123 protein-coding genes (2 of these 123 cut by a window edge) are annotated in these 111,347 nt (G+C 48.1%); 79 read left to right on the forward strand and 44 right to left on the reverse strand.

What is annotated here, in order from left to right; all coding sequences use genetic code 11:
• Positions 1-733, reverse strand: partial view of an MATE family efflux transporter gene (locus tag ACXAGL_RS12535; protein ID WP_474967730.1) — the 5' portion only. 617 nt of this gene lie to the left of the window's left edge; only the first 733 of its 1,350 coding nucleotides appear in the window; its start codon is at positions 731-733; its stop codon lies off the left edge, out of view.
• Positions 734-834: 101 nt separating this feature from the next.
• Here ACXAGL_RS12535 and ACXAGL_RS12540 point away from each other — a divergent pair, with 101 nt between their 5' ends.
• The 11 genes from ACXAGL_RS12540 to ACXAGL_RS12590 all read left to right on the forward strand — a co-directional run bounded on the left by ACXAGL_RS12540 (position 835) and on the right by ACXAGL_RS12590 (position 12,421).
• Positions 835-1,905: an undecaprenyldiphospho-muramoylpentapeptide beta-N-acetylglucosaminyltransferase gene (locus ACXAGL_RS12540; protein WP_474991308.1), complete on the forward strand. Its 1,071-nt coding sequence runs from the start codon at positions 835-837 to the stop codon at positions 1,903-1,905.
• Between the two features lie 154 nt (positions 1,906-2,059).
• A complete protein-coding gene (locus tag ACXAGL_RS12545; protein ID WP_474967732.1) occupies positions 2,060-2,479 on the forward strand; it encodes an ATP-binding protein in 420 nt (139 codons plus the stop codon).
• A 5-nt stretch (positions 2,480-2,484) separates the two neighbouring features.
• Positions 2,485-2,835, forward strand: a complete 351-nt coding sequence (locus ACXAGL_RS12550) for a hypothetical protein (protein WP_474967733.1) — start codon at positions 2,485-2,487, stop codon at positions 2,833-2,835.
• 177 nt (positions 2,836-3,012) lie between these two features.
• The gene (gene helD / locus ACXAGL_RS12555; protein WP_474971900.1) at positions 3,013-5,262 is read left to right on the forward strand and encodes an RNA polymerase recycling motor HelD; all 2,250 of its coding nucleotides are present in this window, start codon (positions 3,013-3,015) and stop codon (positions 5,260-5,262) included.
• Between the two features lie 102 nt (positions 5,263-5,364).
• Positions 5,365-6,195, forward strand: a complete 831-nt coding sequence (locus ACXAGL_RS12560) for an aldo/keto reductase (RefSeq protein WP_474967735.1) — start codon at positions 5,365-5,367, stop codon at positions 6,193-6,195.
• A gap of 119 nt (positions 6,196-6,314) precedes the next feature.
• A complete protein-coding gene (locus ACXAGL_RS12565; RefSeq protein ID WP_281659365.1) occupies positions 6,315-7,322 on the forward strand; it encodes a TIGR00341 family protein in 1,008 nt (335 codons plus the stop codon).
• A gap of 250 nt (positions 7,323-7,572) precedes the next feature.
• Positions 7,573-8,400 carry a S1C family serine protease gene (locus ACXAGL_RS12570; RefSeq protein ID WP_474991309.1) on the forward strand — a complete coding sequence of 276 codons (828 nt, stop codon included), beginning with the start codon at positions 7,573-7,575 and terminating at the stop codon, positions 8,398-8,400.
• A 361-nt stretch (positions 8,401-8,761) separates the two neighbouring features.
• Positions 8,762-9,499, forward strand: a complete 738-nt coding sequence (gene sigI / locus ACXAGL_RS12575) for an RNA polymerase sigma factor SigI (protein ID WP_474967737.1) — start codon at positions 8,762-8,764, stop codon at positions 9,497-9,499.
• The gene (locus tag ACXAGL_RS12580; RefSeq protein ID WP_474991310.1) at positions 9,496-10,482 is read left to right on the forward strand and encodes an anti-sigma factor domain-containing protein; all 987 of its coding nucleotides are present in this window, start codon (positions 9,496-9,498) and stop codon (positions 10,480-10,482) included. The genes sigI and ACXAGL_RS12580 overlap by 4 nt, the downstream gene beginning before the upstream one ends.
• A 124-nt stretch (positions 10,483-10,606) precedes the next feature.
• Positions 10,607-10,996, forward strand: coding sequence for a DUF1499 domain-containing protein (locus ACXAGL_RS12585; RefSeq protein WP_474967739.1), 390 nt, complete (start codon positions 10,607-10,609; stop codon positions 10,994-10,996).
• Between the two features lie 3 nt (positions 10,997-10,999).
• Positions 11,000-12,421: a dihydrolipoyl dehydrogenase family protein gene (locus tag ACXAGL_RS12590; RefSeq protein ID WP_474991311.1), complete on the forward strand. Its 1,422-nt coding sequence runs from the start codon at positions 11,000-11,002 to the stop codon at positions 12,419-12,421.
• 168 nt (positions 12,422-12,589) lie between these two features.
• Here the strand turns inward: ACXAGL_RS12590 and ACXAGL_RS12595 are convergent, their stop codons facing one another.
• A complete protein-coding gene (locus ACXAGL_RS12595; RefSeq protein ID WP_474971898.1) occupies positions 12,590-13,198 on the reverse strand; it encodes a TetR/AcrR family transcriptional regulator in 609 nt (202 codons plus the stop codon).
• A gap of 188 nt (positions 13,199-13,386) precedes the next feature.
• Here ACXAGL_RS12595 and ACXAGL_RS12600 point away from each other — a divergent pair, with 188 nt between their 5' ends.
• Entirely contained in the window at positions 13,387-14,040 is a 654-nt protein-coding gene (locus ACXAGL_RS12600; protein ID WP_474967742.1) for an SDR family NAD(P)-dependent oxidoreductase, read from the forward strand.
• 31 nt (positions 14,041-14,071) lie between these two features.
• On the opposite strand, the gene ACXAGL_RS12605 is transcribed toward ACXAGL_RS12600, so the two are convergent.
• The gene (locus ACXAGL_RS12605) at positions 14,072-14,305 is read right to left on the reverse strand and encodes a YhdB family protein (RefSeq protein WP_474967743.1); all 234 of its coding nucleotides are present in this window, start codon (positions 14,303-14,305) and stop codon (positions 14,072-14,074) included.
• A gap of 184 nt (positions 14,306-14,489) precedes the next feature.
• On the opposite strand from ACXAGL_RS12605, the gene ACXAGL_RS12610 reads away from it, so the two are divergent.
• The 7 genes from ACXAGL_RS12610 (at position 14,490) to ACXAGL_RS12640 (ending at position 19,946) form a co-directional block, all read left to right on the forward strand.
• Positions 14,490-14,954 carry a hypothetical protein gene (locus tag ACXAGL_RS12610; RefSeq protein ID WP_474971896.1) on the forward strand — a complete coding sequence of 155 codons (465 nt, stop codon included), beginning with the start codon at positions 14,490-14,492 and terminating at the stop codon, positions 14,952-14,954.
• 110 nt (positions 14,955-15,064) lie between these two features.
• Positions 15,065-15,607 (forward strand): YhcN/YlaJ family sporulation lipoprotein, encoded by a 543-nt coding sequence (locus ACXAGL_RS12615; RefSeq protein WP_474991312.1) that lies wholly within the window; start codon positions 15,065-15,067, stop codon positions 15,605-15,607.
• Between the two features lie 106 nt (positions 15,608-15,713).
• Complete coding sequence (locus ACXAGL_RS12620) at positions 15,714-16,208, forward strand: N-acetyltransferase family protein (RefSeq protein ID WP_474967746.1); 495 nt, start codon at positions 15,714-15,716, stop codon at positions 16,206-16,208.
• 87 nt (positions 16,209-16,295) lie between these two features.
• Positions 16,296-17,708: a SpoVR family protein gene (locus tag ACXAGL_RS12625; RefSeq protein ID WP_027956593.1), complete on the forward strand. Its 1,413-nt coding sequence runs from the start codon at positions 16,296-16,298 to the stop codon at positions 17,706-17,708.
• Positions 17,709-17,806: 98 nt separating this feature from the next.
• A complete protein-coding gene (locus ACXAGL_RS12630; protein ID WP_474967747.1) occupies positions 17,807-18,355 on the forward strand; it encodes a hypothetical protein in 549 nt (182 codons plus the stop codon).
• A gap of 164 nt (positions 18,356-18,519) precedes the next feature.
• Positions 18,520-19,407, forward strand: a complete 888-nt coding sequence (dat, locus tag ACXAGL_RS12635) for a D-amino-acid transaminase (RefSeq protein ID WP_474967748.1) — start codon at positions 18,520-18,522, stop codon at positions 19,405-19,407.
• Positions 19,408-19,508: 101 nt separating this feature from the next.
• A complete protein-coding gene (locus tag ACXAGL_RS12640; RefSeq protein ID WP_474971894.1) occupies positions 19,509-19,946 on the forward strand; it encodes a hypothetical protein in 438 nt (145 codons plus the stop codon).
• Between the two features lie 26 nt (positions 19,947-19,972).
• On the opposite strand, the gene ACXAGL_RS12645 is transcribed toward ACXAGL_RS12640, so the two are convergent.
• The gene (locus tag ACXAGL_RS12645; protein ID WP_474967750.1) at positions 19,973-20,608 is read right to left on the reverse strand and encodes a YczE/YyaS/YitT family protein; all 636 of its coding nucleotides are present in this window, start codon (positions 20,606-20,608) and stop codon (positions 19,973-19,975) included.
• 138 nt (positions 20,609-20,746) lie between these two features.
• Here ACXAGL_RS12645 and ACXAGL_RS12650 point away from each other — a divergent pair, with 138 nt between their 5' ends.
• Positions 20,747-21,496, forward strand: coding sequence for a (S)-benzoin forming benzil reductase (locus ACXAGL_RS12650; RefSeq protein WP_474971893.1), 750 nt, complete (start codon positions 20,747-20,749; stop codon positions 21,494-21,496).
• A 290-nt stretch (positions 21,497-21,786) separates the two neighbouring features.
• Here ACXAGL_RS12650 and ACXAGL_RS12655 read toward each other — a convergent pair whose 3' ends face one another.
• Positions 21,787-22,761, reverse strand: coding sequence for a S66 family peptidase (locus ACXAGL_RS12655; protein WP_474967752.1), 975 nt, complete (start codon positions 22,759-22,761; stop codon positions 21,787-21,789).
• Positions 22,762-22,886: 125 nt separating this feature from the next.
• Here ACXAGL_RS12655 and ACXAGL_RS12660 point away from each other — a divergent pair, with 125 nt between their 5' ends.
• Positions 22,887-23,075, forward strand: coding sequence for a hypothetical protein (locus tag ACXAGL_RS12660; protein WP_474967753.1), 189 nt, complete (start codon positions 22,887-22,889; stop codon positions 23,073-23,075).
• 48 nt (positions 23,076-23,123) lie between these two features.
• Here the strand turns inward: ACXAGL_RS12660 and ACXAGL_RS12665 are convergent, their stop codons facing one another.
• Entirely contained in the window at positions 23,124-23,996 is an 873-nt protein-coding gene (locus ACXAGL_RS12665) for a DMT family transporter (protein WP_474967754.1), read from the reverse strand.
• 115 nt (positions 23,997-24,111) lie between these two features.
• On the opposite strand from ACXAGL_RS12665, the gene ACXAGL_RS12670 reads away from it, so the two are divergent.
• Complete coding sequence (locus ACXAGL_RS12670) at positions 24,112-24,426, forward strand: hypothetical protein (protein WP_474971890.1); 315 nt, start codon at positions 24,112-24,114, stop codon at positions 24,424-24,426.
• Positions 24,423-25,028, forward strand: a complete 606-nt coding sequence (locus ACXAGL_RS12675) for a GNAT family N-acetyltransferase (RefSeq protein WP_474991313.1) — start codon at positions 24,423-24,425, stop codon at positions 25,026-25,028. The genes ACXAGL_RS12670 and ACXAGL_RS12675 overlap by 4 nt, the downstream gene beginning before the upstream one ends.
• A 44-nt stretch (positions 25,029-25,072) precedes the next feature.
• Here ACXAGL_RS12675 and ACXAGL_RS12680 read toward each other — a convergent pair whose 3' ends face one another.
• On the reverse strand, positions 25,073-26,545 hold the full coding sequence (locus ACXAGL_RS12680; protein ID WP_474967757.1) for a SulP family inorganic anion transporter: 1,473 nt from the start codon (positions 26,543-26,545) through the stop codon (positions 25,073-25,075).
• A 293-nt stretch (positions 26,546-26,838) separates the two neighbouring features.
• Between ACXAGL_RS12680 and ACXAGL_RS12685 the strand changes: the two genes are divergently transcribed.
• Entirely contained in the window at positions 26,839-27,258 is a 420-nt protein-coding gene (locus tag ACXAGL_RS12685) for a universal stress protein (protein ID WP_474967758.1), read from the forward strand.
• A gap of 37 nt (positions 27,259-27,295) precedes the next feature.
• Here ACXAGL_RS12685 and ACXAGL_RS12690 read toward each other — a convergent pair whose 3' ends face one another.
• From ACXAGL_RS12690 to ACXAGL_RS12700, 3 genes are all read right to left on the reverse strand, one after another.
• Positions 27,296-28,933, reverse strand: a complete 1,638-nt coding sequence (locus ACXAGL_RS12690; RefSeq protein WP_474991314.1) for a putative ABC transporter permease subunit — start codon at positions 28,931-28,933, stop codon at positions 27,296-27,298.
• Positions 28,926-29,648, reverse strand: a complete 723-nt coding sequence (locus ACXAGL_RS12695) for an ABC transporter ATP-binding protein (RefSeq protein ID WP_474967760.1) — start codon at positions 29,646-29,648, stop codon at positions 28,926-28,928. The genes ACXAGL_RS12690 and ACXAGL_RS12695 overlap by 8 nt, the downstream gene beginning before the upstream one ends.
• Positions 29,649-29,714: 66 nt before the next feature.
• Entirely contained in the window at positions 29,715-30,215 is a 501-nt protein-coding gene (locus ACXAGL_RS12700; RefSeq protein ID WP_474967761.1) for an N-acetyltransferase family protein, read from the reverse strand.
• An 81-nt stretch (positions 30,216-30,296) separates the two neighbouring features.
• Here ACXAGL_RS12700 and ACXAGL_RS12705 point away from each other — a divergent pair, with 81 nt between their 5' ends.
• Together ACXAGL_RS12705 and map are read left to right on the forward strand one after the other, a co-directional pair.
• A complete protein-coding gene (locus tag ACXAGL_RS12705; RefSeq protein WP_474991315.1) occupies positions 30,297-30,851 on the forward strand; it encodes a sugar O-acetyltransferase in 555 nt (184 codons plus the stop codon).
• Positions 30,852-30,941: 90 nt separating this feature from the next.
• Positions 30,942-31,697, forward strand: coding sequence for a type I methionyl aminopeptidase (gene map, locus ACXAGL_RS12710; RefSeq protein WP_474967763.1), 756 nt, complete (start codon positions 30,942-30,944; stop codon positions 31,695-31,697).
• A gap of 564 nt (positions 31,698-32,261) precedes the next feature.
• Here map and ACXAGL_RS12715 read toward each other — a convergent pair.
• From ACXAGL_RS12715 to ACXAGL_RS12725, 3 genes are all read right to left on the reverse strand, one after another.
• Positions 32,262-32,459 (reverse strand): cold-shock protein, encoded by a 198-nt coding sequence (locus tag ACXAGL_RS12715; protein WP_008634702.1) that lies wholly within the window; start codon positions 32,457-32,459, stop codon positions 32,262-32,264.
• A 184-nt stretch (positions 32,460-32,643) separates the two neighbouring features.
• The gene (locus ACXAGL_RS12720) at positions 32,644-33,495 is read right to left on the reverse strand and encodes a hypothetical protein (protein WP_474967764.1); all 852 of its coding nucleotides are present in this window, start codon (positions 33,493-33,495) and stop codon (positions 32,644-32,646) included.
• 19 nt (positions 33,496-33,514) lie between these two features.
• On the reverse strand, positions 33,515-34,342 hold the full coding sequence (locus tag ACXAGL_RS12725) for an alpha/beta fold hydrolase (protein WP_474967765.1): 828 nt from the start codon (positions 34,340-34,342) through the stop codon (positions 33,515-33,517).
• A gap of 95 nt (positions 34,343-34,437) precedes the next feature.
• Between ACXAGL_RS12725 and ACXAGL_RS12730 the strand changes: the two genes are divergently transcribed.
• Positions 34,438-35,223 carry a cobalamin-binding protein gene (locus tag ACXAGL_RS12730; RefSeq protein ID WP_474971886.1) on the forward strand — a complete coding sequence of 262 codons (786 nt, stop codon included), beginning with the start codon at positions 34,438-34,440 and terminating at the stop codon, positions 35,221-35,223.
• A 9-nt stretch (positions 35,224-35,232) separates the two neighbouring features.
• Here ACXAGL_RS12730 and ACXAGL_RS12735 read toward each other — a convergent pair whose 3' ends face one another.
• Positions 35,233-36,066: an MBL fold metallo-hydrolase gene (locus tag ACXAGL_RS12735; protein ID WP_474971885.1), complete on the reverse strand. Its 834-nt coding sequence runs from the start codon at positions 36,064-36,066 to the stop codon at positions 35,233-35,235.
• A 182-nt stretch (positions 36,067-36,248) separates the two neighbouring features.
• Positions 36,249-37,649, reverse strand: a complete 1,401-nt coding sequence (nhaC, locus tag ACXAGL_RS12740; protein ID WP_474971884.1) for a Na+/H+ antiporter NhaC — start codon at positions 37,647-37,649, stop codon at positions 36,249-36,251.
• 386 nt (positions 37,650-38,035) lie between these two features.
• On the opposite strand from nhaC, the gene ACXAGL_RS12745 reads away from it, so the two are divergent.
• Together ACXAGL_RS12745 and ACXAGL_RS12750 are read left to right on the forward strand one after the other, a co-directional pair.
• Positions 38,036-38,770 carry an AzlC family ABC transporter permease gene (locus ACXAGL_RS12745; protein WP_474991316.1) on the forward strand — a complete coding sequence of 245 codons (735 nt, stop codon included), beginning with the start codon at positions 38,036-38,038 and terminating at the stop codon, positions 38,768-38,770.
• Positions 38,767-39,060 carry an AzlD domain-containing protein gene (locus ACXAGL_RS12750; protein ID WP_474967770.1) on the forward strand — a complete coding sequence of 98 codons (294 nt, stop codon included), beginning with the start codon at positions 38,767-38,769 and terminating at the stop codon, positions 39,058-39,060. The genes ACXAGL_RS12745 and ACXAGL_RS12750 overlap by 4 nt, the downstream gene beginning before the upstream one ends.
• Positions 39,061-39,119: 59 nt before the next feature.
• Here ACXAGL_RS12750 and ACXAGL_RS12755 read toward each other — a convergent pair whose 3' ends face one another.
• Positions 39,120-39,425, reverse strand: a complete 306-nt coding sequence (locus tag ACXAGL_RS12755) for a hypothetical protein (protein WP_474967771.1) — start codon at positions 39,423-39,425, stop codon at positions 39,120-39,122.
• Between the two features lie 233 nt (positions 39,426-39,658).
• Between ACXAGL_RS12755 and ACXAGL_RS12760 the strand changes: the two genes are divergently transcribed.
• Positions 39,659-40,195 carry an N-acetyltransferase family protein gene (locus ACXAGL_RS12760; protein ID WP_474967772.1) on the forward strand — a complete coding sequence of 179 codons (537 nt, stop codon included), beginning with the start codon at positions 39,659-39,661 and terminating at the stop codon, positions 40,193-40,195.
• Between the two features lie 36 nt (positions 40,196-40,231).
• On the opposite strand, the gene ACXAGL_RS12765 is transcribed toward ACXAGL_RS12760, so the two are convergent.
• Positions 40,232-41,101, reverse strand: a complete 870-nt coding sequence (locus ACXAGL_RS12765; RefSeq protein WP_474991317.1) for a cation diffusion facilitator family transporter — start codon at positions 41,099-41,101, stop codon at positions 40,232-40,234.
• A gap of 223 nt (positions 41,102-41,324) precedes the next feature.
• On the opposite strand from ACXAGL_RS12765, the gene wrbA reads away from it, so the two are divergent.
• From wrbA to ACXAGL_RS12780, 3 genes are all read left to right on the forward strand, one after another.
• Complete coding sequence (wrbA, locus tag ACXAGL_RS12770) at positions 41,325-41,930, forward strand: NAD(P)H:quinone oxidoreductase type IV (RefSeq protein WP_474967774.1); 606 nt, start codon at positions 41,325-41,327, stop codon at positions 41,928-41,930.
• Between the two features lie 239 nt (positions 41,931-42,169).
• The gene (locus tag ACXAGL_RS12775; protein ID WP_027956564.1) at positions 42,170-42,412 is read left to right on the forward strand and encodes an IDEAL domain-containing protein; all 243 of its coding nucleotides are present in this window, start codon (positions 42,170-42,172) and stop codon (positions 42,410-42,412) included.
• 139 nt (positions 42,413-42,551) lie between these two features.
• Complete coding sequence (locus ACXAGL_RS12780) at positions 42,552-43,343, forward strand: M15 family metallopeptidase (RefSeq protein WP_474967776.1); 792 nt, start codon at positions 42,552-42,554, stop codon at positions 43,341-43,343.
• Between the two features lie 38 nt (positions 43,344-43,381).
• Here ACXAGL_RS12780 and ACXAGL_RS12785 read toward each other — a convergent pair whose 3' ends face one another.
• Positions 43,382-44,002: an NAD(P)-dependent oxidoreductase gene (locus ACXAGL_RS12785; protein WP_474967777.1), complete on the reverse strand. Its 621-nt coding sequence runs from the start codon at positions 44,000-44,002 to the stop codon at positions 43,382-43,384.
• Between the two features lie 100 nt (positions 44,003-44,102).
• Here ACXAGL_RS12785 and ACXAGL_RS12790 point away from each other — a divergent pair, with 100 nt between their 5' ends.
• Positions 44,103-45,386 (forward strand): MFS transporter, encoded by a 1,284-nt coding sequence (locus tag ACXAGL_RS12790; RefSeq protein ID WP_474991318.1) that lies wholly within the window; start codon positions 44,103-44,105, stop codon positions 45,384-45,386.
• 6 nt (positions 45,387-45,392) lie between these two features.
• Here ACXAGL_RS12790 and ACXAGL_RS12795 read toward each other — a convergent pair whose 3' ends face one another.
• Positions 45,393-46,310 (reverse strand): zinc dependent phospholipase C family protein, encoded by a 918-nt coding sequence (locus ACXAGL_RS12795; RefSeq protein ID WP_474991319.1) that lies wholly within the window; start codon positions 46,308-46,310, stop codon positions 45,393-45,395.
• Between the two features lie 260 nt (positions 46,311-46,570).
• Here ACXAGL_RS12795 and fumC point away from each other — a divergent pair, with 260 nt between their 5' ends.
• The 3 genes from fumC (at position 46,571) to ACXAGL_RS12810 (ending at position 48,584) form a co-directional block, all read left to right on the forward strand.
• Positions 46,571-47,962 carry a class II fumarate hydratase gene (fumC, locus tag ACXAGL_RS12800; protein ID WP_474967780.1) on the forward strand — a complete coding sequence of 464 codons (1,392 nt, stop codon included), beginning with the start codon at positions 46,571-46,573 and terminating at the stop codon, positions 47,960-47,962.
• Between the two features lie 115 nt (positions 47,963-48,077).
• Entirely contained in the window at positions 48,078-48,281 is a 204-nt protein-coding gene (locus ACXAGL_RS12805; RefSeq protein ID WP_027956559.1) for an alpha/beta-type small acid-soluble spore protein, read from the forward strand.
• Between the two features lie 135 nt (positions 48,282-48,416).
• On the forward strand, positions 48,417-48,584 hold the full coding sequence (locus ACXAGL_RS12810; protein WP_474967781.1) for a hypothetical protein: 168 nt from the start codon (positions 48,417-48,419) through the stop codon (positions 48,582-48,584).
• A gap of 137 nt (positions 48,585-48,721) precedes the next feature.
• On the opposite strand, the gene ACXAGL_RS12815 is transcribed toward ACXAGL_RS12810, so the two are convergent.
• Positions 48,722-49,819: an ABC transporter ATP-binding protein gene (locus ACXAGL_RS12815; protein ID WP_474967782.1), complete on the reverse strand. Its 1,098-nt coding sequence runs from the start codon at positions 49,817-49,819 to the stop codon at positions 48,722-48,724.
• A gap of 123 nt (positions 49,820-49,942) precedes the next feature.
• Positions 49,943-50,839, reverse strand: coding sequence for a PucR family transcriptional regulator (locus ACXAGL_RS12820; RefSeq protein WP_474991320.1), 897 nt, complete (start codon positions 50,837-50,839; stop codon positions 49,943-49,945).
• A gap of 111 nt (positions 50,840-50,950) precedes the next feature.
• On the opposite strand from ACXAGL_RS12820, the gene ACXAGL_RS12825 reads away from it, so the two are divergent.
• The gene (locus tag ACXAGL_RS12825; RefSeq protein WP_027956555.1) at positions 50,951-51,232 is read left to right on the forward strand and encodes a metal-sensitive transcriptional regulator; all 282 of its coding nucleotides are present in this window, start codon (positions 50,951-50,953) and stop codon (positions 51,230-51,232) included.
• Positions 51,233-51,278: 46 nt separating this feature from the next.
• On the opposite strand, the gene ACXAGL_RS12830 is transcribed toward ACXAGL_RS12825, so the two are convergent.
• Positions 51,279-51,461 (reverse strand): hypothetical protein, encoded by a 183-nt coding sequence (locus ACXAGL_RS12830; protein ID WP_474967784.1) that lies wholly within the window; start codon positions 51,459-51,461, stop codon positions 51,279-51,281.
• A 137-nt stretch (positions 51,462-51,598) separates the two neighbouring features.
• On the opposite strand from ACXAGL_RS12830, the gene ACXAGL_RS12835 reads away from it, so the two are divergent.
• The 3 genes from ACXAGL_RS12835 to ACXAGL_RS12845 all read left to right on the forward strand — a co-directional run bounded on the left by ACXAGL_RS12835 (position 51,599) and on the right by ACXAGL_RS12845 (position 54,180).
• A complete protein-coding gene (locus ACXAGL_RS12835) occupies positions 51,599-52,735 on the forward strand; it encodes a DUF445 family protein (RefSeq protein ID WP_474991321.1) in 1,137 nt (378 codons plus the stop codon).
• A gap of 85 nt (positions 52,736-52,820) precedes the next feature.
• A complete protein-coding gene (locus tag ACXAGL_RS12840) occupies positions 52,821-53,180 on the forward strand; it encodes a YlbF/YmcA family competence regulator (protein ID WP_160834837.1) in 360 nt (119 codons plus the stop codon).
• A gap of 229 nt (positions 53,181-53,409) precedes the next feature.
• Positions 53,410-54,180 (forward strand): enoyl-CoA hydratase, encoded by a 771-nt coding sequence (locus ACXAGL_RS12845; protein ID WP_474991322.1) that lies wholly within the window; start codon positions 53,410-53,412, stop codon positions 54,178-54,180.
• A 31-nt stretch (positions 54,181-54,211) separates the two neighbouring features.
• Here ACXAGL_RS12845 and ACXAGL_RS12850 read toward each other — a convergent pair whose 3' ends face one another.
• Positions 54,212-54,397, reverse strand: a complete 186-nt coding sequence (locus tag ACXAGL_RS12850) for a YhzD family protein (protein WP_474967787.1) — start codon at positions 54,395-54,397, stop codon at positions 54,212-54,214.
• Between the two features lie 162 nt (positions 54,398-54,559).
• On the opposite strand from ACXAGL_RS12850, the gene ACXAGL_RS12855 reads away from it, so the two are divergent.
• From ACXAGL_RS12855 to ACXAGL_RS12880, 6 genes are all read left to right on the forward strand, one after another.
• The gene (locus tag ACXAGL_RS12855; RefSeq protein WP_474967788.1) at positions 54,560-55,459 is read left to right on the forward strand and encodes an ABC transporter ATP-binding protein; all 900 of its coding nucleotides are present in this window, start codon (positions 54,560-54,562) and stop codon (positions 55,457-55,459) included.
• Positions 55,452-56,711 carry an ABC transporter permease gene (locus ACXAGL_RS12860; protein WP_474991323.1) on the forward strand — a complete coding sequence of 420 codons (1,260 nt, stop codon included), beginning with the start codon at positions 55,452-55,454 and terminating at the stop codon, positions 56,709-56,711. The genes ACXAGL_RS12855 and ACXAGL_RS12860 overlap by 8 nt, the downstream gene beginning before the upstream one ends.
• 118 nt (positions 56,712-56,829) lie before the next feature.
• On the forward strand, positions 56,830-58,089 hold the full coding sequence (locus tag ACXAGL_RS12865; RefSeq protein ID WP_474991324.1) for a metallophosphoesterase family protein: 1,260 nt from the start codon (positions 56,830-56,832) through the stop codon (positions 58,087-58,089).
• Positions 58,076-60,967, forward strand: coding sequence for an ATP-binding protein (locus ACXAGL_RS12870; protein WP_474991325.1), 2,892 nt, complete (start codon positions 58,076-58,078; stop codon positions 60,965-60,967). Before ACXAGL_RS12865 ends, ACXAGL_RS12870 begins: the two co-directional genes overlap by 14 nt.
• 84 nt (positions 60,968-61,051) lie before the next feature.
• On the forward strand, positions 61,052-61,609 hold the full coding sequence (locus ACXAGL_RS12875) for a GbsR/MarR family transcriptional regulator (RefSeq protein ID WP_027956545.1): 558 nt from the start codon (positions 61,052-61,054) through the stop codon (positions 61,607-61,609).
• 138 nt (positions 61,610-61,747) lie between these two features.
• Positions 61,748-61,942 (forward strand): sporulation YhaL family protein, encoded by a 195-nt coding sequence (locus ACXAGL_RS12880; RefSeq protein WP_474967792.1) that lies wholly within the window; start codon positions 61,748-61,750, stop codon positions 61,940-61,942.
• Positions 61,943-61,972: 30 nt separating this feature from the next.
• Here the strand turns inward: ACXAGL_RS12880 and ACXAGL_RS12885 are convergent, their stop codons facing one another.
• From ACXAGL_RS12885 to ACXAGL_RS12895, 3 genes are all read right to left on the reverse strand, one after another.
• The gene (locus ACXAGL_RS12885; RefSeq protein ID WP_474967793.1) at positions 61,973-62,893 is read right to left on the reverse strand and encodes a peptidylprolyl isomerase; all 921 of its coding nucleotides are present in this window, start codon (positions 62,891-62,893) and stop codon (positions 61,973-61,975) included.
• A gap of 200 nt (positions 62,894-63,093) precedes the next feature.
• Positions 63,094-63,276 carry a hypothetical protein gene (locus tag ACXAGL_RS12890; protein ID WP_027956542.1) on the reverse strand — a complete coding sequence of 61 codons (183 nt, stop codon included), beginning with the start codon at positions 63,274-63,276 and terminating at the stop codon, positions 63,094-63,096.
• Between the two features lie 119 nt (positions 63,277-63,395).
• Positions 63,396-63,947, reverse strand: a complete 552-nt coding sequence (locus ACXAGL_RS12895) for a DUF3267 domain-containing protein (protein WP_474967794.1) — start codon at positions 63,945-63,947, stop codon at positions 63,396-63,398.
• Positions 63,948-64,173: 226 nt separating this feature from the next.
• Between ACXAGL_RS12895 and ACXAGL_RS12900 the strand changes: the two genes are divergently transcribed.
• On the forward strand, positions 64,174-64,500 hold the full coding sequence (locus ACXAGL_RS12900; RefSeq protein WP_035532700.1) for a DUF1878 family protein: 327 nt from the start codon (positions 64,174-64,176) through the stop codon (positions 64,498-64,500).
• Positions 64,501-64,579: 79 nt separating this feature from the next.
• Here ACXAGL_RS12900 and ACXAGL_RS12905 read toward each other — a convergent pair whose 3' ends face one another.
• Both ACXAGL_RS12905 and ACXAGL_RS12910 read right to left on the reverse strand, forming a co-directional pair.
• Positions 64,580-65,113 carry an HTH-type transcriptional regulator Hpr gene (locus tag ACXAGL_RS12905; RefSeq protein WP_474970361.1) on the reverse strand — a complete coding sequence of 178 codons (534 nt, stop codon included), beginning with the start codon at positions 65,111-65,113 and terminating at the stop codon, positions 64,580-64,582.
• A 241-nt stretch (positions 65,114-65,354) separates the two neighbouring features.
• Positions 65,355-65,867, reverse strand: coding sequence for a GbsR/MarR family transcriptional regulator (locus ACXAGL_RS12910; protein ID WP_474967795.1), 513 nt, complete (start codon positions 65,865-65,867; stop codon positions 65,355-65,357).
• Positions 65,868-66,131: 264 nt separating this feature from the next.
• Between ACXAGL_RS12910 and ACXAGL_RS12915 the strand changes: the two genes are divergently transcribed.
• The 3 genes from ACXAGL_RS12915 to ACXAGL_RS12925 all read left to right on the forward strand — a co-directional run bounded on the left by ACXAGL_RS12915 (position 66,132) and on the right by ACXAGL_RS12925 (position 69,145).
• Positions 66,132-67,334: a quaternary amine ABC transporter ATP-binding protein gene (locus tag ACXAGL_RS12915; protein WP_474967796.1), complete on the forward strand. Its 1,203-nt coding sequence runs from the start codon at positions 66,132-66,134 to the stop codon at positions 67,332-67,334.
• A complete protein-coding gene (locus ACXAGL_RS12920; RefSeq protein WP_027956537.1) occupies positions 67,318-68,166 on the forward strand; it encodes an ABC transporter permease in 849 nt (282 codons plus the stop codon). The genes ACXAGL_RS12915 and ACXAGL_RS12920 overlap by 17 nt, the downstream gene beginning before the upstream one ends.
• Before the next feature lie 61 nt (positions 68,167-68,227).
• Positions 68,228-69,145, forward strand: coding sequence for a glycine betaine ABC transporter substrate-binding protein (locus ACXAGL_RS12925; RefSeq protein WP_474967797.1), 918 nt, complete (start codon positions 68,228-68,230; stop codon positions 69,143-69,145).
• A gap of 140 nt (positions 69,146-69,285) precedes the next feature.
• Here the strand turns inward: ACXAGL_RS12925 and ACXAGL_RS12930 are convergent, their stop codons facing one another.
• The 3 genes from ACXAGL_RS12930 to ACXAGL_RS12940 form a co-directional block, all read right to left on the reverse strand.
• Complete coding sequence (locus ACXAGL_RS12930) at positions 69,286-69,693, reverse strand: YtxH domain-containing protein (RefSeq protein ID WP_474967798.1); 408 nt, start codon at positions 69,691-69,693, stop codon at positions 69,286-69,288.
• A gap of 148 nt (positions 69,694-69,841) precedes the next feature.
• Complete coding sequence (locus ACXAGL_RS12935; protein ID WP_474991326.1) at positions 69,842-70,375, reverse strand: tryptophan transporter; 534 nt, start codon at positions 70,373-70,375, stop codon at positions 69,842-69,844.
• 128 nt (positions 70,376-70,503) lie between these two features.
• Positions 70,504-70,932 carry an HIT family protein gene (locus ACXAGL_RS12940; RefSeq protein ID WP_474967800.1) on the reverse strand — a complete coding sequence of 143 codons (429 nt, stop codon included), beginning with the start codon at positions 70,930-70,932 and terminating at the stop codon, positions 70,504-70,506.
• A gap of 140 nt (positions 70,933-71,072) precedes the next feature.
• Between ACXAGL_RS12940 and ACXAGL_RS12945 the strand changes: the two genes are divergently transcribed.
• Genes ACXAGL_RS12945 through ACXAGL_RS12955 form a run of 3 tightly spaced genes read left to right on the forward strand, consistent with a single transcriptional unit; the run spans position 71,073 to position 73,773 of the window.
• Positions 71,073-71,816 carry an ABC transporter ATP-binding protein gene (locus tag ACXAGL_RS12945; protein ID WP_474967801.1) on the forward strand — a complete coding sequence of 248 codons (744 nt, stop codon included), beginning with the start codon at positions 71,073-71,075 and terminating at the stop codon, positions 71,814-71,816.
• Positions 71,809-73,023 (forward strand): ABC transporter permease, encoded by a 1,215-nt coding sequence (locus tag ACXAGL_RS12950; protein ID WP_474967802.1) that lies wholly within the window; start codon positions 71,809-71,811, stop codon positions 73,021-73,023. Before ACXAGL_RS12945 ends, ACXAGL_RS12950 begins: the two co-directional genes overlap by 8 nt.
• A 48-nt stretch (positions 73,024-73,071) precedes the next feature.
• Positions 73,072-73,773: an EcsC family protein gene (locus ACXAGL_RS12955; RefSeq protein ID WP_474991327.1), complete on the forward strand. Its 702-nt coding sequence runs from the start codon at positions 73,072-73,074 to the stop codon at positions 73,771-73,773.
• On the opposite strand, the gene ACXAGL_RS12960 is transcribed toward ACXAGL_RS12955, so the two are convergent.
• Complete coding sequence (locus ACXAGL_RS12960) at positions 73,770-74,948, reverse strand: amidohydrolase (protein ID WP_474991328.1); 1,179 nt, start codon at positions 74,946-74,948, stop codon at positions 73,770-73,772. The two genes, ACXAGL_RS12955 and ACXAGL_RS12960, sit on opposite strands and share 4 nt — an antisense overlap.
• Positions 74,949-75,348: 400 nt before the next feature.
• Positions 75,349-75,786 (reverse strand): ferritin-like domain-containing protein, encoded by a 438-nt coding sequence (locus ACXAGL_RS12965; RefSeq protein ID WP_474967805.1) that lies wholly within the window; start codon positions 75,784-75,786, stop codon positions 75,349-75,351.
• A 207-nt stretch (positions 75,787-75,993) separates the two neighbouring features.
• Here ACXAGL_RS12965 and liaF point away from each other — a divergent pair, with 207 nt between their 5' ends.
• From liaF to ACXAGL_RS12990, 5 genes are all read left to right on the forward strand, one after another.
• The gene (gene liaF, locus ACXAGL_RS12970; RefSeq protein WP_474991329.1) at positions 75,994-76,734 is read left to right on the forward strand and encodes a cell wall-active antibiotics response protein LiaF; all 741 of its coding nucleotides are present in this window, start codon (positions 75,994-75,996) and stop codon (positions 76,732-76,734) included.
• 12 nt (positions 76,735-76,746) lie between these two features.
• On the forward strand, positions 76,747-77,811 hold the full coding sequence (locus ACXAGL_RS12975) for a sensor histidine kinase (protein ID WP_474991330.1): 1,065 nt from the start codon (positions 76,747-76,749) through the stop codon (positions 77,809-77,811).
• Positions 77,808-78,434 carry a response regulator gene (locus tag ACXAGL_RS12980; RefSeq protein WP_474967808.1) on the forward strand — a complete coding sequence of 209 codons (627 nt, stop codon included), beginning with the start codon at positions 77,808-77,810 and terminating at the stop codon, positions 78,432-78,434. Before ACXAGL_RS12975 ends, ACXAGL_RS12980 begins: the two co-directional genes overlap by 4 nt.
• An 87-nt stretch (positions 78,435-78,521) precedes the next feature.
• On the forward strand, positions 78,522-78,947 hold the full coding sequence (locus tag ACXAGL_RS12985; RefSeq protein ID WP_474991331.1) for a disulfide oxidoreductase: 426 nt from the start codon (positions 78,522-78,524) through the stop codon (positions 78,945-78,947).
• Positions 78,944-79,429 carry a thioredoxin family protein gene (locus tag ACXAGL_RS12990; RefSeq protein ID WP_474991332.1) on the forward strand — a complete coding sequence of 162 codons (486 nt, stop codon included), beginning with the start codon at positions 78,944-78,946 and terminating at the stop codon, positions 79,427-79,429. Before ACXAGL_RS12985 ends, ACXAGL_RS12990 begins: the two co-directional genes overlap by 4 nt.
• 36 nt (positions 79,430-79,465) lie before the next feature.
• On the opposite strand, the gene ACXAGL_RS12995 is transcribed toward ACXAGL_RS12990, so the two are convergent.
• Positions 79,466-79,972: an antibiotic biosynthesis monooxygenase family protein gene (locus ACXAGL_RS12995; RefSeq protein ID WP_474967811.1), complete on the reverse strand. Its 507-nt coding sequence runs from the start codon at positions 79,970-79,972 to the stop codon at positions 79,466-79,468.
• A 53-nt stretch (positions 79,973-80,025) separates the two neighbouring features.
• Between ACXAGL_RS12995 and ACXAGL_RS13000 the strand changes: the two genes are divergently transcribed.
• From ACXAGL_RS13000 to ACXAGL_RS13020, 5 genes are all read left to right on the forward strand, one after another.
• Entirely contained in the window at positions 80,026-82,224 is a 2,199-nt protein-coding gene (locus ACXAGL_RS13000; protein WP_474991333.1) for a transglycosylase domain-containing protein, read from the forward strand.
• Positions 82,225-82,329: 105 nt separating this feature from the next.
• Entirely contained in the window at positions 82,330-83,367 is a 1,038-nt protein-coding gene (hemE, locus tag ACXAGL_RS13005) for a uroporphyrinogen decarboxylase (protein ID WP_474967813.1), read from the forward strand.
• Positions 83,368-83,380: 13 nt separating this feature from the next.
• The gene (gene hemH / locus ACXAGL_RS13010; RefSeq protein ID WP_474967814.1) at positions 83,381-84,313 is read left to right on the forward strand and encodes a ferrochelatase; all 933 of its coding nucleotides are present in this window, start codon (positions 83,381-83,383) and stop codon (positions 84,311-84,313) included.
• A gap of 4 nt (positions 84,314-84,317) precedes the next feature.
• Complete coding sequence (gene hemY, locus ACXAGL_RS13015; protein WP_474991334.1) at positions 84,318-85,724, forward strand: protoporphyrinogen oxidase; 1,407 nt, start codon at positions 84,318-84,320, stop codon at positions 85,722-85,724.
• 159 nt (positions 85,725-85,883) lie between these two features.
• Complete coding sequence (locus ACXAGL_RS13020; RefSeq protein WP_474967816.1) at positions 85,884-86,897, forward strand: LacI family DNA-binding transcriptional regulator; 1,014 nt, start codon at positions 85,884-85,886, stop codon at positions 86,895-86,897.
• A 105-nt stretch (positions 86,898-87,002) separates the two neighbouring features.
• Here ACXAGL_RS13020 and yhfH read toward each other — a convergent pair whose 3' ends face one another.
• On the reverse strand, positions 87,003-87,131 hold the full coding sequence (gene yhfH / locus ACXAGL_RS13025; protein WP_084163219.1) for a protein YhfH: 129 nt from the start codon (positions 87,129-87,131) through the stop codon (positions 87,003-87,005).
• A gap of 124 nt (positions 87,132-87,255) precedes the next feature.
• Here yhfH and ACXAGL_RS13030 point away from each other — a divergent pair, with 124 nt between their 5' ends.
• The 5 genes from ACXAGL_RS13030 (at position 87,256) to ACXAGL_RS13050 (ending at position 93,431) form a co-directional block, all read left to right on the forward strand.
• Positions 87,256-87,987 carry an MBL fold metallo-hydrolase gene (locus ACXAGL_RS13030; RefSeq protein ID WP_474991335.1) on the forward strand — a complete coding sequence of 244 codons (732 nt, stop codon included), beginning with the start codon at positions 87,256-87,258 and terminating at the stop codon, positions 87,985-87,987.
• 65 nt (positions 87,988-88,052) lie between these two features.
• Positions 88,053-89,054, forward strand: a complete 1,002-nt coding sequence (locus tag ACXAGL_RS13035) for a lipoate--protein ligase (protein WP_474970362.1) — start codon at positions 88,053-88,055, stop codon at positions 89,052-89,054.
• 144 nt (positions 89,055-89,198) lie between these two features.
• Complete coding sequence (locus ACXAGL_RS13040) at positions 89,199-90,737, forward strand: fatty acid--CoA ligase family protein (protein WP_474967818.1); 1,539 nt, start codon at positions 89,199-89,201, stop codon at positions 90,735-90,737.
• Positions 90,738-90,863: 126 nt separating this feature from the next.
• Positions 90,864-92,411: a bifunctional metallophosphatase/5'-nucleotidase gene (locus tag ACXAGL_RS13045; RefSeq protein ID WP_474991336.1), complete on the forward strand. Its 1,548-nt coding sequence runs from the start codon at positions 90,864-90,866 to the stop codon at positions 92,409-92,411.
• Between the two features lie 84 nt (positions 92,412-92,495).
• On the forward strand, positions 92,496-93,431 hold the full coding sequence (locus ACXAGL_RS13050; RefSeq protein WP_474991337.1) for a hypothetical protein: 936 nt from the start codon (positions 92,496-92,498) through the stop codon (positions 93,429-93,431).
• A gap of 307 nt (positions 93,432-93,738) precedes the next feature.
• On the opposite strand, the gene ACXAGL_RS13055 is transcribed toward ACXAGL_RS13050, so the two are convergent.
• Complete coding sequence (locus ACXAGL_RS13055) at positions 93,739-94,203, reverse strand: DUF3939 domain-containing protein (protein WP_474967821.1); 465 nt, start codon at positions 94,201-94,203, stop codon at positions 93,739-93,741.
• A 288-nt stretch (positions 94,204-94,491) separates the two neighbouring features.
• Here ACXAGL_RS13055 and ACXAGL_RS13060 point away from each other — a divergent pair, with 288 nt between their 5' ends.
• Positions 94,492-95,019 (forward strand): competence protein ComK, encoded by a 528-nt coding sequence (locus tag ACXAGL_RS13060; protein WP_474991338.1) that lies wholly within the window; start codon positions 94,492-94,494, stop codon positions 95,017-95,019.
• Here the strand turns inward: ACXAGL_RS13060 and ACXAGL_RS13065 are convergent.
• Positions 94,940-95,356, reverse strand: a complete 417-nt coding sequence (locus tag ACXAGL_RS13065; protein WP_027956510.1) for a YhjD family protein — start codon at positions 95,354-95,356, stop codon at positions 94,940-94,942. The genes ACXAGL_RS13060 and ACXAGL_RS13065 overlap by 80 nt on opposite strands.
• 211 nt (positions 95,357-95,567) lie before the next feature.
• On the opposite strand from ACXAGL_RS13065, the gene ACXAGL_RS13070 reads away from it, so the two are divergent.
• The 5 genes from ACXAGL_RS13070 to ACXAGL_RS13090 all read left to right on the forward strand — a co-directional run bounded on the left by ACXAGL_RS13070 (position 95,568) and on the right by ACXAGL_RS13090 (position 104,666).
• Entirely contained in the window at positions 95,568-96,215 is a 648-nt protein-coding gene (locus tag ACXAGL_RS13070) for a TVP38/TMEM64 family protein (protein ID WP_474967823.1), read from the forward strand.
• A 54-nt stretch (positions 96,216-96,269) separates the two neighbouring features.
• The gene (gene lepB, locus ACXAGL_RS13075) at positions 96,270-96,809 is read left to right on the forward strand and encodes a signal peptidase I (RefSeq protein ID WP_474967824.1); all 540 of its coding nucleotides are present in this window, start codon (positions 96,270-96,272) and stop codon (positions 96,807-96,809) included.
• Between the two features lie 372 nt (positions 96,810-97,181).
• Positions 97,182-100,679 (forward strand): helicase-exonuclease AddAB subunit AddB, encoded by a 3,498-nt coding sequence (addB, locus tag ACXAGL_RS13080; RefSeq protein ID WP_474991339.1) that lies wholly within the window; start codon positions 97,182-97,184, stop codon positions 100,677-100,679.
• Positions 100,679-104,398, forward strand: coding sequence for a helicase-exonuclease AddAB subunit AddA (gene addA / locus ACXAGL_RS13085; RefSeq protein WP_474971863.1), 3,720 nt, complete (start codon positions 100,679-100,681; stop codon positions 104,396-104,398). The genes addB and addA overlap by 1 nt, the downstream gene beginning before the upstream one ends.
• Entirely contained in the window at positions 104,382-104,666 is a 285-nt protein-coding gene (locus ACXAGL_RS13090; protein ID WP_474991340.1) for an HNH endonuclease, read from the forward strand. The genes addA and ACXAGL_RS13090 overlap by 17 nt, the downstream gene beginning before the upstream one ends.
• A gap of 68 nt (positions 104,667-104,734) precedes the next feature.
• On the opposite strand, the gene ACXAGL_RS13095 is transcribed toward ACXAGL_RS13090, so the two are convergent.
• The 6 genes from ACXAGL_RS13095 to ACXAGL_RS13120 form a co-directional block, all read right to left on the reverse strand.
• Complete coding sequence (locus tag ACXAGL_RS13095) at positions 104,735-104,953, reverse strand: spore germination protein (protein WP_027956504.1); 219 nt, start codon at positions 104,951-104,953, stop codon at positions 104,735-104,737.
• 63 nt (positions 104,954-105,016) lie between these two features.
• Positions 105,017-105,385, reverse strand: a complete 369-nt coding sequence (locus tag ACXAGL_RS13100) for a spore germination protein GerPE (protein ID WP_474971862.1) — start codon at positions 105,383-105,385, stop codon at positions 105,017-105,019.
• Complete coding sequence (locus tag ACXAGL_RS13105) at positions 105,378-105,605, reverse strand: spore gernimation protein GerPD (RefSeq protein ID WP_474967829.1); 228 nt, start codon at positions 105,603-105,605, stop codon at positions 105,378-105,380. The genes ACXAGL_RS13100 and ACXAGL_RS13105 overlap by 8 nt, the downstream gene beginning before the upstream one ends.
• Positions 105,602-106,162 carry a spore germination protein GerPC gene (gene gerPC, locus ACXAGL_RS13110; RefSeq protein WP_474971861.1) on the reverse strand — a complete coding sequence of 187 codons (561 nt, stop codon included), beginning with the start codon at positions 106,160-106,162 and terminating at the stop codon, positions 105,602-105,604. Before gerPC ends, ACXAGL_RS13105 begins: the two co-directional genes overlap by 4 nt.
• A 44-nt stretch (positions 106,163-106,206) precedes the next feature.
• A complete protein-coding gene (locus ACXAGL_RS13115; RefSeq protein ID WP_474967831.1) occupies positions 106,207-106,434 on the reverse strand; it encodes a spore germination protein GerPB in 228 nt (75 codons plus the stop codon).
• Between the two features lie 10 nt (positions 106,435-106,444).
• Positions 106,445-106,666: a spore germination protein gene (locus ACXAGL_RS13120; RefSeq protein WP_474967832.1), complete on the reverse strand. Its 222-nt coding sequence runs from the start codon at positions 106,664-106,666 to the stop codon at positions 106,445-106,447.
• 85 nt (positions 106,667-106,751) lie between these two features.
• Here ACXAGL_RS13120 and ACXAGL_RS13125 point away from each other — a divergent pair, with 85 nt between their 5' ends.
• Genes ACXAGL_RS13125 through ACXAGL_RS13135 form a run of 3 tightly spaced genes read left to right on the forward strand, consistent with a single transcriptional unit; the run spans position 106,752 to position 109,657 of the window.
• The gene (locus ACXAGL_RS13125; RefSeq protein ID WP_474991341.1) at positions 106,752-107,942 is read left to right on the forward strand and encodes a DUF418 domain-containing protein; all 1,191 of its coding nucleotides are present in this window, start codon (positions 106,752-106,754) and stop codon (positions 107,940-107,942) included.
• Between the two features lie 15 nt (positions 107,943-107,957).
• The gene (locus ACXAGL_RS13130; RefSeq protein ID WP_474991342.1) at positions 107,958-109,157 is read left to right on the forward strand and encodes a DUF2157 domain-containing protein; all 1,200 of its coding nucleotides are present in this window, start codon (positions 107,958-107,960) and stop codon (positions 109,155-109,157) included.
• Positions 109,154-109,657 carry a GDYXXLXY domain-containing protein gene (locus ACXAGL_RS13135; protein ID WP_474971858.1) on the forward strand — a complete coding sequence of 168 codons (504 nt, stop codon included), beginning with the start codon at positions 109,154-109,156 and terminating at the stop codon, positions 109,655-109,657. Before ACXAGL_RS13130 ends, ACXAGL_RS13135 begins: the two co-directional genes overlap by 4 nt.
• A 197-nt stretch (positions 109,658-109,854) precedes the next feature.
• Here ACXAGL_RS13135 and ACXAGL_RS13140 read toward each other — a convergent pair whose 3' ends face one another.
• Positions 109,855-111,051 (reverse strand): ornithine--oxo-acid transaminase, encoded by a 1,197-nt coding sequence (locus tag ACXAGL_RS13140; protein ID WP_474991343.1) that lies wholly within the window; start codon positions 111,049-111,051, stop codon positions 109,855-109,857.
• 160 nt (positions 111,052-111,211) lie between these two features.
• Here ACXAGL_RS13140 and ACXAGL_RS13145 point away from each other — a divergent pair, with 160 nt between their 5' ends.
• On the forward strand, positions 111,212-111,347 hold the 5' portion of the coding sequence (locus ACXAGL_RS13145; RefSeq protein ID WP_027956494.1) for a YisL family protein. 224 nt of this gene lie beyond the right edge of the window; 136 of the gene's 360 nt are visible here — the first part of the coding sequence; its start codon is at positions 111,212-111,214; its stop codon lies off the right edge, out of view.

Below are 111,347 nucleotides of genomic sequence, written 5' to 3' on the forward strand. Positions count from 1 at the left end.
CGATTTTCAGCTGATCTTTCCATTCACGCAGCGATGGCCGTTTCCATGCCTTGAAAATCTCATAGCGCCTCAATGGTCTTACCCGGTGGATGATCAGGACGAGGATAAGTAAAGACACCCAGTACGTCAGAGACGAAGCGGCCCCCGCCCCTACACCTCCAAGAGCAGGAGCGCCCCATTTCCCAAATATCAACATATAGTTGAATAAGAGATTGAGTGGGAGGGTCAGTAGAATGACCATCATGGAAAGTCTCGTCAGTCCGAGAGCATCGACAAAGGAACGAAGGATATTAAAGACGAATAATGGCACGATACCTGTTCCAAGGGCGACTAAATAATAACGGGCCACGCGGGCAACTTCAGGTTCGATATTCATGAGGGACAAGATGGGATCCAGCAGGAACCACCCGGTCCCCGCTACGACTACGGCCAGCAGGACAGCTAGATAGACCCCTTGTTTGACGGAAAAAGGTATCTCTTTTTCCCTCCCGGCGCCTTTTAATTGAGCGACAATCGGGGAAATCGCCATCAATATCCCGTTCAGACCTGTGAATACGGGTACCCAGATGCTTGAGCCGATCGCAACACCAGCGAGCTGATCTGGTCCTGCTCTGCCGGACATGACGGTGTCAAAGAAGTTCATGGCGTACATGCCGAGCTGGGTAATTAAAATAGGAAACAAAATGATTAGAAATAGTTTGATTTTCTCTTTTATTGTGTGAGTTTCATACATGGTGATCTCCCTTTTCTGTTACAATGCAATTTAGAGGAATATGAGGATTATAGCACATTTATCCATAGAAGAAAGATCTTAGAAAGGACGTTAATCCAATCATGAACGATAAGCGCATTTTATTTACAGGCGGAGGAACGGCAGGTCACGTCATTGTGAACCTCGCTCTTATCCCGGAATTTCAAAAGCAGGGATATACCGTTGATTATATCGGTTCCTATGAAGGAATTGAAAAGCAGTTGATTGAACCGCTGGAAGGGGTGACCTACCACGGCATCTCCACAGGAAAGCTCCGGAGATATATGTCGAAGGAGAATTTCAAGGATCCCTTTAAAGTAGCCAAGGGTCTGATGCAGGCACTGTCTATCATCCGTAAGAGAAAACCAGGCGTTGTCTTTTCAAAAGGCGGGTTTGTTTCGGTTCCGGTCGTGATGGCTGCAAGATTAAAGGGCGTTCCCACGCTCATCCATGAATCCGACTACACGCCAGGTCTTGCGAACAAGCTTTCTTTCCCGTTTGCGAAAAAGATTCTGGCTACATTCCCGGAAACGATGACGCACCTTCCGGAAGATAAAGGTGAATTTATTGGAGCTGTTGTCAGGGAAGAGCTTTTCCAGGGCAGTCGATCCAAAGGTCTTTCCATGTGCAGCTTTCATAAACAGAAGCCTGTCGTGATGGTCATGGGAGGAAGCATGGGCTCCAAGGTCATCAATGATGCGGTCCGCTCCAACCTCGATCAGCTGCTGCAGAACGTACAGATCATTCATATTTGTGGACGTGGAAACAAGGAGGACTCCTTGAAACGGCCGGGATATGCCCAGTTTGAATATGTCCAGGACGAGTTGAAAGATTTATTTGCGGCCACGGACTTTATCGTTTCCAGGGCCGGGTCCAACGCCATCTTTGAATTTCTAGCCTTGAAAAAACCGATGCTTCTTATTCCGTTGTCGCGAAAAGCCAGCCGGGGTGATCAAATCCTGAATGCCGATTCCTTTGTCAAGCAGGGCTATGCGATGAAGCTGGAGGAAGAAGAAATGACCGGCGACCGTTTTACGACGGATCTTCAGATGTTGATGCAGAATAAACAACAAATATTGGAAAATATGCAGGATTATAAGAGTGAACAGACGAAAGAAAGGGTTATACGACTCATTCAGACGTTTGAAAAGTGATTCTTGAAATGAACGAGTAAAGAAGTTTTTTCTTCCATTTTTATGAAAAAACCACTTAAACCTTTTATAGGACGACATAAAAGGGAATAGGTAATTGTAGACCAATCACCGCATTAGTCATTCTTTACTCATTCAGCAGAGGAGAGGTTGAATCATGAAGACGTCTCTTGAAGCGCAGATCAGACACCCAAGAGAAATAAAGACGATCCGGAAAAAATACCATCCCTATTTAGCCAAGTACTTCGGGAGTGATCAACTGCTCGTCGACGCCAGTATTTCTGAGGCGGTATGGAATGCCTGGGAGCACGGACACGGGCAGAACAGAGATTACCCGATCCTGCTGAAGGTGAACTTTCTAAAGCACCGTCTCGTCGTCCGGGTTTACGACCAGGGCGAAGGTTTTGACTGGCGGCCTTATCAATTGTCGAGCGATGTGAGGCATTGGTTTCCGAAAGTGGAGGATCTGGATGAAAACGGCAGGGGCATTATGCTCATCCTTCGAGTTATGGACTGTCTGAGGTATAATGATAAAGGCAACGAATGTTTGCTGATGAAAAATTATCTTCAGGAGTAGATACCGTGAAATCCAATATGTGCCGCTACTGTTATAAAGAAATCAAGGACCGGGATGAGCTGGTGACGGCATCCAGCTGGTTCCGCCTGCGTCCCTATCATTATCGATGTTTTGAGAAACTTGAACAGGACACCCGGACCGTTGCGGGCGTCTGGAAGCCGGTGAATGGTTTGACGGGATCGGTCAATATCCTTGTCATGCTGATTCTGGCTGTGGGTCTCCTGGGTACCGATCTTCTGGGCGGCATCGGGGATATCATCGGAATCATTGCTTTGTATCCCCTTTTCCTCCGGCTGCTGTCTTATATGATTTTTGAGCGGCCGCTTCCTAAGCTCGCACCCGAAAAGCAGAGATAACCAACAGGATGCCTGCATCCAGAGCTTGTAGAGAACTTTCTCTACAAGCTTTTTTCATGCTGCTGGAAGCTTCACATTAGATTTGGTTGCGCTTCCAAAAAGGGTGTGATATGTTGGTTTTCTCTGTTTTTAGATTTGTTGTTCGCAGCTATTCAGATGGAAGGGAGGAGATACAGTTTGAATGAATGTCAGTATGAAAAAGATCGTCTGGAATTTACGAAGGCTTATATGGAGCGGATGATTGCTGTTCAGGAAAGCGGTCGTGCCTCTTTAAAGCAGCGGCAGGGGGATACGCTGGAAAACCTTGACTTCCAGGACAGCAGCCTGAGGTATCAGGAAATGCTTTCCCACGCCAATTTCATGAAGATGTCCAGCGATCAGCTGGATAATTTGAAGAGTCTGCGGCGGAAGCCTTACTTTGCCCGTATTGATTTTCATAGGAAAGAAAATCCCGAAACAGAACAGTTTTACATAGGGAAGGTCTCCTTGTTCGACAGGGAAACGCAGCTCCCTATTATCCTCGACTGGCGGAGTCCGCTGGCCAACGTCTACTATGAAGGACGGCTTGGAAAGGTCAGCTATGAGGCATTGGGCGAGCGGTATGAGGGAGAAGTTTCTTTAAAGCGGCAGTACCAGATTGAAGAAGGAGAGTTGATGGACTACCGTGATATTGATGTAACGGCTAATGACGATCTCCTGCAGGACTCCCTTTCCCAAAACGCCGGCGGGCGCTTATCCGAAATTGTTTCGACGATTCAGGAAGAGCAGAACCGTGTTATCCGGGCGGATCTTCGAAAGCCGATCATCGTCCAGGGGGCAGCGGGAAGTGGAAAGACGACGATTGCTCTGCACCGCATATCCTACTTCCTTTATACGATGAAAGAAATATTCAAACCTGACGAAATGCTGATTCTCGCTCCCAACCGTCTATTCATTCAGTATATCACAGAAGTACTTCCTGAACTGGGGGTGCAGCGCGCCAGGCAGTCCACTTTCCAGGATTATGCCGTTCATACGGCCGGGATCAAACGTCCGGTCATTACCCAGCATGAAGTGCTCACACAGGCTGTTGAAGGTACCATCGGGTGGGACGGGGTCACAGCCGCCCGGTTGAAGGGATCGAAAGAATTCCAAATCATCATGGACACCTACATCCAATCATTGAAAAAGCAGTACAAAATCAATCAGGATTTTATGCTGTCGGAGTTCCGGATAAAAAAAGCTCGAGCCATCAACCGTCTGTTTTTTGAGGAATACAGCTATTTTCCTTATGAGGTACGGGTGAAAAAAATTAAAGGAGTGCTCCAAAGTGAACTGCGGCGTAAGAAAAAGCAGATTTTGGAGAAGGTGGCTGCCAAATACGATGAAGCACTGGATAAGGCTTTGTACGGAATGAAGGATCCGGATAAACGGAAAATCCGTGTCAGCTACTTGATTACAAGAAAAGAGGAGCGTCTCGCGGAGATCAAAAAGGCCGCGCGGACGGCTGTCGCTTCCTTTATGAAGCAGTACCCGGCTTTTCCTATAGAGAGGACATATGAAAGGCTGTTTGAGGAGAACGTATTTCTGGGGGTCCACCCTGAGGATACTGAAGAATGGAGAGCTGTCCGCCGTTGTTCCCGTTCGGCATTTGCAAAGGGATATATCTATTCGGAGGATCTCGCGGCTCTGCTTTATCTCTATACATTTCTAAAAGGCACCCCTCCGGATGACCGCGCTAAAAAAGTGGTGATCGATGAGGCACAGGATTACAGCTATTTTGAAATCTATGCCCTGCGCAGGGCTTGTCAAACGGACCTGTTTACCATTGTCGGAGATCTGGCCCAGGGCATTTATCAATACAGGGGACTAGACAATTGGGAGTCCCTGGTCGAGGACATCTTTCCTTCTGCTTCTTATTTAACCTTGCAGAAAACCTATCGGACAACCATTGAAATTATGGATCTTGCCAACGACCTTCTTACTCATCTTCCGGTTTCCCTGCCGCGGGCTGAGCCTGTCGTCCGTCACGGGTCTCTTCCGCAGTTTCTTCCTCTCAGAAATGGATGGGAGGAAAAAGTCCATGCCTACTGCCTCGGTCTCGTGGAAGAAGGGATGTCCAGCTTTGCCATCATTACAAAAACGATGAAGGAAGCTGAGGAGGTCCAGAGAAAACTGGAAGTCTATGGCATGGCTTTTCAGCTTTTGAGAGAGGGGGAGGAAAACTTGTCTGAACGAATGGTTTTACCTGCCTACATGGCTAAAGGTCTTGAATTCGATGTGGTCCTTTTATATAACGACCGCAATCCTTTCAAGGAGTCGGAGCTTGATTTGAAAATGCTGTACGTAGCCATGACCCGTCCCCTTCACAGGCTGCTGATGATTGGAGAAGAAAAAGAGGATTTTCTGCTTCACCTCATTCAACCGGACCGTTTCATAGAAGTTTAGATTTCCGGCAATAAAGGGTACATCCAGTCATAAAGCTGATGGTGTCTGCAGGATGCTTCATTTTTCAGGCCGCGCTTTTATAAAAGAAAGGAGTTTTTTTAGATGGGAATCCGTTCTGAAGCCGTTCTAAGTAATGGTGTGAAAGTTCCACGTGTAGGTCTTGGCGTATACAAAATGGAAGATGGAGACGAAGTTAAACAAGCGGTTCAATCCGCTGTCGATCTTGGTTACCGCCACATTGACACCGCTTCATTCTATGGGAACGAAGCAGGTGTTGGGGAAGGGATCAAAGCCTGCGGGGTGCCCAGGGATGAATTGTTCATCACTACAAAGGTGTGGAATGACGAACAGGGATATGAAGAAACGCTGGAAGCCTTTGATAGAAGCCTTGATAAACTGGGAGTAGAGACACTGGACTTGTACCTTATTCACTGGCCGGTTCCTGGGAAATTCAAAGACACGTGGAAAGCGTTGGAGAAACTTTACCGTGAGGGACGTGTAAGAGCCATTGGGGTGTGCAATTTTATGGAGCATCACCTCGATGAATTGCTGAAGGATGCAGAAGTGGCCCCTATGGTCAATCAGGTGGAATTTCACCCGGCCCTCTACCAGGAAGCGCTTGCTGATTACTGTTATCAAAAAGGAATCCAGCTGGAAGCATGGGCGCCGCTTGCCCGGGGCCGCTATTTTGATGCCGCTATTTTAAAGCAGCTTGCTGAAAACTATCAAAAAACCCCGGCACAGGTTATTTTAAGATGGCACCTGCAGCATGATGTGGTCGTTATTCCGAAGTCGTCCAATCCGGATCGTCAGAAAGAAAACTTTGACGTTTTCGACTTTGACTTGAAGAGCGATGAAATGCTGCGTATCGACGAACTGCACAGTGGGGACCGTATCGGCAAGCATCCGGATGAATTTGATTATGATGCATAAAGGAATCACCAGCCTTCGTGGCTGGTGATTTCAGGTTTAATGGACCAGAGGTGTATGCGCTTCTCTCTTTGTGGGACATTAATAAAAAATGTGCCGGCAGGGAGGATGGTCTGTTGAATGTGCAGCTGATAGAAGTTTATATCCCGGATAAGCACTTTGAATCAATCAATGAAAAGCTTCAACAATACGACCACCGGTCCTATTGGATTTCCAGCGAGTCCGAAGAGCGCATGCTCGTCCGGATGCTCGCCGATACAAGTGATGTCGAGGAAATCCTCAACTATTTAGAGGGAGTCTCAAATGTCGTTGAAGGATTTGAAACGATGCTGATCCCTGTCCAGACATACTTATCCAAGGAAACCATCAACGAGTCGGTGGAGGAAGAAGGAGAGAAGCAGGAAGCAGAAAAAGCGAAACTGCTGAGAGCGAGCCGCCATGAACTAATGAATGCAGCAGAAAAAAACAGCAGGATTTCCTGGAACTATTCTCTATTAATCGTACTTTCAGCGATCGTGGCAACAGTCGGGATCATCAAAGACAGTGAAGCGGTCGTTATCGGCGCCATGGTGATTGCGCCGATGATCGGCCCTGTCATCTCCATTGCCTTCTCGGCCATCCTTGGAGACTATAAGCTGCTCGGCAAGTCTGCTCTGTCTTCCTTATATAGTGTACTCATCGTATTAGCCATTTCGATTCTTTTTGGTTATGTGACGGATGCTGGAATGGAAAACAGTCAGTATCTGGACCGGACAAAGGTGACTTTGATCGACATCCCGCTCGGCGTAGCTTCCGGGGCCGCCGGTGCTCTTGCTTTTCTCAACCGGTTGTCTGGAAACCTTGTCGGGGTTATGGTAGCGGTTGCATTGCTGCCGCCTTCTGTTGCCCTTGGTATGTCCATCGGTGACGGGGCGTTTGTGTCAGCTTACGGCGCCTTCCTGCTTGTCACAGTCAACATCATGTCAATCATACTTGCGGCGGTTATGATCTTTTCCATCAGCGGTATTCGCCCTGTCCGATGGCAGGAGGTCCAGAGAGCCAATGTTTCCCGTCCGCTTTCCATTGTTTTTGTCAGCATTATCATCCTTGTCCTGGCCATCGTCATTCTGGAAGGTCAGAAAATCATATAATTGCCGAGCGGGTTTTGAGTGAGCCCCCCGCAGGTTACCGAGGAAAAACATACGTCCGGAGCGTATGTTTTTTTATGGTTCACAGCATGATAACTGATCTATCAAAAATAATGTCGTATTTCCCGGGAAATGTCCACCGCCTTTCTGCTGGTCGGCTTTTCGCCCCTAACCGTGATACAATGATGAAGCGGAGAACACATGAGTAAGATCATGGGGGTTCTCTAATTCATAAAAGTTGGAGGCAAATCCGATGAGTGATCAAGATGAAAAAAGAGACATCATTGATGAGGATTTGTATGAAGAAATAGATGAAGAAGAGCTGTATGATCTCGTGCAGGAAGAAAAGCGGAAAGCGCTGGAACGGGATCGTGAAGAAAGAGAAAAACGTAAAGAAAAGCGTCCTTTTCCGAGATGGATTTTCTGGCTGATTGCCGGCGTTATGGTTGTCAACGTTACGGCTGCTCTGCCTAATACCTTTTCCATTCCGGCGGTGGATTTCCTGATGACCTCAGCTCAGTTATCTAATGATGAAACCATTCAAACATATAAAGAGGCCGTCGTCGTTGTAGAAGCAGGGCAGAGCAAGGGCACCGGTTTTGCCGTATCTGAAGACGGGACGATTTTGACGAATCATCATGTCATCGAAGGGGAGAAACGGATCGCAGTAGCTTTTCCTGAACAGGGATTATTTAGTGCGGGGGTTCAAGCCGTTTACCCTGAGGTGGACCTCGCCGTCCTGCAGGTGGATGGGGAGGAAGGTTTTCCCCACTTGGACCTTGCCGCCTCCACCCAGTTTCAGAGGGATGAGCATGTCTATTTCATTGGGAATCCCCTTCGTTTCTCCGGGATCGCTAATCAAGGTAATGTGCTCGGTTATACGGACGTTTCCGGTATGGAGCAGGAGGTTCTTATGTTGGATGCTCCCATTTACCGTGGGAATTCCGGTAGTCCAGTCATCAACGAAGAAGGGGATGTCATCGCCGTCGTTTATGCTACAATGAATGACGAGGACGAAGGACGTGTCGGGCTTGCTGTACCGATTGATTATTATTATGAACAGTCAGGAGAAGCTCCATGATTGGAGCTTCTTTTTTTTAGTTCGAAAGTCCTTTTCCGGTGCGCGAAACTGGATGATAGTTTTGTCATTTGGTGTAGAATACGGTCCCATTGGCGAAAGGTGGATGGAAAAGGGGACGAATGGCCTGAATTTTGAAATGATTATTTAATAAAATGTAAACCTCATGTGGTAGACCAGTCCCCCTTTCTTTGAGTAAAATGGTCATGCTTACATGCAATACCTATGCCCAAACTCATTCAAACACATACTTCAGGCATATTGGTTGATACAAATCTGTAACATAAATGAAATAATTTATAGATCAACACCCAGAAATAAACGGATTTATACGAAAACATTAGTAGGCTGGAGGTGGTAAAGGTTGATCAAACGTCTTTTTCACAAAAATGACGCCTCCCTGGACGAACAAGTAGCGTCAGCAAAAGAGGGAGATGACGAAGCAAGAAACGAAATGCTCAAGCAGTATCAACCTTTTATCGCCAAAAGTGTTTCTGAAGTGTGTAAAAGATATATAGACCCTGCCAGAGATGATGAATTCAGTATTGGGCTGCTCGCTTTCAATGAAGCGATTCAATCCTATTCTTCGAACAAAGGAAGTTCCTTTCTATCCTTCGCCCGTCTTGTAATCAAACGGAAAGTGATCGACTACATTCGTAATGAGCAGAAGCGTCCACCTGTCACCTCTCTGGATGAGGACTTCCATGAGGAGGAGCAGATGGAGAATCCATTGGAAATTTCCGCAGCCAGAGAGCGGCATCAATTGGAAACGGAAGCCTGGCACCGCAGGGAGGAAATCCTTGAATTCCAGCAGGAGCTGGAGCGGTATAAGCTTTCTTTTGAAGAATTGATTGAAGTCTCTCCCAAGCATCGGGATGCAAGAGAATCAGCGGTTCAAGTGGCCCGGCTCGTTTATGATGATGATGATCTGCGCGCACAGGTACTTGAAAAGGGCCGCCTTCCTATTAAGGATTTAGTCGACCGTGTGGATGTCAGTAAAAAGACATTGGAGAGAAATCGGAAGTTCATCATTGCTCTCGTTCTCATTTTCAAGGGGGATTATATATATCTTAAGGACTATTTGAAAGGAGTGGGCATGTGAAAACAGGCATTGTCATGGAGCGTAAGAAAGAGTATATGATTGTCATGACGAATGAAGGCCGCTTTTATCGAGCTGTTACGATTGCTCAAGCAGAAGTGGGGACAGAAGTGCAGTTTCAATCCATCCCCTCAAGTAAAGCGGCCCGGCAGTGGTCACAAATGCTGCAGTATCGTTATACAAAAGCCGTCGTGGCGGCTGTGCTTTTTCTAATGGTTTTAATTCCCGCATACTCCTGGCATGGCAGCAACCAGGCCTTTGCCTATATGAATATAGACATCAACCCTAGTGTTGAACTTAAGTTGAATGATCGAATGCAGGTGCTCGACATCGAGCCGAATAACGTGGAAGCGGAGGAAATTGTCACCCTTCTTTCAGATTGGAAGAAGGAAGATGCTTCGGATGTAACGATGGATTTGATTCAAGCGAGCCGTGATCACGGTTTTGTGAGTGAGGGGAACCAGGTGCTCATCGGCATCAGCTATCTGGAATCAGATTTTGATCACCAATACTTAGAAGAAATGGAAGGTACGCTGAACGACAACTCTAAACAGATGACTGTCGCGGCCTACCTTATTCCGGACGAATGGCGCAGAAAGGCCAAGGACGACGATCTTTCTGTGAATAAATGGATGGCGGAGCGGCTCACGGATGAGGAGAATCTGAACGAAGACACAGAGAATATCCCGGAAACCATTGATGATACGGACAAAGAAATCATACAATCCTTTTATCAGAAACCGGCATCTCAAGGGGAAAAGGATACCAGTGAAACTTCTGACGATTTTTCTGACTCAGTACCTGTCCATCCAAAAGTAGAACCGCAGAACTCGATGGAGCGGCAGTCTCCTGGGGACGATCTGGAAAAAGAGCCGGAGCTTCTTCCCGGACAAGCAGAATTCGACCTTCATCATGAAGACCAGTCTTCCCGCAGTCCTGCTACCGGTGTTCACGGGGATGATCCTGTCCCAGAGACCTTTCCATAAAAGGCATGGCTTGTTGATAAGAAAGTATTCCATGTGACTGAAAACACTCCTGATTTATGGGGAGTGTTTTTTTATTGTATTTTGAGTGAATATAGAGGTAGTGTGAGTAAAAGGAGGAATAATGATGAGTAAACCGTATCTGGGTGTAAAAGACGGCCGTCTGGCAGAATGTCCGTCATCCCCCAATTGTGTGTCCACACAGGCCGGCCAGCAGGATAAAAAAATGGACCCCCTTCCATTTTCCAAAGACCTGGAAACCTCTAAGCAGGTCATGAAGGAAGTGCTCCATCAAATGGAGAGAACGACGATTGAAACGGAAACAGAAAATTATATCCACAGCATCGTCCAGTCGAAATGGATGAAATTCAAAGATGATGTGGAATTTTACTTTGATCAGGATGAACAGGTGATCCACTTCCGTTCTGCCTCCCGTACAGGGTATTCGGACATGGGGGTCAACAGGAAGCGGATGAACAGCATCTCAGAACATTACGAAAGCATGAGGAGGAAATAGACGATGGATTATGACTATCAGATTGCGGTGATCGGGGGCGGGTCAGGGGGCCTTACCGTCGCCGCAGGAGCGGCAAGCTTCGGGGCAGAAACGGCTCTTATTGAAAGAAAACCAAACCTTGGAGGCGACTGCCTTCACTACGGGTGCATGCCGTCCAAAGCCCTCATACAAGCTGCGAAGGAGGTCCACACGAGTTCTCACTATCAATCCTTCTCTAATGAAGACTACGATCAGCTTTTCAGTGGAGCGATGGAGCGTGTGGCTGAAGCGGTGGAGGATGTGCAGAACCATGATTCCAAAGACCGTTTTATCGATATGGGCATCGATTTGTATGAAGCAGAAGCTGTCTTTCAAGATCCGCATACACTCCGCGTAGGCGACAAGACGATCACGGCTAAGCGGATCGTGATCGCGACAGGTTCCTCCCCCTTCATCCCGCCGATCCAAGGAGTGGATGAGGTCGATTACTTAACGAATGAAACCATTTTTTCTCTGCGCCAGCGGCCGTCATCGATGGTGGTCATCGGCGGCGGGATTATCGGTATTGAACTCTCCCAGGCCATGAGCCGTCTTGGTGTAGATGTAACCGTATTGGAAGGGAATGATACGATCCTCGCTAATGAGGATGAGGAAATTGCAGGGATCGCTCAGCAGACAGCTGCCCGGGAAATGAGCATCTTGACGAATGCAAAAGCGGACCGTATTGAAAAGACGCAGACCGGAGTCAAAGTCGTCTATACAAAAGACGGTGTGGAAAACACACTTGAGGCTGAACAACTTCTTGTTGCGACAGGAAGAAAGGCGAATACCGGTAGTCTCGGGCTGGAACATGCGGGAGTGGAGACAGAAAAAGGAGCGGTTACCGTCAGCGCTTCCTTAAGAACGTCCCAGAATCACATTTACGCCGTCGGCGATTGTAACGGGTCGATGCCGTTCACACACGTCGCCGGAATGGAAGGCAAAATCGCCGTGTCCAACGCTGTGCTGGGTCTTTCCCGGAAAGCTTCCTATGAGAAGATTCCATGGGTGGTGTACACGGCACCGGAAATTTATCATCTTGGTTTAACAGAAAAGGAAGCAAAAGAAAAATACGGCGATAACCTGTTGACGTTCAAGACGAAACTGGAAAATAACGACAGGTTTATGGCGGAACGGAACACGACAGGCGTAGTGAAAATCCTGACGACCAACAGAGGACGCATTGTCGGGGCCCATGCGGTCGGCGAAGGGGCAGGTGAATGGATGCAGGAAGTAGGAACCGTACAGGCGCTGAATAAAAAGTTCCAATCGATTTCCAACATCATTCACCCGTATCCCGCGCGCAATAATGTCGTATCCCAGACATCAGACCTTTATTGGAGGGAGAAGTTGTTCGGCAGCCGGGTCAATGATTTGATTCAATGGTATGTGAAAAAATGGCGTTAAAAGAGCGCGGACATGACATCCGGACCCTTGGGAAACAAAGGGCTGCCTGCATGCCTGCGATACAGCATAGCTTTTTCGCGCCATGATCCTCGTACCATTTCTTTTACGGCTTCAGGAGGAAGACGAAAAAAAGCTGTCGGAAAATATTCGACAGCTTTTTTCATCGTTTTATTGATTCAAGCGTTGACTCTGATCACCGGCCAGCCCATAAAAGAACATATGGGTGATTTCCTCTGTAAAGGATGTAATCGATTCATCAAACAAGTGATCCGCCGACTGCAGAGCCTGATAAAAAGCGTTGATAAAGAACAAAATCGATCGGAAAGAGACATCGGGATGTACGTCTCCTTCTTTTTTTCCCTGTTCAATGAGTTCCATTAAGAGCGGGATGGTTTCATTCTGGGTAAACGATTGAACAAACTCCTGAATTCCAGGATGATCTGTGAGAACGGTTTGTAGAAAGCCTGGGTCCAGATGCAGAATATTTTCTTTCTTTTCCAATATGACATGGTTGATTTTATCCTTAAAGCTCCGGTCAGGGTCCCGTACAATAAGACGGAACTGTTCGAACCGCTCGTAGAAGAACTTTTTGATCGTTTCAAAGACGAGTTCATCTTTACCACCGAAATAATTGTAGATGGTCACCTGGGAGACCTGGGCTTTTGCTGCGATTTCCTGAATGCTGACCTTCTGTACTCCATATTCAGCGAATAAGGAGAGGGAAGCATCGAGGATGCTGCGCTTTTTTCTTTCCTTCCGCTTTTCAAATCCATTCATCGGCCACACCTCTTCCCGTACATCATACATCGAATTATGAACTGTTTCAATTCATATATTTCAAATCAGAAAGCCTTTGTGAATCTTCTGTAAAAAAGACGCGGGCATTGGGGATGGTTTGATATGATGAAAATATGGAAATAACAAGAAATGGGAATCATGAAGGTACTTAAAAGGGGGAATGGATCATGAGAAGAAATACCGCAGCCGTCATAACCGAAGCGGCAGAAGGCATGGGAAAAGAGGCGGCGCTTCAGCTGGCCGCCGAAGGTGCCTCCCTTGCTGTAACCGGTTATTCGGAGGATATTTTTCTATTTAAGGAAGTACTGGAGCAGAAGGGAGCTGGACGTGTTCTTGCGTTTCAGGCGGACGTCACAGAAGAAAATGATATGGAACATGTTGTCCAGGCTGCCAGGAATGCCTTTGGGAGGGTGGATGTCCTTGTTACCCATGCCCGTTTTGAGGACTCCGGTTCGTTGGAAAGCGTCACGGTCGAAGAGTGGCAGCGTACCTATGAGCGGAATGTACAGGGGATTTTCCTTCCTGTAAAGGCGGTGTTTCCAGTTATGAAGAAGCAGGGGGCAGGAAAAATCATTACGGTTTTTCAACACCCTGTCCGGCAGAAGTCTGTCCTTAACTCTTCAGGGTTGGCGGCGGTCGAAGCATTTGTCCATGCTGTTATGGAAGAAGCTGGTCCCTGTCAGGTTCAAACAGGTATGGTGCATGTTCTGGATGATGTGGAATGGACAAAGGAGTGGGCACGTGCGTTCACAACAGTGTTGGATGACACATCACCGATGGCCGTCCAGCGGATCGGGAGCGTAGGTACAGACGTGGAATGAGAAAACCGCAGAAGTGGATTCTGCGGTTTTTTTATAAAGAAAAACTTTCGATTGTTGTCGTTTGAGCATGATCGATATAGCTGAGCAGGGCTTCGTGTGAATGTAGGCGGTCTTTGTGCATGCTCGGGTAGTAACAGGCATGCAGAAAAGTTTCAATTTTTTTGGACAAAAATTCATCATTGGTCCGGACCATAAGGACAAGCAGATCATCCCACTGTCCCCATATCATATAGTGGAGAGCTTTATCATAATCGTACGTATTCATCGCTGACACTTCCTTTTGAAAGAAGTGTTTTTAGTATCTCCACCCGCGGTCATCCCCACACTGAAAGATCGTCACAGTTCTTCCAGACTCGACATAAAAATGCGTTTTTCTTCCGCAGATCCATGGAAATTTTGTTATGATGGAATGGAAAGTTTTTGCTATATCTACGGAGGGAGACGTTCGGATGTCGGAGAAACAGCAGCTTTATGCGCATACGGGACTTCTTGCCGCCTTCAGCCTATTCTTATTCCTGAGCTTTGTCACAGCTGAAGCCGACAGTGTCCAGAGAGTCATGATTACGATTAGTGAAGTGATTGGATGTGCATCCCTCGCAGGAGCCGCCATTTCGCTGTATTACATAAAAAGCAGCCGGCGTTTTATGATTCTGGCCATTCTTGCTTTCCTGGCGCCCTGGCTGGTTTATGGAATCGGATATGAAGTGGGATGGGACGGTGATACTTCCTATGTCTGGGTGTGGTTCATCAGCCTGTACCTAATGCTTGTGGGTGGTTTTATCATCCTCAGGATGAGCTATAAGAAAACGGAGGAAATCTTCAAACTTGTACCAGCGTTTTTAATGTTTGTTAATGCTATTCTTTTCGTATACCTTATCTTTATACATATATGGTGGAGTCTTCCTTTCGTTTGAAAGAAAACCCAGGTCCAAAAAGGATCTGGGTTTTCTTATGGTTGATTTTACAACCGCATATTTGTGTTTTGGACACACATACTAAAAGCAATCGGAAAGGAGGAATACCAATGAAAATCAAGACACTTGCCCTTGGGTTATTAGCAGCGGGTTCTCTTGTCGCCTGTCAGGCGGAGCAGGAAGCCGGCAATGACGGTAACTACAATGGGGTTGAAAATACAAGTTTTGAGCGCGAGGCCGACAACATGTATCAGGAAGGCCAGAAAGCGAATCAATATGACAATGACCGAGGCATGGTCCACAACACGAACTACCATGTGGCTAAAGATGCCGCCAACCGCATTATAAGAAATGTGGACGGGGTGGATCGCGCGTATGTATTAAAAACACGTGATAACGCCTACGTCGCCGCTGAATTGGATAATCCAAAAGGAGATAAAAATGAGGTCTCCGATAAAATGGAAAAGCAGATCAAAGAAGCGGTAAAAGGCTCCGATCAGGATATTAACAACGTGTATATTTCCACAAACCCTGATTTCGTCGATTTGACGAACAACTATGTGGATGATGTTGAAAATGGCGAACCTGTGCAAGGGTTTTTCCGTGAATTCGGAGAAATGGTCGACCGCATATTCCCCGATGAACGTTCCTAATGGGTATACCAGCTTCCTTTTTGGGGGAGCTGGTTTTTTATGTATAAAGGCTGCCTGCCGGTGTTTTCTGTTAAGCTGTAGAAAAACCTATTCTGGAGGGAAGCCTGTGATTCAAACTGCGGAAAGAGATGATGCCGGACGTTACAAAAGGTTGATGGCAGAACTTGAGGAAGAGACAGACTTCCTGCTTTATGGCAGGGATGAACGCACGTGGACACTCGATCGTGTGGAAGGAATGATTCAACATTGCAGAGAACATCAAGGATCGCTGCTCCTTCTTTCTGAAGACGAGTGGGGGCTGAATGGGCATGTCACGGTATTTGGAGGGGCAGCTCCGAGAAACCGCCACTCGGCAGAGATCATTACAGGGGTGAAGAAAAGGGTGCAGGGAAACGGAGTGGCCGATGAGCTGTTCGGATATGTGGATGCATGGGCGCGGGACCATGGAATTTTGCGTCTTGAGCTGACTGTGATGGTTCGGAACACAAGGGCTGTCCGGTTTTATGAAAAGCATGGATACATAATAGAAGGAAGAAAGCAGAGGACACTGATGGTGGACGGGCAGCTTCTGGATGAATACATGATGGCTAAAATTCTATAGCGGGTGGATATAACATGCCCGTAACCTTCATGTTCGCTCTTTCCTGTTCATATAGTAAGGTAAGCGAAACTGAAGGAGGGGGCATCTTTGAAACCAGATGACCAGAAAAAGCTCGAATACGCGATCCGCGAAATTACGGAAATCGCCAAAGGATTCGGGCTCGACTTTTACCCGATGCGTTATGAAGTCTGTCCTGATGATATTATTTATACATTTGGTGCCTATGGTATGCCGACGCGGTTTTCCCATTGGAGCTTCGGAAAGCAGTACTACAAAATGAAACTGCAGTATGACCTCGGGCTCAGCAAAATTTATGAACTCGTCATCAACTCCAACCCCTGCTATGCGTTTTTACTGAATTCCAACAGCCTGATTCAAAATAAGCTGATTGTCGCCCACGTTCTTGCCCACTGTGATTTCTTTAAAAACAATGCCCGTTTTCAAAATACGAAAAGGGACATGGTTGAAAGCATGGCTGCCACAGCGGAACGGATTGCTGCCTATGATAAACTCTACGGCAAGGAAGAAGTGGAGTCCTTCCTGGACGCAGTCCTGGCGATCCAGGAACATATCGATCCCTCTCTCGTAAGACCGAAGCTGGCATGGTCGGTGGATGATGAGGAAAGCAGTGGAGAAAAAGCGCTGCTTACGGAATATGATGACTTATGGAATATTGATGAATCCTCATCGGAAGATCAGCCCCGTTTTAAAAAGAAAAAGAAGTTTCCGCCTCGTCCGGAGAAGGACTTGCTCTTATTTATTGAACAGTACAGCCGGGAGCTTGAAGACTGGCAGCGGGATATCCTGACAATGATGCGGGAGGAAATGCTGTATTTCTGGCCCCAGCTCGAAACGAAGATCATGAATGAAGGATGGGCCTCGTACTGGCATGCGAGAATCTTACGTGAAATGGATCTGACCAGCGACGAGTCGATCGAGTTTGCGAAATTGAACGCAAGTGTTGTCCAGCCTTCAAAAACCCAGCTCAACCCCTATTACTTAGGTTTGAAGATCTTTGAAGATATCGAGGAGCGCTATGACAATCCTTCAGAAGAGATGAAAAAGCACGGCGTCGTTCCAGGGACGGGACGCGAGAAGATGTACGAAGTCAGGGAGATCGAATCCGATCAAAGCTTTATCCGCAACTATTTAACGAAAGAGCTTGTCCGCCGTGAAGATTTGTACCTGTTCCAGAAACAGGGGCAGAAATATAAGATTACGGATAAAGATCATGAAGCGGTCCGAGATCAGCTTGTCACAATGAGAGTCAACGGGGGCTTTCCCTATTTAACCGTGCAGGACGGAGACTACGTGAAAAGCGGAGAGCTCTACTTGAAGCACCATTATGAAGACGTGGAGCTGGACGTCAGTTACCTGGAGAAGACGCTTCCTTACGTGTATCAATTGTGGGGACGCCCGGTGCATATGGAGACGAAAGTGGAAGGGCGCGATGTCATCTTCAGCTACAGTGGTAAAAAAGTTCAGAAAAAATATGTGTAAGTGTAAAACTGCTCTTGAAAAAGGGCAGTTTTCTTCATGAAAAGGGCGCTGCATCTGCTATAATAAGGAGATAATAAAACGTTTGCAGAAGGGGTGGCATGATGCGTAACGTCCGTCTGGCAATCATAGGTTTTCTGGCTGTCCTTACGCTTGCGGTCGTGTTTTTCTTTGACAACCGGGAATTGAATGGTCTTACGAAAGACCGCCTGTATCCGATGATCGACGAGCCCACGCAGCATCCTCAGGCGTTAACGAGCAAAGTCAGTGATCTGGGAAACGGAATCCTTGTTACGAAACTTTACAGCCGTAATGATTCGACAGGGCTGTATTTCGGGATGTGGTACAGAGACGGAGGCGCCCTGATTGACCAGAACGACGAGGAATGGCTTCTGGAAGATGGAGAAATTGAATTCCTCGTTAAAGCTGTAGATTCCAATGGGACGACGTATAACGCAGAAACCGAGGGCATTGTGCAGGGCACCTTCTCCACATTCCGTTATGTGCAGTTTGATGACTTTCATTATGATGAATCGCTGGAAGACCTCCATGTAGCCTTTTATCCAATGAAAAAGGAAGAAGGGGAGCGGACTCCGCATCACCTTCCCGTGGTGGAAGCGGTTATTGAAATAGAACCAAACATCCAGTAATGGCGGCGCATACCCTGATGTTAGAAGGTCCAAATCCTTCTGTAACAAGGGTGTGGGCCGATATTTTTCGTGATACAGAAAGATTTAAAGAAGATAGAACAAATGGTCCGCGTTTTCTGTTAAACTAGTTCTTAATCTGTTATGGAATGCTGAGGAGGTAAAGAATGACGATTTATAACCATATTTTGACACAGGATGATTTTGTCGGACAGGATGAGCTGAGCTATCCGTTTGAAGAACGCGGGCTGCAGTTCGGGGATGGTATTTATGAAGTCATCCGTATTTACGGCGGCCGTTATTACTTAATTCATGAGCATGTGGAGCGGTTATATCGTTCCGCAGCAGCTATAAAGATCCAGGTTCCTTATACGAAAGAGGACCTGTATGCCAAACTTGACGAGCTGCTGGAGAAAAACCACGTCACTGGTGATGCCAAGGTTTACCTGCAGATCACAAGAGGTTCTGCGCCAAGGGATCATGCCTTTCCGGATGAGATTGAGGCGAACCTTTACGCTTATGTGAAAGATCTCCCAAGACCTGAGGAGAAGTTGAAAAATGGCGTAACCACCATTACACATGATGATGTACGCTGGGACTGGTGCTACATCAAGAGTCTGAACCTGCTTGGAAATGTTCTGGCTAAACAGGCAGCTAAAGAGAAGGACAGTTATGAAGCCATTCTTCATAAAGATGGGGAAGTGACCGAATGCAGCTCCTCCAATGCCTACCTGGTCAAGGACGGAAAGGTCTATACCCATCCTGCTAAAAAGAACATTCTTCACGGCTGTGTAAGAATGCGTGTAGAAGCTTTTTGTCAGCAGAAGAACATCGAGTTCATTGAAGAAACATTTTCATTAGAAGATCTGCAGGACGCGGATGAAGTCTTCTTATCGAGCAGTACTTCTGAAGTTATGCCGATTTTAAAAGTGGATGAGCTGATCATCGCCGATGGAAAACCGGGGCCGGTTACACGGACACTCCAAAAGTGCTATGAACAGGATGCAGGACTTCCGGAAGAGGCCTGCCTATTCTCCACAGCAGCAGCGGAATAAATAAAAACAGCCGGCAGCCGGAAACGCTGCCGGCTTTCTTTGTGTGCTGTGGTTTCACGTATGCTATAATGCAGATGAAATCAAGGAAAGGGGCGGAAATCGTGCCGAATGTAAAGCTGGATTTAACGCAGGACCAATATGAAAAGCTTGTAGAAGCGGTGTTTCTTGGAACATGGATGGTCAACTCGACAAAAATGGAGCTGGATGAACAGTTTGAGGACGTCCGGGAAGCCGTTCTGTCAAAATATAAAGAAGGCGGTCTGGAAGACAAGGTTACGCACCATGAACAGCTGGGAGTCCATGATCTTGATGTGGACTATGAATCCAGACTGATGGATACCCATGTCGAGGAATATGATGAGTTCAGCTTCTGGGACAAGCTGGTGGAAAAGCTTTCAGAGAGAGAACTGACGAACATCTATGGTCCGCTTGGAGATAAACTCACAGATGAGCAGATGGAGAAACGGATGGAAATCGAAGAAGAAATCGGACGGAAACTTGAAGAAACAGGTGTTACTCACTTAACTTTTGAAAAATAACCGCCCAAAAAAGCGTGATGAGAGCATCACGCTTTTTGAGCGGCTTGTTTCTCGGAATCTGACCAGAGCCTGGCAATGGGGCGGGCCCACTGGAAGGTCCATTGAATGAGCGGGCCGAGCAGAATCGCCACAATCAACGTGCCAAAGCCTACTGGTGCCCCCAGTAAAAAGCCGATCAACGCCATGCCGGATTCGGAAAAGATCCGGATGGAGCTTTTGGACTGATTGGTTTTCTCGTTCATGATCATCATGAAATGATCGAGTGGGATACGCGGGAACGGGGTCCGGAGGTATACCGATATCCCGACAGCTGTGGCGAGGAGGCCGAGGCTGAATATGCCCCACTGGCCCCACCATACCTGTACATCCAGTTTTTCCAATGATCCGTATAAAAACAGATCAAGGGTACGGCCCCGCAGGATGATCGGAATTAACGATTCATACTGCGGCCGTTTCCGTTCAAGACGCGCATTGACGAGAAGAAGGATGATGAAGGCGGCAATCATCACGCTGCCGACAGTGACAGGTAAATGCATCGACAAACCAACGGCAATGCTGTCCCCCGGTCCTACACCGAGGCCGGATTTTATGATCAGGGCAAGGCCGAGGCTCGACACGACCAGGCCCGCAACGTAAATAATGAAGAGAAAGAAATACTTCATGATCGGCTCCTTTGCACGAACACATTTGCTTTGTTCATCATATCGCTTGAAAAGTTCGATGTAAAGAGAGCCGGCTGTGGAAGAGGGAGAGGATGATCGGTTCCCTCTATCCTATACAAAGAAGAAGGAGGATACGACATGAAATATGCAGTCATTACCGGAACGTCCCGAGGACTCGGGGAAGCGGTGGCAGAAAAATTCATAAAACAGGGGGTCCACGTCTTAGGGATTTCCCGTTCAGGAAATGCAAAACTGGAGGCACAGAATGAGGAGAAAGCTGGAAGTTTTGAGCACATTAAGGCAGACTTGAATGATCTTGCCGATTTGAAGAATGTTGCAGATGTGGTAAAGGAAAAAGTTTTTCATGAACAGACGGAATACGTGTACGTCGTCAATAATGCCGGTGTCGTAGAACCGATTGAAACAGCAGGAAATCTTGATGCTGAAGCAGTGCAGAAGCACATGCAGATTAATGTGACAGCTCCGATCCTGCTTATGAATGAACTGCTTCCGGCAGCGTCCGAAGCCGGTGTCAAGCTTGGCATCGTGATGATTACGTCCGGAGCTGCTGAAAAGAGTATTCACGGCTGGAGTGTGTACAGCAGTTCCAAGGCTGCATTGAACCGTTTTACAGAGACGCTTGCTCTTGAGCAGGAGGGCAGCGGCCATACGATTCTAGCCTTTAGTCCAGGGGTCATGGATACGGATATGCAGCAGGAAATCCGTTCTTCCAGTGAATCCGCGTTTGCGGATGTGGATAAATTCAAAAAGATGAAGGAAGAAAATGTCCTGCGTTCTCCGGAGGAAGTGGCTGAGGTACTCATGAATCTACTGGGTCAGGAAATCACAAACGGACAAGTGTACCGCTTATACGACCTCGTTAACTAACAAAAAAACCACCCTTGTACGGGTGGTTTTTTTGTTAGTTAACCAGTGAGAGTTGTCCATTTGTCGTGCAAAGGGTCACATTCCGCTTATTGGTGGATGAATGTTGCGGGCACCCCTCCGCTGACTTGGTCAGGAAGGTCGCCTGCCCAAGTGGATCTTCGGCCCGTGCTGTTCCCGCAGGCATCACCACCGTGCGCTCCACGTGAGCTCAATAGATCCCGGGGCGGAAAGGGATTGGTGCTCTCCTGGTGGCTGTGGAGAACACTCCACAGCTTTAATACACGGTTTTTCTATCCGTGGAGACGGATGTTGACCTGGCTTTTTTCAGCGTGTATTTCTACATATCCTCCAATGGGAAAGGTGAAAATCGGGCTGGTGTGGCCGAAATCAGCTTGAACAATGACAGGGAGGTGAGCAAGCTCCGGTTTGCTTTCAATGACAGCAGTCAGTGTATGAAGATCCATATTTGAAGCCGTTTGGAACCGGCCGATCACAATCCCCTGCACTTGATCAAATCCAGGCTGGTGAATGAGGGACTGCAGGTCGCGATCAAAGGTTTCTGGATTGGAAAGCTCATCATCTTCCAAGAAAAGAACCGTACCGGCAAGCTCCGGCATAAAGGAAGTTCCCTGCAGCAGATTGAACGTACACAGGTTTCCTCCGATCAACGTGCCGGATGCTTTTCCCTCTTGAATGACGACAGGGCCCTGGTTAGGGTGGAACGTACGGTCATCCTGATCAAGGTACCACGCATCATCACTCCATTGAGCAGCTGGTTCGATGTTTACAGGGGCGTTTGTTGTTAACATGATCCGGAAATGCTCCAGCGTATAGTCCAGACCTTTTTCCATACCGAAAGTAGAAAAGTGTGGGCCGCTGTATGTGACCAGTCCTGTTTTATGGTAGATGCTGTTGGCCAGTGCTGTGATATCCGAATACCCACAGAAAATTTTGGGATGGGCTTTGATTAAATCATAATCCAAACGATTCAGCAGCTGGTTGCTGTCGTATCCTCCCAATGTTGTAAGCACAGCTTTAACAGAAGGGTCCTTAAACGCTTCATGAATATCCGAGATTCTGTGATCCACAGGATTGGAAAAAAGGGTCGGTGCTTCTGCTGCATATGTGCTGAAGCTTACTGTAAACCCCATGTCTTTGAAGCGTTGGAGAGCGAGCTTCTGCTGTTCGGGAGCGACGATGGACAAGCTTTTGGCTGGAGAGATGACCCGTATTTCATCCCCCTGTTTTAGTTTTTCAGGTATCATCAGGAGCCCTCCTTTTACGAATCATTTAAATATATCAAAGGAATCGGAAGGTGTCTATGATTTGTTAAAATTTTGAATCTTTAAGGAAAGCTGATTCGTAAAGAAGAAAGAAGGAGGTGGAGAACATGTGGGAAACCATTCTCGGACTTGGGGGCGTCCTTATTTTTTTTACCATGGTTATTGTCTACCTTATACGAAATCCATTAAGAAAGCAGCAAAAGCCCAGCCTGCATCAGAAAAAACGGGATGCCTCGTTTTACGCACCTGGAATCATGGGAGGAGACAGCGGTGATGCAGGAGACAGCGGGGACTGATCCACAGCACAGAAAGGACGGAGCGCAGCCGCTCCGTCCTTTTCCTGTTTATGAGGCCTTCGCCTGTTTTTTTGCTTCTTTATTGTTTTTCAAAAACATGTAAAGGGAAGCACCAAATATAGTGAAATAACCAGCAACACTCAGAAGGTCTGGAATCTGGCCGAACAGAAGAATGCTGATCAGGGCCGAATAAACAACCGTGGAGTAAAAGAAGATGGAAATTTCACGGGCAGGAGCGAATTTATAGGCAATCGTCAGACCAAACTGGCCGAGCGTCGCGAATGCACCGGCACCCAGCAGGTAGGCCCACTGCCTGGCTGTCATCGGTTCATAAAAAGCGATCGTGAACGGCAGCAGGGTGATCGTTGTGAAAAAAGAGAAGTAGAACACGATGGTGTAGAATTTCTCTTTATCCCCAAGGACGCGCAGCAGCGTGTAGGCTCCGGCAGCGAACACCGCAGAAAACAGGCCGGCCGCATATGGAATGAATTCAAGTGAAAATGCCGGCTTGATAATAAGGAGTGTTCCTGCAAAAGCTACGGCAATGGCGATAAGCTGGTACGGTCTCGTCCGTTCTTTTAAAAAGATGGCAGAGAAGATAATTAATAAAAACGGGCTCAGTTTATTCAGCATATCCGCATCGGACAACACAAGGTTATCAATGGCGTAAAAGTATAGAACCATCCCGATGGTACCGAGGGCGGACCTGGAAAGCAGAAGCTTTTGATTTTCCTTCTTTCCGAACAGGCGCTCTTTATTATAGCGAACAAATCCAAAAGCGATGACAGCGGAAACGAGGTTGCGGAACAGTGTCTTCTGCACGGTTGGAACGTCACCGGACAGCTTGACTAAGGCAGCCATCATGGAAAAACCGAACGCTGATATGAGCAGTAATACAATTCCTTTATTACGATTTGTCATGGTTGATGTTCCTCCAGTTGTTCTTAGGTTGTTCAAAAACACCTTAACCATCCTAATACAAATCAAGAGGGATGAAAAGCAGAATTACTTCAATCCTAAAAAAGAAGAGGAGGTCGTGTATAATGGAGACAGACAAAATAGAGAAGGGACGATTGGTGTGATTTGTGCTCATCCCATCATTGTTAAAACACGGACGATCCGTAATAATCAACAGCTTTATGAGGAAAGGGAGGAAAGCCTGGAATTATATGAGGATTCAGTCGTATGCCCGGATGAAACATTCCAGCTTAAGGACGTCCATGATGTGTCCTACAAAGAATTTTCCCAGGGCTCCGGATTTCTTTACCTTCATACAATGAAGGGCGTGCGGACATTTTTAGTGAATGAACATCCCCGTGCATGGATGGAAGCGTTCAGGACAAACGTATGACGAACAGCAGAATACCGTTTGATCTGACTCCGTCGGATGATCATGGGATTCAGGTAACCGCAGAAGGGAGACGCCTCTATCTCCGTGAGGTTCTCCCGGAAGACTGGGAGGAATTCCATCCCTACGCTTCAGATCCGGATACCGTTAAATACCAGCCCTGGGGGCCGCATACAGAAACAGAAAGCAGATTTTTTGTCCGTCAGGTGCTGATTGATGCCAGGCAGAAACACCGCTCGCGGTATGTATTTGCGGTTGTGGAGAAAGGCGCCGATCAGGTGATCGGAAATATAGAGTTGAATATCAAGGACTGGGATGGCGTCGGTGAAATCGGCTTTATCATCCACCATCATTACTGGGGGCGGGGATACGCGACAGAAGCCTGCCGTCTGATGCTGGCGTACAGTTTTGACGTGTGTGGTCTCCATCGCGTCACAGCACTGAGCAGTCCGGAAAACAAAGCCTCCCAGCGGGTGCTCGAGAAAATCGGAATGGTTAAAGAGGGAACACTGAGGGAGGATATTTTCGTGAAAGGCGCTTGGAGGGATTCGGCCGTCTATGCGGTTCTCCGGAGGGAGTGGAAAAAAAGAAAAAGCAGGCATTGATTTTCATCAATGCCTGCTTTTCACTTGGCAGTGGCTTCTTCTATTTAATGATTGGATAGGGAAGCATCCGCTTTATGATGGACCGCCAGCTTTTTGACAAGCTGGGAGCTGTCTTTATTGAGCCCGGCGATTTCTACTTCTTTGTCCTGCTCTCTGAACTTCAGGACAAGTTTATCAATCGCAGCTACGGCTGAGTCATCCCACACATGGGCATCAGTGAAATCAATCCGGACCGTATCGGCTTTCACATTAAAGTCGAAATGCTTAAGCAGGCTGTCTGTTGAAGCGAAGAAGACTTGTCCGGATACGTGATAAACAATCCTGCTTGTTGTTTCCTCCACCTGTTCTTCGACGTGGACTTTGGAAATCTTGGACACAAAGAAGATCGCACTCAGGATGACACCAGCCAGGACGCCTTTGGAAAGGTCATGGGTGTAAACAACGGTTCCAACGGTTACTACCATCACGACCGTGTCTGTGATCGGTGTTTTATGCAGTCTCGTCAAGGCACTCCAGTCGAAGGTTCCCACGGACACCATGATCATAATACCGACAAGCACAGCCATTGGAATCTGCACAAGAAGGTCATTAAAGGCAATAATCAATGTCATCATGAAGACACCGGCCACCAGTGTGGATAATCGTCCGCGTCCTCCTGAGGATACGTTAATGACCGATTGTCCAATCATCGCACATCCGGCCATTCCGCCGAACAGACCGGAAACCACGTTGGCCATGCCCTGTCCGCGGGCTTCTTTGTTCTTATCACTTACAGTATCTGTCATATCATCGACAATCTGAGCTGTAAGCAGTGACTCAAGAAGTCCTACAAAGGCGAGAGCAAGCGATATCGGGAAAATGATCTGCAGCGTTTCAAAGTTTACTGGAATATCAGGTACAAGGAAGATGGGAAGCGTACTTGATAGTTCTCCCATATCTCCAACGGTCTTAAAGCCGGCTCCTGTTGTTACGGCAATAATCGTCATAACGACGATGGCGACAAGCGGAGATGGGACAGCTTTTGTAAACCTTGGCAGTAGATAAATGATAGCAAGAGACCCTGCAACCATGGCGTACATAGCAAGACCTGCGCCCTCAAAGTGAATCAGCTGGGACGAGAAAATCAAGATGGCCAGGGCGTTTACGAAACCGATCATCACCGATCTCGGGATGAATTTCATGAACTGTCCGATTCTTAAGGCACCAAGAATAAACTGCAGGATACCCGTCAGAATAGTGGCGGCCAGCAGGTATTCAAGTCCGTGATCCTTCACAAGCGTCACCATAAGCACAGCCATCGCTCCTGTTGCGGCCGAAACCATTCCAGGCCGTCCCCCTACAAAAGCAATGACAACAGCGATACAGAAGGAAGCGTACAATCCTACCATGGGGTCGACTCCAGCGATGATAGAGAAAGCGATCGCTTCAGGAACAAGGGCCATGGCGACGACCATACCTGAAAGCACATCGTTTTTTACGTTTCCAAACCATTGTTGTTTTAATGTTTGTGTGTTCAATTGCGCACCTCTCTCTTAAATTTTGTCTGTATTACCCTTGGCAATACGTAATTCCGGCAAGAACGTTCAGATTATATCACCTATCGAAGGAATTACATAACCCCATGTAAGCGCATAAATAAACTTTTTTCTCTTTTATTCTTCAAATATCTCTATGAAACTCTTATTTGTCTGTAGGCGGAATTTTTTCTGGATCGAGGGTTCCAATATGTGGGAGATGGTGCGTGTCTTCAATTATTTACATGGGCTTCACAATCCATGGTAAAATGATGAAAAAGAAGGGGGGAGCGGTCATGTATAAACACATATTGATCGCGGCCGATGGGTCCGATCATTCCATACGTACAGCAGAACGAGCGGCAGAGCTTGCCGGGCTGCAGATGGGGGCAAAGATCACCATCATTTATGTGGTCGATGTCGACCAGTCTAAAACCGATGTCCTGACACAGGGAGACAAAACAGTGATCGATCAGAAGCGGAAAGAAAGACTGGAGCCGATCGAAGACGTCCTCCGCGGCAAAGATATCTCTTATGAAATTGTCATCCGTCATGGAGAACCCGGGCCAACCATCGTTCATTACGCCAATGATCATGCCTTTGATATCGTCATCATCGGCAGCCGGGGATTGAATGCTCTCCAGGAAATGGTTCTTGGCAGTGTCAGTCATAAGGTGGCTAAACGGGCCAAATGCCCCGTTATGATTGTGAAATAAATACAGGCAGAAGAGGCAATCTCTTCTGCCTGTTTTTTTACAGCAGGTTGTGGTAGCGTCGTTCTGTTAACTTCTTCATGGCCGTCTGCATAAGAAATGCCAGCAGCAGAAAGATGATGAATAAAGCACCTGTTACCGGCCAGAGCCCCTGCAGACTGTTGATATTCCAGACAATCACTATAATCACGCCAAAGACAAGGGCTTCAATGGCGAGGGGAACAATTCCGATGAAACGACCCTTGAATACTTCACGCTCATCTGTCCAGTCCAGTTTCGGGCTGTATAGATCCACCATCACGCCGGCAGCAGAAGCAATCCAGCTTATGAGGAGGGACAGGATGAACCATGCTGTCCAGATGAACAGAGGGATTTTTATGACCCATAAAGCGGCTGCGCTCAAAATAACCAAGGAGATGGCATTCAGCAGATAGGCCGTCAGCATTTTACTCATGATTACCTTTGACGGTGGAATAGGCAGATACAGATGATTGAACCAGCTTTTCCCATCCCTTGAAATCGAAGAGATGGAAGCAGGGTTCGATCCAAAAACAACGACCGAAAGCCCGACAGAGGCCAGAATGACGAATTTTCCGTTCATTCCGGCCAGCTGAGTGCCGGCTCCCCCAAGCGGTCCATCCATTTCCATGATGATCAGCACAATGGCTAGTACAGGCAGAATCAAACTTTGCACAAAGACTTGGGTGAAGAAGGTGGGGGTGCGTAAAATCAACAGGACTTCTTTTTTGAAGAGACTGTAGATCATAGGCTTTTTCTTCACATAAGCTTCGACTGTATCCTCAGTAAACGTGTTCCTTTTTCCACCGGATAAACCGAGTACGCCTTTGAAATAAAGCTTCTGGCCGATAGTAAAGAAGAGAGCAATCCCTCCTGCGGATAGTGCGGTCATCAATACGAGAAAAAGGATACCCTGTATGGACGCAGGGGCGGCGAGGGCTGAACTGCTTATATAAGCAGTAGGGAAGAACTTCGTCACTAATCCGAGCAGGTCCCCCTGTTCGGCCGCCAATTGATACATATTCTGGCTGCCGCCCTCCAGACGGATCACAACATTGATTCCGATAACGAATCCAAAACCAAGAAGTCCAGCAATGACTTTGCTTCGGTCCTTGTTTTTCGAGATATTGACAAAACGCATCATGAACATGATGGCAATGGCAGTCAAAACAAAGGGAAGCACCGGAAGCAGAAGCCAGACAAGGAAGGCGGAGCTGTAATAAAGCAGTCCCGCACCGCTGTGGAGACCGTAAAACGCAAGCCCGGGGAGCAGAATGACCGCATTCACCCCGTAAAGGGACAGAAATGGAACGGCTGCTTTTCCGGCTGCTATTTGATAAGGGTGAAAGGGGAGCGGTACAAACGATTCCACATCCTCTGCAAAATAAAAAGATGATAAAACAGTACCTATGCTGATAAAACAGTAAAAAACGGTCATTAAGACAAATAAAACCCCAAGGATGACCGCTTCATCCCCTGCCGGGCTGAAGGCCGCATACATGGCTGCGATCAGTTCGTTCAACAGTGTAAGAATCAACAGCCCGAAGGGGATCATGAGGACGGCTAAGATGAGGTAGCCTGTTTTTTCTGATGTACTGCGGTGAGCGAAAGATAACTGCATCTTCACCATCAACTTCATCAGCTTCCACGTGTTACTCATTTTGTGTCAGCTCCAAAAACAGCTTCTCAAGATTGTTGTCCTCCTGGAACTGCTGCTTCATTTCTTTCATACTTCCTCTGAATTGAACATGTCCTTTGTTGATAATAGCCACCTCGTCACATAACTGTTCAACGACTTCCAGCACATGGGTGGAGAAAAAGACGGTCTTTCCTTTGGCTGCGTGTTCCCGCATCATTTCTTTCAATGTATAGGAAGACTTAGGATCAAGGCCGGTTAACGGCTCGTCAAGAATCCATACATCAGGATCATGCAGAAGCACACCACTGACAACGATTTTCTGACGCATGCCGTGCGAATATGTATGAATCTGATCATTCAGTGCTTCATAGATATCGAAGCTTTTCGTTAAGTATTCGATTTTCTCTTTTCGGACGTTTGCCGGTACATCAAAAACATCACCGATAAAATTCAAGTATTCCATGCCCTTTAATCGGAGAAAGATGTCTGAGCGGTCCGGAACATAGCCGAACTGATGCTTGGCTTTCATAGGGTCAGTGCTGATATCCACGCCGTTCATGGATATGGAGCCTGCATCCAGCGGCAGGATCCCCGTCATCATTTTGATCGTTGTCGACTTTCCAGCACCGTTGGGACCGAGAAAGCCGAAGATTTTCCCGTCCGGGACCGTCAAATCCAAGTCCTTGACGGCTGCTTTACCGGCGAAGTTTTTAGTTGCCTGCTTGATTTCAATCATTCCATCCCTTCCTTTTTCAGGAGCTTATGAATGGTATACGAACGGTAGCTTTTATCCGTTTCAATTTCACAGAAAAAGTTCATAATGCTCCTCATCTAAATAACCTGTGGGAAGTTTGATTGCTTGCTTCTCCACGCCCCAGCATCGAAAACCGAGCTTTCGATACAGCTCTCTTGCCGGGGTGTTTTCTGTAACAACGCTGAGGTGAAGGAGTTCGACTTCCACTGCCCGGGCATGCTGGATCAGTTCTTCCAAAAGCAGCATGGCTCCTCCAGTCCGCCTTACCTCCGGTGTGATGTACATCGCAACGATGGATGCTTTATGTCTGAACTTCGGGTGTGTTTCCCGTACCAGTGTGACTACCCCAGTCAGTTTTTCTCCTGAAAAAAGTCCGAAGGTTCTGGTGTCTTTACCCTCCAGCCGTTCTGCGGTCGTTTCGATCGGGTCCGGCTTCTGCTTTTCCTGTTCGTAGGTCGTAATAAAAGCGTCCGGATTTGTAAGCAGAGCTTCGAGTCTTAACTCATAGTAGGCTTCTGCATCTGAACGGTTCAATTCGCGCGTCTCCATAGGCTTTGCCTCCTTTTGTTGTTCCTAGCCTAGCCGAAAACTATGATAAAGTAAAGACATCAAAACCACAGGAGGGATCGTATGTCAGAGAAGGGAAAAATGGTGAGTGGTGAACTGTATCAACCCTGGGACGATGAACTGGTGATGGAAAGATCGCGCGCCAGGCAGATCACCCACGCATTGAACCAAACGAAGAATACGGAGGAGCATTACCGATCTCAGTTGATCGAAGACCTGTTTGGAACAATTGCCGGGGAGATGACCCTGGAACCGCCTTTTTACTGTGATTATGGTTACAATATTCATGTAGGAGACAGGTTCTTTGCTAATTTTAACTGTGTCTTTCTTGATATATGTCCGATTACGATCGGAGACCGTGTCCTGATTGGACCGAACGTTCAGTTGTACACCGCTCTGCACCCTATGGACAGGGAAACAAGAGCAAAGGGGCTGGAGTCCGGGCGGCCGATTGCCATCGGTGATGATGTGTGGATCGGAGGAGGATCGATTATCAATCCCGGAGTTACCATTGGAAACAATGTCGTGATTGGTTCAGGGGCGGTTGTCACCAAGGATCTCCCGGATCATGTTTTCGCCGCCGGCAGCCCTGCAAAGGTCATCAGAACAGTCGAATAAGGCTCCGGGGTAGTTTTGGCGGTATATTTTCGTTATCATACAGAGGGATACTTGCATACGTAATAAGAAAAAAGAGAGGATTGTATCACTATGATTAAACGTAAGAGTCAAAGAGAAATTGAAAACATGCGCGAGGCCGGTAAGCTGCTGGCTGATGTCCATAAACAACTGCGCACCTTTATTAAGCCGGGTGTCACAACGATGGAAGTCGAAAAATTCGTGGAAAAATATTTAGCTGAACGCGGAGCTACCGGAGAGCAGAAGGGATATCAAGGGTACGAATTCACCACATGTGCTTCCATCAATGATGAAATCTGCCACGGGTTCCCACGCGATGAGAAGTTGAAGGAGGGCGATATCGTCACCATCGATATGGTCGTCAACTTGAATGGTTACCTCGCGGACTCTGCCTGGACACATGCCGTGGGAGAAATCAGTGAAGAAGCTCAAAAACTGATGGATGTAACGAAAACATCTCTTTATAAAGGAATCGAGCAGGCTGTACCGGGGAAACGGATCGGTGATATCGGCCACGCGATCCAAGCATATGCGGAAGGTGAAGGGTATTCGGTTGTCCGTGATTTCACCGGACACGGAATCGGCGAATCCATCCACGAGGATCCTTACATCCCTCACTTCGGTGCGGCTGGCAAAGGAGCACGTCTGAAAGAGGGAATGGTCATCACCATCGAGCCGATGATTAACATCGGAGACTGGGCAAGTCAGATGGATGAGAACAATTGGACGGCACGCACGGTTGATGGGACGTTATCCGCGCAGTATGAACATACGGTGGCTATTACAAAAGACGGCCCTGTCATCTTGACTGAACAGGAAGATGAATAAATAAAAAAGGAACAGCTGTGAGCTGTTTCTTTCAGCTTGTAGAGAAACCTCTGTTTCTTTACAAGCTTTTTTCTTTCTTTCCGCGGACGAGCGCCCGAGCTTCCTCGCAGCACCCACGCTCGGCGATCTCTACTCGTTCTTCCGCAGGAGTGGAAGGGGCACCGCTCCTGCGGAAATTTTAAAGTCGAAAAAAACAAGGCTGTCGAGACTTTCTCGACAGCCTGAGGAACAGCTGTGAGCTGTTCCTTTTTTATTTTAAGCTCTGTTAAAGTCTGTTGTTGATATTTTAAACGATTACTAAATCGTTTCCGCTGGAATTAGGGGTCCGGTCTGCTATTTACTCAGAGCATGGGATGGCAGGGAAAACCGTCCGCTTTCCGCGGCTCACGGTACCTCACGGAAAGGGAGTCATTCCCAAGGCCGCCTCCTACAAATCCCATGACAGAAAGGGGTGATGATAGGAGCTCACATGTTAAATAACAACACCAAGCAATAACAGAGCCTTATTTTAAAAAACAAGACATAAAAAAAACTCCCCTCGAAAGGGGAGTTTTTTATACGTTCTTATTTTTGAACGTTAGCTGCTTGTGGTCCACGCTGACCTTCTTCAATTTCGAAAGTTACGACTTGACCTTCTTCAAGAGTTTTGAATCCTTCTTCTTGAATAGCGGAGAAGTGAACGAAGACGTCGTCTTGACCTTCTACTTCAATGAAACCGAAACCTTTTTCTGCGTTAAACCATTTTACTGTACCTTCGACCATGTACAAAAACCTCCTGCGTGGAGAAACTCCACATTGTATTACTATTCTTGCTCATTCAAGTCCATCAAGACGACATCTTGCGAAACATCTTCTCTTGCATGACACTCATCGAACAACGAATAATTAACCATAGTATAACAGATGGGCAAAAGGAATGAAAGCCCTATTACAAAAAAGTTCCTTTTTACTCCTGGGGCTGGGTCATATAGGCCTGATTCATTAATGAAAGCAGGGAACGTTCCACAAGAATATCGACTTCCTCAGGAGCGATGCGGGCCAGTTCATACAACGGCTTCCCCTGTTCGAGAAGGTGCTGGATGACAAGCCACCCTGTGTAATTGGCTTCTTTTTCAAATCCTGATGCACCGGTACCTTTGGTAAAAGAGTAGAGGGCCTCGTAATCTGTGCGGTGCAGATGGGGCTGAATGTTCATCATGACCCGGTTCGGTTCGCGGCTGCAGTTTTCTTCATCCCAGCTGAAGTAAGGATCTGATATCCCGCTTTCCTCCAGCACTTCCAATGTCGTATGGATCGCCAGCCCCTCCTGAAAGATCAGCTGCCCGAGGGTACGGGTATGGCTGGGGGCGAGTCCGGACTGGCGGCAGTGAACGACTCTGGCCAGCTCCTGAATCAAACGTGTCTGACCACCGGGCAGTTCGACAGGGAAGCAGAGAATGTATTGATGATTTTCCTGGATGATGAAAGGATCCGTTTCAAATGTTCCGACAAAAAAGAGTACGTTTACATCAACGTAGGTGGTGCTGTGCAGAATTTGTTTAATATGATCCACGTGCTCATTCATTTCCAACGGACTGATATCGAAGTATTGAATTTTATCATAGACGTGATTGTACTTGTTCCAGGCATACTCCACCATTTCCTTTGCGAGCTGCCCTTGTTGATACCCCGGCGGTGTATGAGGGAAATCATAATATTCCATCCATAATTCATGACGCTTATGAGGGGGTTCTCGATAAGCCTGGTCATAAAACGTTAAGAAACGATCCAGCATTTGTGAGCACCTTACATCATCCATGGTGATCCCTCCGAATGTTTTAGGATTGATTTAGAAATTCCAGCCGTTTATTCCAAACATCATGAGCATCTTTTCCAATCCAGATCAAATGACTGTCAGCATTGACTTCGTAGATTTCACAATCGGGTACCGTCGATTTCAACAACAGGGCGTTTGTATAAGGGACGCTGCGGTCTTTCTGTGAGTACATGCCGAGAACAGGGACATTCAGCTCATCCAGGTTCGTTACATCATGGTCAAGGTCAAGGATAAAGCCTCTGCCGGGCTGGGAGGTGGCGAGCATATCATAGATGAACCGCCGGTCATTGGCCGATAAATGATTGAGGTAATCCTCCACATCTTCGGTCGTCATATCAGCAAGAAGCTGCTTCATGACAAGGTCAGGGAAAAGTTTAAGCATAAACTTGAGGCTGCCTGTGACCATTTTTTCTGCGGGACCGAACAGCAGCATCGCCTTTTTCCGGGCCTTTCGATCCCATGCCCCCGTCAGCGCTGCTTCAAGAACAAGCCGGTCCACCCTCTCCGGGTAGCGGGAAGCTAGAGCGATTCCGCTTGGTCCTGCTGCAGACACAGCAATGACATGGACGCGTTCCAAATTTAAATAATCAAGCACCTCAACCATTGTATCTGCGAATTCATCCGGTGTTCGGCCTGTCGAGGGTTCTGTGTAGTCGTAACCAGGCCGGGAAATCGTCAGCAGTGAGAATCCTTCATATACAAGGCTGCTGTGGGATAAATCTGTATCTCTGCTGCAGTGTCCACCTTTCAACAGCAGCACAGGAGGACCTTCTCCGATATATGTAAATTCCACTATTCCGTTTGTTGAATCAAGGAGTGTCGTGGTCATGGGCTCATCCCTTTCTTTCTTTTTCCATACATTAAATATAAGCTATAATAAAAGAAAATGAAACATCAGACAATTCTGTTAATAGGGGTGGAAAAGTGAGAATCGTGTCGATATGTCCAAGCAATACTGAAATTGTCGCCTATCTGAATCAGACCCACCTGTTGGTTGGTGTCGATAATTATTCTGATTATCCGGAACAAATCAGGAAGCTTCCAAAGCTCGGCCCTGATTTATCCATAGATATACAAAAAACGGCAGAGCTGAAGCCGGACTTGGTCCTGGCTTCGCTGTCTGTACCGGGCATGGAAAAAAATATTGAAGGGCTTGAAAAAGCCGGTCTTCCTTATATCATCATCGATTCCAACAGCCTGGCAGAGATTGGGGAGGATGTCCGTCGTGTCGGCAGAGAGCTCGGGATGGGAGAGGAGGCCGATCATAGAGCGGATGAGTACCGGGATGAATTGGATCGTTTGATGGAAAAGGCTTCTCTTGCTGAGGTAAAGCCTGCGTTGTACTGGGAATGGTGGCCCAAGCCGGTTTTTACTCCGGGTGGAAAGAACTGGTTGACGGAAATCAGCCGCCTGGCCGGAGCTGAAAATGTCTTTGCAGATCAGGATACGGCCAGTTTTCAAACGGACTGGGAAGAAGTGAAGAATCGTAACCCTGACCATATCTGCATGGTATGGGTGGGGGTGAAGGAAGAAAAAATGAACCCGGATCTTCTTAGAAAACGCCCGGGATGGCTGGAGATAAAGGCTGTGAAAAACGACAGGATCCATGTCCTGGAGGAATCATTATTCTGTCGTCCAAGTCCAAGACTGCTGGAGGGGCTGGCAAAGTTGACGAATGTCCTGCAAAAAGAAATCGACGAGCATGGATAAGCTCGTCGTTTAGTGAAGTTTCCTTTTATGCTTAGGAACAGCCAGCTCGCGGAAATTGGACGCGAGTTCCTTGAGTTGATGGCTGAGGGCTTCCCCTGACATAGGGAGCCCGTGCCCAGTGATCGCGGTGACCGGGTTCAAGGCCGCTAATTTCTGTACGGATTTTTCAGCTTCCTCCCAATTGTGAGTAAAGTAGGCCGGGGGTCCATGAACATGCTGATGCTGAATGAAAACGGCCATGCTGGATTCTTGTTTTACAGTAATAAAGGCATCTCCAGCAAGAAGGGTGCCGTCGTCCGGACGGTATAGTGCGACATGCCCCGGTGTGTGACCGGGGGTGTGGATGACCTGCCAGTCAGGGAGTGAGGGGATTTTCCCATCGTTCGGAATGGAATGGATATAGCGGCTCAAATCCGGCTGATGTGTAGGGAAGAATGGGGAAATCAAAGCAAAAAAACCTCCACCAACTGTGGCATCGCCTACAGGGTAATCCCGTTGATTGGTCACATAATCCATTTCCATTGGATGAATAAAAATGGGGACATTCCAATGGTCTGCCAGTTTTTTTGCTGAACCTACATGATCGAAATGGCCGTGGGTCAAGATGATCGCTTTAGGGGGTCTGGATCCATAGCGTTTTTCCGCAGCTGCTATGATCCTTCTGCTGTAATGGCTGATTCCACAGTCGACAAGGACCCAGTCCTCTGTCTGTTCTTTTCCTATAAAGATGACATTGACAATCAATGTACGGTAGAAGGCGACATCGTCAAGAACTTGTTCAGCTTCTGCCTGTTCCATATCTAAATGATGATCCTGTTGTTCTCCATGCTTCTCCTGGTCCACACCTGTCACCTCTTTCATATTCTCTACAGGTTAGTGTGGGAAATGATCGCACGGATTATGCAATAGAAAAAGGACGTACCCTCTGGTGGATACGTCCCTGTTTTAGGATGGCTGCTTTTCCTTCTACTATCCGTAGATGGTTCATTTTTCATCATCCAGCCAAAAAGTGGAAGTGCTTCCGATTAGTTCGCCTTATGATAAGACGGATTGGCTGCCGAAGCTATCGTTTTTCCTGTCAATCCGTACAAGATGGTAAGGATTGGGGATAACAGGCAGAAGAATGCAAATGGAAGATAATCAAGGACCGGTACACTCAGCACACCGGAAAGGAATACGCCGCACACACTCCATGGGACAAGAGGATTAATGACTGTTCCTGCATCCTCCAGTGTCCTGGACAGGTTTTTACGTGCGAGTCCCGCTTTTTCATATACATCCTGATAGGCTTCTCCTGTCAGCAGGATGGAAAGGTACTGTTCGCCAATCGCGATGTTGATACCGATCGCTGTAAATGCGGTGGAAAGCGTCGCTGACCTTGCTGATTTCAGTGAATCCTGTACTCGAGACAGTATGGCCGGGATGATTCCGGTAACGAAAAACAAACCGCCGAGAGCCAGTGCTAAAATCACGAGGGAAACCGTAAAGAGCATACTGTTCATTCCGCCCCTTGTGAGTAGTTCATTGACCACTTCCACCTCTGTGCTTCCTTCGAACCCACTGAACCATGTCTGCCACAAAGCCGTCCACGGCAGGACTTCTCTAAACCCGGCCAGAACCGTAGCCGTCAGACTGCTGACAGCCAGAGAAATGAAGGCTGGACGTTTAGTCATGGTCATGGCAACGAGGACAAGGACTGGAATCCAGGATGTCCAGTGCATTAAGCCTGATGCAGCCAGTCCGTTTTGGAAGTTATCGAGCTGTTCAACGTCCGGGTTTCTGTCCGGAGATAGGAAGATGAACAGAACGAACGTGATGATGAAGGCCGGGATTGTTGTCCACGCCATATTTTTAATGTGATCGAACAAGTCCACTTTTACAACCGTGGAAGCAAGGTTGGTTGTATCAGAGAGCGGTGACATCTTGTCTCCGAAAAATGCGCCGGAGACGACGGCTCCTGCAGTCATTGCAAGGGAGACGTCCATGGATCCGGCCACCCCCATGAAGGCCACACCGACGGTAGCAGCTGTCGTGAATGAGCTTCCGAGGGCCACACCGATGACAGCCGTAACGGCAAAAATGATGGCCAGGAACCAAGGGCCGTCCGCAATCGTAAATCCGGCGTCCATAAGGACAGGGATGGTACCCGCGGCCATCCAGCTGGATATAAGGATACCGATGACGAAGAACAGGAGTACCGCTCCCATTCCTGTCTGCGCGCCCTGAGTCATCCCGTACTGCAGGTCTTTAAAGGAGTTTTTCTTTAATAACCCATACGTAAGCATAAGGAGAATGCCTAAAAGAATCGGGATATGTGGAGCGGTCTGCAGAGAGATGATAAAATAACTGATTACTCCAATAGTCAGAACGAGCATAACTATGGATTCTACCAAGGATGGCAGGTGTTTTGGCTGTAAATGAAACATGTTTCTTCCTCCTCTAATCCATACAAAAAAGCTTCGTCCCAAAGAAAGGGACGAAGCATCGCTCCGCGGTACCACCCTTATTGGTAAAGAAACATTTCTTTACCCGCTCTTGTGGTTGTATCATTTGAACCGTACCCTGTAATTCAAAGGAAGCCGGCCCGGATTTTCACCATCCATCCGGTCTCTGCTGGCTGTCTGACTGCCTTTTACTGCGGAGTACTTGATACAAAAAATCTTCTTTGCTTAAACGCTTTTCCGTAATGAAGTAAGTTGCATTTATAATATAAGAGCACCAGTGCGATGTCAACATTTTTTCATTGAAAAATCTTTCCATCATCCTCATCGATTGGGTATAATAGTGGAAATTTCAGAAAGGAGGTGCCCCTATGGAAACCCATGCTTTCAAACACGCCCATTCCTCTTCACGGATGCATATGGTGCAGAGAGGAATCACGGCCGGCTTTCCCATTATGCTCGGATATCTGCCAGTAGCTTTGACATATGGGGTGCTCGCTGGACAATCCGGCATGACGAATTTGGAATTGACATTGATGAGCGTGCTCGTGTTTGCTGGAGCTGCCCAGTTTCTTGCTGTTGGAATGGTGGCTGCCGGGACAGGGTTCGTTGAAATTGTTACGGCTGTGTTTGTTTTGAATTTCCGCCATTTCGTGATGGGGCTTTCCTTCGTGAACCGGCTGAAAACAATGGCTCTTCGCGCCAAGATCCCGTTAACGCTCGGGCTGACAGATGAAACGTTTGCGGTTTCGACCCTCTACAAAAAGGAAGCTGCGGAACCTAATGGCGCTTATTTTTATGCTTCCCTTATGCTGACTGCCTACGCTTCCTGGGTGGGAGGGTCCTTCTTGGGAGGGGTGCTTGGTGATGTGATTCCTGCAAGGCTGAGTGACAGCATGGGTGTCGCTCTTTATGCGATGTTCATCGGACTCTTAATTCCTTCTGTGAAAAGAAATGGGCGGATTGCCATAATCGCTGTGACCGCTCTCCTCATTAATTATCTTTGTCAAAGGATGGGGATGAATCAAGGATGGGCCATTGTTGCCGGCACGCTTGTAGGTGGTCTGAGCGGGATTTGGATTCTAGGAGAGGAGGAGGAATCATGATCATCTGGATGATTATTGGGATGGCCGTCGTTACAGCTGTTCCCAGATTTCTGCCTGCGTTCATTGTGGATGTTGCTGCTTTTCCACGCTGGGTGGATCGATGGTTGAACGCTATTCCGTACGCCGCTTTAGGAGCGCTCATTTTTCCAGGCATCCTGACAGTGAAACCAGATGCACCGCAGGTAGGGGTTGCTGCGGGTCTTGCTGCTGTGCTGCTGGCCTGGCTCAATATACATATCATCTTTGTAGTTTTGGGATCCATCGGGACTGTTTTTCTATTAACAGTATAAGCACACCCGCCCAGTGGATGCATATCGTATAGGGATACTTCCGAGAAAGGAATTGATCGTTATGCATCGACAATTTGGCTTTCCTTTTGGGCAGATCTTCGGATTTCCTGGAGGAGGACCTGGTGGTCAGCCTCCCCAAGGGCCTCCACCTGGAGGGCCCGGTGGTGGACCAGGCGGACCGGGTGGACCAGGCGGACCAGGAGGGCCTGGAGGGCCCGGAGGACCCGGTGGCGGACCGGGCGGACCGGGAGGCCCCGGCGGAATGCTGCCGCCTCCACCTCCAGCACCTCCATCCGGAGGACAGGGAGCGGAGTTGTATGCCGTTGATCCCGGCTCCCTGTATGGATGTTTGTACCGTTATACATGGATCCGTCTTGTCAATGGAAGGTCGTTCTGGTTTTATCCAACCTACATTGGAAGAACATCTGTAGCGGGTTACCGCTGGCGCCCCGGTCAGCAGCGGTGGGTTTATTCGGGATTCGATACACGCAGGATCTCCAGTTTTTCCTGTCGATAATTGTGAACAAAGAGATGATGCCGTACGTTGCATCATCTTTTTGTTACAATAAAGAAAATATATAAGAAGAAGGTGAACGGAATGCCTCACGTCAGGGAAGCGCGTTTTGAAGATGCCGCGACGATAGCGGACATTCATGTGAAGAGCTGGAAATCCACATATAAGGATCTGATTGATGAAAGGGATATTAGTAATACAACACTTGAGCATAGAATCACATTATGGGAAACCATTTTGCGAAAACCTTTGAATGGTCAGATTGCCTTCGTCATCGAAAATGATGAAGGACAAGTGGTGGGTTTCGTTTCCGGAGGGAAAGAGCGGACGAAGAACTATGGGTATGATGGAGAAATCTATGCTATCTATCTCCTGGATGAGTATCAGGGGAAAGGCTATGGGAAAATACTGCTGCAGACTTTTGTACGCGGAATGGGGGAGGCTGGTTATCAATCGCTTCTTGTCTGGGTGTTGACCCGGAATCCGTCCAGTCAGTTTTACATAAAATATGGAGCGGACCCCGTAGAAGCAGAAAAAGTGACGATTGGTCAAGGTACCTATGAGGAAACGGCGTATGGATGGAAAGATCTCCATACACTGGAAGAAGCGCTGACGGTATAGGAAAAGCTCCCGCTTGGGAATGACAAGCGGGAGCTTTTATTCTTCGTAAGGTTCAATGTGGATATGGGCATACCGGATATCATTCTCTTTTTTTAAGAGGGCTTCCACTTCATCCGTAATTTCGTGTCCCTGCTGGATCGTAATGTGAGGGTCTACGTGAATGGTTGCTTCAACAAGCGTCTGACTGCCCTGTAATCTTGCCTTCACATCTTTAACGGCCCAGACATCCGGATGGCCGGAAATCGTTGTACGAATATGTTCAATCTGCCCTTCCTCATAACCATCGGTCAAACTGTGGGTGGCTTCCTTGAAGATGTCCCAGGCTGTCTTGCAGATGATCAAACCGACGATGAAACCTGCCAGCGGATCGAGCCAGAAGAGACCGAACTGGGACCCGAAAATACCCATGCAGGCTCCGATACTGACCAGCGCGTCGGATCGGTTGTCCTGTGCGGCCGCATAAAGGGAGGGGCTGTTCACTTTTTGTGAGAGATTTAAGTTATAGCGGTAGACGCCGAACATGACTCCGGCAGCTCCCAGAGCGGTCCAGGCAGTCAAAAGCGATGGCTGGCTTGTTTCCTGATGAATGAGGTCCTGCACGGTTCCTATAATGACTTCGATTCCGACAGTCATCATAATGAAGGCGGCAATCAAAGAGGCAATCGTCTCTGCACGGAAATGTCCATAGTGATGGTCCTCATCAGGGGGCTTGCGGGATATTTTCAGTCCGACGAGTACAGCGATGGAGGCGACCACATCCGTCGTATTATTCAAGCCGTCCGCCCGTAAAGCTTCAGACTCTCCGGTATAGGCGACCAGCAGCTTGACAGAGGCCAGAACAAGGTAGGCAATGATACTGACCCAGGCTCCCCGTTCCCCTCTCTTTAAATTTTCGTATTCACTCATCCGCCTGACACCTCCATCCTCGGTTTTTACAGCATGTTTTAGCTTACCAAAACGGTCATTAGTGAGTCCAGAGAAAAAAAGCTTCCCTCACGCATGTACATTGCCTGAGGTCAAATTCAGCATCATCTCGATTTGGAGATTCTTTAGTTTTAAATAAATATAAGGGGGGAATAGCAACAGTGAAAATCATAAAATTCGAAATTCATTAAAGGAGAGATAAACAATGGCTCAGGTAAAACTTGCGATTATTTATTACAGCTCTACAGGAACGAACTACAAAATGGCCAAGTGGGCGGAAGAGGAAGCACAGAAAACAAATGCAGAAGTGAAACTCATCCGTGTTCCTGAACTTGCTCCGATGGAAGCTATAGAACAGAATCCGGCATGGAAGGATCACTACTTAGCTACTAAAGATGTTGTACCAGAAGCTACGGTTGATGATCTGGACTGGGCAGATGCCGTTATTTTCAGCATGCCGACCCGCTTTGGAAATGTGCCGGCGCAGATTAAACAGTTTATGGACCAGGCCGGCGGCTTATGGTTCCAGGGGAAGCTTGTAAACAAAGTCATCAGTGCAATGACATCTGCACAGAACCCTCATGGCGGTCAGGAATCCACTCTTCTCAACTTTTACACAACGATGTTCCACTGGGGGTCCATTATTGCCACTCCAGGATACACCAATGATGCGGTGTTTGGAGCAGGAGGGAATCCATACGGAACGAGTGTCAGTGTAGACGGGGAAGGTCATATGAAAGAAGATGTGGAAGCAGCTGTCCGCCACCAGGTCAACCGGACTCTTGAAATTGCAGGTAAATTTGCAGAATAAGGAAAAGGAGAGGGCGCAGACGTTAAGCTGCGTCCTTTTTTTTATATATACGGACGCGGGATATGGAAAGTTCAAAAAAATATCAGGCGGCTGCATGTGCTGTCACCCTAGTAAACAAGCGGTTCAGCAGGTTTATGTAAGTAGAAATCGGGGAATGATATAACTAAATATTCAGAAAACTTGTTGCGTTCTTCTAGTAAATCCTGCATAATGAAAAAAAGCATGAAGGGGGTAATCTCATGAGAAAGCAAAAGATCAATTATGTTATTCGTCGGAACCCCGGTTACAAAGGGAAAGAGATTACGGCAAAGAGAGAACTGTCTTTTGGAATACAACTAGCCTCGCGTCTGCTTTTGGATCACCTCAGCTATCAATTCAATAAGGATCGTTTAGATAGAGAAATCAACCAGGCTATCGACAGCGGCGACCGGGAAGCGTTCGACCGGCTCAGCCTGCAGTATCAGCCGTTTACATGGGAATAAAGCACAGCCGCTGGAGTGACAGCGGCTTTTTTATATGGCCTGTTATAGACCCGTTATTAGGTAGAGATGTGGATATACAACTTCTTCCTGACAATGTTATAGTTGTTACAGCATCTTTGAAAGTAGGAAGGGAATTAGTGTGAAAAAAATACTTACCATGGCCTTGATAGGGGCCGCATTAACCGGGTGTTCCAACAATCCTCTCAGTTCGGATGACCATCAGGCAGAGGAAGCACCTGCCTCATCCACTGCCCAGCAGGAGGAGAAAGAAAGTACACCAGCATCAGGAGAGGCGTCTCAAAATGAGGATACCGCTTTGTCCAATGGAATGATAGAAGTCGGTGATCCTGAAAGTGTTGAAGTCGTCGTCAATAAACAGCGGAAACTCCCAGACGGCTATGCCCCTCCGGATTTAACCGTACCGGATGTGCCGTTTTCCTTTGAGGAAGACCATCCGAAAAAACAGTTAAGACAGGAGGCGGCTGATGCGCTGGAGGAGCTTTTTGAAGGCGCAGATCAAGCAGGGCTTGAACTTGTAGCCGCATCAGGATATCGTTCGTATGAACGTCAGAAAGAAATTTATGAACGGAACGTAGAAGTGTATGGAAAAGAAGAAACCGATACGTTTTCTGCGAGTCCGGGAACAAGTGAACACCAGACAGGTCTGGCGATGGATGTGACTTCGGCAGAAATGGCATTTAAACTGACCCAGGCTTTCGGTGATACCCCGGAAGGTGAATGGGTGGCGGACCATGCTTATGAATATGGGTTTGTCGTCCGTTATCAGGAGGGAAACAATGACATTACCGGTTATAAATATGAACCGTGGCACCTTCGCTATGTTGGTAAAGAAGCAGCGGCAGAGGTTCATGAACAGCAGGTGACCTTAGAGGAATTCTTCGGTTACGAGCCGGTCAGTGAGACAGAATAATAAAAAGCCGTTTCCCGATGGGAAACGGCTTCTTTTTTTTAATAGCAGATGCCGACGCGCTTTTGTGAAAACTGGTCGTTTATAAGCGTCTGGTAGGCGAAGACGGCCGTATCGCCGGTGGTCACTTTTTTACCATCCTCCGGAAGTCTGTCCAGTTCAAAGCGGACGCCGCCTTGAACGTCTCCTTCTGGAAGATAGGTCGGACAGACAATCGTCCAATCGAGTGTGGTTTTCTGTAAATGCTGGTAAACCCCGGCATGTTCTTCTGCCGCGAACGTTTTACTCCGTTTGGATTCCGAACTTTCAAACCTGTATTTTCCATCCTCGTAGCGGCTGTCGAGGATTCCCGCGGTTCCGATCGTTACCACCCTTTTCAAACTTTGACGCTCCATTTCATCCGTAAGAAGCGGGACGGCTGTTGTGAGGGTATCGGACTTATCCGTACTTAATCCACAGAACACGACTTCACAGTCTGTCAGCGTCTTTCTGATATCTTCCTGATTCCTTGCATCCCCTTGGACAAGTTCTGCCCCTTCCAGCATTTCCTCTGCTTTATGAATGTTCCTGACCAACGCTTTTATTTCATGGCCCCTGCTTAGGGCATAGCGGATGAAATGGGTACTGACACGGCCTGTTCCACCGATTACAGCTATTTTCATATGAATCACCTCAAATATTTGTAAATTTTTCTATCAAGAAACCTTTCCGATCTTTTCTTCTGCTATTCTTAGGACTAAAGATAGTGCTGGGGGGATGGCGATGACGAAAAAGTCTGTGCGCAGTTGGATTTTATATGATTTTGGGAACTCAGCGTTTGCCACCACCATTATGGCTGCTGTGCTGCCTGTGTTCTATTATGACGTGGCAGCGAAAGGAGTACCATCGTCGCTTGCGGCGAGTTATTGGGGATATTCCCAGTCAGCCGCTGTTTTAATCGTTGCGCTGCTCGCCCCCATTCTCGGTGCCGTCAGTGATTATTCAGCTTCCAAGAAACGTTTTCTTATGTTCTTCGCTTTCATGGGGATCCTTGCTTCTATTCTGCTGGCATTTGTCGGCGAGGGGGATTATGTATGGGCCTCTCTGCTTCTGATTGCAGGTACCGTCGGTTTTTCCGGCGCCAACGTATTTTACGATGCTTTTCTGCCTGAAGTTGCGGGGGAGGAGGAGATTGACCAAGTCTCAGCTGCTGGTTTTATGCTCGGTTACGTAGGGGGCGGCATTCTCCTTGCTGTCAATCTTCTTATGATTATGAAGTATGACTGGTTCGGTCTTCCGAACAGCACTACGGCCGTGCAGTTGTCCTTCGTTTCTGTCGGGATATGGTGGCTGATCTTTTCCATTCCCCTGCTTCGTCATATTAAAGAGGAGAAAAGGAAAACCAGTGTGAGGCAGCGCTCCTACCTATCCATCGGATTCCGTCGTGTTTTACAGACAGCAGGGGAGCTTAGGTCTTATAAGCCGCTCCTATTATTCCTGGCCGCTTTCTGGCTGTACAATGATGGTATTTCTACCATTATTAAAATGGCCGCCATCTATGGCCGGGATGTCGGAATTGACAGCAACTCGCTCATTACAGCTCTTTTGATTACTCAGTTTGTCGGCATTCCCTGTACATTTTTATTCGGGCGGCTGGCACGAAGAATCACAGCTAAACGAGCCCTGCTGATCACGCTTTTTATCTACCTTTTTATCGTAGCTCTCGGTTATTTCATGACGACAGCGTTTCACTTTTACATCCTTGCGGTCTGCGTCGGAGTCGTTCAGGGAGGGGCGCAGGCATTGAGCCGGTCGATATATGGACGGATGGTCCCGGAAGGTCGCGAGGCAGAATTTTTTGGATTTTACGGCATTTCTTCTAAATTCGCTGCTGTTTTTGGTCCTTTTGCCTTTGCGTTGATCGGTCAGTTGACCGGTTCGAGCCGTCTCGGCATTCTATCGCTGGTCGGATTTTTCACAACGGGCATTCTCCTTCTCTGGTTTGTTGATGTGGAAAAAGGTGCTGATCAGGCCTCGTCTGGAAGTGGTGAACCTGTCGAACGTTAAACGATCCTAAAGGAGGGGGCGGCTGTATTGGTTGGCGCGGTTCTCGGACAAAGGTCTTCCTGTGTCATAGGAAATGTCCCCTATCTTTTTCTTCAGCTGTTTGAAAGTCTCTGTCTGCTGGTGTTCCCAGTAGTGGAAAACCAATGAAAGAACCGTAACAGCTTCGCTCAGCGCTGCTTCGTAAAGATCAATAAACGACTCTGTATGGACAGCGGATGTAGCGGAATGCTGCCATGGGCGGCGGCTTTCATTCATATAATCGATGTCGTCAATAATGGGACTGTGAGAATAGGAGGAGACAAAAGACGACAGCCATTTGTTTTTCCACTGCCACCTGTCTCGCAGCAGTTTCTGCGCAGCCGTCATATGGCGGTAGGACTGCCTGATCAGGGATCGTGGATAGTGAGAGGCTTCCGACGGGAAATGTCTGGCAAGGAGGGGGTGCATGAGGCTGGTCAGTTGTTCCTCCAAGGTTGAAGATAAACGGATGTGTTTGTGAACGGCTGTTTTCCATGGATCTTTCTTTCGGAAACGCTTCATCAAGAGAGTGTCGATGATCACTTCCAATTCCTGATGCTTCGCTCCCTCATAACCGGCATGGAAATGGATGAAGGGATGGGTCGTCCGGTCAAGCATGTGATGGCTGATAAAACCTGTCATATAGGCCTGCATTGGAGCTTTTTCCTTTGCTCCCGCCTCGATCATATCCATGAGAAAAGGGCCGCATCGAGATGTGTGCAGAAGGGTGCCCAGAGCGGTCCCTTTTTTGGACGAACAAAAGGGCGGGAAGTTATGATAAAAGAAAGGATCCGGTCCCTGGGCGCCCATATGCAGACTGTTCGGTGCTGCATGGATCAGGGGGTGGCAGGGAATCCTTTCGCAAAGTTCATCAATAAATAGAATGTGAGTCCAAATATTCGGCATGGTCGTTACCTCCTGTTTTAAAGCAAAAAAAAGAGCCGTTCCAAGGCTCTTTTCACCACTTTATACCCACTTGAGAAGTCAAGCGTGGTTTGGTTAACCGGTGCTTGACAGCATAAGTATAGACGATTATCTGAAAAATGTAAATAATCAGAAATGAAAACGTGGAAAATTGTCAAAAACACACGTCATTCAGGTGATTGTTCAAAAGATTCTTGATACAATGAAAAAGCATAGAAAGAACTGAAAAGGGAGGATTTTTCATGGATTACCGCGTGGAGAAAGATACGATTGGTGAAATACATGTGCCAAGTGAAAAATATTGGGGGGCACAAACGCAGCGAAGTAAAGAGAATTTCCCGATCGGTGATGAAAAAATGCCGAAGGAAGTCATCGAAGGCTTTGCCATCTTGAAGAAGAGCGCAGCGAAAGCCAATGCTGCTCTTGGACTTTTAGAAGAGGAAAAGGCGGAAGCGGTAGGCTATGCTGCGGACCAAATCATTGCAGGTGAGCTGGATGAACATTTTCCGTTAGTGGTCTGGCAGACCGGCAGCGGCACGCAGTCGAATATGAATGTGAACGAAGTCATCGCCTACGTGGGCAATCAGTGGCTGGAAGAGAAGGGGAGTGAGACGCGTCTTCACCCGAATGACGATGTCAACAAATCACAAAGCTCAAATGATACGTATCCTACAGCGATGCATATCGCTTCCGTCCGTAAAGTGGAGGATGTTGTCCTTCCTGCCCTCACCCAGTTGAAGCACACGTTACAAGAAAAAATGGAAGCGTTTAATCATATTGTGAAAATCGGCCGAACTCATCTCCAGGATGCGACACCTCTCACGCTTGGGCAGGAAATCAGCGGCTGGCACCGCATGCTGGAAAAGACGGAGAAGATGCTGATCGAGAGCAGTGAATATGTGAAAGAACTTGCTATCGGCGGCACGGCTGTCGGGACAGGCCTGAATGCGCATGAAGATTTTTCAGAACAGGTCGTTGCTGAAATCAATGCGTTGACCGGCAAAGGGTTCGTTTCTGCACCGAATAAATTCCATGCCCTCACATCCCACGATGAACTTGTACATACGCACGGAGCTTTGAAAGCTCTGGCTGCGGATATGATGAAAATCGCCAATGATGTCCGCTGGCTTGCGAGCGGTCCGCGCTGCGGCATTGGAGAAATAACAATTCCGGCCAATGAACCTGGAAGTTCCATCATGCCTGGGAAAGTGAACCCGACTCAAAGTGAGGCGGTTACAATGGTTGCGGTTCAAGTAATGGGAAATGATGCGGCCATCGGTTTTGCTGCCAGTCAGGGGAACTTTGAATTGAATGTATTCAAACCGGTGATTGCTCATAATTTCCTTCAGTCCGCCCAGCTTCTCGCTGACAGTATGGTCTCCTTTGATGAGCGTTGTGTCAGCGGCCTTGAGCCGAATCATGAACAGATTGAAAAGTATCTGCGTGACTCCCTGATGCTGGTCACGGCCTTGAATCCTCATATCGGTTATGAGAATGCCGCGAAAATAGCAAAAACAGCATTTGAAAAAGACCAGACGTTGAAAGAAACAGCTGTGGAGCTCGGTATTTTGACCGAAGAGCAGTTCGAGGATTATGTAGATCCAAAAGCCATGACAAAACCAAACGCCAAGTAAAAGGAATCCAGCCGTGTGTCTATTGTTTTTCTCCAGTAATTACCACTGTCTTTTTTGACATAAAAACAAAACCTCCGACCCATACTACGATTACACAGGACAGGAGGTGAGACACATGGCTAACAACAACAGTTCAAACGAGTTGGTTGTACCTGGTGTACAACAAGCTCTAGACCAAATGAAATACGAAATCGCTCAAGAGTTCGGCGTACAGCTTGGTCCAGATTCTACAGCACGTGCTAACGGTTCTGTAGGTGGAGAAATCACTAAGCGTCTTGTACAAATGGCTGAACAGCAGTTCGGTGGATACCAAAAATAAATACGTGTGACGAAGGAGGAAGGGTGCGCCCTTCCTCTTTATTTTTGTGAAAGAAGTGGACCAATTATGTACGAATGCGGACTTTGTAACGGGTGGGGAGAAACGCAGCGCGCCTGCCCGAGGTGTGAGGGTAGGATGAAGGATCGGGGAAGGGTGACTGATTTTCTTGATGAATACAGCCCTTATCTGGATCTTACCTATACCGACCTTGTTGATGGTGAGATCGATTCCTCCATTCAGGACGAATGTGTTCACCTTTTTGTGTGTGAAGCCTGTGGTCTGCAGGATATTCAGACAACATAGGCTGTTTCAGATACGATACAGCCCGGGCGGTGATTTATTCCAGACACTGCCCGGGTTTTCCCGTTTTTGGAGGCATTCATAAACATGCAGTTCCCCTAAAAAAACAAGCAGCCCTGGATAGGGCTGCTTTGTTATGATCAGCGGATACGGCTTTCTGTATCCTTATCAAAGAAGTGGACTTTGTTCATATCAATCGCCAAGGTAATTTGGTCTCCACCGTTGATATCGGAACGGGAATCGACACGTGCGATGAATTCCTGGTCATTCAATTTGGAATACAGGTAGGATTCGGAGCCCATCAGCTCAGCTACTTCAATGTCGGCCGTAATTTTCTTGTCCTGGTTGGCATCGATAAAGAGCGGCTCATCGTGCATATCTTCCGGACGCACACCGAGGATAATTTCCTTTCCGATGTAGCTCTGTTCTCTGAGCGGCTTCATTTTTCCTTCCGGTACGGCAATTTTGATTTCTCCGAGTTCAATGTGACCATCTGCCAGTGTGCCATGGAGGAAGTTCATAGCCGGGGACCCGATGAAGCCGCCGACAAACACATTCTCAGGCTTATCATAGACATCCTTCGGCTCACCCACCTGCTGGATGATTCCATCTTTCATAACGACAAGACGGGTGGCCATCGTCATCGCTTCGGTCTGGTCGTGGGTAACGTAGACGGTCGTTGTCTGCAGACGCTGGTGCAGTTTCTGGATTTCAGCGCGCATCTGGACACGAAGCTTGGCATCCAGGTTGGATAAAGGCTCATCCATAAGGAAGACTTTTGCGTCACGGACGATGGCACGGCCGAGGGCTACACGCTGTCTCTGTCCCCCTGACAGCGCTTTCGGTTTACGGTCCAGTAAAGCCTCCAATCCAAGAATCTGAGCGGCGTTCTTGACGCGGCGTTCAATTTCTGACTTATCCATCTTGCGGAGTTTCAAACCGAAGGCCATGTTGTCATACACGTTCATGTGCGGATACAAGGCATAGTTCTGGAATACCATGGCAATGTCACGGTCTTTTGGTGCTACATCGTTCATGCGCTTGTCATCAATCATGAAGTCTCCACCGGTGATCTCTTCAAGCCCTGCAATCATACGGAGTGTTGTCGATTTACCACAACCGGACGGACCTACAAAAACAATGAATTCCTTGTCATTGATATGAAGGTTGAAATCGTCGACGGCTTTCACATTTTTATCATACACTTTATCAATATTGTTCAGTTTAAGTTCTGCCATTGGAAACTCCCCCTGTTTTTGAAATCGCTTTCTTAACTGATTTCAGTGTACCGAAGTTTCTGAAAACGGTAAATGGACAAAGTGCACAAACTCACCATCGTGAGCTTTGTGCACTTTGTCGAATTACAACTGTAGATGTAAAAGAGCAAGATAGGTGATGACCGCCCCTTTGAAATCCTTAATATCCAAATCCGTTTTTTCGATGAACTTATCGACACGATACTGCAGGCTGTTCCGGTGCATATACAGCTTTTTAGCAGCAAGGGACGTGTTGGATCCGGTTTCAAGGAAAACCTTGATGGTCTGAAGCAGTTCCTTATCTTCCAGTACCTCGTGGAAGATCGACTGCTCCACCTGATGCCAATAGGCTTCAGGAAGGTAGTCGATGTAGAAATAGGGAATAATATCCTTGTAGGAAACGACAGCGGGCATGTGGTATCGATCTGCCAGATCGGCTCCGCTCAGCGACCATTTCAAAATAGAAGGGGCTTCTTTTAAGTCAGAACTGAAATGGCTTGTGAAAAAACGTATATTTGTGTAGAAGTCACTCATGAGAACATCCGGAATCCCTTCGAATGTCAGGACCTCCTGCCCGCTCGAGAAGATTTCCTCCACCAAGTATCCCGCCCGGTCCGACTGCCAGAGCAGGGGCACGCGTTCCGGAAATAGAGACTGGAGCGCTTCTTTTATCGTGCTTTTTTCAGTGCCGGAGTCATCAAATGTAAACAGGATGAAGCGGTACGACTGCGGCCAGGAAATGCCTTCATACTGGCTGCCGGTGGAAGTGAGTTCCTTCCACGCCGTTTCCCTTTCTGTCTCGGTCATGGTATCTTTCTCAATAGGAGTAAGGAAGATGGATAACAGCTCCGCTTCCTGGTTATTCCTTTCGCCCTTAGGGATGGCAATGAGTTCTTTTTCCGGCGTCAGATAATAGTCCCACTGGTCTGAATCGCCGGCTTCTGCTTCGGTGATCACCCTCATAGAGGGGTAGATCTGCTGGAGTTGATGAATGACAGACATGAATCTCTTCCTTTTTACTAGGATATTTACTATTATAGTAATACAATGTAGAAATCCGCAAAGTCAATTGATCCCTATACATGATAAGTCGGAGGGAGAGGAGGAATCGGAGTGGAACACGTAAAAGAACAGAGTTTCTATGGACAAGAAACGAAAAACCGGTTGAAACGCATTGAAGGGCAGGTGCGCGGTGTCCTTAAAATGATGGATGAGGAAAAAGACTGTAAAGATGTCATCACCCAGCTGTCTGCGGCACGTTCAGCGATGGACCGGGCGATTGGTTATATTGTAGCGAAAAACCTTGAGGAATGTATACGCGTTGCTCACGAAGAGGGAGAATCCGCTGAAGATTTAATCAATGAAGCTGTACAGATGATTGTGAAAAGCCGCTGAAATGAAGCTGTCTCTGATGGATGAGGGTCCATCAGAGACAGCTTTATTATTTTTCTGCAAGGTCATTTTTCCGATTTTCCTGAACCGGAATTTCATGGGCTTCCCCGATCTGCTCCCGCCCGTATACCGGCGCTACGGTGCCGCCCGCCATTCCTTCATTAATCATGCGGTCAACATCCACTTCAAACTGGTCTTTTCCTTCGGGTGCCTTCTTTTTTTCCTCCTTCATTCTGGTCACCTCCTTCCTTATAGGGTGGCCCGTTTGAAGGGGAATCATGAGAGTGGATATTTTTTCATTCCTCTCGTTTGGCACACGCCGCATTTTTCCATTATACTTGGTACACTACGATAGAAAGAGGTTGTACGATGCATCCAATACTTCTGATTCTTTTAATGATGGGGATCGGTGCCTTGATTGGTGGAGTAACGAACTCTCTCGCGATTAAGATGCTTTTCCGCCCTTACCGTGCGATATATATCGGGAAGTTCCGCGTTCCATTTACGCCGGGGCTTATACCTAAACGACAGAATGAATTAGCACAACAGCTCGGGAAAATGGTCGTGAATCATCTTCTTACACCCGAGGGTATCCGCCGCAAATTGACTGAACCTGCTCTGGTGAGCCAGATGACCTCCTTGGCTGAACAAGAGGCGTTGAAATGGATGCAGCAGGATAAATCCGTCCAATCCCTGCTGAAGGATTTCCAAATCGATGTGGCTTCAGAGGAAATTCGATCGAATACGGCTTCTTGGATCGAAGAACGGTACCATAAGCTGATGGATGGATACAGGCAGCAGGAAATCAGAGAGCTGCTGACTCCGGAATGGACATCGAAGGTGGATCATGGCGTTGACCAGGCCGCTGAGCACATTCAAAAAAGTATCGAGAATTATTTCCGGAGTACAGAGGGAAAAGAGAAAGTTTCCGCCCTCATTGATAATTATCTGGACAATCAAGGGTTTCTCGGTAATATGATTTCCTCTTTCTTAGGGCCGGACGGGCTGACTGAACGTCTGTATCCGATTCTCCTGAAATATGTGTCCGACAGTGAAATGAATGAATGGTTGAAAACGATGCTTCATGCAGAAAAAGAGAAATGGCTCGACATGCCCCTGGAATCCGTGGAAGAACGAATCGGTTCTGATGAAATCGGGCGTCTGATCGGGCAGACGGCGGCGGAGGCTCTTCCTGTTGAGCAATGGATGGAGCGTTCGATTGCAGACTGGACCGCTCCTATTCAGGAGAAGGTGACCAAACAATGGATTCCGGTCCTCATTAGGAAATCCATCGATGTCATCTCCGGCAAGGTGGAAGGGATGATCCAATCCGTTCGACTGGAGGAAGTCGTCAAGGAAGAGGTAGAGGCTTTCCAGGTGGATCGTCTGGAGGAGATGGTCCTTGGCATTTCGAGAAGGGAATTCAAGATGATCACATATCTCGGAGCTCTTCTTGGAGGACTGATCGGTCTGCTGCAGGCCGCTCTCGTCATGGTGATCGGATAAGACCCTATTCCTATACAGACTTCAGTGAGTCTGTTATAGTGGGGTAGGAATGTTAGAAGTACGAAATTACAGGAGGGCTTATTTTATGGCAAACCTATACGATTACGCTTATGATTTGGAAAAAGCGATCCGCAACAGTGAAGAATTCACAAGCTTGAAAGAAGCTTATGAAGCGGTTATGAATGACGAAGCAGCGAAAACAATGTTTGATGATTTCCGTCAGACACAAATGACGCTTCAACAAAAACAGATGCAGGGAGAGGAAATCTCCGAAGAAGAAGTGGAGCAGGCTCGTAAAGTCGTAGAACTTGTACAGCAGCACCCACAGATTTCCAAGCTGATGGAAGAAGAACAGCGTTTGAACACTGTTATCAACGATATCAGCCGTATTATTACAAAACCGCTGGAAGAGCTTTACGGTAATCCGGAAGAGCCACAGCAGTAATGCAGTTGACCGCCGTTTCTACGGTGGTCCGAGTCTGCAGAGAACCTTTTGTTCTCTGCAGACTCTTTTTTTATGCCTGGAAACGCAGCGGCCCTTCTCATTCAGCAGGAGTCTGTCTTTGTGTCTTTTCTGCATGATGGATGGAATGTTGTCGACCTTTGCAGGAGAAAAGAGACACGCCGGCGAAATGTAACGAATAGAAGACATTTTTGAATCCAGGGGGAGAAGAATGGGCCACTTTAGGGTTGAAGAAAAGGATAATGTTGTGCACATTACGTTGGACCGCGGAGAAAAGTACAATGCGCTCGGGACGGAGCAGTTAGCTGAATTTGCTTACGTTCTCGATCAGGTGCAGCATTCAGAGGCTCAGGTTGTGGTTTTGTCGGGAAGTGGAGACGGCTTTTGTGCCGGCGGGGATCTTACTATGATGAAGGAAGCCGCCGACCGTGACGTGTACGACCAGGTGATGGATGACATTGAATATATCGTCAAGTCTTTTTATACGATGCCTAAGGTTGTGATCGCTGCTGTTCACGGGCCTGTCGTCGGGCTCGGACTCAGTATTGCTTTATCGGCTGATTATGTAATGGCGGAAGCAGGGGCGCAGTTGTCCATGAACTTCATCGGCATCGGACTTGCTCCGGACGGGGGCGGCCACTTCTGGCTTCAGGAACGTCTGGGTACCCATCAGGCCAAGCATTTTACTTGGAAGGGGGAGCAGATGTCGGCTGCCGAAGCTTATGAATACAAGCTGATCGACCAGGTTGTTGAAGGATCGGTCCAGCAGAAAGCTGGAGACCTTGCAGAATATTGGAGCCGCCGCCCGCTCCGATCGATGATTGCGACGAAGGAGATCTATCATAAATATGGCTTGGAAAAGCTCCAGACCTATTTGACAGAGGAAAGGGAAACCCAATGGATGCTGAGGCACACAGATGACCACCTCGAAGGTGTTCAGGCTTTTATGGAGAAGAGGAACCCTGTATTTCATGGAAAATAATGAAGAGCCGCGCCATTAAGCGCGGCTCTTTTCAGCGGTGGAAAAGAACCAGCCGTCCATCAGGCGACACGCAGCGGTGGGTAAACTCACTGTATCCATGCTCCGTCAGTTTGGCTGTCCCTATTTTTTTCGCTTCCTCATCATGTTCAGCTTCAAAGTTCTCATCAAGCACATTTGTCCCGTCTTGTTCGAATACGGTTAAGTAGTAGCGTTTCATGGATGTCCCCCTCGAATGAATAGTTGTTCATTTATTTACATTTGTCATGAGAAAGCGAAATTCCTGCAAAAAGCTTCAAGTTTCTTCATTTTTATTTGTGGAAAAATTGAAACTCCCGGGCGGACAAGCCCGTAAGATAAACAGAAAGGGGAGGTTATCGGAATGACTTTGAGGTTGGAGAATGTTACAAAGACGTTCGGTTCATTCACGGCAGTGGATCATTTATCCATCGAGATACCTGAACAGCAGATTTTCGGTTTTCTTGGAGCCAACGGAGCGGGCAAAACGACGACGTTCCGTATGATCCTCGGGCTGCTGGATCAGACAGAAGGAGAGATATCGTGGAATCGGGGGAAAATCGGCTATGGGGAGAGCCATTTGATTGGTTATCTTCCTGAAGAGCGGGGGTTGTACCCGAAGTTGAAAGTGAAAGAGCAGCTTGTGTACCTGGCTAAACTGCGCGGGATGTCCAAAAAGGAGGCAGTGGAGGAAATCGACCACTGGCTGGAACGATTTAAAGTGCCGGAGTATAAGCAGAAAAAAGTAGAGGAGTTGTCCAAAGGGAATCAGCAGAAAATTCAATTCATATCGGCTGTTCTGCATAAGCCGGAGCTGCTTATTCTGGATGAGCCGTTTTCCGGACTGGATCCGGTCAATGTAGAAATGTTGAAAGAGGCTGTTGTGGAATTGAAGGAAGCTGGCACATCCATTGTGTTTTCATCCCACCGTATGGAGCATGTGGAGGAATTGTGTGAAAGTCTTTGTATCCTTCATCATGGATCCCCCGTCGTTCATGGCAGGTTGAAGGAGATCAAACGGTCATTCGGTAAGAAAAACATCCGCATTCATGCAGATTTTGATACCTCATATTTACAGTCGTTCAAGGGTGTGACCAAATATAAGCCGCTTGCAGAAGGATGCGAGCTTCAAATTACTGCGGAAGAAGCAGCTGCGGGTATTTTTGAATCCCTTCATGGAAAAGGCTTTGTCCGCACCTTTGATTTGGAAGAACCGACACTGAATGATATTTTCATTGAAAAGGCAGGGGCTTCCTATGAATAAGTTCTTCATTATGATGGGCCATACATATAAAAATAGAGTGAAATCCAAATCTTTTGTGATTACGACGCTCATTATGCTCGTGTTTATTTTCGCTGTATCCAACCTTCAATCCATCATTGAACAGTTCAGTGGGGACGAAGATGAAAACCGTATTGCCATTCTTTCCGAAAGTGCAGCTTGGGCGTCGGCTTTTGAAAGAAGTCTCGCTTCCAGTGAGTCAGCAGCCGCTGAAACCTATGAAGGGACGCTGGAAGAGGCAAAGCAGGAAGTAGAAGAAGGCAGTTATGAGGCTGTCGTTCACATCCGGCAAGGGGCAGATCAGCTCCCGGAAGCGACGTACTTTGCCAATCAGATTGCGAATATAGAAGCAAGTGAGCCTGTCCGTCAGGCCCTGCAGCAGGTGAAAATCGAGCAGGTGACCGAAGAAGCAGACGTGGCGCCGGAAACCCTGCAGCAGATATCAGCTCCGGTATCGTTTGAACTGGAAGCCCTGGAGGAACGGGCGAAATCCGCGGAAGAACTCAATCAGACGCGCGGAATCGTATATATCATGTTGTTCTTTATGTACTTTGCTGTCATTATGTACGGCCAGATGATTTCTACGGAAGTAGCTACGGAGAAATCCAGCCGGGTGATGGAAATCTTAATTTCCAGTGTGTCTCCGGTTTCCCAGATGTTCGCTAAAATCATCGGTATCGCTCTCGTGGGCTTAACCCAGTTTGCCATTTTCCTGACCGCCGGATATTTCAGTATTCAGCGGACGATAGAGTCGGGGAGCGCTTCATTTATTGATGGGCTGGGGCTGACCACGATTCAGCCTGCCACCATCATTTATGCGGTCGTATTCTTCCTGCTGGGATACCTATTGTTTGCCACCCTTGCAGCAACGCTCGGGTCTCTCGTCAGCCGTCTGGAGGATGCCCAGCAGATGACTGCTCCTATGATCATGCTTATCGTGGCTGCCTTTATGATTGCGATGTTCGGTCTGGCCTCGCCGGATTCGACTTTCATTACCATCAGCTCGTATTTCCCGTTTTTCACCCCGTTGATTATGTTCCTGAGAGTCGGGATGCTTGACGTCCCCGTATGGGAGGTCTCCCTTTCCTTAGGCGTGCTGATCGGTTCGATTGCGCTGCTCGGCTGGATAGGGGCAAGAATTTACAGAGGAGGCGTTCTCCTTTACGGAAAATCATCATCTTTGAAGGATCTTAAAGCAGCCCTCCAACTATCGAAAAAAGAAAAGTCATCCTGAACGTTTCCGCCCTTCCCGGGGCGGTCTTTTTTTGCCCAGAAGCCTTGGAAGCGAACGTGCATTCGTGGGTGTGCTTTGGTAAAATAAAAGAAAAAGATGGAGTGAAGGAGCGGAAGCTATGCGGAATGGAATCACATTTGTCCATAGTGCAGATCTGCATATGGACAGCCTGTTTAAGACGAAAGGCCATCTCCCTGAGGAACTGCTCGAACGGCTGCGGGCGGGAACCTTTGAAGCCTTTGACCGCCTTATTCAAGTATGTATAAAAGAAGAGGCGGATTTCCTGTTGATTGCCGGGGATGTCTATCATGAGGAACTGCGCAGCCTGAAGGCACAGGTCCATGTGCGCCGGGGATTTGAGAAGCTGCAGAAGCACGGGATCAATGTATACGTCAGCTTTGGAAATCATGACTTTACGTCAGGAACGGAGCACGCGGTTTCCTTTCCCGAAAATGTATTCCTATTCGAGAGCGAGCGTGTCCAGGAGGTTCCCTTTTATAAGCAGGGGGAGCTTCTGGCGCATATTTATGGCTTTTCTTACGAGACAAGGGTGGTTAAGGAGCACAAAGCGCAGGAGTTTCAAAAGACGGGACACCCTCCGTATCACATTGCTATGCTTCATGGAAGTCTGGAATCGAATACGGATCACGATGTTTATGCTCCCTTCACATTGGAGGAATTGAAGCGTACGGGGATGGATTACTGGGCGCTCGGCCATATCCATAAACGGGAAATTTTATCTGCAGACCCGCTGATTATCTATCCGGGAAATACACAGGGCAGGTCTCAGAAAGAACAGGGGCCGAAAGGGTGTTACGTCATCGAAGAACAGGAGGGGGAATGGGAGTACAGGTTTCAGCCTCTGCACAGCTTTGTGTATGAAAGTGTTACCGTTCCTGTTCCATCCCTGGAAAGCCCGAATGAATTGGAGCGCGTATTAGAGAGTGCGAAGCATCACGTTGTGGAAAGCGGCGACTCTGTCATGCTCTCTGTGACGATTGAAGGCAGCGGGCGTCAGTGGAAACGCTGGTGGTCCTCGGGGGTAATGGATGAATGGAAGGATATCGTTAACGAAAATGAAGACGTTACCGAAGACGGCTGGGTGTGGATTGAAGATGTGCGTCTGGATGAAAGGGTAAGCTGGACTGAAGAAGATCTTCATGGTCCTCATTTCACGGGAGAGTTCTTGAAGAAAATGAATGAAGCAGACGTCGAAGCCTTGGATTCGTGGCTCGCTCCATTGTACGGTCACAGGAAGATGTCGCGGTTCGTTCCTTCCCTTAATGAAAAGGAGCGGGCGGAAGTGCTGGAGAAAGCAAAAGCAGCGGCAGTAAACCAATTAATAGGAAGCGGGGATGAGGGCTTTGATCATACATAACCTATATATTCATGGCTTTGGAAAATGGAGCGGGTTCTCCCTAACCTTCGCTGAGGACCGTCCGAACATCATTACAGGAAGGAATGAAGCAGGGAAATCCACCCTTTATCATTTCTTTTTATACATGTTTTTCGGTCTGCCGCCTAAGCAGAGGGAAGCATATAAGCCTAAACAAGGCGGGGGGCTTGGAGGTACCATCACGGTAGAGACGCCAGAAGCTGAAGTCGTGACAGTCGAACGATTTCATGACCGGCATAAAGGACAGGCGGTCTGCCGCAGCTCTCTTGGAGTAGAGTATGGAGAAGAATGGCTGAGGGAACAGTTGAATGGTCTGGACCGGGAGAGCTTTGAAGCGATCTTCAGTTTCAATGCGGACGACCTCCGCCATTTGGAAACGCTGTCTGCTGAAAGTCTTGGTGAAACCTTGCTGGATATCGGTCTCACCGGATCGGATCGGATCAGCCGCACAGAAAGATGGCTGGAAAAGAAAGTGGAGGAGCTGTTCAAACCCCAGGGCAGAAAACCCGTAATCAATGAACAGCTTCATAAAGTGGAAGACCTTTATAAAAAGAAACGATCACTCGAAAAAGAGGAGCAGGACTACCTTCATCTGCTTGAGGAAAAGCAGCAGGCGATGGAGGAAATCGAAGCCTCTGGAATGGCCTGGAGGGAGAAAACGAATGCCCTCTACCGGACGGAACAATTATTGAAAGCCAGACCGGCACTTGTGAACTATCATCAAGGGCTGGAAGAACTTCAACGCCGGGCGTTCATTGTTTTTCCTGATGGGGGAATGGAAAGATACAGGCAGCTCAAGGAAAAAATCCTCCCCCTTCAATCAGAAAAGAAGCTCCTCACTTCGGATGTCGAAGCCGGAAAGGAAAAGCTGAAGGCTTTGGCGTCCGCCTACCAGCCTCAACGACTTGAGGAAGCAGCAATGCTTTTGAAGCAACGCCCCGAATCAGAAAAGATCGATTATGAGAAAGATCGGCTGCATAAGGAATCAGAGCGCAGGCAGGAAGAGCTGTCCAAGGAAGTCCAGGCGCTGGATATTCCATTGACCGTTGCCGATCTTGATGATTACACATTTCCCTTCTATATAGAAGAAACGTGGAGAGAATTGAAAAACGAAGAACAGACATTGGTTCAGGAAAGGGCCTATATTCATGATCAAAGCATGGATCTGGAGCGGGAGTTTCAGTATGTAGAGACGAAGAAAGCTGAATTGGAAGAAGAGATGATCGGTGAAGACGAAGCGGCTGCTCTTCAATCCAAAGTTCAGGAAGCTTCAGAAACGGCTGCGGCCAACCGAGCCACAAGGAACAGTGGAAAAGCCGGCAGGAGACGTCCGAACAGGTCTGTTCTTTTTGTTGGAGCCGCCACTGTCCTATCAGGCGGGGCAGCGGTCTTTATAGGCGGCGGGAGTGTTGTTTGGCTGCTGCTTGGAGTGATGTTGTCCATCGGTCTCAGTTTCTATGCTTCCCGCCTTCCACAGAGTGTCCATCCTCAAATCCCGGATAACAGAGAAGAAGAAGTGGAAAGAGCACGGGAGGAGCTGAGGAAATATGAAACAAGAAGAACGGAATGGAAGCATGTTCATGATCAGTGGAAGCAGCTGAATCATGAAGACATCCGTCTTCAGGAAAAAGAAAGTGTTGCCGCGCAGCGCCGGCGCCGCTTGGAAGCTCAAGTGACAGAGCAGCGAAGCCTTTATCCGTTTCTAACCGGACTTGATGTGAAACACTGGGAGAAGTTATTTCATAAAGTCGTTCAACTTCGTGAAAAGCGAGTGGAATACCTTCAGGCAGTGAATCGGATAGAGGAACTGGAAAGGGAACAGGACAGAATGATTGAGCAATTGAAAACGTTTCACAGACGTTTAGATTGGGAAATAATAGATCATACTGTCCGTACAGGCTGGAACGAATTGAGCGGCTGGGTCAAAAAGCAGGAACAGTTGGAAAGGGATGTCCATCAACAAAAAGAAGCGTTGGAAGCGTTGGAACACCGTCTTAAAAAAATCACGTATCAGCTGCAAGGTTATCTTGAAGAATGCCATCAGCTTTTTGAAGAGTGCGGGGTCGAGAGCGAACAAGACTTCTATAAAAAGGCGGAAAAGGCAGAAACCGTAAGGAAACTTCAGGAGAACGTCGCCGGGCATCAGTTTCAAATCGAAGGGTTGTTGTCTGAAGAAGATCAGACATATGCGGATGTATGGAATCAAGTGCCGGAGGAAAGCCGGCTGCTGACCGAAATCCGAGAGTTCAAACGGGATATTGAGCAGCTGGAAACGCAGCAGTCCGATGCGCGGCAGCATCTTGCGGATATCCACAGCCGGCTCGATCAGATGGAGAATTCTGATGAGCGTTCAGCTCTGACCCACCACTATCAGGCGGAGAAAGAGAAGCTGAAGGAGCTGGCAAAGGAATGGGCCGGCTATCAGACTGCCCTCCAGGCCTTAAAGGAAACCAAACAGTCCTACCAATCCACCTACCTTCCTGCTGTACTGGCATCGGCTGAGGACTATTTCCGGGTGTTGACCGACCGCCGCTATGAAAGCATAGCGGCTGATGATCCTGAACGGGGGATCACCGTGCTCAATTCAGAAGGAATGCTTTTTGCCCCTGGAGAATTATCGAAGGGGACGCGCGACCAGTTGTACATATCGCTGCGTCTGGCTCTGGGGGAAACGATGGCCGGCCAAAGGCCGCTTCCCTTTTTTATGGATGATGCGTTTGTGCATTTCGATGAAAGCCGGCTGCAGAAAATGACTACGATTCTACAGGGCGTATCCACCCGTCACCAGGTGCTGTTTTTCTCCTGGAGAAGTGACCTTCAGCAAGTGTTTACAGACGCAAATATTCAGCAGTTAAAATAAATTGAGGTTTAGGTCGCAATCTCAGGACTTTAATGATAAAATGTTCTAAGATTACATGAGCATTATGCAAATGGAGGGTTTCCATTGCCAGAAACAAATAATAAAGACTGGACGAAATACGAAGAAACAATTGAACAATTCATTCAGGTGATTGCTAAGAATATGAGCCTCTACGGGGTGACTCCTTCGATAGGACGACTGTATGGAGTGTTGTACTTCTCCGAGGAGCCGATGACGCTGGATGACATGCGTGAAGCTCTTGAGATGAGTAAGACGAGTATGTCCACAGGTGTCCGGGCTTTGTCTGATATGAAAATGGTGGAACCTTCCTTTAAAAAAGGAGTTCGGAAAGACTTGTACAAGTCTGAGGAAGACTGGTATAAGTCATTCACTTCCCTTTTCGGGAGCAGGTGGAGACATCATACAGAAACGAACATTGAAGAGGCGGACGAGGCGATTCAGGAACTGGAATCTCTTCAGAACCGCACTTCCGATGAAGAGTTGAAAGAGAAGATCCAGGTGGATATCGACCGTTTAAAATATGCCCAGAACTACTACCGCTGGCTGATGAAATTCATCCATGTCGTTGAATCCGGGGAAATTTTTAAATACGTTCCGAAAATCGATCAGAAGAGTGAATAACATAAAAAAACTGTCCCGGCTTTTCCGAGCATTGAATGGAAAAAGCGCGGGGCAGTTTTTTTGCTGGAGGGGAGCTTGTTCATATTCCGTCATGCTGATACATAAGCTTATGGTAAACAGGGCAGGGAGGAACAGCGTATGCTATTCGGTTTGCCGATCTGGGTATTTCTATGTGTGGCTTTTATATTTTTCAGTGGCTATATGGCTTTCCGGGCTATGAGGGCGGAACATACATTGGAGCAGGAGTTTATTGAACAAGAGGGACAGGTGTATTTGAAGAGGATCGAGCAGGAAAAGCAGCGGCGGGGAAAACGGAGAATGACCTCAAACTAAAAGCCGGGTGAAGGATCACCCGGCTTTTTATTATTCTTCTGTATTCTCTTCTTCCGTGCTTGATTCCTCTTCTGCTGCTTCGTCTTCTTCAGATGCGTCATCAAAAAGACCTTCGAATTGATCATCCTTCACATCAATCTCGGCATCTTTTTCAAGCTGATCCATTTTCTCTTGAAGCTGTGTCTGATCGACCTTCTGGCTCACAAGTGTGCGTCGGATTTCATCTTTCGTATCTTCATAAGACTCGATATCTTCTTTTTCGCGCTTGTCGGTCACTTTAATGATATGGTAGCCGAACTGTGTTTCGACAGGTTCACTGACGCTGTCTTTTTCCAATTCGTAGGCTTTCTCTTCGAATTCAGCGACCATCTGTCCTGGACCAAACCAACCGAGATCTCCGCCGTTTTCAGAGGAGCCGTCTGTGGAGTATTCTTTGGCAAGCTCTCCGAAGTCACCACCGTCATCAAGCTTTTTCTGCACTTCTTGAGCGGTTTCTTCATCTTCGACTAGAATATGGCTTGCTTTTACTTCTGTTTTCATGCGTTCATAGTACTGCTTCATTTCTTCTTCCGTGATTTCGACATCTTCAGCTGCCGCCTTTTCCTGAAGCAGGCTCATGCGGATGGTTTCCTTGAAGGCTTCTTCATCAGAGAAGCCATTCTGTTCAAGAACGGTTTCAAACTGCTCCCCGTACTGGTCTTTCAATGTCTGCAGTTCTTCTTCAACGGCTTCATCGGTCACTTCATAGTTGTTGGAAAGAACTTCTTTCATAACAAGGCTTTGAAGCACTTGATCACCATGCTGGCTTTTCAGTTCCTGATAGAATTCTTCCTTCGTTACTTCTCCATCTTTCGTTTGAACGACGACTTCCGATTCATCCGCGTTTGATGAACAAGCTGAAAGGGTGAAGACGCCTGCCGCCAAGGCAGCAGTAATGGCTACTTTTTTCATGTGCATGACACTCCTAAAACGTTTTGTAATTTTTTCATGACGTAGAGATTAAATAAACAGCCTATGAGTAAATATAACACATTTTCCCTGTCCTATACTATAATGTTCAGCGAAAAAGGGTGGGGGAGCTTCCACCCCCAGTCTTTCCTTATCCGATCGAATATAAAACAGGCCGCTGAAGGGATCAGCGGCCTGGGTCATTATAGTGTATTTAAGACTTCCACATAGGATGAAATGAGTAAAATAGTGATCAGCACATTAATTGTTCGGAATACACGAGTCTGCTTCTCGTTCGACATTTTCGTTTTTAAGCATAAGGAATGTGTGAGTGAGTTAAACACGAATAAAATGACGAGCGCGTACAAGCTGAAACCAAATGCCATGTTGATGAACCTCCTTTATTCCCTATGAAACTACTCTATCAAAGTTTAACTGGATTGAACAGGAAAACCCCGTTCCAGGCCATAAAAAAACAGCGCTCCACTGAACGCTGTTTTTGATTTTATGCTTTCGGCTGATGAATGAGAATATCGTAGCCGTCTTTCGCATTTTCAATGATGCATTTCCTCGGTGCTTTCGCGAAATGGCTGACATAAAGAAAATCTGAAAAGGACAGCCCGATATTCACAGAGGCAAACAGCACCAGATAGGCGAAGTAATTCGGGAAGACGTAACTCATGACTAGTGTTGGAACAGTAATCAAAAAAGTCGGTGCCAGTGCCATCGTCATGGACATCGGTTTGGACAGCCTCGTCTTGCATTGATACGAGAACGTCGGTACGCAGCGTTTCCTGAATTTAAAGTGAACCCGCAGTCGTTTATAGCTGAGCATCAAAGGCAGCATATGCATGAGCCTGTGAATGGACGGCAGAAAGAATAGAATGACCAGCAGCGGTATAAAACCGTGATCGTTCATATCATGCGTCGCATGGATCATGGAAAACGGCAGGTAAAGAATTAAAAAGGACAATAGTCCGGTGAGAATAGACATGATATAAACACGGTTTAATCCGAATTCTTTATTGATGTTCACTGATTTCCAGCAGTTCATCATAAGAATCCCCCCTTACTACAAAAAATGCTGTGATTTTATTATGATTATCGATATGATAGGAGTACGTTTTCTCTATCGTTTTATTAGCACAAGACGAATAATAGTATGTTTAGAGACAAAAAGCAATAGGTTTTTCGTAAAAAATACCACTGAAGATTTTACTTGATCTCGAAGTGGTCTGAAACCCTGCTGTGACAAGGGTGACAGCGAGAGGGGAGGGAAAAGTATGAAGAATGTGAATCTTTGTGACACTCTTTCTTTTCAACTGAAATTATTGAGCAGCATCAAAGAAATTGACCACTATCCTTTTACAAAATTAGTGATTGAAAAAGATTTAACAGAAATGGAATATGACGAGACGATGCATTTGCTGCAGACGCTCTCTGATCTTTATAAGGAAGAGAAGGAGGAGGGGCTGCTGGATCACTCTTCGTTACTCTTTCATTACGCGGGGATGGTCTGTTGGAAGCTTCCCATTACAGATTCTCTCGAAGCCCTTCATAAAGAAGGGTATTATAAAGACCTGACAGAACTGCTTCTGTCCTATACATAAAAAACCCCTTTCCAATGAAACATCGGAAAGGGGTTTTCAGCATATAAGTCCGGGTTTATAAGGGATAAGCACCAGGGCATTAAGAAGAACGTGACTTCTGCGATTTTTGTTTGTACTTTTCCAAATCCGTCGGCTCGTTGACTAAAGCCTCTTCTTCAATATTTTCAAGAGAACGCTCCAGAATCTCCATATATTCATCGCCGTAAATCTCTTTAATCAAGGCGGATAGATCAAGGAACTCAGGAAGTTTCCCGAACATTTCGGTCATCGGCATCACGCCTTTGAGCACCGAATTGTCGTCCGGCTCGTACTCATTGAGCGTGGATTCCAAAAGGTCGTTTCCTTCAGGAGTCAGTTCCACATAGGTATTCCTTTTGTCATTCTCACGTTTAGAGAATTGGAGGAGTCCGCGTTCTTCCATTTTCTTTGAAAAGTTGAAGGCAGTCGAGACGTGCATCACACCATATTTGGATATTTCAGAAATGCTGGCCCCTTTGAGGTGGTAGGCAATCCATAGAATATGATGCTCATTGATGTTCAACTGAAAAGGTTTGATCCAGTTCTGCCAGTCCTTCTCGATGGCTTTCCAAAGCGCTTTGGACAGTTGTGCCATTTTATGACTATAATAAATGGCTTCTCGCTTTGTGATCTTTTCCTTCACCAATTTCACCTTCTTTAGGTATATTCTTAATTCTATTGTGCCAGACATGGCGGCAATAGGAAAGTTAGAATGTGCTATTCCAATATTCTATTCCCTCTTTATAATAATATAAAACATTCTGTATTTGACAAGGTGTAAATAACAGAAAAATGATAAAAAAATACCAGTAAACGTATGTTTACTGGTGAGAAGCTCAAAATGGGTCCGGATGAAGGCTCTGGAGCGCCTTGGAAAGGCAGGTATGAAAATGGACCATTTCCCTCATGCGTTCCTGAAGAAACGCGGTTTCATCCATTTCTTTTTGTTTCACACAGCGCTGCATGTTTTCCTGCACCTGCTCTTCTACAGCCGCTAATTCATTCTCCTGTTCATTCACAGCTGTCTGCCATTTTTGTATGTAGGAAGTCATAAAGGTTTTGTAGAGGTTGGTGGTGGGTGTATATAAATCCTTCCGAACCCCTTTTTTCCACACACGTTCAACCAGTCCTTGATCGGATAAATTCCGGATTCCAGTACTCATGGCCGTCTTGCTTTTTCCCAGCGCGCTGCTCATCTCATCAAGCGTCATTGGTGACGGATGAAGGTAAAGGGTGACAAACAAGCGGGAGTCAGCCATGGATAAACCGAACATCTCCAGGGTTTTAGAAAATTCGTGTATGACTTTCATCTGGATGTCTTCCAGGTTGTGGTGATCGTTTCCTCCCATATGCTCCTCCTTTTTACGTTCTACGACTACATTACTATAAATGGTAATCCAAGAAAAATTACGGATCGACAAGCATTTTGTCGAAATTAAACGAAATATGAAGCAAATCACCCTTTAAATTACGTACAGTTTGAACTGTACGTAATTTTTGTACTTATTTTAAAGTAAAGTACGTTTGAACTTTTATTTGCAAATGGGTTACAGTGTATAAGGTAATGAGTTCAAAGTCACAGTTTGAAGATTTTTAGAAAATGAGGTGAAAACGTGCCGGTCATACAAGTAGAGAATTTATCAAAGATTTTTGGTAAAAACGCTAAAAAGGCGACGAAATACTTAGATGAAGGACAAACAAAAGAAGAAATTCTAGAAAAAACCGGAAATACGGTAGGTGTCAACAGAGCCTCCTTTGACGTTGAAGAAGGAGAAATTTTTGTCATTATGGGATTGTCGGGGAGTGGGAAATCCACACTCGTGCGTTTGATCAACCGTCTCATCGAGCCGACGGAAGGCAGTGTGCTCATTGATGGAGAGGATTTAGCGAAGATGGACAGCCGTTCCCTTCGAGAGGTCAGACGTCAGAAGCTAAGCATGGTCTTCCAGAAATTTGGGTTATTCCCACATCGGACCGTACTTGAAAATACAGAGTTCGGCCTTGAAGTCCAAGGCATTGATAAATCGGAAAGAAAGAAAAAAGCCGAGGAATCTCTTGAACTCGTTGGTCTTGGCGGATACATACACCAGTTCCCGGGTCAGCTTTCCGGGGGAATGCAGCAGAGAGTCGGACTCGCCCGCGCTCTTGCCAATGATCCTGAAGTTCTTTTAATGGATGAAGCTTTTTCTGCTTTGGATCCATTGATTCGTAAGGAAATGCAGGATGAGCTTCTCGATCTGCAGGAAACGATGAAGAAGACGATCTTATTCATTACGCACGATCTCGATGAAGCTTTAAGGATCGGCGACCGTATCGCATTGATGAAGGATGGACGGATTGTTCAAATCGGCACACCGGAAGAAATCCTCGTGAATCCTGCCAACGAATATGTCGAGAAATTCGTAGAGGATGTGGACCGTTCGAAAGTGTTGACCGCTGAAAATATTATGAAACGGCCGGAGACCGTGGATGTGGAGAAGCACGGACCGAGAACCGCTCTGGAAAGAATGCGTAAAGAAGGCCTTTCTACGATTTACGTCACCGACAGCCGGCGGAACCTCCATGGCTATGTCACAGCGGATGATGTTTCAGAGGCAGCCAGGCAGGACGTGAAGGACTTGAAAGGGATTCTGCGTACAGATGTGCCGCAGATTCAGGGTTCCACGCCGATGCAGGAGATTTTCGACATCATCCATGATGCTCCTGTTCCAGTTGCCGTCATAGACGAAGGGAAGCTGAAGGGAATTATCGTACGCGGTGCTGTTATCGCCGCACTTGCAGGAAATGAGGTGAATCTACATGGAATCGATTCCTAAAATTCCAGTAGCCCAGTGGGTGTCGGATGCCACAGAGTTAACGACAGAAACGTTCGGATTTTTATTTGATTTTATAAAAAATGATTTTGGTGACTTTATCGAGATTGTAGCCGAAGACTGGCTGATGGGCATTCCTGTCTGGCTGTTTATCGCCATCGTCGGAGTGCTGGCCTTCTTTGTTTCCGGTAAGAAATTTGGTTTGACGGCTTTTTCTGTGATTGGTCTTTGGTTTATCCATAACCAGGAGCTGTGGGAAGAGTTAATGAATACCTTCACTCTTGTGGTGTTTGCCAGTTTGATCTGTGTTATTGCAGGTATTCCGCTGGGAATCTGGATGTCGAAAAACCGGACCGTGGAAAAGATTTTCACTCCTGTTCTGGACTTTATGCAGACGATGCCGGCTTTCGTATATTTAATACCGGCCGTAGCGTTCTTCAGTATCGGGATGGTCCCGGGTGTATTTGCATCCGTTATATTTGCGACACCGCCGACCGTCCGTTTCACAAACCTGGGAATCAGACAGGTGTCTCACGAACTGATTGAAGCCTCTGACTCCTTTGGTACAACCGGCGTTCAGAAGCTGTTCAAAGTACAGCTGCCGATGGCAAAGAAAACGATTATGGCTGGAATCAACCAGACGGTCATGCTTGCCCTCTCCATGGTGGTTATCGCTTCAATGATCGGAGCCAAAGGTCTTGGGCAGACGGTTATTACCGGATTGCAGCGGGCCGAAGTAGGAACAGGGTTTGTCGCAGGCCTTGGAATTGTCATATTGGCGATTATTATCGACCGTTTTACTCAAAACCTGAATACACAGCGTGGCGAGCAGTAAGGAGAAAAAAGACCATCGTCTTTTTCTAATACACACATTTTTTTAAAGGGGAGAGATTTACATGTGGAACTGGAAGCGTTTAGGTATGGCAGCAGGGGTGTCACTGACATTGATTGCTGCAGGATGTGGCTCATCAGAAGAAGAAGCGTCCGGAAGTGATTCTTCATCAGAAGAGGTCAGTTATGGGGAAGAAATGGATTATGAGATTACCGGAGTCGAAGCGGGTGCCGGTGTTGTCAGTAAAGCACAGACAGCTGTGGAAGAGTATGACAACCTTGAAGGATGGGAAGTGTCTACATCCTCCTCAGGGGCCATGGCAGCAGCACTTGGAGAAGCTTATGAGGACGAAGAGCCGATTGTTGTCACTGGCTGGACACCGCACTGGAAGTTTTCCAAATATGACCTTGAATACTTAGAAGATCCTAAGGGTGTCTTCGGTGAAGAAGAGCAGATTAAGACGATGGTTCGCGAAGGCTTGGAAGAAGACAAGCCGAACGCTTATCAAATCTTGGACCAGTTCAACTGGACAACGGAAGACATGGAATCGGTCATGCTGGATATCAATGAAGGCAGCAGTGAAGAAGAAGCCGCACAAAAATGGATCAAAGAAAATGAAGATCTTGTAGCGGAGTGGACAAAAGGGACGGAAGAAGTCGATGGAACCGAAGTGAAGCTGGTTTATGTGATGTGGGATTCTGAAATTGCCTCTACGCATGTCATTGGAGAAGTGCTGAAGCAGCAAGGATTTGACGTAACGTTGACGTCTCTGGATAACGGACCGATGTGGGAGTCTGTAGCCTCTGGAGAAGCTTCCGGAATGGTCGCAGCGTGGCTGCCGGTCACTCACGGAAGTCAGTATGAAAAACACGAGGACAGCATTGTGGACCTTGGTGCCAACTTGGAAGGGGCTAAAATCGGCCTTGTCGTTCCAGCCTATATGGATGTTGATTCTATTGAGGATCTGAAAGCGGCGGAATAACAGCTGAAACGCATCATTGAAAACCCGTGCAGGAATCGAGACATGTTGATCCCTGCACGGGTTTTTAGCAGGGTATACACCCTGTTTATTAACTTTAAAGCGTACAAAAGCCCCCGTTTGGATCAACGGGGGCTTTTCGGCTATTGATGGTTAATGGTCTCATGACTTGGCTGGGAAGGGTCGGTGTTTTGATCGGCCTTCGCTTTTTCCTCCAGCTCCTTCAGACTCTCTTCAATCTGCTCCAAATATTTCTGGATGTTTTTCTGGTGGGGTTCGACGGTGCGTTTCCAGCTTTCAATGGAGGATTTCACATCCTCGGAAAGCTCTTTAATTAATTCAGCACCTTCTTTGGACGTCTGAGTAATCTGGTCTCTGAGCTGCATGCCATCCTCTTTCAGGCTCAGCACGGTATTCTTCAGGTTTTCGCTTTTCAGTCTGGCATTTTCACGGAAATCCCTTCCGGATGATGGGGCATTAAAAAGTGTGCATGCGGCCCCGACGGCACCTCCTACTAAAATGCCCAGAGCTAACGATTTTCCATTTGGCATATCCGTCCATCTCCTTTCAGATCCATCTCCATGGTTCTATTTTCTCTTAATATGTAAGAATAAAACCTTAAAATGATAAAAAAGCGTCTGTCGTTTTAAGTATAACAAAGGCACTACAGAAAAGTAGTGCCTTTGTTGACTGACAAGGTTACGAAGCCTGCCGGACCGGACCTCCCATGGAAGACCGCTTGAGGATCTTCATGGCAATAGGGTACACAACGGCGACGAACAAGATGTTGAAGACCGCAGCCGGGAGAACGACTGTGGCGAACATGACGCCGAAACTCGCTTCCATCAGGCCGATGATATATAGGACAACGCCAAGGAAAATGGATCCGCTGATCATTGTTCCAATGCCGGCAAGAATCGGCTGCGTCAGTTTATGGTTAGAGATTTTTTTCGTCAGCAGTACAAGTCCAAAGAAAGCGAAAGCTGTCAATGGTTTGTCAATCAAGTTGGCAAGCTGGCCGCCGGGCACTGTCGTTGTCAAAGCAGCGATAAAACCGGTAGCTAAGGACAAAAGCAGTACATAAGGGGCTTTCGGGAACATCAGTATGCCCAGGAACATCATGGCCAGCATCATGTCCGGACGCATCCCGAAGAAAAACGGTGGAGCCACCGCGTGAAGCACAGCACCAATACCAACAAGCAGGGACAACATAACTAATACTCGAATATTCATTTAACATCTCTCCTCAACTATTCTAATCTCTTCTAAATGACATTCCAGACGTGTCCTTCTGACCGCCTGCGAACGCATACCTGTATTATACAAAAATCAGCTCCGAAAATCAAAAATGATACATAGTGTTAATGAGGAATCCGGCTGCTGATCTCACCGGCAACCGCCTGAAGCTGCTCCGGGGAGTACTCATCGGAATGGACTTCCCACTTTGCTCCGAAACCATCATTATCCCCATACCTAGGAATCAGATGAATATGTAGATGGAAAACAGACTGTCCTGCTGGTTCTTCGTTGTTGTTCAGCACATTCAAGCCGACCGGTTCATACGTTTCCTTAATGGCATTGGCGATTTTAGGAATTCTCGAGAAAAGAGCGGCCGCTGTGTCAGGGTGGGTGTTGTAAATATCCTTGCAGTGCGCCTTGGGGATGACGAGCGTGTGCCCCTTCGTCACCTGACTGATATCGAGGAAAGCATACACTTTTTCATCTTCATACACTTTAGCGGAAGGGATGTCTCCGTCAATAATCTTACAAAAGATACACGAGTCTGCCATGTTTGACACTCCTTTCATTATTGAATGTATTGTACCATAAGAAGCGGCAGACGCCCATTAGTAGAAAGCGCGGGCGGCGTGTGTGCAGATGGAAAATATGATAAAATTCACTCAAATGGACCAATGAAAAGAGGGATAGCATGCAGTCTTTGTTACATATTGAAAACCTCCACGGAGGCTATACGCATAAAAACGTCCTGCACGGCATCAGTCTTGATGTGAAACCGAAAGAAATCGTCGGATTGATCGGATTGAACGGAGCGGGGAAAAGTACGACGATCAAGCATATTATCGGATTGATGCAGGCGAAGAAGGGGACGGTGTCTATTAACGGAACCCGTTTTGATGAGGATCCCGAGAAGTACCGGCAGCAGCTGGGATATATTCCTGAAATGCCGATCCTCTATGATGAGCTTACCCTTTATGAGCATCTTCATCTGACGGCTATGGCTTACAACATCCCTGAAGATGTTTTTAAGAAGCGTCTTGATCCACTATTGAAGGAATTCCGTCTGGAGAAAAAACTGAAATGGTTCCCTGTCCATTTCTCGAAGGGGATGCGTCAGAAGGTGATGATCATGTGCGCCTTCCTCATAGAACCGGAACTTTATATCGTGGATGAACCTTTTGTCGGTCTTGATCCGCTTGGGATCCAGTCCTACCTGCAGATGATGGTGGATATGAAGGAGAACGGGGCGGGCATTCTTATGTCCACCCATATTCTGGCGACAGCTGAGAAGTACTGTGACCGTTTTGTCATTCTCCACGACGGAGAGATCCGTGCGCAGGGGACACTGGCGGAGCTCCGACAATCCTTCGGCCGCCCCCATGCTTCCCTGGACGATATATATGTCGAGCTTACAAAGGAAGAGCAGCATGATTAAGGCGAAGGAGTTCTGGTCTGCGCGTTTTTCCGGACACATCAAGGAAACGAGCCGCTACTTGAAATACATGTTCAACGGGCATATTGCAGTGGCCATGCTGTTTTTCATTTCAGCTTCGGCTTATTATTATCAGCAGTGGCTTCAGAATCTTCCGGAGAACTTCCCTACCGCTTTCGTCATCGCTGTCGCTTTTGGTTTTCTCGCCGGCTACAGTCCGGTGCGGACACTGCTGAAAGAGCCGGACCTTGTCTTTCTCCTTCCGGCTGAGTATCAGCTGAATGATTACTTCAAGCGGTGTCTCTACTATAGTTACATCGTCCAGCTTTATTTAATCTTTCTTGTGTCGGCTGCGCTCGGCCCGTTATATTTGGCGTCTTATCCATCTCTGGGTGGCCGTTATTATTTCATGATGATCGGTGTCGTCCTTGTTGTGAAGGTGTGGAACATGCTTTCCAACTGGTGGATGCTCAAGGAAAGGAATGGCCGGATCCGCCGGGTGGATCAGGTGGCCAAGGCGTTCCTGAACGGCTTCATCTTTTTCTTTCTTGCCCGCGGAGATTGGGTGTTTGCCGGTGTCGTAACCGTTCTTCTTGCCGCCCTCGTCCTGTACACGTATACATTGGCGAGTCAAAAAGCCGGACTCGCCTGGGACCTGCTCGTAGAAAAGGACCAGCAGCGGATGCGTGCCTTTTACCGGATCGCCAATATGTTCACGGATGTGCCGCATTTGAAAAACACCGTGAAGAAAAGGCACGGGCTTGTCCGGCTGCTCGTGCAGAGGATCCCCTTCCGTCAGGACCACTCCTTTACTTATTTGTTCCGGATTACATTCGTCCGGAGCAGTGATTATTTAGGCATGTACCTCCGGCTGATTCTTATTGGCGGGCTGGCGGTTTGGTTTGTCCCGAACGTCTGGGTGAAAGGGGCATTTGCTCTGCTGTTTCTCTATTTGAGCGGGTTTCAGATGATGACCCTCTGGAATCACCACAGGACCATTATCTGGCTCGATCTCTATCCCGTTCATCAACAGTGGAAACAGAAGGCCGTCCTGCAATGGCTGAAAACGATCATGCTTTTCCAGACGGCTGTCTTCGGAATCCTGCTTGCTCTTCAATTCCAATGGGCGGGGATGATTGGTGTCTGGGTGCTCGGTGCTTTGTTCAGTTATGCGTTTGTACAAACGTATGTCAAACAACGATTAAACTAACAAGGAAGGCTGCATGGAGCAGCCTTCTTTTTAAAAGGAGGGTCTTCATTGAACTACGAACAAAAGGTGAAGAAAGAAGCCGTACGCTGGAGCCGGTCGCTCGATAAACGGTCTGCTCTTCTGCAGCGGACCTCGAAGCCGTTTCAGCAGCGGATCAACAGTACGATTCCCGACCGCATCCACCAGGTGATAACGGAAAGTGTCCGTTCCATGATGGAAGCCGCTTTAACCACCTCTGAATACGTCAGGCCTGTGACTGTCGAAGACCACTGGACGTGGGAAGAGCGGGAGGTGAAGATTAAGGAACTGCTGAAGCAGTACAAAAGAACCGCTTCACTGGAAGGAGCCGGGACGGGGTTCGGCGGCATATGGCTGGGCCTTGCCGACTTTCCTCTGCTGTTAAGTATCAAGATGAAGTTTTTATTCGATGCGGCCCAGGTGTGTGGAATGAACATCCATTCGTATGAGGACAGAGTCTATTTACTGCACGTCTTTATGCTGGCTTATTCCAGCGATGACGTGAGGAAACAGACGAAGGAAAAAGTGATGAATTGGAAGGACGTTCTGCTTGAGGAGAAGAATGTGGATTGGAAAACGCTTCAGATGGAGTACAGAGATACGCTTGATATAGTAAAGCTGCTCCAAATCGTCCCCGGCATCGGTGCCGTCGTCGGCTTTGTGGCCAATGGACGTTTATTGGAGCAGCTTGGTGAAACAGCTGTACAGTCCTTTCGTCTACGTTTTCTTTAGGACTGGTGTTTTTCCTGATAGCTCATATAAGCCTGAAACAGCGTCTTTGCAGCGTGAGGCAGGGCAGACTCATCAAAGTCGAATTTCGGATGATGATGCGGGTAGTAATGATCAGGGATTTGAGCTCCCGTAAAGTAGTACGCACCCGGTTTCTCCAATAAGTAATAGGCGAAGTCCTCTCCGGCCATCACGGGCTCCACTTCTTCGGTAACGAGGGAAGCATCCGCCTTAGAAGCGTTCTCCAGGATGAGTTCAGCCTCATCGATATGGTTGATGACCGGTGGGTAGCCCTTTTCATAAAGAAAATCATAGTCGGCGTCATATCCCTGGCACGTACCTTTTATGATTTTTTCCATTTCGCCGATAATCAGATCCTGAACATCAGCATCAAACGTCCGGACTGTCCCCGTCAGCTTAGCTGAATCAGCAATCACGTTAAAGGTGCCGCCCGCTTCCAAAGTTCCGACCGTAACGACCGCCGTTTTCAGAGGGTCAATCCGGCGGCTGACCACCTGCTGCAGCGTAGTCACGAGCTGGGAAGCGATGACAATGGCATCTTTCGTCTGGTGCGGCTGAGCGCCGTGTCCACCTTTTCCTTTGATCGTAATTTCAAAACGGTCCGCTCCAGCCATAAACGGCCCTTTAGACGTCTGGATGACTCCGGTCGGTGCATTTACCCATAAGTGCGTTCCGAAGACGGCATCCGCTTCTTCGATGGCTCCCGCCTCGACCATTGGCTTGGCACCTCCGGGAGCATATTCCTCCGCATGCTGATGAAGGAACAGCACGGTTCCCGGAAGTTCGCTTTGATAAGGGGCGAGAGCTTCGGCCAGGCCTAGCAAAGCTGCCGTATGGCCGTCATGTCCACAGGCATGCATCGCCCCGTCATGCTTGGAGCGGTAGGAAACATCATTCTCCTCCTGGATCGGCAGGGCATCAAAATCTGCACGAAGGGCAACCGTTCGGCCGGGTTTTCCGCCTTTAAGCGTGGCGACGACACCGTTGCCGCCGACGTGGCTTTCATAAGGAATGCCCAGTCTTTCATATGTATCTGCTATAAATTGCGCCGTTTTCTCCTCGTGGAAAGAAACCTCCGGATATTGGTGAAGATACCGGCGTGTTTCCACCATCTTGTCGGATTGACGGTCGATGGCTTGAAAAACATTCTCCCTCATGTCGCATTCTCCTTTATGTTGTGGTTGTACAAATTGTAATACAGCTTCTGAATATTCTCAAATTTATCCCGGACGCATGCTTTTCTTAAAAGCTCTGTTAAAGTCTTTTGTTGATATTTTAAACGATTACTAAATCGTTTCCATCTGGAATCAGGGGTCCGGTCCGCTATTTACTCAGAGCATGGGATGGCAGGGAAAGGGAGTCATTCCCAAGGCCGCCTCCTACAAATCCCATGACAAAAAGGGATGATAGGAGCTCACATGTTAAATAACAACACCAAGCAATAACAGTGCCTTCTTAAAAGAGAAAGACTGCAGTGAAGAGGGACTGTTGTCCGGCGATCATAAAAAACCCGTACGATGGTTGTTCATCGTACGGGTTTGTGCCGTGGATAGAAGTTTAATCCTGCAGCCGGGAATCCTGAAGAAGGCGGCTGATCTCTTCCATGTGGTGGGTTTCATCTGAAATCATATCATCAAGCTTGACGGAAAGCTCGGTCAGGCTCAGTTCCTCCGCCTGCTGTTTTCTTTCTTCGTAGCGCTGGATCGTCTGTCTCTCCGCTTCACGTGCTTCCTCGAGCATTGGACGAACTTCTCTCAGCTGTTTCACTTCTGCCGGTGTTGTTGTCGGTGTGCCTCCAAGTGTACTGATTTTTTCAGCTAAATATAAGGCATGCCCTTGTTCATCGGCGACTTCCTCTTCGAAGAACGGCTTCAAAACGGAACGGTAAAGTCCTGTTACGACCGCCGCATTATAGGTGTACATAATGGAAGCGGCATACTCATGCGCGAGGTCTTCATTCAAGCCATCAATGAGGGCTTTCATTTTTTCATCCATGCAACAACATCCTTTCTTATTTCAGTCTCACCCATTACTTTTCCCTCCCGCTATCCATTTAAACGTGAAATTCCGTCTCAAGTCGGAAGGGGTGCCCCTCTGCAGCGGGGTTTCACCTCTCCATGGAACAGATAAAATGAATACAGGCACAGGAAAGGTTTTTATACTGTTTTTGTCGAATTATTTACGTAAGAGAAGGGTGATAGGATGAGTACAACTGTTGGGAGAGGGATAGCGGCCATTCTTTTAATTGGGGCCGGAGTCATTCTTTTGTTAACGAATATGAACATCATTTCCCTGGAAATGAATCTATCCTGGGGTATGATTTATCCGTTTATCATTCTGCTGTTTGGGTTGAGAATGTGGAGCGGTGCTCTTTTTAAAAAAGCGGGAAGCTGGGTGACCGGGTCATTTTTGTCCGTTTTTGCGGTCCTGTTGATTCTGGACCGTTTCGGAGTGATGACTTTCCGTTTCTGGGATATCTGGCAGCTCTGGCCGCTGTTGTTCGTGTATATCGGGTTTGGGATCATGAAGGGAAGAAGCGGAGGCAGCGATGCCCGCTATTTTGATAAACCGCTGCCTGCATCCAGGACGATGGCGGTCGGGGATCTATCTTTTACAGAAGAAAACTGGAAGGTAGAGCCGATGAACGTCTGGAGCGCGGTTAGTGATTACAAGTTCGATTTTACGAAAGCTTTTATTCCAGATGAGGATATTCCGATCCGTGTGGCCGGCTGGGCCGGTGATGTGCGCATGTTTGTACCAAAGCAGGTGCCTTTTCGGGTGGACGCAAAAGTGAAAGCCGGAGATATCAAGGTGGCCGGCCAGAAGGCGGACGGAATCAACCGCTTCATTCAATATGAAACACGGGATTACCAAGAAGCCCGCCGGAAACTGACCATCCAGATTGAATTAACGGCCGGTTCCATTAAAGTGGTTCAGGTGTAAGGGGGGAAAGCGGTGCTGAAAAAACTAAACAGTGTACGTTATATGTTCATCCGCTCTCATCTTTACGGCCTTTTTCTAAATACATTGATCCTGCTTGCTGTCCTGCTGTCCGTTGACGTTTGGTTCGATCCAGCGTGGCTGGAAGCGGGAGCGGTTCTGCTGTTTATCGTGGTATATGTCTTCATCGGTTTTTTGACGGCGCTGTATGCCGGGTTTCGTTCGAGCGGGGATATGAAACAGCGTCTCGACTATATTTCAACAATGATTACACAGCTGGCGAGAGGGAAGCTGTCGTCCAGGATTTACTTCCAGGAGGATGATGAAATTGCCGGGCTCGGGGATGAATTGAATACCCTCGGTCAAAAGCTGCAGCAGCAGAAGGACGCCCTTTTAAAGCTGGCTGACGAAAAAGGGGAGCTCGCCCGTTCCGCCCATAAAGCGGCAGCGATTGAAGAGAGACAGCGTCTGGCCCGGGATCTCCATGATGCCGTCAGTCAGCAGTTGTTTGCCCTGACGATGATGGCACAGGCGGCTGAGAAGATCTTTGAGCGTGATCCTGTCCGTGCGAGAGAGCAGGTGGGGGAGATGACTCAGATGGCGCTTCAGGCTCAGACGGAAATGAGAGCGCTGCTGCTTCATCTCCGGCCGGTGCATTTATCCGGAGAATCTTTGACCGAAGGCGTGGGTGCTTTAATCGAAGAATTGAAGCAGAAGTGCCGGATTGATTTTCAAGTGGATATGGAGGATGTGGAAGGTCTAACGAAAACGATGGAGGATCAGCTTTTCCGTATTGTTCAGGAAGCCTTATCCAACGTTCTGCGGCACGCAGGGGCGGATGAAGTGAAAGTCATCTGTACGAGCGATGAAGAAGAAGTTTTTTTACATATCTCCGACAATGGAGCAGGCTTTCGTGTAGAAGAAAAAAGGGGAAACAAAGCTTCCTATGGTTTGAAAACGATGCAGGAGCGTTGTGAGGAAATCGGCGGCATTTTTTCTCTGCGTTCGAGCAAAGGAGAGGGGACGCATATCGATCTGCGTGTTCCTGTCCGTTTTACAATGGAGGGGGAAACAGGATGATCCGTGTGGTAGTCGTTGATGATCATGATGTTGTACGTAAAGGCGTCATTGCTTATTTAAGTACGGAAGAGGACCTTGATATTGTAGGGGAGGCATCCAGCGGCAGAGCAGGAGTGGCCGTCGTGCAGCAGCAGAAGCCGGATGTTGTCCTCATGGACTTGATTATGGAGGACGGAACCGGTATTGAAGCTACGGAAGAAATTATGAAAACCGAAGCGTGCCGGATTATCATTCTGACAAGCTATTACGATGATGAAAAGGTCTTTCCCGCCCTTGAAGCCGGGGCATTCAGCTACATGTTGAAAACCTCGTCGGCTGATGAAATCGCAGACGCGATCCGGAAGGCTTTTGCGGGAGAAAACGTCATTGAACCAAAAGTCGCCACGAAAATGATGACCCGGTTTCGGAAAGATAAATCCTTGCATGAGGATTTAACGAATCGGGAGCTTGAAGTTCTTAAGTGTATCGGAGAAGGGATGACCAACCAGGAAATCAGTGATGTTCTTTACATCGGCATAAAAACGGTGAAAACCCACGTCAGTCATGTGCTGAGCAAGCTTGAGGTGCAGGATCGGACACAAGCGGCTGTTTATGCCCATCGTAATGGGCTTGTGCAGGCGTAAGGGGAGTGTTTTATAAATGGATAAATCCTTTGTTTTCAATAAATACACGAGTATAATGACAGGTAGGAGAGAGAAAGGAAGACTTGTATGAAGAAGGATCATGAAAGCCGGCTGTTTGTCATCTGGGCTGTATCTCTGACTGCCATGGCCGGAAGCTTGTTTTTTTCAGAAGTGCTCGGCTTTCCGCCGTGTGAGTTGTGCTGGTATCAGCGTATTCTCATGTACCCGCTCGTGCTCATCTATGGCACAGCCCTTGTGAAAAAGAATATGGCGGTTACGCTGCCGGGGCTGTTTATGAGCGGTATCGGTGTGTGTGTATCTGCCTGGCACTACAGCCTCCAGAAAATCCCGGCCTTATCCGCCGGGGATTCGTGCGGTCTTGTGCCGTGCAGTGGCCAGTATATCAATCTATTCGGTTTCATCACCATTCCGTTTTTAGCGGGAACCGCATTTATCATCATTTTTATCATTCACGTGCTTGTAGTGAAAAAGGAAGGAAGTCATCGTTCATGAAAAAAGGCATGATTATTTTCGCCAGTGTGCTGGCTGTTCTCGTTGTGGTCCTGATCTTTGTCGTCAATTACCAGAACAATCAAAAGACAGCCGGTAACCCTTATGGGAAGGAAGAGCTGGACCAGGCTACAATCAATCAGCTGGACGATCCGAATTACCAGAATCAGATTCTGCCGGATGAGCTGGAGGAGGAAATCGAATCGGGAGATCCGGTTACCGTGTATTTTTACAGTCCGACCTGCCCGCATTGTCAACGGACAACTCCTGTGCTTGTGCCGATGGTAGAGGATCTGGATATCGACATGAAAAAAATGAACTTATTAGAGTTTGATGTGTGGACAGCGTACAGCATTGAATCAACGCCGACACTCGTCCATTATGAAAATGGCGAAGAGCAGGCGAGACTTGTCGGAGAGCAGCCGGAAACGGTGTTCGAGGAATTTTTCCGGAATGAAGTACTCAATGGGGCAGAGGAAGAATAAAAAAGTGAGCGGCATGTGCCGCTCACTTTTGCTATGCTAGTCTTCAAGCTGGATCATACGGTATTGTGTAATATAGGCGTCTCCGTCTATAAAGGAAGGTTTCTTCGCGTGTTTCGGTCCGGACTTTTTGTGGGCATCATCAAAGGATTTGGAATTCTTCCAGTCTTCGAAGTCCTGCTGGTTCCGCCACTGGGTGAAGACAACATACGTATTTCCTTTCAGCGGGCGGAGGATACGGATGGCCTGGAAGCCTTCCTGGTTTTCTACGCTTCCCGCTCTCTGCTTGAAACGATCCTCAAACACCGGACGTCCCTCTTCACTGACAGGGATGTTGTTCATAACCACATACCCTTCCGACTGGACGTCCCCGACACGGTCGACCGTCTCATAATCCCGGCCCTCAGAGAAAATCGAAGGACCGTCTCCTTCATAATAAGCGAGGGTTTTATCCTGATCCTGCATGTAGAAGATGGAGGCGTCAGGGTGCTGCTCCCGCAGTTTAGCTAAGTAATCCAGTGTACCACTTGTCATTGAAACTTTCATAGGCGATGTCTCCTTTCCTTCGGTACGTTCAGTGTATCAATAGGGGTTGAAGGGTGGCAAGCTGGAAGGTGACAGACAGAAAGGGTCGAATTGCAGTGAAATTAAAAAAACAATGGGACAAGCTTCCTTCCTGGGTGAAGAAATGGAAGTGGCCGCTTCTCGGTCTTGGCGTGCTTGTCTTTTTCTTATTTGCAGGCTTTATGACGATCTATTTCGGCGGGCGTTTCGTCGTCAATGAGAAGGATTTAATCCTTGATGAAATGACGACAGTGGAAACGGCCGATGGTGAAGTGATTGAGCGTATCTATACGAAGAATCGGCAGGTCGTCAGTATCGACCAGGTTCCTGATCATGTGCAGGAAGCCTTTACTGCCGTGGAGGACAGCCGTTTCCGTGAGCACTCCGGCGTAGACTTTAAAGGTATTCTACGTGCGGTATATAAGGATATCATCGCCATGAAAAAGGTGGAGGGAGCCAGTACCATCACGCAGCAGCTGGCGAAAAATGTGTTTTTGACCAATGAAAAGACGTGGATGCGTAAGACGAAGGAAGTGATGGCCGCCCTTTATTTGGAGCGGAACTTCACGAAGGACGAAATCTTGGAACTTTATTTGAACCGGATTTATTTCGGGGAGGGAACGTACGGCATTGAAGCCGCTTCCCAGCACTATTTCCAGACCTCAGTCTCAGATCTCAGCATCGCTCAAGGAGCGCTTTTGGCAGGGCTGCCGAAAGCACCGAATACCTACTCTCCTTTTGAAAACCCTGAAGCAGCTGAAGAACGCAGGAACGTTGTGCTGGCACGGATGTATGACGTAGGAAGCATAGATGCCGCTGTACTGAAACAGATGCAGGGAACGACATTGGCTGTGGAAAGAGAAGAAGATACGGAGGAGGAGACGTGGTCCAATAGTTACGTCGACCTCGTTATTCAGGAAGCGGCTGAGAAGTATCATATCTCACGGGATGAACTGAAGCGCGGCGGTTATCAGATCATCGTGGAGATGGATCCGGTCATTCAGAAAATAGCTGCCGAAGAAATGAAAAACGGCGAATATATTCCCGGGACAGCAGGTCCTGTGGAAGGGGCGCTGACGATTACCGATCACCGGACGGGAGCCGTTGCTGCCGCTGTTGGCGGACGGGATTATGTGCACGGGGACTTCAACCGGGTTCTTTCAAAACAGCCGCCGGCTTCAACGATCAAACCGTTCGCGGTCTACGGCCCGGCCCTCATGATGGATGAATATGACCCGTATTCCCTGCTGTCGGATGAACGGCAGGCCTTTGGTGAGTTTAATCCAAGAAACTACAACGATGAGTACGAAGGTCAGGTGTCGCTCTACGAAGCTCTTGTAGAATCGAAGAACGTGTCAGCGGTATGGCTGCTCGATCAAATCGGCATCCCTTATGCGAAAACGTATTTAGATAAACTGGGTCTTTCTACAAAGGACGATGGGCTTGCGATTGCTTTAGGCGGGCTTTCTGAAGGCTATACACCCCTGCAGATGGCAGAGGCATACGGGGCCGTTGCCCAGTCAGGAGTGAAGAAAGACAGTTATACCATTAAGCAGATGGCAGACCGGGAGGGAAAGGTTATCCATGAGCATACGCCGGAAGAAGTGCAGGTGTTTGACGCTCAAACCTCCTGGTATTTGACGGAAATTCTGCAGACAGTCGTGGAGGATGGTACCGCAAGTTCCGGCGACTATCCGAAAGCCCTGGCTGGGAAAACCGGTACGCAGCAGGATACAGATGTCTGGTTTGCCGGCTATACCCCGGAATATGCCGGAGCCGTCTGGATGGGGTATGACTCCAATGAAGAAGGCAGCCGTCTGGAAGGCAGCAGTGCCTATCCGGCCCGCATGATGAAACGCATTTTAACGAAAGTGGACCAGCAGCAGGAGCTTGCGACAGCGTTTGAACAGCCGGAAGGAGTGGAAAGTCTTCCTGATCCTGTCTCCCTGCCGGTGATTACAGATGCGGAGGCTAACCTCAACCTGGGCGGACTGGCTACGCTGCGCGGGACGATTACGTGGAGCATACCGGAGGATGAACGGATTATTTACCGTATTTTCAGGGAAGAAGAGGGAGAGGATGTTAAAGTCGGGGAAGTGACCGGCAAAGGGGAGTTCCGCATCAGTGCGTTCAGTGTTTTTGATGAGACCCGCTACTACATTGTCCCCGCCGACCCGCTTACAGGTAAAGAAGGACAGCCGTCCAACTCTGTCCGCCTGAACTGGGACTTTTAAAATCGTACAAAATCGTGACAAACCACTTATACAGCGACATGGTTTTCCGATAAATGTTATAGTTGAAAACGGGTCGTTGATGAACGTTAAAAAGGAGTCTTATTCATGAAGAAAATTGAGAATGACACAATATTGAGAGCTTTCCGCGGTGAAGAAACCGACCATACACCCGTATGGTTTATGCGCCAGGCCGGACGGTCACAGCCTGAATACCGCAAACTAAAAGAGAAATACTCATTGTTTGAGATCACTCATGAACCGGAACTGTGTGCCTACGTCACACGTCTGCCTGTCGAGCAGTACGGCGTGGACGCTGCCATTCTTTATAAGGATATCATGTCCCCTCTTCCGGCGATTGGTGTGGATGTCGAGATCAAAAAAGGGGTCGGTCCCGTCATCCATAATCCAGTCCGCTCGAAAGACGACATCTTGAAGCTTGGAACCATTGATCCGGAGGCGGATGTTCCTTATGTTCTGGATACCATCCGTCTGCTTACGAAAGAGCAGCTGACAGTACCATTGATCGGCTTCAGTGGAGCGCCGTTCACACTGGCAAGCTATATGATTGAAGGCGGTCCTTCCAAGAACTACAGCAAAACAAAATCACTGATGTACAGTGAGCCGATGACATGGTTTGCTCTCATGGATAAGCTTGCTGATATGGTCATTGCGTATGTAAAAGCGCAGGTGGCAGCCGGAGCCGAAGCCATCCAGATTTTCGATTCGTGGGTAGGTTCCCTGAACGTCGAAGACTACCGGACATTTATCAAGCCGGTGATGCAGCGGATCTTCTCTGAATTGAAGGAAGAAAATGTCCCGTTGATTACTTTCGGCGTCGGAGCAGGTCATTTGATCCACGAATGGGATGATCTTCCTGTCGATGTCATTGGTCTGGACTGGAGAATGTCGATTACAGAAGCTAGAAACGCAGGGGTGACGAAACCGCTGCAGGGGAACCTGGATCCGACGATTCTCTTATCCGACTGGGACGTTATTGAAGAGCGGGCCAAGCGGATCATTGATGAGGGCAGAAATCATCCGTCCCACATCTTTAATCTTGGACATGGTGTCACACCGGATATCAAACCGGAAACATTGAAGCGTTTGACCAATTTAATCCATACGTACTCAAAAAAGAACTAAGAGGTGAAGCTGCATGGCACAGAAGAAAATGGGACTATTAGTAATGGCTTATGGAACTCCTTATAAGGAAGAAGATTTGGAGCGTTATTACACACACATCCGCCGGGGAAGAAAGCCGTCGGATGAGCTTCTTCAGGATCTGCGTGACCGTTATGATGCCATTGGAGGCATATCGCCTCTGGCCCGCATTACGGATGATCAGGCCGAAGCCGTACAGAACGCGTTGAATGAAAAACAGGAGGATGTTGAATTCCATATGTATCTTGGCTTAAAACATATTGAGCCGTTCGTGGAAGATGCGGTGGCTCAGATGGCCGAAGATGGCATTGACGAAGCGGTTTCCATTGTTCTTGCTCCCCACTATTCCACGTACAGCGTAAAATCTTACAACGGACGTGCGAAAGAGGAAGCAGACAAACACGGCATCACTATCCGTTCTGTGGAAAGCTGGTACGACGCCCCGGGCTTTATCGATTACTGGAAGCAGGCTTTGGAAGCGGAATACAGCAAAATGGATGAAGCAGAAAAAGAAAACAGCTGCCTGATCGTATCGGCGCACAGTCTGCCGATGAAGATTTTGGAAGGCGGCGATCCATATCCGGATCAGCTGAAGAAAACGGCGGATTTGATTGCAGAAGCCGCCGGCATCACCAATTATGAAATCGGCTGGCAGAGTGAAGGGAATACACCGGATCCATGGATCGGTCCGGACGTGCAGGACCTTACCCGTGATCTTTATCATGAAAAAGGATACACCACTTTCGTGTATGCGCCGGTCGGTTTCGTTTCCGATCACTTGGAAGTTCTTTACGACAACGATTACGAGTGTAAGGTTGTCTGTGATGAAATCGGAGCAGGCTATTACCGTCCTGAAATGCCGAATACGCATCCGCAGTTTATCGACACTCTAGCTGATGTCGTGCTGGATAAAGCGAAAGAGCAGTAAGACGATGGGGGAACGAAAACAAGTCGTAGTTATAGGCGGGGGGATCACAGGATTAACATCCGCCTATTACCTTCAGAAAAAAGCAGACGAAAAAGACATCCCTCTCGATGTATCATTATTAGAAGCCGGCCATCGTCTGGGCGGTAAAATTGAAACCGTGAAAAAGGACGGGTTCACGATTGAACGCGGTCCTGATTCTTTTCTGGAACGAAAGGAAAGCGCCGGGCGCCTGGCCCGTGAAGTCGGACTGAGGGAGGAGCTTGTACCCAATGGGACAGGTCAATCCTACATCTTAGTGAATGGGCGGCTTCACAAGATGCCGGCGGGATCCTATATGGGGATTCCTACGCGGATCCGTCCATTTCTTTTTTCCGGATTGTTCACACCTGCAGGAAAAATCAGAGCGTCGATGGATCTTGTGAAGTCCAAAAAGACGGTGGAGGGAGATCAGTCGCTTGGACTTTTCTTCCGGCGCCGGCTGGGGAATCAAGTGGTCGAAAACCTGATTGAGCCGCTTTTGTCCGGCATTTATGCCGGCGACATCGATCAGCTGAGCCTGAAGGCGACCTTCCCGCAGTTTTATGAGATGGAGCAGGAGTATGGCAGCCTGATTAAAGGACTGCGTCGGACCACTAACATCCCAAAGCGTAAAAAAGGCGAAAAGAAACCGAGCATGTTCCGTACCCTGAAACACGGGCTCAGCTCCCTGGTGGATGCGGTCGAAGAGCAGCTGCATCCAGGAACGGTACAAACGGGAGTCCAAGTGAATCATATCGAGAAACAGGACGATGGCTATCAACTGCTGCTCAGTAATGGAACAGTGAAGGAAGCGGATGCTGTCATTATGGCTGTTCCCCATTTCGCGGTTCAGCGCATGCTGTCCCACTTTGATTTTCTTGAGCCGTTTAAGAATACCAATGCCACATCGGTGGCCAACGTCGCCATGGCTTTTGATGCGTCAGCCATTAAGAAGGATATTGACGGCACAGGCTTTGTCGTGTCGAGAAACAGCGATTTCCGCATCACCGCCTGCACGTGGACACATAAAAAATGGCCGCACTCGACACCAGAGGGAAAAGTGCTTCTCCGGTGTTATGTCGGTAAGCCGTCGGATCAGGAAATCGTCGAAAAGACGGATGAAGAAATCCAGGACATCGTTTTGAAGGATTTGAATAAAACGATGAACATTACGGAAAAACCGGATTTTTCTGTTGTGACGCGCTGGCATGATGCAATGCCTCAGTATAAGGTGGGGCATAAGGAAAAGCTGCAGCATATTACAGCAGCTATGGAAAAAGAGCTGCCCGGCATTTATCTGGCTGGCGGCTCCTACCGCGGCATCGGTCTTCCTGACTGTATTGACCAGGGAGAAGCGGCCGTAGAGAAGGTTCTCACACATCTTTTTGTATAATGGCACGAGAAGAGCTCCCCGGATCAACGGGGGGCTTTTTTTATATGCAGCCTTCCTTATAGAAGCCTGCAACCTTATGAAAGGGCTTGCATGAAACGACAAGGCTTAGTATGATAATAATTGGAAACGTTTTCAAATAGCATCAAGGGGGAAATGAATATGGCTACGATTGAAGATGTAGCGAAATTGGCTGGATTATCAAGGACGACGGTGTCCCGCGTCATTAATGATCAGCCATACGTGACTGAAGAAAAGCGGCAGCGAATAGTCCAGGCCATGAAGGACCTCGGGTATGTCCCCAATTCATCTGCGCGCCGCCTGCGCAGCCAGAAAACAGAAACCATAGCAGTCCTGCTGCCCAGGGTTACCAATCCATTCTTCGGAAACTTAATTGAAGCGATGGAGCAGAAAGCATCCGAATGGGGATACCAGGTGATCGTCTGCCAGACCCACCATTCCAGAAAAAAAGAAATCGACTATCTTCAGCTGCTGAAAACAAAGCAGGTGGATGGTGTGATTATGGCTTCCCTCATCAATGATTGGAAGGATGTCGAGCCTTATCTGGAGTCCGGTCCGATTGTGTTCTGCAATGAATACATGGAGGATGCTTCGATTCCAATGATTCATATGGATCATAAAACAGCCGCCTACGAAGCTGCTGTTCATTTGCTGGAGCAGGGGTGTAAACATATTGCGTACGCCAGCGGAGGGCCGGAAAGTCATCTGGGAGCTATGCGGAAGCAGGGATTCCTTGAGGCGTTGGAGGAATATGGACGACCTTTCCTCGACGAGCTTAATATTGACTGGGCGATTGATGTCAGTGACGGACAGAAGGTCTTTCATTTGATTCGCAGCGAATTCCCTTATATTGACGGGGTATTTACTGGATCGGATGAAGTAGCAGCCGGTTTAATCTATGAAGCTTCTTCCTCAGACTGGAAGGTGCCGGAGGACCTCGCCGTGGTAGGGTTTGATAATCAGATGGTGTCGCTCCTGATGGTGCCTTCTGTCACAACCATCCAGCAGCCGGTCATACAAATGGCGGATAAAACGGTGGAAGTACTCATACAGCAGCTGCTTCATCCGGGAGCCATTGCACCGAAGCGGTATGTCTATCCCCATCAGCTTCTATTAAGAAATTCAACGAAACGCAGAGAAGCAGCCATTCAGTAGTTTTCTACGAATGGCTTTTTTTTATGGCATCCATAAAAAAAAGCAGCTGATGCCAGCTGCTTCAAATGAAAGGTTCACTCTATGGATTTTTGTGGAATACTGGAATTAACGGGCAGGGTGGTCGCAGTCGTCGCAAACATTACCATAACAGTCGGCTTTTTCCTGAATGACATTTCCACATTGAGCACAGTGCTTTTTCGGCAGGTTACGGAAAAACTCAAGAACATTCATCATGGTAAATCGCCTCCAAGTATTTTTAATGTAAAACCATTGTATTATAACAATATTCAGAAATCAACCATCTGTTATAAAACAAAGCATATTTAGGCGGAATTTTTTTAAAAAGGGAGTGGATGATGTGAAAGTGACGATTATCGGATACTGGGGAGCCTATCCGGCGGCAGGAAGTGCGACCTCCGGATACTTGTTGGAGAAGGATGGATTTACGATGCTTGTCGATTGCGGAAGTGGTGTTTTGTCGCGACTGCAGCAGTACAAAAAAGTGATGGATCTTGATGCTGTCCTTTTGTCTCATTACCATCATGACCATATAGCGGATATCGGACCGCTGCAATACGCGATGCTCGTTCAGAACACTCTGCATGAAACGAATCAGAAGCTTTATCTATATGGGCACAAAGAAGACAAACAACAGTTTGAGCGGCTGAGCCATCAGTATACAGAAGGCGTCGGCTATGATCCTGGAGAAACGCTGAAACTCGGACCATTCACGATTGACTTTCAAAAAACCTCCCACCCTGTTCCTTGTTATGGTATGCGGATCAGTGATGGGGACAACACGATTGTTTATACAGCGGACACGAGTTATTTCGAACCGTGGGGGGATTTTGCAGAAGGGGCGGACCTGTTGATTACAGATACGAACTTCTATCATGGAATGGATGGGACCGGTCCGGGGCATATGACCAGTACAGAAGCTGCCACCATCGCCCGGGATGCCGGGGTGGATACGCTCTGGCTCAGTCATCTTCCACATTTCGGGGATCATACCCGCCTGCGTCAGGAAGCCCGGAACGTTTTTCAAGGAACCATTCAGATCGCAGAGGAAGGTTTATCCTGGAGTAAATAGATTGTTTCTCCTTTTCTAAACGATTACAATGGTACATGGAATAAGGACTGGAAAGGATGAAAGCCATGCTTTTTATAGACCACGAAGGCATTAATGATCCCAGGATTAATCTGGCGATCGAGGAGTACGCCTTAAAAAATCTCGATATTAATGAAACCTACTTACTGTTCTATATCAATGAACCGTCCATCATAATTGGGAAGAACCAAAACACGGTGGAGGAAATCAACACCAATTATGTGGAAGATAACGGCATTCATGTTGTACGCCGCCTGTCCGGTGGGGGAGCCGTTTATCATGATCTCGGAAACTTGAATTTCAGCTTCATCACGAAGGATGACGGAGACAGCTTCCATGATTTCGCTAAATTTACGAAGCCGGTGACAGAAGCCTTGAAAAAGCTCGGTGTAAATGCGGAGTTGTCCGGGAGAAATGACATTACCGCAGAGGATGGCCGGAAAATTTCAGGGAATGCCCAGTTTTCTACACGAGGGCGGATGTTCAGTCATGGAACGTTAATGCTGGATTCTGAAATCGAAAACGTCGTATCTGCGCTGAATGTGAAAACAGAAAAGATCAAATCCAAAGGAATCAAATCGATCCGCAGCCGCGTTGCGAACATCTCTGAATTTCTCGAAGAGCCGATTTCCATGGAGGAATTCAAACACCTGATTCTCCGCTATATTTTTGATGTGGAGGATGTGAAGGATGTACCACAGTATAAGCTGACTGCCGAAGACTGGGACAACATCCATAAACTTGCCGATGAGCGCTATAAAAACTGGGACTGGAACTACGGCCGTTCTCCGAAGTTCAACATCCAGCACACCAAGCGGATTGAAGGAGCAGGGAGTTACGATGTCCGTCTTGATGTGTCTAAAGGTACCATCCAGAACGCAAAAGTGTTTGGAGATTTCTTCGGTGTCGGTGATATCCATGTAGTCGAGGATACATTGATCGGATGCAGGTATGAACGCCAGGCCATCTCTGAAGCTTTGGATGAGGTGGATATTTCCTATTACCTTGGGAAAATTTCAAAAGAAGACTTTTTGAACATCCTTTATTAAAAAATTCCCGGTCTCTTTTGAGGGGGCCGGGTTTTTCCTATTTCACGTTTAGACATAAGTTGATAAAAAGTTTTCAGTATTTTATAATTAATTAGAAAATACAAATGGTGAATGATTATTCATTCATAATAAGGGGGAGCATGCATGAATTTAAGCGGACAGCTGATGCTGACGGCTCAAGAAAACCCTGACAAGGATGCCTATATTTTTCAAGGTCATTCGGTCAGCTACAAAGAGTTCGATGCGTCCGTAACGAAATTCGCTTCAACGTTGTCCAGGCTTGGCTATGGGAAAGGAGACCATGTGGCTTTGGTAAGTGGGAACAGTCCTCTGTTTATGATCGGCTTGTACGGAGCCCTCCGTGCGGGGACGACTGTTATCCCAATCAACCCGACCTACACCGCATCAGAGATTGGATACATTTTAAAGAATGGGGATGTCAAAGCTGTCATCACAATGGATGTCCTTTTGGAGATTTTTGAACATTTGGATCACCAAAGCGATGTGGAGCATTATTTTGCTGCCGATACGAACAGCGGTATGGATTTGTCCGCATCTTCCTTGTCTCCAAAAATGAAATCGTTTACAAAAGCGGTGGAGGAAGGCAGCCCGGCTTTTGAGGGACCGCCCCTTGAGGATGAAGACACGGGAGTCATCCTTTATACCTCAGGAACGACCGGGAAGCCGAAAGGTGCGATGCTGACCCACCGGAATTTATATTCCAACGCCACAGATGTGGCGGACTACCTGGAGTTTTCTTCCGATGACCGGGTCATTGCCACACTGCCGATGTTCCATGTTTTCTGCCTGACCGTCTGTTTGAATGCACCGCTTATGAATGGAGGCACCATCCTCGTCATTCCGAAGTTTTCCCCTCAGGAAGTATTTGCTGTGGCAGATGAACATAAAGCTACCGTGTTTGCCGGAGTGCCGACGATGTATAATTATCTGCAGCAGACAGGCAGCGATCAGGTGCAGACCTTCCGGCACATGCGTCTGTCCATCTCCGGCGGCTCATCGCTGCCTGTATCCCTGCTGGAATCTTTTGAACAGCAGTTTCACGTACGGATCTCAGAAGGGTATGGATTGTCGGAGGCTTCGCCGGTCACTGCCTTCAACCCGCTGGACCGTCCGAGAAAAGCTGGATCAATAGGGAGAAATATAAAAAATGTAGAAAACCGCGTCGTGGATGAACTAGGAGAAGATGTTCCTGTCGGCGAAGTCGGAGAGTTGATCGTCAAAGGTCCGAACGTGATGAAAGGCTATTACAAAATGCCGGAGGAAACTGCTGTAACAATCAGAGATGGCTGGCTTTATACCGGCGATATGGCCCGTGTAGATGAAGAAGGGTATTTCTACATTGTGGACCGGAAGAAGGATATGATTCTTGTCGGGGGCTATAATGTCTATCCAAGAGAAGTGGAAGAGGTTTTATACAGCCACGAGGACATTACAGAAGTGGCGGTCGTCGGTGCGCCGCACCCGGAGCTTGGGGAAACGGTCATCAGTTTTGTTGTTTCCAGGAATCCGTCTCTCCGGGAAGCCGAACTGCTCGCTTTCTGCCGTGAGCGGCTCGCCAAGTATAAATGGCCGTCCCGAATTGAGTTTCTACACGAACTTCCAAAGAACACAACAGGGAAAATATTAAGAAAGAACTTACGCAAGCAGCTCACCAGCTCTTAATCATTAAGCCGTTCCGGTTTCATTCAGCCGGAGCGGCTTCTTTAATTTAACAATCATTTATAAGAACTTAAGACCCCGTTTATTTTCTCTTGATACTTTAAAGAGGAATAAGGAAGGGGTGGGTGTATGAGAACGTTCAAACGTCGAATGCCGCTGCTGTTGGGGCTGCTGCTTGTTACAGGTTTTCTGCTGGCTGCTGAAACGCTGTATTCCGAGGAGCCCGTGGACATTCAGCTTCTCGGTGTCAACGATCTGCATGGTCAGCTGGAGGCAGAACTGACCTTTGATGGAAAGAAAGCGGGAGGGGCTGAATACCTGGCCGCTTACTTGAAAGCCTATGAGAAGGAGAACCCTCACTCTCTTATTGTTCACGCAGGAGACATGATTGGTGGAAGTCCGCCAATTTCTTCTTTGTTTCAGGATGAACCAACGGTCGAATGGATGAACAGGGTGGGCTTTGATGTTGGAACACTAGGAAACCATGAACTGGATGAGGGAGTAGAGGAAATGACGCGCCTGCTTGACGGGGGATGGCATAAGCAGACGGGGACGTTTTCTGGTTCGACCACCCCTTATACTGCTGCAAATGTCGTGGATGAATCGACAGGAGAGCCGCTGCTTCCTTCCCACATCATTAAAGAAATCAAAGGTGTGCCTGTCGGTTTTATTGGAGTGGTAACGACAGACACGCGTGATTATGTCCTCGAAGAGAACTTGGAAGGCGTCAGGATTACGGATGAAGTCACGGCGGTCAATGAAGCGGTTCAGGAATTGAAGGATAAAGGGGTTTCTTCCATTATTGTTCTCGGCCATGTTTCGGCTGCATCTGACAAGTCCGGCACAAAAGGATCTGAGTCCTTTGTAGAGATGGCCGGAGCCATTGATGATGAAGTTGATGTCCTGTTTGCAGGGCATAACCATACGTATGCAGATATTGAAGTAGATGGAAAGCTGATTGTTCAGGCGTATTCGTACGGCCGGGCATTTTCCAAAGTCGATTTGACGATCGACCCGGCCACTCAAGATATCGTCAATAAAGAAGCAGAGATTATTGTGACCTACCACGAAGGGATGGACCCGGATCAGGAGACAAAGGCATTGCTGGAGCCGTATCAGGCTCAGATCGAAGAGGAGTATCACCAGGTGCTGGGAGAGGCGGAACGTGGTTTGTCGAGGAAGAAAGACGAAAAAGGCCGTTCTGCACTCGGTGAGCTTGTAGCCGGTTCACTGAAGGAGAAGATGCAGGCGGATATGGCATTCGTGCATCACGGTGGGATACGTCAAAGTATCCCTCAAGGTCCCATTCAAGCTGTGGACCTGCACTCCTCGCTTCCTTTCAAGCATTATGGGGTCAGTCTGACAATGACCGGCGAACAGATTGAAGACGCTCTGCTTGAACAGTGGAGCGAAGGACGGACGAACAGGGTACAGCCATCAGGGCTGACATATGAGTGGGAGAAGAACGACGGAGTGATTTCTGTATATAACCTGCGGGATCAAGACGGTGAACCGGTCGATCCCGAGCAGACCTATACGGTCGCTGTCACCCAGTATCTGGCTTACGGCGGAGATGGTTTTGAAGCTTTCGGACGTGGGGAGCTCCTGCGTGAAGGTGAGCTTCTTGTGGATATCGTGTCAGATCATATCGCTGAAAACAACCTGTTGGATGAGTAGACTGCCTATTACGGCAGTCTTTTTTTCATGGATGTGAAACGTTCATGTGGGTGGGGTCGTAAAAAAGGAAAGGGGGAATGAAACGTGGAGAAACAATTATCTCGATTGATGGAAGCCAAACAGGACGTACATAGGCTGGAACGTTTGGAACGTGAACATCACCAGCTGGAAAAAGAGCTTCAGGAGGCACGCGGAAAAGAAGCCCATTTCGCTCGTAGACTGGAGGAGGAAAAAGAGGATGTGGAAAAGCTGGAGCGTGTTCGTTTGAGTCGTCTATTCGTTGTCCTTACCGGCCAAAAGCAGGACCGGATGGAAAAAGAAAAGCAGGAAGTGGTTGAGGCTGGTGTGAAATGGCGGGAGGCTGAAAAGTCCCGTAAGGACATCGAAGGGGAAATACGTCATATTGAAGAACGGATGCAGAGCCTGAGCGGGGTGCGGACGCGCTATCGTACGCTGTACGAGGAACGAAAAGAGGCGCTCGTCTCCGGCGGCGGTGATAAAGGAAAGCGGCTGCTGGAAATTAGTGAGAAGCGCTCGCAGCTTCTTGCAGAGCGGACAGAAATTGAAGAAGCCCTGCAGGCAGGAAAGGAAGCGCACAAGGCTTTGGAGACGGCTTCGGAGTTTTTGACGAAAGCGGAAAACTGGGGAATGGCCGATATGCTTGGCGGGGGTCTTCTCACCACAGCGGTGAAGCATTCCAGAATGGATGAGGCAGAAGAAGCTGTTCATATGGCCCAACAGCATTTGCGGAAGTTTGCAAATGAAATGGCGGACATCGGCGAATTCGCCGATGTGGACCTCCGAATCTCTGAAGGATGGACGATAGCTGATTACTTTCTGGATGGTTTGATTGTGGATTTATTTGTACAGAATAAAATCCAGCAGTCCCATGAAGAGGTACGCAGGATTCGAAAGCAGACACACGACTCTCTTGTTGATCTCGAGTCTCTGCAGCGGGATTATGAGAAGAAAGAGACGGTGTGGAAGGAAGAGCAGGACGAGCTGATCAAGTCCTCGTGAGGGAAGGTCAAATGTCATTTCTTAGTAAATACGCAAGGAGTTGCGGGAAACCGCAACTTTTTTTCGGTGATTATGAGCGGAAGATATATTACAATAAAAACAGATAAGCGGTGATGCTTATTGATCTCAAACCATTTGCGATTGGTTGTCGTAAATGGGTCAGTAACTTGTTACTGATGAGTGTAATGAAAAGAATCTTCCCTCTCAGAAGAACTTTTCAAACAATTTATTCCCTCACTCAAAAGTTAACCAGTCGTCTCTTTTGGCCAATGCTTCCTATGAAGCATTGGCATTTTTTTGTCTTTTATTATTCCGGCTTTTTATAGGTGATCATAAACTCCTCGTCTGTGAGATAAAAGTCGCGATTCGGGCGGCGCTGTAACAAATCATGTTTTTCCAGCTTATAATAATTTATCCGTTTAAAAGGGTCATGATCAATGACAGGAAGTTCCTGAGTCTGTTTCATGTATTGATCCACGGCATATTGAACGAGGTCCAGATCCTGAGCTAAGTCAAGGGCGTCTTCTTCGAACAGTTCATAAGTTTCTCTGGACATATAGTAGTTCTTCTCCGGAAGTCCCTCGAGATATGGCGCCAGCAGGTCATAGTCCAGTGTCAGGTCCTGATTGATGAGGACGCTCAAGGGAACATCTCCTGGTTTGTGATCAGCGAAGGCGTGAACGGCCTTGCGGACATCATGGATCGATAAGTCACGGACTTCCAATGTTTGTTTTCTGCCGGCTTGTGAAGGTTTCTTTTTACGTTTCCACATGAATAGTCTCCTTTCTTTGGAATGGAGGGAATGAGGTGCCTGTGATGAAAGGTCAGCCTGAACTTGAGGTGTTTACACTGCTCAATCCGGATTTCGGACAGAAGGGGGAAGAAAAGAAAGACGCTTACCCCGAAGGCAGCGGCTGTTAACTGTAGTATAGCAGATATGGATATTTTTTTGAGAATGTTTAGACTTTTTTCTTAGTTTTTGGTAGATTGAAGAAGAAAAGCGGTAAGATCGACCTGCAGGGAGAGTTACCGCTGTCTAAATGAGAAAGGGTGTTTGTGGATGACGCATGTGCAGAAAACAGAATACGAAATCAATCCGAAGACGATGGCGCTGGTTGCTGTCCAGCAGGATAATGGACAAGTCTTTACCGAAGTTGTGGAGCGGGAAGAGCGCTTTTATGTGCACGCGGCTCCCAGTACGATCGTGGATGATTCCTGCCGTTATTTCGCCAGCAGTCTGGACGGGCGCATGGCCGGGACGAAACAACTGACAAGCTACACACATAAACCTCCGATTGTCATCTCCGAAGCGATGGGTATTTATTTCTTCCCTATTATTTCCCCGAAACGAAAAGAATGCTCCTGGGTCGCCCACAAATATATCCGGACCTTTAACGGTGAGCGTGATAAAACGACGACGGTCCATTTCGGACAGGGCACATCCGTCAATTTTCCTGTTTCTGACGGGATGTTTGCCAACCAGGTACAGCGCACGGCTCATCTGCGCGTTATTCTCGAAGACCGTTTTCGTGATGGGCCGGCTGCCTCTGAGCGACGGGCGGACCGGATTGCTGAGACCTTTTCATAAGCTCAAATAGAATGTTTTCCACCTTTTTGCGGATGGCCGGGTTGAAGTAGTTCCGCTTTTCCTCATAGCCGTGGGCAAGGAATAGAAAAGACGTGAAGGAATCATTGCGTCCGGACTCCACAACCTGGATCTTCATGGCATCCATCTGTTTTCTCAGCTCTTTTCTTTCCTGGCGCGCTTCCAGCTCCATTTTACCGAGCAGCTCCATGTACGGCTCCTTTATTTTGAATTTCCCCTGTTCCACGTGTTTCCGATCCTGCCTGATGACTGTAACCGCCATAGATAAAAACAAGTAGCGGGAAGCGAGATCCAATTCTTTCTGTTTTAAGTACCTCATGTCATTCCCCTCCGAATACGAACAAACGTTCCTGTTCTGTATTATACCACGCAGACATCCTTTTTATGCAACCTGTTTTTTTGAAGAGGTTAAAAGTGGCAGCGGGAGAAAGAAACGGAAATCTTGATTAAACAGACTGGGCAGAGGGGATACCTATCCTATAAAATAAAAAGAAAACCCCTCTTCATAGGTGTACATAAGGAGCTTCATCATGGATGCTGTATTTGAAAAAATCAATCAATGGCGGCATTTAGCTGAGAACGATCAGCTGTTTGATTATATCATCCGCCAGCTGGAGGAGCTGGATCGCCTCGGTCCGCTTCCCGGCATTCTTCTTCCCCTGCTGGAAGCTTTTCTTCCTGTTCTCCCCTTAGTGGCCTTTGTGCTGGCCAATTCGGTGGTGTACGGGCTGTTCCGCGGATTTTTATATTCCTGGATCGGCTCGGTGATCGGTGCGGTCAGTGTTTTTCTTATCATCCGCAGGCTCGGGGATAAAAAGCCGTTCCGTGCCATTACAGAACAGAAGCAGGTGAAACGGGTCGTCGTATGGGTGGAGGAACACGGTTTCGGGCCTTTGTTTCTGCTGATGTGCTTTCCCTTTTCGCCTTCCGCCGTCATCAATGTCGTTTCCGGTTTGTCCAAAGTCAGCCGGCAGCAGTTTATTCTTGCTGTTCTATTAGGAAAATCGGTGATGATCTTCACCATCTCCTATGTCGGCTCAAGCATTGCTTCATTCGCCCAGAATCCGGTGAAATCGATTGTCGTCGGTATTTGTATTCTTCTATTCTGGATTCTCGGAAAATATCTGGAGGGGCGGATTCAAAGGAAGGCGGAGCGGAAAGTGCGCCGCGACGATTAAGTTCGTTCCATTGCGGGTAAAATGTGGATAGACCAACACATGGAGGAGCAGACCATGAAAAAATACCTGAAGTGGATACGGACTGTCCTGCTTGCCCTTCTGCTGGCGTTTGTTTTCCGTTCCTACTTATTTGCGAGTTATGTCGTCGATGGGGAGTCTATGGAGCCCACCCTGTATGACGGCAATCTTTTGATGGTGAACAAAGCGGTGTATGACTGGAGCGAAATAGACAGGCAGCAGGTCATTGTGTTCCATGCTAATGAAGATGAAGACTATGTCAAACGGGTCATCGGCATTCCTGGTGATGAAATAGAGTTTAAGAATGACCAGCTTTACGTGAACGGTGTCCTTATGGATGAAAGCTACCTTGATGATCTTCGTCCCAGTGACGGCCTTCCTTTTACGGAGGATTTTACGCTGGAGGAAGTGACAGGGTCCACAACGGTACCGGAGGGGCAGTTGTTCGTCATGGGGGATAACCGCAGAGACAGTCTGGACAGCCGCTACTTTGGTTTTGTTTCGGAAGAGACGGTTGTCGGGAAAGTGGATGTCCGCTACTGGCCGTTCAGTCAGGCTGGAATACAGTTTAAATAGCTGGGAAACGGCTGCAGCGAACTTGGGCAGGAAGATCATCTGTCTGCCCTATTCCTGTATACGGCCCTGCAGAACCTTCCACATGCCTTTGCGCAATGAGGGGCTCAACAAAGGGGATCATCTGTATAAACAGATGATCCCCTTTTTATTTTTCAACAGGGGGAAAACACAGGTGGAGGAGAATCCGTTTCGATCCTGAAAGGAATCATCCTTTCCGCTCCCGTGGGAAAAGCCCGGCAGGATGATCTTCCCAGAGGAAACAAAGACTTTCTATACAAAGCCCTTCCTTTTTGCAGAGTCATGGGATTCTTCATTTGGTGGGGAAAAGTGATAAAATAGAAGCAGTATGGAAGAAAGAAGGGAGCGGAAAAGATGGGTCTGCGTTTTTTAATCGGCCGATCGGGAGCGGGAAAAAGTACGCGCTGCCTCGATGAAATCGAGCAGCGTCTGCAGGAAGCCCCGCGCGGTCCGGCCATTGTCTATATTGTGCCTGATCAAATGACGTTCCAGCAGGAATACGGGCTGCTGAAACGCGAAGGCATGCAGGGATCGATCAGAGCCCAGGTCTTCAGCTTTTCACGCCTCGCCTGGCGTGTGCTTCAGGAGACGGGCGGGGGAACGAGGAAGTTTATCAGTTCAACAGGCGTTCAGATGATGCTGAGGAAAATTGTAGAAGAGCGCACATCCGACTGGCGCGTCTTCCAGAAGGCTGTGGAGAAGCAGGGGTTCATTGCTCAGTTGGAAGGGATCATCACCGAATTCAAACGGTACCGGATTACACCTGATGATCTTCGTTCCCAGATGGATGCGTTGGAGCAGTTCGTTCATTCCACCAGTCAGGAAGAAGGACTGAAGGAAAAGCTGGACGATCTTTTCTATATTTACGATAAACTTGTAGATGCTCTAAGAGAGCAGTACATAGACGGAGAGGATCAGCTTCAGCTTCTATCTGAAAAAATCGGGGAAGCCGGTTATTTAGAAGATGCGGACGTCTATATTGACGGTTTTCACAGCTTCACCCCGCAGGAATACGGGGTTATCGAAGCGTTATTGAAAAAGGTGAAGAATGTCCACGTCACTCTTACGACCGAGAACCCGGAAGAGACAGGGAATTCAGAGCTGGATTTGTTTTATGAGACGAAACAGACCTACCTTGACCTGAAAAGGACGGCCGAGGAGGCGGGCACGACAGTTGATGACGTGGAAGTGCTTGATCATACTGCGGGCCGGATGAAAGATAATCCTGCTTTCCTTCACTTGGAGGAGTATTATGATGTGCGCCCGGCTGAGACTTATCCTGATCAGGCCCCTGTGACGGTTGCGGAAGCCGTCCATCCGCGGGCGGAAGTTGAAGGTGTCGCACAGAAAATTCTTGAGCTTGTCCGCGACCAGGGCTATCGGTTTAAGGATATGGCGGTGTTGATGCGGGAGCCGGATGTGTATCACAGTTTGATTGAGACCTTGTTTGATGATTATGGTATTCCTGTGTTTATTGATGAAAAACGGACGATGCTCAACCACCCGATGATTGAACTGATTCGTTCGGGACTGGACGTCGTGGAAGGAAACTTCCGTTATGATGCGGTGTTCCGTCTGTTAAAGACCGGATTTATTCCAGCCTCCCATCCGCGCTGGCCGCTGACGGAGGATGCCATTGATGAACTGGAGAACTATGTGCTTGAATACGGCATACGCTCCCGAAGTCAGTGGTTTTCGGAAGAACCTTGGGTATATCAGCGGTTCCGCGGGTTTGAGCAGGCGTCCAAGACAGATGAGGAGAAGGAAAAACAGGACCGGATCAACGCCTACCGGGAGCAGGTACGCGAGGCGCTGCAGTCCTTCGATGACCAGCTGCGTGCGGCAGAGTCTATTGAAGGCAGAGCAGGGGTGCTGTATAAATGGCTTGAAAACCTTCGTGTTCCAGAACAGCTGGAAACGTGGCGGAACGATTATGATGAACGCGGAGAGATTGAGCGGGGGCGTGAACAGGAGCAGGTGTGGGACGCATGTCTGCAGCTGTTGGATGAAATGGTGGAAATGGCCGGAGAGGAAAAAATGTCGCTGCAGGTCTTCCGGAAAACACTGGACAGCGGGCTGGAGGCTCTCACGTTTGCCCACGTTCCTCCGAGCATGGACCATGTCATTATCGGAAGTGTTGACCGTTCCAGGATGACGGGCATCAAAGCCGGGTTCCTGCTCGGTGTGACGGATGGGATGTGGCCGATGAAGCCGCCAGGTGACGGAATGATCTCCGAACAGGAGCGCTCGCTTCTCGCTGAGCACGGATTGAAACTTGCCGACGGAAGCAGCCGGCAGCTGCTGGACGACCGTTTTTACGTGTACCTTGCTTTGACGATGGCTTCTGAGCAGTTATGGGTGAGTTATCCGTTGAGCAACGAAGAAGGAAAATCGAAAGTGCCTGCGCCGCTCATTCAGCGGATCGAAGAACTGTTCCCGCGCTGCGCGGAGCATGAATTGTGGCAGGAGCCGGATGATCTCCACGATGCACGCCGGTTTATTACCAATCCGGCAAAAACACGATCAGCGTTGACGGCCCAGTTTTCCAGATATTTAAAAGGGTATATGATGCAGCCGGTCTGGTGGGAGCTGCTCAACTGGTACATCGATCATGAGCCGGCCCACGGGCTGACGAACCGCGTGCTGCAAAGCCTCTTTTATCGAAATCAGCCGGTCGATTTGAAAGAGGAAACGACAAACCAGCTGTTTGATAAAAGGCTGAAAACGAGTGTCTCCAGACTTGAGACGTATCACCGCTGTTCCTACCAGTACTTTGCCCAGCACAGCCTCAACCTGGAAGAGCGGCGTACGTATAAACTGGACGCCCCGGATATCGGGCAGTTATTCCACGAAGCGCTGAAGCAGATTACCGAATGGATCAAGGAGGAAGGGCGCGATTTTTCCCAGCTGCAGCGTCCGGAGACGGACCAGTATGCGGAACGGGCGACAAGCTACCTTGCTCCAATCCTGCAGAACCAAATATTGAAAAGCTCCAACCGCTATCAATATATTCAGAAGAAGCTTCAGCAGGTCATTGCGAGAGCTGCTTTCGTCCTCAGTGAACAGGCCCGGAAGAGCAGCTTCTCTCCCGTCGGCCTTGAGCTTGGTTTCGGGACGGAAGGTGCCGAGCTGCCCCCGTTATCTCTTGATCTGCCGAACGGCTATGAACTGATGCTGCGCGGACGGATTGACAGGGTCGACAAAGCTTTGTCTCAGGAAGATTTGTTTCTTAGAATCATTGACTATAAATCAAGCAGCAAAGGCTTGAACCTCGTCGACGTTTTTTACGGCCTTTCTCTGCAGATGCTCGCGTATCTGGATGTCGTCCTGACGAATGCGGAGCAGTGGCTCGGCATGAATGCTTCACCGGCGGGGGTCCTGTACTTCCACGTACACAACCCGATGATTACCGGGAAACAGCTGCTGCAGGATCAGCAGATCGAAGAAGAAATCTTTAAGAAATTCAAAATGCAGGGGCTCCTGCTGGAAAATGAACGCGTTGTCCAGATGATGGACACGGGTCTTGACAAGGGATACAGCCAGATTGTCCCGGCGGCTCTGAAAGCGAACGGCGGCTTTTACAAGAGTTCAAAAACGGCCGATGCCGAACGTTTTGAACAGCTGAAAGCCTATATCCGCGATTTGATGGGCCAGGCAGGGACGAAAATTACGAATGGAACAATTGACCTGGATCCCTATCAGAAGAAACAGCAGGTCGCGTGTGAGCACTGCTCGTTCCGTTCCGTCTGTCAGTTTGATCCGACCCTTGAGGGGAACGAGTACCGCAAACTGCAGGACTTGAACGATGACGATGTGTTGGCACGACTGGCTGGAAGAAAGGAGAATTCATAATGGTCAGCTGGACAAAAGAACAGGAGCGGGCCATTTACTCGCACGGCTCCGATATCCTCGTAGCAGCGGCGGCTGGTTCTGGAAAAACGGCCGTCCTCGTTGAACGGATCATTCAAAAGCTGCTGCATAAGGAAAATCCCGTGGACATCGATTCCCTGCTTGTTGTGACCTTCACAAACGCAGCCGCTCAGGAGATGCGGAACAGGGTCGGACAGGCCCTTGCAAAAGCCCTTGAGGACAATCCGGGCTCCCATCACTTAAAAAAGCAGCTGGCTCTGCTGCAGAATGCGTCGATTTCAACGCTGCACGCCTTCTGTATGGACGTGGTGCGCCGGTATGCCTATATGCTGGACCTTGATCCCGGCTTCCGTATTGCGGACACAGTAGAGGCTGATCTTATCCAGCAGGAAGTCCTGGAGGATCTGTTTGAGGACTGGTACGGCAGAGATGGAGAAGAGCAGGAACGGTTCTTTGACGTTGTGGAACGGTTTTCCAGTGACCGCAGCGACCTGGATGTGGAGAAACTCGTGCTTGATCTTTATACGTTTGCCACACAGAATCCGTGGCCGGACCAATGGCTTGATCAAATGGCAGCCATGTATGATGTGCGGGAAGATGAGGAAGAAGAAAAGCTGGTGTGGCTCGACCTGCTGAAACAGGAAGTATCCAGCCAGCTGAAGGCGATGGAAACCGAGGCCCGGCAGATGCTCGATCTCACCAGGGAGCCGGACGGCCCGTATGCATACGGAGAAACCGCAGAAGGCGATCTTGAACTCATCCAGCAGGCGAAGGGGGCGCTGGCCCATTCGTGGTCTGAGCTTCAGGCGTTCATGGAAGGACAGAAATTCAAGGCTCTTTCCAGAAAGAAAATGGACGCAGATGAAGAGAAAAAGGATGAGGCGAAGAAAATCCGCGACCGGTATAAGAAGCGGTGGAATGAGCTGAGGGACGAGTGGTTTTCCCGCACCCTGGAAAGCTATCTGAAGGATATGAAGGATCTGTATCCGGTCATGGAACAGCTGGTCATCATCGTTAAGGACTTTAAGCAGCGCTATGAGCAGTTGAAAAAAGAAAAGGCGATCGTCGACTTTTCCGATCTGGAACACTACTGCCTCAATATCCTCCTTGATGATTCCGCCTCCTCTGAGGAACTGGCAGCTTCGCCGGTGGCGGAGGGCTTTCAGCGCCAGTTTTCTGAAGTGCTGATTGATGAATATCAGGACACCAACCTTGTGCAGGAGACGCTGCTCCGTCTGTTGACCGAAGGAAAAGACGCCGGTCATCTCTTCATGGTGGGCGATGTGAAGCAGAGCATTTACCGCTTCCGCCACGCCGAACCTTCGTTGTTTTTGAATAAATACAAGGCTTACGCTGCGGATGGAAGTGTGGGGGAGCGTATCGATCTCGCCCGGAACTTCAGAAGCCGGAAGCAGGTGCTGGATGCGGCGAACTACATTTTCCGTCAGGTGCTCGACGAGGAAGTCGGGGAGATGGAATATGAGAAAGAAGCCGAACTCATTTACAGCAACACGATTTATGATGAACTGACTTCGGATGATACCGAAGCAGAGCTTTTTGTTATTGACCGGGAGTCCCAGGAGGGGGACTCGGAAGATGACGAAGCCTACAAAGATTTGGAAAAGGCGCAGCTGGAAGCACGGGCCTACGGAAAAATGGTCCGGCGCTGGCTCGGGTATGAAGGCGGGGAGCCTGCTCAGGTCGTCGACAAGGAGACTGGAACGAAGCGGTCGATCCAATACAGGGACATCGTCATTTTGATGCGCTCCATGACCTGGGCTCCGACAATCGTTGATGAACTGAAACAGCAGGGGATTCCGGTTTATGCGGAACTTTCAACCGGATATTTTGAAGCGATCGAAATCAAGGTGATGCTGAGTATGCTGAAGGTCATTGATAACCCGATGCAGGATATCCCGCTAGCTTCGGTATTAAAATCGCCGATTGTCGGACTGGATGAGGATGAGCTTGCGCAGATCCGTCTGGCGAAGAAACGCTCGACCTACTATGAAGCGATGCAGGCTTATGTGGGAAACAATGAGCTGGATCGCAAAGTGGATGATTTTCTCAAATTGTTGAAGAGTTTCCGCGAACGGGCGCGCCAGGGAGCGCTGTCAGAGTTGATCTGGGAGATTTACAGAGAAACAGGCTATTACGATTTTGTCGGTGGTATGCCGGGTGGACGTCAGCGTCAGGCCAACCTCCGTGCCCTGTATGACCGGGCCCGTTCCTATGAAGCAACGTCCTTCCGGGGATTGTTCCGTTTTCTACGGTTTATTGAGCGGATCGAAGAGCGGGGCGATGACCTCGGGGCGGCCCGTGCGCTCGGTGAGCAGGAGGACGTTGTCCGGATCATGACTATTCACAAAAGTAAAGGGCTGGAATTTCCGTTTGTCATTCTCGGAGCTGTCGACAAGCAGTTCAATATGATGGATTTGAAAAACCGGTACCTGCTTCATAAAGATTACGGGTTCGGTACAAGATATATTAACCCGCAGAAGCGGCTCATGTATCCGACACTTGCCTATCACGCGTTGAAGGAAGCGAAGCGCAGGGAACTTCTGGCTGAGGAAATGCGGGTCTTGTACGTGGCCTTGACGAGAGCAAAGGAAAAGCTTGTTATGGTCGGAAATGTTGCTTCTTTTGATAAAAAGCAGAAAAAGTGGCAGCTGGCGGCCGATGTCAAGGACTGGGTCCTTCCACCACATGACCGGCTCGAGGCAAAGTCGTACCTTGACTGGATCGGTCCTGCCTTGATCCGTCACCACCAGGCAGATGAGCTCCGTGGAGGAATAGAAGTGCAGACCGCTGAATCCATCCAGTATGACCACTCGCAGTGGAAGGTTCATATCGCCCACGGAAGTGAGTTCAATGTGCTTGACGAAGTGATGGAAAAGCGGGATGAAGAACTGCAGACGGCGGTTGAGGAGTGGACGAAGGTGGACGTGGAAGCTGATGTGGATCCTTCTTATGTGGAGCGGCTGAACTTTGTCTATCCTCACGAGCAGGCCGCTTATACGAGAGCGAAGCAGACAGTAACGGAAATGAAACGCCAGCGGGAAACGCTTGATGAATACGCCGGCGACCAGCTGGTCATTCCTTACCGCGCCCCGATTGTCAGGCGCCCGCGTTTTATGCAGGAAGAGAAAAAGCTGACAGCAGCGGAGCGGGGAACAGCCATGCACACCGTCATGCAGCATCTTCCTTTGACAAAAGTATGGACAGCAGCCGAAGTAGAAGAGTATGTGGAACACCTGGTGCTCAAGGAAATTATGCGCCGGGAGGAAGCCGATGCGGTGGACCCCGAAGCGGTCGCGCAATTTTTCCATACGTCTGTCGGGGCCATGGTGCTGAAAGCAGAGACGATTGAACGGGAGATCCCCTTCAGTTTGACGCTGCCGGCCCACGAAGTGTATGCCAAGTGGGAAACAGAAACAGAGGAGCAGGTATTCATCCAAGGGGTGATTGATGTGGTGATTCCTTATGAGGATGGATGGATGATTCTTGATTATAAATCTGACCAGATTCCCGAGCAGGGAGAGAAGGCCGCACAGAAATTGGCCGATCGTTACCGGATGCAGCTCGGGTTATATAAAACGGCTCTCGAAAAAATCTGGAAGCAGCCGGTACGGAATACGTGCCTGTACTTCTTTGATGGACCACTCGAGGTGGAGGTGGAGACCGATGGAGGGAACGTGTGAGCTGTGTGGCCGCTCGCCCGTGAAAACGACGGAGCATCACCTGGTTCCAAGGCAGTACGGTGGTGTGGAAGGACCGACGATTTGGCTGTGCGGTGCCTGCCACCGTCAGATTCATGCACTGTTTACGAATGCGGAGCTGGCTGGTTTTTATCACACACCTGAACGCCTGAAGGATCACCCTGCCATGCAGAAGTATTTGCGATGGGTGAAAAAGCAGGATCCGGAAAAGAAAATAACGACGAGAAAATCCAAGCGAAGGAAACGTTGAAAAACCGGGGACGCCCCCGGTTTTTTTCTGTCTGAAAAAAAGCAGCCCCTGTTTCCACAGGTGCCGCTTCAGGCGTTGGCTGTAATATTCTGGTCGGCAATGTCCGGATCAAAGGGGTTCGTGGAGCTGAGTCCATTGTTGGTAATAATCCAGTTGCCAGTATTCAATGCTCCGGATCCGGCATTTGTTTTGGACGTCGCTTTAGGAGATAAATAAAACGAGTCTCCGAAGTTGACGACCCCACCTCCTACGCTGTTAATGCTGATCGGACCGACAATCGCAGGCATAGCAGTGCCTCCTTTTTGAGTACGGTTCAAGCCATATACTAACAACCTATGCAGCCGCAGGGGTTATGGTTCATCCTTTAGAATTCGGAAGTGTTTCGTATAACTGAGCGCATCGATATGATCGATCCCGCCGGTTTGAAAAATCCCCGCCGTTGATACACCGACGACTCTTACGTTATGGATGATGATCGGATTGTTTTGAAACGTGAACGTTTCTACATTCAGAGGAAGGGGAGGGGGAGGGCTTTTTAAAGAGAAAATGGAAAAATCATCAAACTGAAATACGTCTTCTTCGAACGCAGGTCCTTCTTTCTGCACAGCCAGCACGCGCGAATTTGGCGAAGCTTTATACACATCACCGATATCAGCGATGGAGCCGATCGCAAGCGATTGAATTTCGATATCGTTCGTATAGACCATCCGTTTAATCATCGGCCGGATGCTCATCCTCTCGTTCTGTTTCTAAGCCGGCATCGGCTTCAGCATCCACTTCTTCGAACGGTCCGATAATCAAAGATTCCGGTGGCGTATCAAAAAAAGACTGCAGACGTATGGTTTTGTTATCACCGATCAAGAAGACTGAAGAGGCTGCGACCCCTGTAACATGGATGTTTCCTACATGCAGCCCGTAATTGTGGACGATATGATTCATCCTTGACCATCTCCTTCGAGGTTATCGAGATACTGGGCAATGGAATGCTGAATCTCCGCCTTCACTTGATGGAAGATCTTCTCCGGCGGTGATTCCGGGTTTTCACTCCGGTAATATTCAAGACGCTGAGGCAGCTGCTTCCTTATGTCGGCAATCATCCGCTCTTTGTGAGCGTCGGAAATCTCCCTTTCATGATCCCGGCAGTACTGGTTCATCCAGCCGGGAATATCCGAAACCATATATTCGTGCAGAAAATGAAGGGACTGCTCATCCGTTTGAGGCAGTTGAGGATGCTGTCCCTGCCCGTTGTATAGATCCCCGATGTCGGAAAGGTCGCTGCCGCCCGGGGTCAGACCAATCTGAAGCGTTCCTTCGAGTGTTTCAATTTTAAGCTGATCAAAGTGGTACTCAATTTTTTCAATGACGGTTTTTGCAGGGGGTTCTGCGGACTGGAGTTGATCGATTTTCTTTTGCAGCTGATCAATCATTTGCTGCTGCTGTTCCATCTGCTTCATCATCTGGTCCACCCATGCCTGCCAGGAATAATACGGGTTCAACTCCACTCACCTCCCTGTACCATCCTATGAAAAAAAGAGGACAGCTATGTTATCGAAAGAGGGACGAGTGTTCCAGGTCCGAATTCAGGGATAGATACCTCCCCGTCTTCCGGCTGCGCTTTCTTTCCAGGTGCCGTGTATCCACCGGAATTGTACAGTTCTGATTTTGACTGAATCACCCCGGAGCTTCCAATTTGAACGACGGAAGAGTTGGCGACACTGCCGATTCTCAATACGTGAATGTAAATCGATTGATGTACGGTTATGTTCATAACATTCCTCCTACGCATTCCCTATAATAGGCTGATCGATATTTTCAGAGTCATTGACGAACGTATCCGACCGGTTGATGTGGATGCGGATGCCGTCGCCAGTGTTGAAGGAACCGCCGCCGGCAAAGGTCTTGGCGGCCGCTTGAGGCGCCATATAGTACACATCACCGATATTGAAGATGCTCGAAGACGAAAGAGAGATGACTTTGACAGCTCCTACTTTGGCAGGCATAGAAAAACTCCTTTCTATATCTTATGAAACCTCGTTGTTTAAATAACGTAAGAAAAGTAAAATAAAGGTCAGAGGAGGAATACATATGAATACAAAAGCGTCTCCCCTCGGGGATTCAGGAAGGCTGAACTGGATTGATGCCGCCAGGGGCCTGGCGATCCTCGGGATTTTCATGGTGAACGTCCCGGCCTTTAACGCCCCGTACTTCCTATACGGCGGGCAGGAGGAATTCTGGTCCTCTTCGGTGGACCAGACGGTTCAGAGTATCGTGGATATTTTCTTCCAAGCCAGTTTCTACACCTTGTTTTCCTTTATGTTCGGGTTTGGGATTCAGATGATGAAGGACCGGCTCGAGGAAAAAGGGATTCCGTATATGCCGGTCATTTACAGACGGCTTTTCGTTTTAACTGGTTTCGGAATGGTGCACGCGTTTTTAATCTGGCACGGAGATATCCTGCTCAGCTACGGGGTGCTCGGGCTTATCCTGCCGGTCTTTTTTCAAGTGTCTCCCGGATTTCTGCTTGGCTGGGCATTCGGTCTGCTCGGGATTCTCACGCTTCCTTTTACGCTTGCCCTTTACGTGACCCGGGGACAGTTTCAGGGATCTGTGAATCGTCCCGCGATTGAGAGCGCGTTGAGCCATTATGGGAATGGTTCTCTGTTTGATATCTGGCAGCAGAACCTTACAGACTGGCAGTATGCCAATGCCATCGGCAATCTTCCATTTTTAGTGCTGAGTCTTGTGCCGATGTTTCTATTAGGCATGTATGTGTGCCGGAAGCGGTGGCTTCATGAGCCGGACGCCCACAGGAGTACGATCCTTAAGGTGTGGGTGGTTACAGGCATTCTGTTTGTCACGTTGAAAGCCGGTCCTCACTTCTATGGGAATCCGTTGTGGTTCGGCCTTATGCAGGACGGTGCCGGGGGCTCTGCTTCCGCTATTTTTTACGTCTTATCTATTACTCTATTGTTCCGCACGGAAATGGGTGCCAGACTGGCCTCCCCGTTGGTATGGGTGGGACGGATGTCGTTGTCCAATTATATTCTGCAGTCCGTTTTCTGCTTTGTGCTGTTCTATTCCGCCGGCTTCGGGTTGTACGGTCAAGTGTCGCCTGCAGCAAGTATGGGGATTGTTATCCTGTTTTACATCGTTCAAGTATTCCTCAGCCGGTTCTGGCTGAAAAACTACCGGTACGGTCCGTTGGAATGGCTGTGGCGGACGCTCACCTACGGACAGAAGCAGCCGAATAAACGCCGGAAAAAGGCGGTTTCTTAACAGGAGGCGGAGAATTTGAAGCGTAATCAACTGCTGAAAGAAAGTGAGTGGTGGGTGGAAGAAGCGATCATTACGGAAGCCCAGCGGGAAAAGCTGTTGGAGCACTACCCTGAAAAACAATATAAACCGGTTCTGCTCACCTTTGCCGCTTTATTCATCGGTCTTGGCTTTCTTACTTTTACGGCATCCAACTGGTCCTACCTGGCTGATTGGGGGCGCCTGGCGGTTCTTCTCTTGTCCATGTCCACTTTTTACGTGGCAGGGGAAAGGGTGTACAGGAAGAAATCCGCCCGAGTCGGTTCCAGTCTTATCTTGACAGCGCTGCTCATTTTCGGTGCAGCTATTTTCCTGATCGGCCAGATGTATCATTATACGGCTTTCAGTGCGTCTCCGTTTCTGCTGTGGTCCATGGCCGCGGCAGGATTGTACTACATTATGAGAGAAAGCTTGTTTTATTACGCAGCGGCTGTGATCCTAACCGCCGGACAGGTCTACAGCGGTCTTGTTTTTCAGGACTTTTACCTGTGGCTCGGCTTTCTGCTGCTTGTGGGTCTTGGATGGGCGGTCTACGTGACACGCTCTCTTCCGTTTGCCGGAATGTTCGCTGCTTCCTATTACATCCAGGCCCTTGTCCTGGTCTTCAGCGGCGGATATCCGTACTACTGGCTGATCGTCGTATCGATGGCCCTTTATATCGCTGATGACTTTATCATCCAAAAAGGTCAGACGAGAATATGGAAAACATCAGCAGTCGTCTTCATGTTCGCCGTCTTTTTTCTGCAGATTTTCTTCCTTGGCGATGGATACGCTGAAACGTTAACGGAATCTTCCCTTTACTTCTTTCTCATCTGGGCAGTTCTGTTTGTTTTTGCTGTTGTACGTTCGGCTCTTAGTACGACCAATTATTACTGGATTGATCTGCTGTTGTTTATACCTGTTTTCCGTTTTCCATCAGGAGATCTCTTCTCGCTGATCGTCCTGTTTGTCTATGCCGTGTTATGGCTTGTTTCCGGCTACCAGCAGGAAGTGCGGCGCTGGGTGAACAAAGGGACAGCGGCCTTCCTGCTCACGACACTGGCTGCTTATTTCCAGCTGGCCTGGGACTTTATGGACCGTTCTGTCTTCTTTTTCGTCGGAGGTCTCTTATTATTCGGCCTCAGTTATGGGCTGGAAAAGAAACGCCGGTCGTTCCGTAAGGAGGGAGAGGAAGAGTGAAGAAGCAGTGGTGGTTTTATGGACTTGTATCCGTTCAGGTTTTGTTTCTCCTTCTGATGGCTGGTGGTTATTATGCGATGGACGTTGTAGGAGAAAAAGTGGTGCTGAAAACAGCTCCTGTGGATCCGCGCGACCCTTTTTACGGAGATTATGTGGAGCTCGGTTATGAGATCGAAGAAATTTCCGAAGACCAGTGGCAGGGGAAAAAGGCTCCGGACAGGGGAGCGAAGGTCTTTCTTCTTCTTGAAGCGGTTGAAGGCGGCATCTATGAACTGCAGAAGGCAGGTGTGGAACGGCCTGATTCTGAAGAGGGGCAGGTCGTGCTGGCAGCACGTTACCTGTGGGAAGATGAGCGTGCCTCCATCCATCACGTGGATATCGGGCTGAACCGTTATTATATTGAAGAAAATACGGGGCGGATGTGGGAGCAGGAGGAAGAACGGCTCGTAACCATTGTGCTCGCTCCGTGGAATCAGAAAAAAATTGTCTCCCTGGATTAAACGCTGAATAATGCGGAAGGGCTTGAATGGTCGGGATGATCACGTGCCGCGTATCGGTCGATGCCTGCCGCGGGTACGGCCTCATCACTGAACGCTTTCCGTGACATCAGTAGATGATGCTCTTCCGTGGAAAGGAAATGGATCGAGCTTCTCTATAACCAAAAAAACCTCCCCGTTCCAACGGGGAGGTTTTTTGATTAAGCAAGAACAGCTTTGATCTGCTCGATCGCCCAGTCTAAATCCTCTTTTTGGATCACAAGTGGAGGAGCGAAGCGGATGACATTTTCATGCGTTTCCTTGCAGAGAAGACCTTTCTCTTTTAACTGTTCACAGTATTTACGGGCAGGTTCGGTCATTTCTACACCAATAAACAGTCCCTTGCCGCGTACTTCCTTGATTTTTGGATTGTCGATGGACTTTAATTCTTCCATCATGTACGTACCGAGTTCAAGGGAACGCTCCGCCAGTTTCTCTTCTTCAAGCACTTCAAGCGAGGCGGTTGATACCGCACAGGCAAGCGGGTTGCCGCCGAACGTCGAGCCGTGGGATCCTGGATTGAAGACACCGAGGATATCCTTATTGGCAACAACACAGGAGATGGGGAATACACCGCCTCCAAGGGCTTTGCCGAGAATGAGCATATCGGGAGTCACACCTTCCCAGTCGCAGGCGAACATTTTACCGCTCCGCCCGAGGCCGGCCTGGATTTCATCCGCAATAAACAAGACATTCTCCTCATTACACACATCGTATGCTTCTTTAAGAAATCCTTCCGGAGGCATCACAATGCCTGCTTCTCCCTGGATCGGCTCAAGTAGAAAGGCAGCTGTATTTTCTGTGATGGCTTCTTTCAACGCGTCAATATCGCCGTAAGGCACAAGCTTAATACCTGGAAGCATCGGACCGAAGCCGCGTTTATATTCAGTTTCAGAAGACAAGGACACAGCTGACATCGTCCGGCCATGGAAGTTGCCGGTGCAGGCGATGATTTCCGCCTGGTTTTCATCCACCTTTTTGACATCATAAGCCCAGCGTCTTGCTGCTTTAATCGCGGTTTCAACAGCTTCAGCTCCTGTATTCATTGGAAGTGCCATATCTTTATGCGTCAATTTACAGATCTTCTCATACCAAGGGCCGAGCTGGTCATTATGGAAAGCGCGTGAAGTTAAGGTCACGCGGCTGGCTTGATCGGTTAAAGCCTGGATGATCTTTGGATGGCGGTGGCCCTGGTTGACGGCAGAGTAAGCGCTTAACATATCCATATAGCGGTTCCCTTCCGGATCTTCCACCCATACGCCTTCCGCTTTGGAAATAACGATCGGCAGGGGATGGTAGTTTTTGGCCCCGTATTCCTGTGTCTGGTCGATAATGTTTTGACTGCTTATAACAGACATGTGATCCCTCCCATTTCTATTCAATCTCCAATCATTATAACAGGTTATGCCCTGTTTTTCGTACTATTGAAAAAATTATCCGTCTTAGTTTTGAATAGGAAAGTGGAAGCCAGTCGTGGTATCATAGCGGTAGATGGATAGAAAAGGAGGAGAAACCATTATGGCGCACTTACATATTACTTCCTGGGTAATCGCTTTTGTGCTTGTCGCCCTTGTGACGACTTTTGCACGGGGAGGAAGAGAAAAAGCAGCGAAGATTTCGCATATGATTCTGCGGGTCTTCTATCTGTTGATCT

Source organism: Halobacillus sp. ABA4_118, from assembly GCF_056160205.1.

Excerpts from the sequence above, each read along its gene's own strand:
- ACXAGL_RS12540 (WP_474991308.1), top strand. The coding sequence starts at position 835 with ATGAACGATAAGCGCATTTTATTTACAGGCGGAGGAACGGCAGGTCAC.
- ACXAGL_RS12545 (WP_474967732.1), top strand. The coding sequence starts at position 2,060 with ATGAAGACGTCTCTTGAAGCGCAGATCAGACACCCAAGAGAAATAAAG.
- ACXAGL_RS12560 (WP_474967735.1), top strand. The coding sequence starts at position 5,365 with ATGGGAATCCGTTCTGAAGCCGTTCTAAGTAATGGTGTGAAAGTTCCA.
- ACXAGL_RS12570 (WP_474991309.1), top strand. The coding sequence starts at position 7,573 with ATGAGTGATCAAGATGAAAAAAGAGACATCATTGATGAGGATTTGTAT.
- ACXAGL_RS12585 (WP_474967739.1), top strand. The coding sequence starts at position 10,607 with ATGAGTAAACCGTATCTGGGTGTAAAAGACGGCCGTCTGGCAGAATGT.
- ACXAGL_RS12590 (WP_474991311.1), top strand. The coding sequence starts at position 11,000 with ATGGATTATGACTATCAGATTGCGGTGATCGGGGGCGGGTCAGGGGGC.
- ACXAGL_RS12595 (WP_474971898.1), bottom strand. The coding sequence starts at position 13,198 with ATGAATGGATTTGAAAAGCGGAAGGAAAGAAAAAAGCGCAGCATCCTC.
- ACXAGL_RS12600 (WP_474967742.1), top strand. The coding sequence starts at position 13,387 with ATGAGAAGAAATACCGCAGCCGTCATAACCGAAGCGGCAGAAGGCATG.
- ACXAGL_RS12605 (WP_474967743.1), bottom strand. The coding sequence starts at position 14,305 with ATGAATACGTACGATTATGATAAAGCTCTCCACTATATGATATGGGGA.
- ACXAGL_RS12610 (WP_474971896.1), top strand. The coding sequence starts at position 14,490 with ATGTCGGAGAAACAGCAGCTTTATGCGCATACGGGACTTCTTGCCGCC.
- ACXAGL_RS12615 (WP_474991312.1), top strand. The coding sequence starts at position 15,065 with ATGAAAATCAAGACACTTGCCCTTGGGTTATTAGCAGCGGGTTCTCTT.
- ACXAGL_RS12630 (WP_474967747.1), top strand. The coding sequence starts at position 17,807 with ATGATGCGTAACGTCCGTCTGGCAATCATAGGTTTTCTGGCTGTCCTT.
- dat (WP_474967748.1), top strand. The coding sequence starts at position 18,520 with ATGACGATTTATAACCATATTTTGACACAGGATGATTTTGTCGGACAG.
- ACXAGL_RS12645 (WP_474967750.1), bottom strand. The coding sequence starts at position 20,608 with ATGAAGTATTTCTTTCTCTTCATTATTTACGTTGCGGGCCTGGTCGTG.
- ACXAGL_RS12650 (WP_474971893.1), top strand. The coding sequence starts at position 20,747 with ATGAAATATGCAGTCATTACCGGAACGTCCCGAGGACTCGGGGAAGCG.
- ACXAGL_RS12655 (WP_474967752.1), bottom strand. The coding sequence starts at position 22,761 with ATGATACCTGAAAAACTAAAACAGGGGGATGAAATACGGGTCATCTCT.
- ACXAGL_RS12660 (WP_474967753.1), top strand. The coding sequence starts at position 22,887 with ATGTGGGAAACCATTCTCGGACTTGGGGGCGTCCTTATTTTTTTTACC.
- ACXAGL_RS12665 (WP_474967754.1), bottom strand. The coding sequence starts at position 23,996 with ATGACAAATCGTAATAAAGGAATTGTATTACTGCTCATATCAGCGTTC.
- ACXAGL_RS12675 (WP_474991313.1), top strand. The coding sequence starts at position 24,423 with ATGACGAACAGCAGAATACCGTTTGATCTGACTCCGTCGGATGATCAT.
- ACXAGL_RS12685 (WP_474967758.1), top strand. The coding sequence starts at position 26,839 with ATGTATAAACACATATTGATCGCGGCCGATGGGTCCGATCATTCCATA.
- ACXAGL_RS12690 (WP_474991314.1), bottom strand. The coding sequence starts at position 28,933 with ATGAGTAACACGTGGAAGCTGATGAAGTTGATGGTGAAGATGCAGTTA.
- ACXAGL_RS12695 (WP_474967760.1), bottom strand. The coding sequence starts at position 29,648 with ATGATTGAAATCAAGCAGGCAACTAAAAACTTCGCCGGTAAAGCAGCC.
- ACXAGL_RS12700 (WP_474967761.1), bottom strand. The coding sequence starts at position 30,215 with ATGGAGACGCGCGAATTGAACCGTTCAGATGCAGAAGCCTACTATGAG.
- ACXAGL_RS12705 (WP_474991315.1), top strand. The coding sequence starts at position 30,297 with ATGTCAGAGAAGGGAAAAATGGTGAGTGGTGAACTGTATCAACCCTGG.
- map (WP_474967763.1), top strand. The coding sequence starts at position 30,942 with ATGATTAAACGTAAGAGTCAAAGAGAAATTGAAAACATGCGCGAGGCC.
- ACXAGL_RS12715 (WP_008634702.1), bottom strand. The coding sequence starts at position 32,459 with ATGGTCGAAGGTACAGTAAAATGGTTTAACGCAGAAAAAGGTTTCGGT.
- ACXAGL_RS12720 (WP_474967764.1), bottom strand. The coding sequence starts at position 33,495 with ATGGATGATGTAAGGTGCTCACAAATGCTGGATCGTTTCTTAACGTTT.
- ACXAGL_RS12725 (WP_474967765.1), bottom strand. The coding sequence starts at position 34,342 with ATGACCACGACACTCCTTGATTCAACAAACGGAATAGTGGAATTTACA.
- nhaC (WP_474971884.1), bottom strand. The coding sequence starts at position 37,649 with ATGTTTCATTTACAGCCAAAACACCTGCCATCCTTGGTAGAATCCATA.
- ACXAGL_RS12745 (WP_474991316.1), top strand. The coding sequence starts at position 38,036 with ATGGAAACCCATGCTTTCAAACACGCCCATTCCTCTTCACGGATGCAT.
- ACXAGL_RS12750 (WP_474967770.1), top strand. The coding sequence starts at position 38,767 with ATGATCATCTGGATGATTATTGGGATGGCCGTCGTTACAGCTGTTCCC.
- ACXAGL_RS12755 (WP_474967771.1), bottom strand. The coding sequence starts at position 39,425 with ATGTATAACGGTACAAACATCCATACAGGGAGCCGGGATCAACGGCAT.
- ACXAGL_RS12760 (WP_474967772.1), top strand. The coding sequence starts at position 39,659 with ATGCCTCACGTCAGGGAAGCGCGTTTTGAAGATGCCGCGACGATAGCG.
- ACXAGL_RS12765 (WP_474991317.1), bottom strand. The coding sequence starts at position 41,101 with ATGAGTGAATACGAAAATTTAAAGAGAGGGGAACGGGGAGCCTGGGTC.
- wrbA (WP_474967774.1), top strand. The coding sequence starts at position 41,325 with ATGGCTCAGGTAAAACTTGCGATTATTTATTACAGCTCTACAGGAACG.
- ACXAGL_RS12775 (WP_027956564.1), top strand. The coding sequence starts at position 42,170 with ATGAGAAAGCAAAAGATCAATTATGTTATTCGTCGGAACCCCGGTTAC.
- ACXAGL_RS12785 (WP_474967777.1), bottom strand. The coding sequence starts at position 44,002 with ATGAAAATAGCTGTAATCGGTGGAACAGGCCGTGTCAGTACCCATTTC.
- ACXAGL_RS12790 (WP_474991318.1), top strand. The coding sequence starts at position 44,103 with ATGACGAAAAAGTCTGTGCGCAGTTGGATTTTATATGATTTTGGGAAC.
- ACXAGL_RS12795 (WP_474991319.1), bottom strand. The coding sequence starts at position 46,310 with ATGCCGAATATTTGGACTCACATTCTATTTATTGATGAACTTTGCGAA.
- fumC (WP_474967780.1), top strand. The coding sequence starts at position 46,571 with ATGGATTACCGCGTGGAGAAAGATACGATTGGTGAAATACATGTGCCA.
- ACXAGL_RS12805 (WP_027956559.1), top strand. The coding sequence starts at position 48,078 with ATGGCTAACAACAACAGTTCAAACGAGTTGGTTGTACCTGGTGTACAA.
- ACXAGL_RS12810 (WP_474967781.1), top strand. The coding sequence starts at position 48,417 with ATGAAGGATCGGGGAAGGGTGACTGATTTTCTTGATGAATACAGCCCT.
- ACXAGL_RS12815 (WP_474967782.1), bottom strand. The coding sequence starts at position 49,819 with ATGGCAGAACTTAAACTGAACAATATTGATAAAGTGTATGATAAAAAT.
- ACXAGL_RS12820 (WP_474991320.1), bottom strand. The coding sequence starts at position 50,839 with ATGTCTGTCATTCATCAACTCCAGCAGATCTACCCCTCTATGAGGGTG.
- ACXAGL_RS12830 (WP_474967784.1), bottom strand. The coding sequence starts at position 51,461 with ATGAAGGAGGAAAAAAAGAAGGCACCCGAAGGAAAAGACCAGTTTGAA.
- ACXAGL_RS12835 (WP_474991321.1), top strand. The coding sequence starts at position 51,599 with ATGCATCCAATACTTCTGATTCTTTTAATGATGGGGATCGGTGCCTTG.
- ACXAGL_RS12840 (WP_160834837.1), top strand. The coding sequence starts at position 52,821 with ATGGCAAACCTATACGATTACGCTTATGATTTGGAAAAAGCGATCCGC.
- ACXAGL_RS12845 (WP_474991322.1), top strand. The coding sequence starts at position 53,410 with ATGGGCCACTTTAGGGTTGAAGAAAAGGATAATGTTGTGCACATTACG.
- ACXAGL_RS12850 (WP_474967787.1), bottom strand. The coding sequence starts at position 54,397 with ATGAAACGCTACTACTTAACCGTATTCGAACAAGACGGGACAAATGTG.
- ACXAGL_RS12855 (WP_474967788.1), top strand. The coding sequence starts at position 54,560 with ATGACTTTGAGGTTGGAGAATGTTACAAAGACGTTCGGTTCATTCACG.
- ACXAGL_RS12860 (WP_474991323.1), top strand. The coding sequence starts at position 55,452 with ATGAATAAGTTCTTCATTATGATGGGCCATACATATAAAAATAGAGTG.
- ACXAGL_RS12865 (WP_474991324.1), top strand. The coding sequence starts at position 56,830 with ATGCGGAATGGAATCACATTTGTCCATAGTGCAGATCTGCATATGGAC.
- ACXAGL_RS12880 (WP_474967792.1), top strand. The coding sequence starts at position 61,748 with ATGCTATTCGGTTTGCCGATCTGGGTATTTCTATGTGTGGCTTTTATA.
- ACXAGL_RS12885 (WP_474967793.1), bottom strand. The coding sequence starts at position 62,893 with ATGAAAAAAGTAGCCATTACTGCTGCCTTGGCGGCAGGCGTCTTCACC.
- ACXAGL_RS12890 (WP_027956542.1), bottom strand. The coding sequence starts at position 63,276 with ATGGCATTTGGTTTCAGCTTGTACGCGCTCGTCATTTTATTCGTGTTT.
- ACXAGL_RS12895 (WP_474967794.1), bottom strand. The coding sequence starts at position 63,947 with ATGATGAACTGCTGGAAATCAGTGAACATCAATAAAGAATTCGGATTA.
- ACXAGL_RS12900 (WP_035532700.1), top strand. The coding sequence starts at position 64,174 with ATGAAGAATGTGAATCTTTGTGACACTCTTTCTTTTCAACTGAAATTA.
- ACXAGL_RS12905 (WP_474970361.1), bottom strand. The coding sequence starts at position 65,113 with ATGGCACAACTGTCCAAAGCGCTTTGGAAAGCCATCGAGAAGGACTGG.
- ACXAGL_RS12910 (WP_474967795.1), bottom strand. The coding sequence starts at position 65,867 with ATGGGAGGAAACGATCACCACAACCTGGAAGACATCCAGATGAAAGTC.
- ACXAGL_RS12920 (WP_027956537.1), top strand. The coding sequence starts at position 67,318 with ATGGAATCGATTCCTAAAATTCCAGTAGCCCAGTGGGTGTCGGATGCC.
- ACXAGL_RS12925 (WP_474967797.1), top strand. The coding sequence starts at position 68,228 with ATGTGGAACTGGAAGCGTTTAGGTATGGCAGCAGGGGTGTCACTGACA.
- ACXAGL_RS12930 (WP_474967798.1), bottom strand. The coding sequence starts at position 69,693 with ATGCCAAATGGAAAATCGTTAGCTCTGGGCATTTTAGTAGGAGGTGCC.
- ACXAGL_RS12935 (WP_474991326.1), bottom strand. The coding sequence starts at position 70,375 with ATGAATATTCGAGTATTAGTTATGTTGTCCCTGCTTGTTGGTATTGGT.
- ACXAGL_RS12940 (WP_474967800.1), bottom strand. The coding sequence starts at position 70,932 with ATGGCAGACTCGTGTATCTTTTGTAAGATTATTGACGGAGACATCCCT.
- ACXAGL_RS12945 (WP_474967801.1), top strand. The coding sequence starts at position 71,073 with ATGCAGTCTTTGTTACATATTGAAAACCTCCACGGAGGCTATACGCAT.
- ACXAGL_RS12950 (WP_474967802.1), top strand. The coding sequence starts at position 71,809 with ATGATTAAGGCGAAGGAGTTCTGGTCTGCGCGTTTTTCCGGACACATC.
- ACXAGL_RS12960 (WP_474991328.1), bottom strand. The coding sequence starts at position 74,948 with ATGAGGGAGAATGTTTTTCAAGCCATCGACCGTCAATCCGACAAGATG.
- ACXAGL_RS12965 (WP_474967805.1), bottom strand. The coding sequence starts at position 75,786 with ATGGATGAAAAAATGAAAGCCCTCATTGATGGCTTGAATGAAGACCTC.
- liaF (WP_474991329.1), top strand. The coding sequence starts at position 75,994 with ATGAGTACAACTGTTGGGAGAGGGATAGCGGCCATTCTTTTAATTGGG.
- ACXAGL_RS12980 (WP_474967808.1), top strand. The coding sequence starts at position 77,808 with ATGATCCGTGTGGTAGTCGTTGATGATCATGATGTTGTACGTAAAGGC.
- ACXAGL_RS12985 (WP_474991331.1), top strand. The coding sequence starts at position 78,522 with ATGAAGAAGGATCATGAAAGCCGGCTGTTTGTCATCTGGGCTGTATCT.
- ACXAGL_RS12990 (WP_474991332.1), top strand. The coding sequence starts at position 78,944 with ATGAAAAAAGGCATGATTATTTTCGCCAGTGTGCTGGCTGTTCTCGTT.
- ACXAGL_RS12995 (WP_474967811.1), bottom strand. The coding sequence starts at position 79,972 with ATGAAAGTTTCAATGACAAGTGGTACACTGGATTACTTAGCTAAACTG.
- hemE (WP_474967813.1), top strand. The coding sequence starts at position 82,330 with ATGAAGAAAATTGAGAATGACACAATATTGAGAGCTTTCCGCGGTGAA.
- hemH (WP_474967814.1), top strand. The coding sequence starts at position 83,381 with ATGGCACAGAAGAAAATGGGACTATTAGTAATGGCTTATGGAACTCCT.
- hemY (WP_474991334.1), top strand. The coding sequence starts at position 84,318 with ATGGGGGAACGAAAACAAGTCGTAGTTATAGGCGGGGGGATCACAGGA.
- ACXAGL_RS13020 (WP_474967816.1), top strand. The coding sequence starts at position 85,884 with ATGGCTACGATTGAAGATGTAGCGAAATTGGCTGGATTATCAAGGACG.
- yhfH (WP_084163219.1), bottom strand. The coding sequence starts at position 87,131 with ATGATGAATGTTCTTGAGTTTTTCCGTAACCTGCCGAAAAAGCACTGT.
- ACXAGL_RS13035 (WP_474970362.1), top strand. The coding sequence starts at position 88,053 with ATGCTTTTTATAGACCACGAAGGCATTAATGATCCCAGGATTAATCTG.
- ACXAGL_RS13040 (WP_474967818.1), top strand. The coding sequence starts at position 89,199 with ATGAATTTAAGCGGACAGCTGATGCTGACGGCTCAAGAAAACCCTGAC.
- ACXAGL_RS13045 (WP_474991336.1), top strand. The coding sequence starts at position 90,864 with ATGAGAACGTTCAAACGTCGAATGCCGCTGCTGTTGGGGCTGCTGCTT.
- ACXAGL_RS13055 (WP_474967821.1), bottom strand. The coding sequence starts at position 94,203 with ATGTGGAAACGTAAAAAGAAACCTTCACAAGCCGGCAGAAAACAAACA.
- ACXAGL_RS13060 (WP_474991338.1), top strand. The coding sequence starts at position 94,492 with ATGACGCATGTGCAGAAAACAGAATACGAAATCAATCCGAAGACGATG.
- ACXAGL_RS13065 (WP_027956510.1), bottom strand. The coding sequence starts at position 95,356 with ATGAGGTACTTAAAACAGAAAGAATTGGATCTCGCTTCCCGCTACTTG.
- ACXAGL_RS13070 (WP_474967823.1), top strand. The coding sequence starts at position 95,568 with ATGGATGCTGTATTTGAAAAAATCAATCAATGGCGGCATTTAGCTGAG.
- lepB (WP_474967824.1), top strand. The coding sequence starts at position 96,270 with ATGAAAAAATACCTGAAGTGGATACGGACTGTCCTGCTTGCCCTTCTG.
- addB (WP_474991339.1), top strand. The coding sequence starts at position 97,182 with ATGGGTCTGCGTTTTTTAATCGGCCGATCGGGAGCGGGAAAAAGTACG.
- addA (WP_474971863.1), top strand. The coding sequence starts at position 100,679 with ATGGTCAGCTGGACAAAAGAACAGGAGCGGGCCATTTACTCGCACGGC.
- ACXAGL_RS13090 (WP_474991340.1), top strand. The coding sequence starts at position 104,382 with ATGGAGGGAACGTGTGAGCTGTGTGGCCGCTCGCCCGTGAAAACGACG.
- ACXAGL_RS13095 (WP_027956504.1), bottom strand. The coding sequence starts at position 104,953 with ATGCCTGCGATTGTCGGTCCGATCAGCATTAACAGCGTAGGAGGTGGG.
- ACXAGL_RS13100 (WP_474971862.1), bottom strand. The coding sequence starts at position 105,385 with ATGATTAAACGGATGGTCTATACGAACGATATCGAAATTCAATCGCTT.
- ACXAGL_RS13105 (WP_474967829.1), bottom strand. The coding sequence starts at position 105,605 with ATGAATCATATCGTCCACAATTACGGGCTGCATGTAGGAAACATCCAT.
- ACXAGL_RS13115 (WP_474967831.1), bottom strand. The coding sequence starts at position 106,434 with ATGAACATAACCGTACATCAATCGATTTACATTCACGTATTGAGAATC.
- ACXAGL_RS13120 (WP_474967832.1), bottom strand. The coding sequence starts at position 106,666 with ATGCCTGCCAAAGTAGGAGCTGTCAAAGTCATCTCTCTTTCGTCTTCG.
- ACXAGL_RS13125 (WP_474991341.1), top strand. The coding sequence starts at position 106,752 with ATGAATACAAAAGCGTCTCCCCTCGGGGATTCAGGAAGGCTGAACTGG.
- ACXAGL_RS13140 (WP_474991343.1), bottom strand. The coding sequence starts at position 111,051 with ATGTCTGTTATAAGCAGTCAAAACATTATCGACCAGACACAGGAATAC.